The sequence below is a fragment of the Bradyrhizobium canariense genome (assembly GCF_019402665.1).
Lineage (GTDB): Bacteria > Pseudomonadota > Alphaproteobacteria > Rhizobiales > Xanthobacteraceae > Bradyrhizobium > Bradyrhizobium canariense.
In genome coordinates, this window is record NZ_VSST01000029.1 from 1 (window position 1) to 111,866 (window position 111,866).

Annotated in this window: 110 protein-coding genes, 2 tRNA genes and 1 pseudogene (1 of these 113 running past the window's edge); 34 read left to right on the forward strand and 79 right to left on the reverse strand. The window is 64.6% G+C overall.

The features are described 5' to 3' along the window. Positions 1-69: 69 nt before the first annotated feature. The 3 genes from rnhA to ispH are packed head-to-tail and all read right to left on the reverse strand — an operon-like array spanning position 70 to position 2,489. Complete coding sequence (gene rnhA / locus FXB41_RS16050) at positions 70-534, reverse strand: ribonuclease HI (RefSeq protein ID WP_007597503.1); 465 nt, start codon at positions 532-534, stop codon at positions 70-72. Continuing rightward, positions 531-1,514 (reverse strand): homoserine kinase, encoded by a 984-nt coding sequence (locus FXB41_RS16055; RefSeq protein WP_007597504.1) that lies wholly within the window; start codon positions 1,512-1,514, stop codon positions 531-533. Before FXB41_RS16055 ends, rnhA begins: the two co-directional genes overlap by 4 nt. A 6-nt stretch (positions 1,515-1,520) precedes the next feature. Further along, positions 1,521-2,489 carry a 4-hydroxy-3-methylbut-2-enyl diphosphate reductase gene (gene ispH / locus FXB41_RS16060; protein ID WP_007597506.1) on the reverse strand — a complete coding sequence of 323 codons (969 nt, stop codon included), beginning with the start codon at positions 2,487-2,489 and terminating at the stop codon, positions 1,521-1,523. Between the two features lie 253 nt (positions 2,490-2,742). On the opposite strand from ispH, the gene FXB41_RS16065 reads away from it, so the two are divergent. Beyond that, a complete protein-coding gene (locus tag FXB41_RS16065) occupies positions 2,743-3,438 on the forward strand; it encodes a DUF1013 domain-containing protein (protein ID WP_007597507.1) in 696 nt (231 codons plus the stop codon). Between the two features lie 268 nt (positions 3,439-3,706). Here the strand turns inward: FXB41_RS16065 and FXB41_RS16070 are convergent, their stop codons facing one another. The 5 genes from FXB41_RS16070 to FXB41_RS16090 form a co-directional block, all read right to left on the reverse strand. Further along, positions 3,707-4,453: an OmpW/AlkL family protein gene (locus FXB41_RS16070; protein ID WP_219682435.1), complete on the reverse strand. Its 747-nt coding sequence runs from the start codon at positions 4,451-4,453 to the stop codon at positions 3,707-3,709. Between the two features lie 163 nt (positions 4,454-4,616). Further along, a complete protein-coding gene (locus tag FXB41_RS16075) occupies positions 4,617-4,877 on the reverse strand; it encodes a hypothetical protein (RefSeq protein ID WP_007597509.1) in 261 nt (86 codons plus the stop codon). A 169-nt stretch (positions 4,878-5,046) separates the two neighbouring features. Next, positions 5,047-6,981 carry a propionyl-CoA synthetase gene (locus FXB41_RS16080; RefSeq protein ID WP_246648922.1) on the reverse strand — a complete coding sequence of 645 codons (1,935 nt, stop codon included), beginning with the start codon at positions 6,979-6,981 and terminating at the stop codon, positions 5,047-5,049. A gap of 145 nt (positions 6,982-7,126) precedes the next feature. Beyond that, the gene (locus FXB41_RS16085) at positions 7,127-8,512 is read right to left on the reverse strand and encodes a tetratricopeptide repeat protein (RefSeq protein ID WP_219682436.1); all 1,386 of its coding nucleotides are present in this window, start codon (positions 8,510-8,512) and stop codon (positions 7,127-7,129) included. Between the two features lie 131 nt (positions 8,513-8,643). After that, complete coding sequence (locus FXB41_RS16090; RefSeq protein WP_219682437.1) at positions 8,644-9,402, reverse strand: tetratricopeptide repeat protein; 759 nt, start codon at positions 9,400-9,402, stop codon at positions 8,644-8,646. Between the two features lie 95 nt (positions 9,403-9,497). On the opposite strand from FXB41_RS16090, the gene FXB41_RS16095 reads away from it, so the two are divergent. Then, positions 9,498-11,075 carry a cation:proton antiporter gene (locus FXB41_RS16095; RefSeq protein WP_088941041.1) on the forward strand — a complete coding sequence of 526 codons (1,578 nt, stop codon included), beginning with the start codon at positions 9,498-9,500 and terminating at the stop codon, positions 11,073-11,075. 214 nt (positions 11,076-11,289) lie between these two features. Next, complete coding sequence (locus FXB41_RS16100; protein WP_219682438.1) at positions 11,290-12,060, forward strand: hypothetical protein; 771 nt, start codon at positions 11,290-11,292, stop codon at positions 12,058-12,060. 130 nt (positions 12,061-12,190) lie between these two features. On the opposite strand, the gene FXB41_RS16105 is transcribed toward FXB41_RS16100, so the two are convergent. The 5 genes from FXB41_RS16105 to FXB41_RS16125 all read right to left on the reverse strand — a co-directional run bounded on the left by FXB41_RS16105 (position 12,191) and on the right by FXB41_RS16125 (position 17,505). Continuing rightward, positions 12,191-12,997 carry an SDR family NAD(P)-dependent oxidoreductase gene (locus tag FXB41_RS16105; protein ID WP_219682439.1) on the reverse strand — a complete coding sequence of 269 codons (807 nt, stop codon included), beginning with the start codon at positions 12,995-12,997 and terminating at the stop codon, positions 12,191-12,193. Between the two features lie 88 nt (positions 12,998-13,085). After that, positions 13,086-13,463: a DUF1850 domain-containing protein gene (locus FXB41_RS16110; RefSeq protein WP_311985854.1), complete on the reverse strand. Its 378-nt coding sequence runs from the start codon at positions 13,461-13,463 to the stop codon at positions 13,086-13,088. Then, on the reverse strand, positions 13,460-15,568 hold the full coding sequence (locus tag FXB41_RS16115) for a TRAP transporter permease (protein ID WP_219682441.1): 2,109 nt from the start codon (positions 15,566-15,568) through the stop codon (positions 13,460-13,462). Before FXB41_RS16115 ends, FXB41_RS16110 begins: the two co-directional genes overlap by 4 nt. Positions 15,569-15,728: 160 nt before the next feature. Beyond that, positions 15,729-16,676: a TAXI family TRAP transporter solute-binding subunit gene (locus FXB41_RS16120; RefSeq protein WP_007597521.1), complete on the reverse strand. Its 948-nt coding sequence runs from the start codon at positions 16,674-16,676 to the stop codon at positions 15,729-15,731. Between the two features lie 349 nt (positions 16,677-17,025). Next, positions 17,026-17,505: a hypothetical protein gene (locus FXB41_RS16125; protein ID WP_219682442.1), complete on the reverse strand. Its 480-nt coding sequence runs from the start codon at positions 17,503-17,505 to the stop codon at positions 17,026-17,028. Between the two features lie 195 nt (positions 17,506-17,700). Here FXB41_RS16125 and FXB41_RS16130 point away from each other — a divergent pair, with 195 nt between their 5' ends. Then, complete coding sequence (locus tag FXB41_RS16130; protein ID WP_219682443.1) at positions 17,701-18,003, forward strand: hypothetical protein; 303 nt, start codon at positions 17,701-17,703, stop codon at positions 18,001-18,003. 167 nt (positions 18,004-18,170) lie between these two features. On the opposite strand, the gene FXB41_RS16135 is transcribed toward FXB41_RS16130, so the two are convergent. Both FXB41_RS16135 and FXB41_RS16140 read right to left on the reverse strand, forming a co-directional pair. After that, complete coding sequence (locus FXB41_RS16135) at positions 18,171-19,385, reverse strand: hypothetical protein (RefSeq protein ID WP_219682444.1); 1,215 nt, start codon at positions 19,383-19,385, stop codon at positions 18,171-18,173. 70 nt (positions 19,386-19,455) lie between these two features. Beyond that, complete coding sequence (locus FXB41_RS16140; protein ID WP_376707503.1) at positions 19,456-20,085, reverse strand: NUDIX hydrolase; 630 nt, start codon at positions 20,083-20,085, stop codon at positions 19,456-19,458. Positions 20,086-20,152: 67 nt separating this feature from the next. On the opposite strand from FXB41_RS16140, the gene FXB41_RS16145 reads away from it, so the two are divergent. From FXB41_RS16145 to FXB41_RS16160, 4 genes are all read left to right on the forward strand, one after another. Next, positions 20,153-20,578: a PaaI family thioesterase gene (locus FXB41_RS16145; protein WP_219682446.1), complete on the forward strand. Its 426-nt coding sequence runs from the start codon at positions 20,153-20,155 to the stop codon at positions 20,576-20,578. A 279-nt stretch (positions 20,579-20,857) separates the two neighbouring features. Beyond that, complete coding sequence (locus FXB41_RS16150) at positions 20,858-21,868, forward strand: aldo/keto reductase (protein WP_007597527.1); 1,011 nt, start codon at positions 20,858-20,860, stop codon at positions 21,866-21,868. A 13-nt stretch (positions 21,869-21,881) separates the two neighbouring features. Further along, on the forward strand, positions 21,882-23,195 hold the full coding sequence (locus FXB41_RS16155; protein ID WP_219682447.1) for a tetratricopeptide repeat protein: 1,314 nt from the start codon (positions 21,882-21,884) through the stop codon (positions 23,193-23,195). Positions 23,196-23,391: 196 nt separating this feature from the next. Further along, the gene (locus FXB41_RS16160) at positions 23,392-23,967 is read left to right on the forward strand and encodes a hypothetical protein (protein ID WP_007597530.1); all 576 of its coding nucleotides are present in this window, start codon (positions 23,392-23,394) and stop codon (positions 23,965-23,967) included. Positions 23,968-23,976: 9 nt separating this feature from the next. Here the strand turns inward: FXB41_RS16160 and FXB41_RS16165 are convergent. Then, a pseudogene (locus tag FXB41_RS16165) lies at positions 23,977-25,534 on the reverse strand (oleate hydratase). Positions 25,535-25,892: 358 nt separating this feature from the next. Between FXB41_RS16165 and FXB41_RS16170 the strand changes: the two are divergent. After that, the gene (locus FXB41_RS16170; RefSeq protein ID WP_219682448.1) at positions 25,893-26,213 is read left to right on the forward strand and encodes a hypothetical protein; all 321 of its coding nucleotides are present in this window, start codon (positions 25,893-25,895) and stop codon (positions 26,211-26,213) included. A gap of 57 nt (positions 26,214-26,270) precedes the next feature. On the opposite strand, the gene FXB41_RS16175 is transcribed toward FXB41_RS16170, so the two are convergent. The 4 genes from FXB41_RS16175 to FXB41_RS16190 form a co-directional block, all read right to left on the reverse strand. Continuing rightward, entirely contained in the window at positions 26,271-27,542 is a 1,272-nt protein-coding gene (locus tag FXB41_RS16175) for a flavin monoamine oxidase family protein (protein ID WP_219682449.1), read from the reverse strand. Positions 27,543-27,550: 8 nt separating this feature from the next. Next, positions 27,551-28,261: a RibD family protein gene (locus FXB41_RS16180; protein ID WP_219682450.1), complete on the reverse strand. Its 711-nt coding sequence runs from the start codon at positions 28,259-28,261 to the stop codon at positions 27,551-27,553. A 19-nt stretch (positions 28,262-28,280) separates the two neighbouring features. Next, positions 28,281-28,952: an FABP family protein gene (locus FXB41_RS16185; RefSeq protein ID WP_007597539.1), complete on the reverse strand. Its 672-nt coding sequence runs from the start codon at positions 28,950-28,952 to the stop codon at positions 28,281-28,283. A 236-nt stretch (positions 28,953-29,188) separates the two neighbouring features. Continuing rightward, positions 29,189-29,689 carry a hypothetical protein gene (locus FXB41_RS16190; protein ID WP_007597540.1) on the reverse strand — a complete coding sequence of 167 codons (501 nt, stop codon included), beginning with the start codon at positions 29,687-29,689 and terminating at the stop codon, positions 29,189-29,191. A 378-nt stretch (positions 29,690-30,067) separates the two neighbouring features. Here FXB41_RS16190 and FXB41_RS16195 point away from each other — a divergent pair, with 378 nt between their 5' ends. After that, on the forward strand, positions 30,068-31,210 hold the full coding sequence (locus tag FXB41_RS16195) for a helix-turn-helix transcriptional regulator (RefSeq protein ID WP_219682451.1): 1,143 nt from the start codon (positions 30,068-30,070) through the stop codon (positions 31,208-31,210). Between the two features lie 13 nt (positions 31,211-31,223). On the opposite strand, the gene FXB41_RS16200 is transcribed toward FXB41_RS16195, so the two are convergent. From FXB41_RS16200 to FXB41_RS16245, 10 genes are all read right to left on the reverse strand, one after another. Then, positions 31,224-31,469: a hypothetical protein gene (locus FXB41_RS16200; protein WP_219682452.1), complete on the reverse strand. Its 246-nt coding sequence runs from the start codon at positions 31,467-31,469 to the stop codon at positions 31,224-31,226. A gap of 185 nt (positions 31,470-31,654) precedes the next feature. Next, positions 31,655-31,730, reverse strand: a tRNA-Phe gene (locus FXB41_RS16205). Positions 31,731-31,915: 185 nt separating this feature from the next. Then, the gene (yacG, locus tag FXB41_RS16210; RefSeq protein WP_007597555.1) at positions 31,916-32,098 is read right to left on the reverse strand and encodes a DNA gyrase inhibitor YacG; all 183 of its coding nucleotides are present in this window, start codon (positions 32,096-32,098) and stop codon (positions 31,916-31,918) included. Positions 32,099-32,253: 155 nt separating this feature from the next. Continuing rightward, positions 32,254-32,883 (reverse strand): Maf-like protein, encoded by a 630-nt coding sequence (locus FXB41_RS16215; protein WP_007597557.1) that lies wholly within the window; start codon positions 32,881-32,883, stop codon positions 32,254-32,256. Positions 32,884-33,038: 155 nt separating this feature from the next. Then, positions 33,039-33,506 carry an arsenate-mycothiol transferase ArsC gene (locus tag FXB41_RS16220; protein ID WP_219682453.1) on the reverse strand — a complete coding sequence of 156 codons (468 nt, stop codon included), beginning with the start codon at positions 33,504-33,506 and terminating at the stop codon, positions 33,039-33,041. 5 nt (positions 33,507-33,511) lie between these two features. Then, complete coding sequence (locus FXB41_RS16225; protein WP_018453111.1) at positions 33,512-34,009, reverse strand: UPF0262 family protein; 498 nt, start codon at positions 34,007-34,009, stop codon at positions 33,512-33,514. Beyond that, the gene (gene hisD, locus FXB41_RS16230; RefSeq protein ID WP_035993721.1) at positions 34,006-35,301 is read right to left on the reverse strand and encodes a histidinol dehydrogenase; all 1,296 of its coding nucleotides are present in this window, start codon (positions 35,299-35,301) and stop codon (positions 34,006-34,008) included. The genes FXB41_RS16225 and hisD overlap by 4 nt, the downstream gene beginning before the upstream one ends. Positions 35,302-35,453: 152 nt before the next feature. Further along, positions 35,454-35,891 (reverse strand): DUF2948 family protein, encoded by a 438-nt coding sequence (locus FXB41_RS16235; protein WP_007597561.1) that lies wholly within the window; start codon positions 35,889-35,891, stop codon positions 35,454-35,456. 88 nt (positions 35,892-35,979) lie between these two features. After that, positions 35,980-36,630, reverse strand: a complete 651-nt coding sequence (locus FXB41_RS16240; RefSeq protein WP_219682454.1) for an NAD(P)H-binding protein — start codon at positions 36,628-36,630, stop codon at positions 35,980-35,982. A gap of 26 nt (positions 36,631-36,656) precedes the next feature. Next, the gene (locus FXB41_RS16245) at positions 36,657-37,595 is read right to left on the reverse strand and encodes an SDR family oxidoreductase (protein WP_219682455.1); all 939 of its coding nucleotides are present in this window, start codon (positions 37,593-37,595) and stop codon (positions 36,657-36,659) included. Positions 37,596-37,678: 83 nt separating this feature from the next. Between FXB41_RS16245 and FXB41_RS16250 the strand changes: the two genes are divergently transcribed. Then, positions 37,679-38,332: a TetR/AcrR family transcriptional regulator gene (locus FXB41_RS16250; protein WP_219682456.1), complete on the forward strand. Its 654-nt coding sequence runs from the start codon at positions 37,679-37,681 to the stop codon at positions 38,330-38,332. A gap of 6 nt (positions 38,333-38,338) precedes the next feature. On the opposite strand, the gene FXB41_RS16255 is transcribed toward FXB41_RS16250, so the two are convergent. From FXB41_RS16255 to FXB41_RS16275, 5 genes are all read right to left on the reverse strand, one after another. Further along, positions 38,339-39,163: an alpha/beta fold hydrolase gene (locus tag FXB41_RS16255; protein WP_219682457.1), complete on the reverse strand. Its 825-nt coding sequence runs from the start codon at positions 39,161-39,163 to the stop codon at positions 38,339-38,341. A 19-nt stretch (positions 39,164-39,182) separates the two neighbouring features. Next, positions 39,183-39,692: a hypothetical protein gene (locus FXB41_RS16260; protein WP_219682458.1), complete on the reverse strand. Its 510-nt coding sequence runs from the start codon at positions 39,690-39,692 to the stop codon at positions 39,183-39,185. A gap of 277 nt (positions 39,693-39,969) precedes the next feature. After that, the gene (locus tag FXB41_RS16265; RefSeq protein ID WP_007597575.1) at positions 39,970-40,278 is read right to left on the reverse strand and encodes an EthD family reductase; all 309 of its coding nucleotides are present in this window, start codon (positions 40,276-40,278) and stop codon (positions 39,970-39,972) included. Positions 40,279-40,494: 216 nt separating this feature from the next. Then, on the reverse strand, positions 40,495-42,201 hold the full coding sequence (locus FXB41_RS16270; RefSeq protein ID WP_219682525.1) for an FAD-dependent oxidoreductase: 1,707 nt from the start codon (positions 42,199-42,201) through the stop codon (positions 40,495-40,497). Positions 42,202-42,228: 27 nt separating this feature from the next. Further along, entirely contained in the window at positions 42,229-42,441 is a 213-nt protein-coding gene (locus FXB41_RS16275) for a hypothetical protein (protein ID WP_219682459.1), read from the reverse strand. A 315-nt stretch (positions 42,442-42,756) separates the two neighbouring features. Here FXB41_RS16275 and FXB41_RS16280 point away from each other — a divergent pair. Further along, positions 42,757-42,831, forward strand: a tRNA-Thr gene (locus FXB41_RS16280). Between the two features lie 730 nt (positions 42,832-43,561). Here the strand turns inward: FXB41_RS16280 and FXB41_RS16285 are convergent. The 4 genes from FXB41_RS16285 to FXB41_RS16300 form a co-directional block, all read right to left on the reverse strand. Continuing rightward, complete coding sequence (locus FXB41_RS16285) at positions 43,562-43,852, reverse strand: hypothetical protein (protein ID WP_219682460.1); 291 nt, start codon at positions 43,850-43,852, stop codon at positions 43,562-43,564. A gap of 99 nt (positions 43,853-43,951) precedes the next feature. Then, complete coding sequence (locus FXB41_RS16290) at positions 43,952-44,416, reverse strand: Crp/Fnr family transcriptional regulator (RefSeq protein ID WP_219682461.1); 465 nt, start codon at positions 44,414-44,416, stop codon at positions 43,952-43,954. 172 nt (positions 44,417-44,588) lie between these two features. Next, complete coding sequence (locus FXB41_RS16295) at positions 44,589-45,221, reverse strand: ferric reductase-like transmembrane domain-containing protein (RefSeq protein ID WP_219682462.1); 633 nt, start codon at positions 45,219-45,221, stop codon at positions 44,589-44,591. A gap of 11 nt (positions 45,222-45,232) precedes the next feature. Next, positions 45,233-45,736 carry a peptidase associated/transthyretin-like domain-containing protein gene (locus tag FXB41_RS16300; protein ID WP_219682463.1) on the reverse strand — a complete coding sequence of 168 codons (504 nt, stop codon included), beginning with the start codon at positions 45,734-45,736 and terminating at the stop codon, positions 45,233-45,235. A gap of 283 nt (positions 45,737-46,019) precedes the next feature. On the opposite strand from FXB41_RS16300, the gene FXB41_RS16305 reads away from it, so the two are divergent. After that, positions 46,020-47,015 carry an LLM class flavin-dependent oxidoreductase gene (locus tag FXB41_RS16305; RefSeq protein WP_035995312.1) on the forward strand — a complete coding sequence of 332 codons (996 nt, stop codon included), beginning with the start codon at positions 46,020-46,022 and terminating at the stop codon, positions 47,013-47,015. Positions 47,016-47,249: 234 nt separating this feature from the next. On the opposite strand, the gene FXB41_RS16310 is transcribed toward FXB41_RS16305, so the two are convergent. Genes FXB41_RS16310 through FXB41_RS16335 form a run of 6 tightly spaced genes read right to left on the reverse strand, consistent with a single transcriptional unit; the run spans position 47,250 to position 51,853 of the window. Then, complete coding sequence (locus FXB41_RS16310; protein ID WP_219682464.1) at positions 47,250-48,125, reverse strand: amidohydrolase family protein; 876 nt, start codon at positions 48,123-48,125, stop codon at positions 47,250-47,252. 12 nt (positions 48,126-48,137) lie between these two features. After that, a complete protein-coding gene (locus tag FXB41_RS16315) occupies positions 48,138-48,530 on the reverse strand; it encodes a RidA family protein (protein WP_219682465.1) in 393 nt (130 codons plus the stop codon). Positions 48,531-48,555: 25 nt separating this feature from the next. Then, positions 48,556-49,359, reverse strand: coding sequence for a 2-oxo-hept-4-ene-1,7-dioate hydratase (hpaH, locus tag FXB41_RS16320; RefSeq protein ID WP_219682466.1), 804 nt, complete (start codon positions 49,357-49,359; stop codon positions 48,556-48,558). A gap of 3 nt (positions 49,360-49,362) precedes the next feature. Beyond that, positions 49,363-50,223: a fumarylacetoacetate hydrolase family protein gene (locus FXB41_RS16325; RefSeq protein WP_219682467.1), complete on the reverse strand. Its 861-nt coding sequence runs from the start codon at positions 50,221-50,223 to the stop codon at positions 49,363-49,365. Between the two features lie 43 nt (positions 50,224-50,266). Further along, entirely contained in the window at positions 50,267-50,884 is a 618-nt protein-coding gene (locus FXB41_RS16330) for a flavin reductase family protein (protein ID WP_219682468.1), read from the reverse strand. Positions 50,885-50,887: 3 nt separating this feature from the next. Then, complete coding sequence (locus FXB41_RS16335; RefSeq protein WP_219682469.1) at positions 50,888-51,853, reverse strand: Bug family tripartite tricarboxylate transporter substrate binding protein; 966 nt, start codon at positions 51,851-51,853, stop codon at positions 50,888-50,890. A 131-nt stretch (positions 51,854-51,984) separates the two neighbouring features. On the opposite strand from FXB41_RS16335, the gene FXB41_RS16340 reads away from it, so the two are divergent. From FXB41_RS16340 to FXB41_RS16355, 4 genes are all read left to right on the forward strand, one after another. Further along, the gene (locus FXB41_RS16340) at positions 51,985-52,785 is read left to right on the forward strand and encodes an IclR family transcriptional regulator (RefSeq protein WP_219682470.1); all 801 of its coding nucleotides are present in this window, start codon (positions 51,985-51,987) and stop codon (positions 52,783-52,785) included. Positions 52,786-52,866: 81 nt separating this feature from the next. Continuing rightward, a complete protein-coding gene (locus tag FXB41_RS16345) occupies positions 52,867-54,162 on the forward strand; it encodes an O-acetylhomoserine aminocarboxypropyltransferase (RefSeq protein WP_219682471.1) in 1,296 nt (431 codons plus the stop codon). Positions 54,163-54,166: 4 nt separating this feature from the next. After that, positions 54,167-54,949 (forward strand): alpha/beta fold hydrolase, encoded by a 783-nt coding sequence (locus tag FXB41_RS16350; protein ID WP_219682472.1) that lies wholly within the window; start codon positions 54,167-54,169, stop codon positions 54,947-54,949. Positions 54,950-55,017: 68 nt separating this feature from the next. Beyond that, positions 55,018-55,521, forward strand: coding sequence for a DUF6496 domain-containing protein (locus tag FXB41_RS16355; protein ID WP_007597601.1), 504 nt, complete (start codon positions 55,018-55,020; stop codon positions 55,519-55,521). A gap of 11 nt (positions 55,522-55,532) precedes the next feature. Here FXB41_RS16355 and FXB41_RS16360 read toward each other — a convergent pair whose 3' ends face one another. From FXB41_RS16360 to phnG, 11 genes are all read right to left on the reverse strand, one after another. Continuing rightward, positions 55,533-56,486: an aliphatic sulfonate ABC transporter substrate-binding protein gene (locus FXB41_RS16360; RefSeq protein ID WP_007597603.1), complete on the reverse strand. Its 954-nt coding sequence runs from the start codon at positions 56,484-56,486 to the stop codon at positions 55,533-55,535. Between the two features lie 21 nt (positions 56,487-56,507). Next, a complete protein-coding gene (locus FXB41_RS16365) occupies positions 56,508-56,729 on the reverse strand; it encodes a hypothetical protein (RefSeq protein ID WP_007597604.1) in 222 nt (73 codons plus the stop codon). A 480-nt stretch (positions 56,730-57,209) separates the two neighbouring features. Continuing rightward, on the reverse strand, positions 57,210-57,821 hold the full coding sequence (locus FXB41_RS16370; RefSeq protein WP_219682473.1) for a pyridoxamine 5'-phosphate oxidase family protein: 612 nt from the start codon (positions 57,819-57,821) through the stop codon (positions 57,210-57,212). A 22-nt stretch (positions 57,822-57,843) separates the two neighbouring features. Continuing rightward, positions 57,844-58,440 carry a phosphonate metabolism protein/1,5-bisphosphokinase (PRPP-forming) PhnN gene (gene phnN / locus FXB41_RS16375; RefSeq protein WP_219682474.1) on the reverse strand — a complete coding sequence of 199 codons (597 nt, stop codon included), beginning with the start codon at positions 58,438-58,440 and terminating at the stop codon, positions 57,844-57,846. After that, positions 58,437-59,591, reverse strand: a complete 1,155-nt coding sequence (locus tag FXB41_RS16380) for an alpha-D-ribose 1-methylphosphonate 5-triphosphate diphosphatase (protein WP_007597607.1) — start codon at positions 59,589-59,591, stop codon at positions 58,437-58,439. The genes phnN and FXB41_RS16380 overlap by 4 nt, the downstream gene beginning before the upstream one ends. An 11-nt stretch (positions 59,592-59,602) precedes the next feature. After that, complete coding sequence (phnL, locus tag FXB41_RS16385; protein ID WP_007597608.1) at positions 59,603-60,301, reverse strand: phosphonate C-P lyase system protein PhnL; 699 nt, start codon at positions 60,299-60,301, stop codon at positions 59,603-59,605. A gap of 22 nt (positions 60,302-60,323) precedes the next feature. Beyond that, complete coding sequence (phnK, locus tag FXB41_RS16390; protein ID WP_007615531.1) at positions 60,324-61,121, reverse strand: phosphonate C-P lyase system protein PhnK; 798 nt, start codon at positions 61,119-61,121, stop codon at positions 60,324-60,326. Next, positions 61,114-62,010, reverse strand: coding sequence for an alpha-D-ribose 1-methylphosphonate 5-phosphate C-P-lyase PhnJ (locus FXB41_RS16395; protein ID WP_219682475.1), 897 nt, complete (start codon positions 62,008-62,010; stop codon positions 61,114-61,116). Before FXB41_RS16395 ends, phnK begins: the two co-directional genes overlap by 8 nt. Then, positions 62,007-63,110, reverse strand: a complete 1,104-nt coding sequence (locus tag FXB41_RS16400) for a carbon-phosphorus lyase complex subunit (RefSeq protein WP_219682476.1) — start codon at positions 63,108-63,110, stop codon at positions 62,007-62,009. The genes FXB41_RS16395 and FXB41_RS16400 overlap by 4 nt, the downstream gene beginning before the upstream one ends. A gap of 2 nt (positions 63,111-63,112) precedes the next feature. Further along, the gene (phnH, locus tag FXB41_RS16405; protein WP_219682477.1) at positions 63,113-63,721 is read right to left on the reverse strand and encodes a phosphonate C-P lyase system protein PhnH; all 609 of its coding nucleotides are present in this window, start codon (positions 63,719-63,721) and stop codon (positions 63,113-63,115) included. 4 nt (positions 63,722-63,725) lie between these two features. Next, the gene (gene phnG / locus FXB41_RS16410) at positions 63,726-64,139 is read right to left on the reverse strand and encodes a phosphonate C-P lyase system protein PhnG (protein WP_219682478.1); all 414 of its coding nucleotides are present in this window, start codon (positions 64,137-64,139) and stop codon (positions 63,726-63,728) included. A 170-nt stretch (positions 64,140-64,309) separates the two neighbouring features. Between phnG and phnF the strand changes: the two genes are divergently transcribed. Next, positions 64,310-65,041 (forward strand): phosphonate metabolism transcriptional regulator PhnF, encoded by a 732-nt coding sequence (gene phnF / locus FXB41_RS16415; RefSeq protein WP_035993736.1) that lies wholly within the window; start codon positions 64,310-64,312, stop codon positions 65,039-65,041. A 109-nt stretch (positions 65,042-65,150) separates the two neighbouring features. Here the strand turns inward: phnF and phnE (FXB41_RS16420) are convergent, their stop codons facing one another. The 4 genes from phnE (FXB41_RS16420) to phnC all read right to left on the reverse strand — a co-directional run bounded on the left by phnE (FXB41_RS16420) (position 65,151) and on the right by phnC (position 68,765). Beyond that, the gene (phnE, locus tag FXB41_RS16420) at positions 65,151-65,999 is read right to left on the reverse strand and encodes a phosphonate ABC transporter, permease protein PhnE (protein ID WP_219682479.1); all 849 of its coding nucleotides are present in this window, start codon (positions 65,997-65,999) and stop codon (positions 65,151-65,153) included. Next, on the reverse strand, positions 65,996-66,880 hold the full coding sequence (phnE, locus tag FXB41_RS16425; RefSeq protein ID WP_219682480.1) for a phosphonate ABC transporter, permease protein PhnE: 885 nt from the start codon (positions 66,878-66,880) through the stop codon (positions 65,996-65,998). The genes phnE (FXB41_RS16420) and phnE (FXB41_RS16425) overlap by 4 nt, the downstream gene beginning before the upstream one ends. Before the next feature lie 76 nt (positions 66,881-66,956). Beyond that, positions 66,957-67,892, reverse strand: coding sequence for a phosphonate ABC transporter substrate-binding protein (phnD, locus tag FXB41_RS16430; RefSeq protein WP_219682481.1), 936 nt, complete (start codon positions 67,890-67,892; stop codon positions 66,957-66,959). A 63-nt stretch (positions 67,893-67,955) separates the two neighbouring features. Beyond that, a complete protein-coding gene (phnC, locus tag FXB41_RS16435; RefSeq protein WP_007597623.1) occupies positions 67,956-68,765 on the reverse strand; it encodes a phosphonate ABC transporter ATP-binding protein in 810 nt (269 codons plus the stop codon). Positions 68,766-68,948: 183 nt separating this feature from the next. On the opposite strand from phnC, the gene FXB41_RS16440 reads away from it, so the two are divergent. Genes FXB41_RS16440 through FXB41_RS16450 form a run of 3 tightly spaced genes read left to right on the forward strand, consistent with a single transcriptional unit; the run spans position 68,949 to position 71,515 of the window. Then, the gene (locus tag FXB41_RS16440; RefSeq protein WP_219682482.1) at positions 68,949-69,608 is read left to right on the forward strand and encodes an LbetaH domain-containing protein; all 660 of its coding nucleotides are present in this window, start codon (positions 68,949-68,951) and stop codon (positions 69,606-69,608) included. Next, positions 69,605-70,798, forward strand: coding sequence for an alpha-D-ribose 1-methylphosphonate 5-triphosphate diphosphatase (locus tag FXB41_RS16445; protein WP_219682483.1), 1,194 nt, complete (start codon positions 69,605-69,607; stop codon positions 70,796-70,798). Before FXB41_RS16440 ends, FXB41_RS16445 begins: the two co-directional genes overlap by 4 nt. An 18-nt stretch (positions 70,799-70,816) precedes the next feature. After that, a complete protein-coding gene (locus tag FXB41_RS16450) occupies positions 70,817-71,515 on the forward strand; it encodes a DUF1045 domain-containing protein (protein ID WP_219682484.1) in 699 nt (232 codons plus the stop codon). Positions 71,516-71,518: 3 nt separating this feature from the next. Here FXB41_RS16450 and FXB41_RS16455 read toward each other — a convergent pair whose 3' ends face one another. The 6 genes from FXB41_RS16455 to FXB41_RS16480 form a co-directional block, all read right to left on the reverse strand. Next, complete coding sequence (locus FXB41_RS16455) at positions 71,519-72,112, reverse strand: hypothetical protein (protein WP_246648932.1); 594 nt, start codon at positions 72,110-72,112, stop codon at positions 71,519-71,521. Positions 72,113-72,189: 77 nt separating this feature from the next. Then, a complete protein-coding gene (locus tag FXB41_RS16460; RefSeq protein WP_007597628.1) occupies positions 72,190-73,590 on the reverse strand; it encodes a selenium-binding protein SBP56-related protein in 1,401 nt (466 codons plus the stop codon). Positions 73,591-73,897: 307 nt separating this feature from the next. Further along, positions 73,898-74,839 (reverse strand): dihydrodipicolinate synthase family protein, encoded by a 942-nt coding sequence (locus tag FXB41_RS16465; protein WP_219682486.1) that lies wholly within the window; start codon positions 74,837-74,839, stop codon positions 73,898-73,900. Positions 74,840-74,963: 124 nt separating this feature from the next. Then, entirely contained in the window at positions 74,964-77,045 is a 2,082-nt protein-coding gene (locus FXB41_RS16470) for a methyl-accepting chemotaxis protein (RefSeq protein ID WP_219682487.1), read from the reverse strand. A 133-nt stretch (positions 77,046-77,178) separates the two neighbouring features. Next, the gene (locus tag FXB41_RS16475) at positions 77,179-77,949 is read right to left on the reverse strand and encodes an enoyl-CoA hydratase (RefSeq protein WP_219682488.1); all 771 of its coding nucleotides are present in this window, start codon (positions 77,947-77,949) and stop codon (positions 77,179-77,181) included. A gap of 11 nt (positions 77,950-77,960) precedes the next feature. After that, positions 77,961-78,434 carry a MarR family winged helix-turn-helix transcriptional regulator gene (locus FXB41_RS16480; protein ID WP_219682489.1) on the reverse strand — a complete coding sequence of 158 codons (474 nt, stop codon included), beginning with the start codon at positions 78,432-78,434 and terminating at the stop codon, positions 77,961-77,963. A 154-nt stretch (positions 78,435-78,588) separates the two neighbouring features. Between FXB41_RS16480 and FXB41_RS16485 the strand changes: the two genes are divergently transcribed. Then, positions 78,589-80,307 carry an ATP-dependent Clp protease adaptor ClpS gene (locus tag FXB41_RS16485; RefSeq protein ID WP_246648933.1) on the forward strand — a complete coding sequence of 573 codons (1,719 nt, stop codon included), beginning with the start codon at positions 78,589-78,591 and terminating at the stop codon, positions 80,305-80,307. A 25-nt stretch (positions 80,308-80,332) separates the two neighbouring features. On the opposite strand, the gene FXB41_RS16490 is transcribed toward FXB41_RS16485, so the two are convergent. The 3 genes from FXB41_RS16490 to FXB41_RS16500 all read right to left on the reverse strand — a co-directional run bounded on the left by FXB41_RS16490 (position 80,333) and on the right by FXB41_RS16500 (position 84,648). Next, on the reverse strand, positions 80,333-81,994 hold the full coding sequence (locus FXB41_RS16490; RefSeq protein ID WP_219682490.1) for a tannase/feruloyl esterase family alpha/beta hydrolase: 1,662 nt from the start codon (positions 81,992-81,994) through the stop codon (positions 80,333-80,335). A gap of 77 nt (positions 81,995-82,071) precedes the next feature. Then, positions 82,072-83,316, reverse strand: a complete 1,245-nt coding sequence (gene serA / locus FXB41_RS16495; protein WP_007597639.1) for a phosphoglycerate dehydrogenase — start codon at positions 83,314-83,316, stop codon at positions 82,072-82,074. A gap of 99 nt (positions 83,317-83,415) precedes the next feature. After that, a complete protein-coding gene (locus tag FXB41_RS16500; RefSeq protein ID WP_219682491.1) occupies positions 83,416-84,648 on the reverse strand; it encodes a rhodanese-like domain-containing protein in 1,233 nt (410 codons plus the stop codon). Between the two features lie 182 nt (positions 84,649-84,830). On the opposite strand from FXB41_RS16500, the gene FXB41_RS16505 reads away from it, so the two are divergent. Next, positions 84,831-85,499, forward strand: a complete 669-nt coding sequence (locus FXB41_RS16505; protein ID WP_219682492.1) for a hypothetical protein — start codon at positions 84,831-84,833, stop codon at positions 85,497-85,499. Positions 85,500-85,556: 57 nt separating this feature from the next. Here FXB41_RS16505 and FXB41_RS16510 read toward each other — a convergent pair whose 3' ends face one another. The 3 genes from FXB41_RS16510 to FXB41_RS16520 all read right to left on the reverse strand — a co-directional run bounded on the left by FXB41_RS16510 (position 85,557) and on the right by FXB41_RS16520 (position 90,229). Further along, the gene (locus FXB41_RS16510; RefSeq protein ID WP_219682493.1) at positions 85,557-86,750 is read right to left on the reverse strand and encodes a PepSY-associated TM helix domain-containing protein; all 1,194 of its coding nucleotides are present in this window, start codon (positions 86,748-86,750) and stop codon (positions 85,557-85,559) included. A 63-nt stretch (positions 86,751-86,813) separates the two neighbouring features. Beyond that, entirely contained in the window at positions 86,814-89,138 is a 2,325-nt protein-coding gene (locus FXB41_RS16515; RefSeq protein WP_219682494.1) for a TonB-dependent siderophore receptor, read from the reverse strand. A 206-nt stretch (positions 89,139-89,344) separates the two neighbouring features. Continuing rightward, on the reverse strand, positions 89,345-90,229 hold the full coding sequence (locus FXB41_RS16520) for a dihydrodipicolinate synthase family protein (RefSeq protein ID WP_219682495.1): 885 nt from the start codon (positions 90,227-90,229) through the stop codon (positions 89,345-89,347). Positions 90,230-90,409: 180 nt separating this feature from the next. Here FXB41_RS16520 and FXB41_RS16525 point away from each other — a divergent pair, with 180 nt between their 5' ends. Together FXB41_RS16525 and FXB41_RS16530 are read left to right on the forward strand one after the other, a co-directional pair. Then, the gene (locus FXB41_RS16525; protein WP_219682496.1) at positions 90,410-91,822 is read left to right on the forward strand and encodes an FAD-binding oxidoreductase; all 1,413 of its coding nucleotides are present in this window, start codon (positions 90,410-90,412) and stop codon (positions 91,820-91,822) included. Between the two features lie 8 nt (positions 91,823-91,830). Continuing rightward, positions 91,831-92,496: a GntR family transcriptional regulator gene (locus FXB41_RS16530; RefSeq protein ID WP_219682497.1), complete on the forward strand. Its 666-nt coding sequence runs from the start codon at positions 91,831-91,833 to the stop codon at positions 92,494-92,496. Positions 92,497-92,502: 6 nt separating this feature from the next. Here the strand turns inward: FXB41_RS16530 and FXB41_RS16535 are convergent, their stop codons facing one another. Beyond that, the gene (locus FXB41_RS16535; RefSeq protein ID WP_007597654.1) at positions 92,503-92,667 is read right to left on the reverse strand and encodes a hypothetical protein; all 165 of its coding nucleotides are present in this window, start codon (positions 92,665-92,667) and stop codon (positions 92,503-92,505) included. A gap of 266 nt (positions 92,668-92,933) precedes the next feature. On the opposite strand from FXB41_RS16535, the gene FXB41_RS16540 reads away from it, so the two are divergent. Further along, a complete protein-coding gene (locus FXB41_RS16540) occupies positions 92,934-94,955 on the forward strand; it encodes a YgiQ family radical SAM protein (protein WP_219682498.1) in 2,022 nt (673 codons plus the stop codon). Between the two features lie 218 nt (positions 94,956-95,173). Here FXB41_RS16540 and FXB41_RS16545 read toward each other — a convergent pair whose 3' ends face one another. Next, positions 95,174-96,424, reverse strand: a complete 1,251-nt coding sequence (locus tag FXB41_RS16545; RefSeq protein ID WP_219682499.1) for an MFS transporter — start codon at positions 96,422-96,424, stop codon at positions 95,174-95,176. Between the two features lie 141 nt (positions 96,425-96,565). On the opposite strand from FXB41_RS16545, the gene FXB41_RS16550 reads away from it, so the two are divergent. Together FXB41_RS16550 and FXB41_RS16555 are read left to right on the forward strand one after the other, a co-directional pair. Then, positions 96,566-97,024, forward strand: a complete 459-nt coding sequence (locus FXB41_RS16550) for an Rrf2 family transcriptional regulator (protein ID WP_007597663.1) — start codon at positions 96,566-96,568, stop codon at positions 97,022-97,024. A 27-nt stretch (positions 97,025-97,051) separates the two neighbouring features. Further along, on the forward strand, positions 97,052-97,735 hold the full coding sequence (locus FXB41_RS16555; protein WP_219682500.1) for a class I SAM-dependent methyltransferase: 684 nt from the start codon (positions 97,052-97,054) through the stop codon (positions 97,733-97,735). Positions 97,736-97,782: 47 nt separating this feature from the next. Here the strand turns inward: FXB41_RS16555 and FXB41_RS16560 are convergent, their stop codons facing one another. Both FXB41_RS16560 and FXB41_RS16565 read right to left on the reverse strand, forming a co-directional pair. Then, entirely contained in the window at positions 97,783-98,586 is an 804-nt protein-coding gene (locus FXB41_RS16560; RefSeq protein ID WP_246648924.1) for an outer membrane protein, read from the reverse strand. 66 nt (positions 98,587-98,652) lie between these two features. After that, on the reverse strand, positions 98,653-102,288 hold the full coding sequence (locus FXB41_RS16565; protein WP_219682502.1) for an autotransporter domain-containing protein: 3,636 nt from the start codon (positions 102,286-102,288) through the stop codon (positions 98,653-98,655). Between the two features lie 355 nt (positions 102,289-102,643). On the opposite strand from FXB41_RS16565, the gene FXB41_RS16570 reads away from it, so the two are divergent. The 3 genes from FXB41_RS16570 (at position 102,644) to FXB41_RS16580 (ending at position 105,808) form a co-directional block, all read left to right on the forward strand. Next, positions 102,644-103,612 carry an AraC family transcriptional regulator gene (locus FXB41_RS16570; RefSeq protein WP_246648925.1) on the forward strand — a complete coding sequence of 323 codons (969 nt, stop codon included), beginning with the start codon at positions 102,644-102,646 and terminating at the stop codon, positions 103,610-103,612. A gap of 135 nt (positions 103,613-103,747) precedes the next feature. Next, the gene (locus tag FXB41_RS16575) at positions 103,748-104,710 is read left to right on the forward strand and encodes an AraC family transcriptional regulator (protein WP_246648935.1); all 963 of its coding nucleotides are present in this window, start codon (positions 103,748-103,750) and stop codon (positions 104,708-104,710) included. 75 nt (positions 104,711-104,785) lie between these two features. Continuing rightward, positions 104,786-105,808: an LLM class flavin-dependent oxidoreductase gene (locus tag FXB41_RS16580; RefSeq protein ID WP_219682504.1), complete on the forward strand. Its 1,023-nt coding sequence runs from the start codon at positions 104,786-104,788 to the stop codon at positions 105,806-105,808. 30 nt (positions 105,809-105,838) lie between these two features. On the opposite strand, the gene FXB41_RS16585 is transcribed toward FXB41_RS16580, so the two are convergent. Further along, positions 105,839-105,997, reverse strand: coding sequence for a hypothetical protein (locus tag FXB41_RS16585; RefSeq protein ID WP_007597667.1), 159 nt, complete (start codon positions 105,995-105,997; stop codon positions 105,839-105,841). A 447-nt stretch (positions 105,998-106,444) separates the two neighbouring features. Between FXB41_RS16585 and FXB41_RS16590 the strand changes: the two genes are divergently transcribed. After that, entirely contained in the window at positions 106,445-108,739 is a 2,295-nt protein-coding gene (locus tag FXB41_RS16590; RefSeq protein ID WP_219682505.1) for an MHYT domain-containing protein, read from the forward strand. A 75-nt stretch (positions 108,740-108,814) separates the two neighbouring features. Here the strand turns inward: FXB41_RS16590 and FXB41_RS16595 are convergent, their stop codons facing one another. After that, the gene (locus FXB41_RS16595) at positions 108,815-109,300 is read right to left on the reverse strand and encodes a hypothetical protein (protein ID WP_219682506.1); all 486 of its coding nucleotides are present in this window, start codon (positions 109,298-109,300) and stop codon (positions 108,815-108,817) included. Between the two features lie 237 nt (positions 109,301-109,537). Here FXB41_RS16595 and FXB41_RS16600 point away from each other — a divergent pair, with 237 nt between their 5' ends. Continuing rightward, the gene (locus tag FXB41_RS16600) at positions 109,538-109,762 is read left to right on the forward strand and encodes a hypothetical protein (protein ID WP_245285951.1); all 225 of its coding nucleotides are present in this window, start codon (positions 109,538-109,540) and stop codon (positions 109,760-109,762) included. Between the two features lie 249 nt (positions 109,763-110,011). Then, on the forward strand, positions 110,012-111,433 hold the full coding sequence (locus FXB41_RS16605; RefSeq protein ID WP_219682507.1) for a DUF7986 domain-containing protein: 1,422 nt from the start codon (positions 110,012-110,014) through the stop codon (positions 111,431-111,433). Between the two features lie 200 nt (positions 111,434-111,633). On the opposite strand, the gene FXB41_RS16610 is transcribed toward FXB41_RS16605, so the two are convergent. Further along, positions 111,634-111,866, reverse strand: the 3' portion of a protein-coding gene (locus tag FXB41_RS16610) for a hypothetical protein (RefSeq protein ID WP_219682508.1). The gene runs 2,275 nt beyond the window's last position; the window shows 233 of its 2,508 coding nt (coding positions 2,276-2,508); its start codon lies off the right edge, out of view; it ends in the stop codon at positions 111,634-111,636.

The following is a 111,866-nucleotide window of genomic DNA, read 5'->3' on the forward strand; positions in this document are numbered from 1 at the left end:
CTATGTCTCCGGTCTAAACATCAAGCCGGGCGATGACGGCGGAACATGAGGAAGGAGCGCGGATCCGCGCTACTCCGCCACCCGCGCCTGCAACCGCGCCTTCACGATGCCGTCCCGCGCGAGCTGATCGGCGCGTTCGTTCTCGGGATGCCCTGCGTGGCCTTTGACCCAGTGCCAGCGCACGTCATGAGCCTTCAGCGCAGCATCGAGGCGCTGCCATAGCTCGACATTCTTCACCGGCTTCTTGTCGGCGGTGCGCCAGCCGTTGCGCTTCCAGCCGTGAATCCAGCCGGTGATGCCCTGACGGACATATTGGCTGTCGGTATAGAGATCGACCGTGCACGGCTTCTTCAGCGCTTCCAACGCGGAGATCGCCGCCATCAATTCCATCTGGTTGTTGGTGGTGTGGCGCTCACCACCGTTCAGTTCTTTTTCCTTGTCGCCGAACTTCAGGATCGCGCCCCAGCCGCCGGGCCCCGGATTTCCCGAGCAGGCGCCGTCGGTGTAGATAGTGACAATCGGAAGCTCGCTCACGCCACCAGCCCCGACGGCATCAGCCCGTAGTCGCGCACGCTGGAAACGCTCTGGTGGAAGCGCAGCTTGCGGACATATTCCAGCGGATCCTTCGGCCGAACCAGCGCGCCGGGCGGAACGTTGAGCCAGTCGACCAGCCGCGTCAGCAGGAACCGCATCGCGGCGCCGCGCGCGAGCAGCGGCAGCGCTGCCTCTTCCGCCTCGGACAGCTTTCGCACACGGCCATAGGCGTTGAGGAAGGCCCGCGCCTTGGTGACGTTGAAGGAATGATCCGGCTCGAAGCACCAGGCGTTGAGACAGATCGCGACGTCATAAGCCAGCATATCATTGCAGGCGAAAGTGAAGTCGATGATTCCGGAGAGCTTGTCGCCGAGGAAGAAGACGTTGTCGTTGAAGAGGTCGGCGTGGATCACGCCTTCAGGCAGCTGCGTCGGCCAGATCCCGCTCTCGAGGTAGTCGAGTTCGTGGCTCAGGAACGCGCGCAGGCCGGGCTGCACCTCGTCGGCCCGCTGTGACGCGGCATCGAACAGCGGCCGCCAGCCCGGGACCGACAGCGCGTTCGCACGCCTGATCGCGAAATTCGCGCTCGCCAGATGCATCCTGGCGAGCCCCTCGCCGACGCCGGCGCAATGGGCCGCGTTCGGCTTGCGCGGCCAGACGCCCTCGAGAAAGGTGATGATCGCGGCCGGCCGGCCCGACAGCTCGCGCAACGCCTCGCCGTCCGTTCCCTTCACCGGCAGCGGGCAGTTGACGCCGTGCTCGGCCAGATGCGTCATCAGTGCGAGGAAGAACGGCAGATCGTTCTTCGCCACGCGCTTCTCATAGAGCGTGAGGATGAACGATCCCTTGGTCGTATGCAGCAGGAAGTTGGAATTTTCGACGCCCTCGGCGATGCCCTTGTACGAGAGCAACTCGCCGAGATCGTATTGGTTGAGGAAGTCCGCAAGCTCGTCGGCGGCAACGTCGGTGTAGACCGCCATGAAGATCTACTCGGCGGCGGCTTCGGGGCGCACCTGACGCGGCAGCGGGAAGAACTCGTTCTCTTCCGCGGCCGAGACCGTCTCCACATGCAGCGTGAAGCGCTCGGCGAACGCGTCCATGATCTCCTCGACGATCACTTCCGGTGCCGAGGCGCCAGCGGTGATGCCGAGGCTGGTGATGTTCTCGAACCGCTTCCAGTCGATTTCGGTGGCGCGCTGCGCCAGCACGGCGATCGGGCAACCCTCGCGTTCGGCGACTTCGCGCAGGCGCTGCGAGTTCGACGAGTTCGGCGCACCGACCACGATCAGGGCGTCGACCACCGGCGCCACCTTCTTCACCGCGAGCTGGCGGTTGGTGGTGGCGTAGCAGATGTCTTCCTTGTGCGGCCCGTTGATGTTCGGGAAGCGCTCCTTCAGAAGCGCCACGATCTCCGCGGTGTCGTCGATCGACAGCGTGGTCTGGGTCACGAAGGCGAGGTTGTTCGGGTCCTTCGGGGCGATGGTCTTCGCGTCCTCGGCGGTCTCGATCAGGGTCACGGCGCCGGTCGGGAGCTGGCCGAGCGTGCCCACCACCTCGGGATGATGGGAATGGCCGATCAGGAAGATCTCGCGGCCGCGCTTGAAATGGATCGCGGCCTCGCGGTGGACCTTGGTGACCAGGGGGCAGGTCGCATCCAGCGAGAACAAATTGCGGGATGTGGCGTCGGCCGGAACCGATTTCGGCACGCCATGGGCCGAGAACACCACCGGCGCGGTGGTGTTTTCCGGGATCTCGGCGAGTTCCTCGACGAAGATCGCGCCCTTCTTCTTCAACCCATCGACGACGTATTTGTTATGCACAATCTCATGGCGAACATAGACGGGGGCGCCGTATTTATCGAGCGCCCGTTCCACGGTGTCGATCGCCCGGACCACCCCGGCGCAGAAGCCACGGGGAGAACAAAGCACGATCTTGAGGTCTGGTTTGGCTGACATTGAGCGATCTCGGGACCGAATCACCTCGCCAAATGGGCGGGAAGCGGTCGATGAATGAATAGGGCTTGGGTACGGTCTTACAGGGACTTCAGAGGGAATTGGGCCCCCTTTCGGGCGCTGTCAAGGCACTATCTATAGCAGAACCATTGCGTGGCTACCCCCTCCGGGCTTATATAGCGCGAATTCCCAGTCATCGCTGATGACCACCGGTTTCGCCTCCAAAGGGGTGGGCGAAGCACAAAGGAGATTTGCCATGAGCAACGCACCTCTGATGCCCAAGGCGACCGCCGTCTGGCTGCTCGACAACACCGCGCTGACCTTCGATCAGGTCGCCGATTTCACCAAAATGCACCCCCTCGAGGTGCGCGCGATCGCCGATGGCGACGCCGCCCAAGGCATCAAGGGCATGGATCCCCTCTCCAACGGCCAGCTGACCCGCGAGGAGATCGAGAAGGGCGAGAACAACCCGGACTACCGGCTCCGACTCCAGGAGAGTAAGGTGGTGCTGCCGCCGCAACCCAAGCGCAAGGGCCCGCGCTACACCCCGGTCTCGCGCCGCCACGAACGCCCGAGCGCCATCCTCTGGCTGCTGCGCAACCATCCCGAGCTCAAGGACGCCCAGATCATGCGCCTGGTCGGCACGACCAAGAGCACGATCGCCAGTGTCCGCGATCGCACCCACTGGAACACGTCCCAGCTGACGCCGATTGATCCCGTCACTCTCGGCCTCTGCTCGCAGATCGAGCTCGATTTCGAGGTCGCGCGCGCGGCCAAGGAAAAGCCGATCGACGCGGCCTATGGCGGCGCCACCCTGCTGCCGGCCTCCGAAACCACCAAGAAGGACGAGTACGAACCCGCCGAGAGGTCCAGCGACGATCTCAACGTCGATGCCGTGTTCGCCAAGCTGAAGACACTCGGCGGCAAGAAGCAGGACCAGGAGGAGGAGTAATCCTTCGCTGTTCATTCGTGAACGCAACAAAAACGCGGCAGGGAAACCTGCCGCGTTTTTGTTTTGCACCTGCAAAACGACTGACAACGCATACCCTCCGGCGTCGTCCTGGCGAAAGCCAGGACCCATTACCCCAAGGAGGAATTTGGCGACTACTCGTCGCTCGGTTCTCCTACCGCGCTCAGTCGATAGATTCCGCGGTATGGGTCCTGGCATTCGCCAGGACGACGTTAGGGCGACAGTGTGCCTCCCTAAGGCAACAACAACTTCAGAACTTATACGTCACACCACCGCCGACCAGCCACGGGTCGATATGCGCAGTGCCGGTAACCGGCAGACCACTGACCGTCGCCGAATAGTCCGGCCGCAACCAGAGCTTCTTGACGTCGACGTTGAGGCCCCAGTGCCGATCGAGCATGTAGTCGAAGCCGAACTGCACCGCGCCACCGAAGGCGTTGCTGACATGCAGGCCAGTGGTGGTGGCGACGATCGCGGGCGGACCGACGATCGCGGCCGGCGCGTTGGTGGCGGAATTGCTGAAGAACATTGTGTAGTTCACGCCGGCGCCGATATACGGCTTGAACGCGCCGAAATTGTCGAAGTGATATTGCAGGGTCAGCGTCGGCGGCAGCAGCGTAGTCTTGCCGATCGGCAGATTTGCGAGCGAGCCGGTGCCGCTGATCGAATGCCGGGTTACGCCCAGGATCAGCTCGGCCGCGATGTTCCTGGTGAAGAAATAGCTGATGTCGAGCTCAGGCACGACCTGGTCGCTGATCGAGAGGCCCGAATTCGGCGACGACAGTGACGGAACGCCGGCGACATTGACGGTCGAGCCGCCCGCATCCGGCAACACGCCTAGCACCCGCAAGCGTACCATCCAGGGATTGAAGGCTTCTACCGGCGGCGGCGCTTTTTTGTAGATCGGCAAATCGGCGGCCTGTGCCGAGGCAAAAGCCCCCGCCAGCGCCGCACCTAGCGCCGCGAGCCGCGCCACGTTTCTTATTATTCCGTCCATTGCATTCCCCTTCAGCCATTTGCGCGCTTCGTTGCGCGACATCAGCGTCAGAGCAGAAAGGCAGTGGTGAAGGATTTGATGCCGATCAAATCAGGACAAGTGCGATTGCGATTTGGCTGCGGCGTTGCAGATCTGTCGCGGCAGGATAATGCCACGGCTTACATCATGGCCGGTCTGGATGGTTCAGCATGTATTCGCCGAGGTCGCGCTGGCGGCGGTCGGCGCGGGTGGTCGCGGCGCTGCGCTGGACGTCGCGGTCCTTGCGGCAGGCCACGTATTCAGGCGAGCCGGCCGCATAGCCGCGGCTCTGGCAGACCGCGTCGTCATCATCGCCGCCCATCGCCACCGGCGTCTGGTAGCGCGCGGAGCAGGCGGAGAGAATGAGGCCCGCAAATGCAATCGCTAGGAACGGCTTCGAATTCATGGCAGGCCCTTCATCCTCATGGTGAGGAGCCCGCGCAGCGGGCGTCTCGAACCATGCAGGCCAAGCTGGAGCAGCGGGGCCTTTCATCCTTCGAGACGCGCGCCAGGCGCGCTCCTCAGGATGAGGATTGAGCGGAAAAATGCGGCCTATTCAAGCCCCATTGCAAACCTCACACCCGCCCCTTCAGCGCATCGCCGATCTCGTCGAGCACCTTGGGGTCCTCAATCGTCGCCGGCATGGTCCAGGCTTCACCATCTGCGATCTTCTTGATGGTGCCGCGCAAGATCTTTCCGGAGCGCGTCTTGGGCAGGCGCCCGACGGTGATGGCGAGCTTGAACGCGGCAACGGGACCGAGCTTGTCGCGCACCAGCGCGATGATCTCCTTCTCGATCTCGGCGGGGGCCCGCTTCACACCCGCCTTGAGCACCAGGAAGCCGCAGGGTACCTCACCTTTGATCGCGTCCTTGACGCCGAGCACGGCGCATTCGGCGACATCGGGATGCGAAGCCAGGATCTCCTCCATGCCGCCGGTGGAGAGCCGATGGCCGGCGACGTTGATGATGTCGTCGGTGCGGCCCATGACGAAGACATAGCCGTCCTCGTCCTTGTAGCCGGCATCCGATGTTTTGTAGTAGCCGGGGAATTCGGTGAGGTAGGCTTCCTTAAACCGTTCGTCCTGATTCCACAGTGTCGGCAGGCAGCCCGGCGGCATCGGAAGCTTGATGACGATCGAGCCCATGGTGTTCGGACCGACCGGCTTTGCCGCTTCGTCGACCACGTCGACCTGGTAGCCCGGCATCGGCACCGTCGGCGATCCGTGCTTCACCGGCAGCTGGCCTAAGCCAACCGGATTGCCGGCGATGCACCAGCCGGTCTCGGTCTGCCACCAATGGTCGATGACAGGCACTTTCAACTGCTGCTCCGCCCATTTCACCGTCGGCGGATCGGCGCGCTCGCCGGCCAGGAACAGCGTGCGGAACGTCGAGAGGTCGTACTGCCGGATGAATTTTCCTTCCGGATCTTCTTTCCGGAGCGCGCGGAACGCGGTCGGCGCAGTGAAGAAGGCGACAGCTTTGTGCTCGCTGATCACGCGCCAGAACGCGCCTGCATCGGGCGTGCCGACCGGCTTCCCCTCATACATAATCGAGGTCGCGCCGTGCAGCAGCGGGCCGTAGACGATGTAACTGTGGCCGACCACCCAGCCGATGTCGGAGCCGCACCACCAGACCTCGCCCGGCTTGACGCCATAGAGGTTGAACATGGACCATTTCACTGCGACGAGATGGCCGCCATTGTCCCGCACGACGCCCTTGGGAATGCCGGTCGTGCCTGACGTATAGAGGATGTAGAGCGGATCGGTGGCGGCGACGGGCACGCAAGGCGCCTGCTTGCCGTCGTTCATCGCCTTGCGGCGCAGGCCCGCCCAATCATAGTCACGGCCGGGCGTGAGGGCGCAGACGAGCTGCGGACGTTGCAGCACGATGCAGGCCTTCGGCTTTGCGCCCGCAAGCCTGATCGCCTCGTCGAGCAGCGGCTTGTACTGCACGATGCGGCCGGGCTCGATGCCGCAGCTCGCCGACAGGATCAACTTTGGCTGCGCATCGTCGATGCGGGTGGCGAGCTCTTTCGCGGCAAAGCCGCCGAACACCACGGAGTGCACCGCGCCAATGCGCGCGCAGGCGAGCATCGCAACGACGGCCTCCGGGACCATCGGCATATAGAGGATGACGCGATCGCCCTTGGCGACACCAAAGTCCTGCATGATGGCGGCGAGCGCCTGCACTTCGGCCAGCAGTTCGGCGTAGGTGAATTTGGTGACGCTATTTGCCAGCGGCGAATCATGGATTAGCGCGATCTGGTCGGCGCGGCCGCGTTCGACGTGGCGGTCGAGCGCGTTGTAGCAGGTGTTCACAATGCCACCGCTGAACCAGCGGCCGTAGACGCCCTGCGAGGGATCGAAGATCTTTTTTGGTGGCTCGATCCAGTCGATCTCCTTGGCCGCCTCGGCCCAAAAGCCCTCAGGGTCGGCCAGCGAGCGCGCATAAACCTCGTGATAGACGCTCTTTCCGTCGATGTTTCCTTGGACGTTTCCTCGGACGTTCATTCCCGCGCTCCCGTTCCCTTTTATTCGCCTAGCCTTGACCTTGTGGCAGGACAAACGTCCCGCCATGACAGGGATCAAGTACCGGCCATGTTTGAGGGCTATTTTCCCGGGAATGGGCCGCGGTTCAAGCTGAAAAGAACAGTGCTCAGCTATCCATCGCGTTCAGCCGCTGCAGGCGGTCCTGCATGACCTTCCTCAGATCATAGCCGGCGCGGCCGAAGCTCGTATTGCGGGTGGCGAGGAAGTCGCGCTGGGTGCGACGGAGGTCGCCGGCCGAGCGGGACCCGGCCGATTTCAGCACGCGCTCATAAGTCTCGGCGATCTGGCGATCGAGCACACCCAGCTGCGGATCGGCACAAATCACCTTCTCGACTTCGCGCTTCGCAGTGGCACAATCGAACGACGGGCCCTTGCCGGAATTCGCCGCGAGCGGCCGCAGCGGCTCGCCGCCGAATTTCACGATATCCGCGATCATGGCGCGGCGGCCGGCGGCAGCGTTGTCGTTGCCGGGATCGAGCCGCAGCGCGGTCTCGTAGTCGGCCAGCGCCTTCTTGCGCTCGCCCATCTTCTTGTAGAGCACGGCGCGGTTATTGTAGGTCTGCGCGAAATTCGGCTCGAGTTTCAGCGCGGCCTCGTAATCGCTCAGCGCCGCGCCAAGCTCGCCCTTGAGGTGGTAGGAGTCGCCGCGGTTAGCGAAGAAGTTCGGGCGCGGTGCCAGCCGCAGCGCCTGATCGTAATCGGCAATCGCCTTGTCGTACTCGCCCATCGCGGCCAGGGACAGCCCGCGATTGTCGTAATATTCGGGCACCTTCGGATCGAGCCTGATCGCCTCGCCATCGTCGGCAACCGACCTCTCGAGCTGGCCGAGCTTCTTGTAGGCGGCGCCACGATTGGTGTAGCTGCGCGGCCGATTCGGATCGAGCCGCAACGCCTCGCTGAGATCGCGGATCGCGTTCTCGTTGTCGCCGCCGAGATAATAGGTCACGCCGCGGTCTGACCAGGCCTGTGCATTGTCAGGCTTCAGCTTGATCGCCTGGTCGTAATCGGCAAGCGCGCGGTCGAGCCGGCGCTGGTTGGTGTAGACCACGCCGCGCAGCTCGTAAGATTCCGAATCCTGCGGATTGAGTTCGATGGCCTTGCTGAGGTCCGCCGCGGCGCGGTTGAGATCGCCGCCGGCCTCGCGGAGGAGATCGCCGCGCAGGCGCCAGGCTTTTGCGTTCTTGCCATCGAGCGCAATGGCGCGGTCGATGTCCCGCAGCGCCTGCGTGAGGCCGCCCGAGGTCCGCGCATTGGCGTCGGCCCGCACCAGCAACGCCGCGGCGCGATCGGAGGATGGAATTGAGGCCTGGTCAATGGTGGCGCTGCAGGCCGGGATCAGCTCAGCCGGAGCGGCTTTGCTCTCCATCACGCAATCGACGCCGGCCAAGGCAGGAGCGACGAGGACGACGCTCATTGCCGCGCTGAGCAGGAGCGAGCGAAACGAGATTTTTGCAAACGAGAGCATTTGCGCGGAAGGATGCGTGCCGCACATGGCATAGGGCTCCGGGACATCAGGCTTTCACCATTGTCGCGGCGGCCAAAGAATCGGTTCAAATCGAGGCGTGCCAGCGGCGCACCGATCCTTCCCTTCTTCGTCCCGCTCTTACGGGCGAGATGAGGAGCTCAATACCCGTCCACCCCGTTGAGCCGCTGCAGCCGCTCCTGCATCGCCTTCTTCAAATCGTACCCCGGCCGGCCGAACCCGGCGTTGCGGCGGGCGGTGAAATCGTCCTGCTCGCGTTGAAGCGCCTTCGCTTCGCCTGCATTGCGGGCTTCGCGCAAAACGCGCGCGTTGGCGGCAAAAATCTCGCGGTCGAGGTCGGCGAGCTCGCGGTTGGCGCAGATCGCCTTCTCGACGGGGCGGCGCGCACCCTTGCAAATGAAGCTGGGCTTGCCCGCGACCGCCATCTGCGCGCCGATCCGCTCGATCTCGCGCGCCATCGCCTTGTGATTGGCCTTGGCCTGCTCGTGGTTCGGATCGATCTTCAATGCCGCGCCGAAATCCTGCACCGCCTTGGGCTTGTCGCCCTTCCTCAGCCAGAGCTCGCCCCGCGCGTTGAAGATATCGGCGAGACCGGAATCGAGTTCCAGAGCGCGGCTGTCGTCGGCGATCGCGCGGTCGACTTGGTCGTGCCGCGCATAAAGCCCGCCGCGCGCGATCAGCGCCTTGATCAGATCGCCTTTCGCCGTCTTCTCGTTGTCGATCACGGCGGCGCAGGCCGTGGCGGCCTTGTCGATGTCGTCGGCCGCGGCAGCCGCGAGGCACGGCGCGATGTCGACCTGCGGGACCGCGGCCGGTTCGCCGCCGGTCGCGGCATGAGCCACGACGAACGAGAGCGCGAAGAGCACCCCGGCGCCGGACCATTGAATGAGAAAACGCATGCTCGTCACAGTCGGAAAATCTTGGGTTAAGGTCCGGGTTGAGGTCTTGCCTGGGGGCCGCACTATCCATCATACGGCCGGATTGGTGCTAGCTTGTGGCGCCGCTCAAATCGGTTTCGGGGATCAACGTGTCGACATTCGAATGGATCATCGTGCTTCTGCTCGGCGCCGTTGGATTATCGGCGCTGGCGCGGCGGATCAAGGTCCCCTATCCGACCTTTCTCGCGATCGGGGGCGCGCTGATCGCGTTTGTGCCGTCGAGCCCGTCCTGGACGCTGGAGCCCGACCTGGCGTTGGCTCTCTTTGTCGCACCGGTCCTGCTCGATGCCGCCTTCGACACCTCGCTGCGCGATCTCCGCAACAATTGGGTTCCGGTCTCCACTCTGGTCGTCGCCGCCGTCGGCCTGACCACGGCCGCTGTGGCCTACGTCGCCCACCGGCTGATGCCTGACATGCCCTGGGCCGCCGCGGTTGCGCTCGGCGCCATCGTGGCCCCGCCGGACGCGGCCGCTGCGGTCGCGATCCTGAGCCAGGTGAAGCTGCCTCACCGCATGGTGAAGGTCCTGGAGGGCGAGAGCCTGCTCAACGACGCGACCGCGCTCCTGATCTATCGCATCGCGGTCGGAGCGATCGCAACCGAGCATCTGGCATGGAGCCAGGTCGCGCCGACCATGGCGCTGGCCCTGGTCGGCAGCGTCGTCGCGGGCCTGGTCGCAGGCCGCATCATTCCGCTGTTCATGGAACGCGTGAAGGAGGCCCCCAGCTCGATCATCATCCAATTCGCCACGACCTTCATGGTCTGGATTGCCGCCGAGCATCTCGGTCTCTCTGGCATCCTCACCATAGTAGTCTACGGCATCACCATCGCCCGCACGGCTGGGACACGCATGCCGGCGCGGCTGCGAGTACCTTCCTATGCGGTGTGGGAAACCATGGTGTTCGTGCTCAACGTGCTCGCCTTCATGCTGATCGGCATGCAGATGCGGCCGATCTGGACGCGCCTCGATGCGGACGTGCGCTGGGAATATTGCGTGGCGGCCGCCTGGATCCTGCTCACCGTGGTCCTGGTGCGGCTGGCCTGGATTACGTTCTACCGCACGACGCTGCGCACGCTGGTGGCGCACGGCATCTATCACCCCAAGGATCCGAAGCAGGTCGCCTCGGCCAAGGGCGGCCTCATCATCTCCTGGTGCGGCATGCGCGGCTTGGTTACGCTCGCCACCGCCTTTGCCCTGCCGGAGAGCTTTCCGCATCGTGACTTCATCGTCTTCTCGGCGTTTGCCGTCGTGCTCGGCACGCTGGTCGTGCAGGGCCTGACGTTGCGGCCGCTGATCCTGGCGTTCGGCCTCAAGGACGACGATCCCGTCGGCATCGAGGTCGCGCGTGCCCGCGCCGTCGCCTATCGCGCGGCGCTCGACGCGATCGAGGACGATCCGTCGGAGGAAGCGGAAATCCTGCGGCTCGAATATCGCGCCATCCTGATGCAGGCCGACGACGATCCCCATGGCGGCATCACCAACGGCGAACTGCCGGCCGATCCCCTGCGCCGCCGCGGCATCGCGGCCGCGCGCAAGTCGATCTTCGAACTCCGCGCCACCGAGGTGATCGGCGACGACGCGTTTCACAGAATCGAGGAGGAGCTTGATCGCGCGGAATTGAGCGCGGGGGGTTAGATCCGCAAACACCGCTGTCGTCCCGGACAAGCGAAGCGCAGATCCGGGACCCATACGCCGCAGCAAGTGTTTTGCGAAGATTCGGAGTTACCAGCTTCGCGCCAAACCGCGCCCTTTGATTATGGGTCCCGGCCTCGCGCTGTGCGCGCCTCGGGACGACGGTGCAGGGACGGTTTGCTTTGAACCAAACGCCGCCTCTCCAGACTCATCCCTCATGACGACCCTGATCGACGACCGTCGTGTGCGCGCGCGAGATGCGTCGCCCGCACGATATTTCTATCTCCACATGGCGCTGGCCTGCGCGGCCACCGCCTTTCTCGGCTTCGCACCGACCTATTTTGTGCCGCTCGCGCAACGGACCTTGTCCGCAAGCCCCGTCATTCATTTCCATGGTCTCTTGTTCTTCACCTGGTCTCTCTATTTCGTGATCCAGACCTGGCTCGCCGCCTCAGGCCGCGTGGTCAATCACCGTGCGCTCGGCATCGCCGGCGTTTCGCTCGCGACCGCGATGACGATCTTCGGCTTCCTCGCCTCCGTCCATGTGATGCAGCATTCCGCGGCGCTCGGACAGAAAGAGGCCGGCATCGCCTTCTCGATCGTACCGATGAGCGGGATTGCGTTCTTTGCAATGGTGTTCGTGCTCGCGATCATGAACACGCGAAAGCCGGAGATTCACAAACGCCTGATGCTGCTCGCCGCGGTCTCCATCCTCGATGCCGCGATCGCGCGCTGGTTTCTCACTTTCCTCGCGCCTCCGGGACCGCCCGGGTCGCCGCCGGTGCCCGTCACCATCGCACCCGCGATGGTCGCTTCGCTGCTGCTCGTCGTCGCCATGGTACGCGACTGGCGCACCGAAGGCCGCGTGCACCCGGTCTACATCACCGGCACGCTCGCGATGCTGGCGGTGAAGGTACTGAACTGGCCGATCAGCGAAACGGCGGCATGGCATTCATTCGCCGGCGGGATTCTGGCGCTGGCGCAATAGTGTCGTCCTGGCGAAAGCCAGGACCCATTGCCCCGAATGCTGATTGTTGAAGAAGCTGGAGCCGGCAGTCTTCGCCAACCGAGCCTTGTGGTAATGGGCCCTGGCTTACGCCAGGGCGACGAGCAAGGAGCTACGCCCCCGCCTTGCACGTGATCCCGCCGTCCACCACGAGCTCGATCCCCGTCACATATTTCGCTTCGTCCGAGGCCAGGAACAGTGCGGCGTTAGCGACGTCGAAGGCGTCGCCCATGTGGCCCATCGGCACTTGCGCATCGCGCGCCCGCCACATCGCCTCGACATCGCCCTTGGCGTAACTGGCGGCGAGACCGGCGGAATGCTCCACCATCGGCGTTTTCATCAGGCCGGGCAGGATCGCGTTGACGCGGACATGGTGGCGCGCGAATTCGATCGCGGTGGTGCGCGTCATCTGGTTCATCGCCGCTTTCGAAGTGCCGTACGTGACGTAGGAGATACCCATGTGGCGGATCGAAGCGATCGAGGAGATGTTGATGATGGAGCCGCCGCCCTGTTTCACCATCACGGGGATGACGTGCTTCATGGCGAAATACGCGCTCTTGAGGTTGACGCTGAAGACGCGGTCCCAGCTCTCCTCGGTCACCTCGACCACGCTGCCCATCTCGGCGATGCCGACATTATTGTCGAGGACGTCGATGCGGCCGTAGGCCTGCAGGCACGCGGCGACCATCGCCTCGACCTCGTGCGCACGCGAGACCTCGGCCGTGAACGCGATCGCCTGGCCGCCTTCGTCCGTGATGATCTTCACGGTCTCCTCGGCGGCCGCGCCGTTGCGATCGACGCAAAACACCTGCGCGCCCTCGCGCGCAAAGGTGACCGCGGTGGCCTTGCCGTTGCCCCAACCGGGGCCGATCGAGCCCGCGCCCACCACCATCGCAACCTTGCCCTTGAGCCGACCCATCGCGTTTCTCCTTTATTTTTCTTGTAGCCCGGATGAGCGTAGCGATATCCGAGTCCGCCGCTCCCGGATGTCGCTTCGCTCATCCGGGCTACGGATGGTCGCAAATCTTCATCTTTGTGACGTTAGCACCAATGGGATGACCGACAATCTCGGACAACGTCCGGCACTTGCCGTCATGGCATAGCCGCCATTCGCCAGCCGCGCCCGAATTGCCGAGCACCACCTCCGGCATCGGCGCACGCGCAGGCCTCCACTGAAACCAGCCGTCGACGAGGCGCGCCTCGGGCGGCGGCTCCATGCCGGGGCCGGTGCCCTTCACGCGTGCCTGCGTCAGTTCGAGCCCGGCGGGGGTGACGCGCCAGTCTTCCTGCCAGTCGACCTTCGCGATGGAATGCGTCCACACCAGCGTGAACGCGGACAGCGCCAGCGCCTTCACGCCTGAGGTTGTGACGAAGCAGAGGCTCACACCGCCTCGACCGGCGACGGCGGACGCCGCCGCCACTGCCACAGCACGATTGCCGCGGCGAGCAGGAAGCCGGCGGTGTCGCTGAACGGGAAATCGCCGAGCAGGCAGATCGCGGCACCGAGCGCGACCAAACGTTCAAGGAACGTCAGGCGCGTGAACAGGAAGCCGATGGCGACCATGCCGAACAGGGCGATCGCCACCAGGGCCTTCAAGGTCGCCAACGCCACCGCGCCGTAGAAGCCGAGCTTGGCTGCCATGGGATCGCCGGCCTGCAGCATCAGCGCCGGCGAATAGACGAAGATGAAGGGGATGACGTAGCCGGCCAGCGCGATACGCATCGCCTCCCAGCCGATCTTGTCAGGATTCTCCTTCGCGATCGGTGCCGCGGCTAACGCAGCCAGCGCCACCGGCGGCGAGAGGTCGGCCATGATGCCGTAATAGAACGCGAACATGTGGCTCGCGATCAGCGGTACGCCGAGTTTCGCCAGCGCGGGCGCCGCGAGCGCCGCCGTGATGATGTAGGTCGGGATGGTCGGGATGCCGGTGCCGAGCAGGATCGACAGCAGCATGGTCATGATCAGCGCCAGGAACAGGCTCTTCTCGCCGAGGCCGATCACCCAACCGCCGAAGATGGTGCCGACGCCGGTCTGCGACATCATGCCGATGATGACGCCGACAATGGCGCAAGCCATGCCGACGGTGATGGCGGATTTCGCGCTTTCAGCCAGCGCATCGCGGCAGGCGCGCAGGGCGGAAAATCCGCCGCGCACGAACGCAGTGATCACGATCAACGCGACGACGACGCCTGCGACCGGCACGATCTGAAGGCCGTCGCGCGAGAGCGCCGCGACCACGAGCGCAAGCCCGATCCAGAAAATATAGCGGATAGCCATCGAAGGTGCGCCCGTCGTGATGGCGGTGCCGAGGATCAGCCCCACTGTGAGCGCGAGGCCCATGCTGCCGGCATAGAGTGGCGTAAAGCCTTCGAACAGCATGTAGACGAGCGCTGCGAGCGGCAGCACGAGGTACCAGCGCGTCACCAGCGCCTTCCAGGCGCTCGGGGTCTCCGACTTCTTCATCCCGGTGAGCCCGTGCTTGCCGGCCTCCAGATGCACCATCCAGAAGGCGGAGGCGAAATAGAGCATCGCGGGAATCGCCGCCGCTTTCACGATCTCCGAATATTGGACGCCGAGCGTCTCCGCCATGATGAAGGCAACCGCGCCCATCACCGGCGGCATGATCTGCCCGCCCATCGAGGCCGTCGCCTCGACGCCGGCCGCGAACGCGCGGCGATAGCCGAACCTGATCATCAGCGGAATCGTGAACTGGCCAACAGTGACGACGTTGGCGACGCCCGAGCCCGAGATCGTGCCCATCATGCCCGAGGCGAACACCGCGACCTTGGCCGGGCCGCCGCGGGTCCTGCCGAACAACCCAAGAGAAACGTCGGTGAAGAGCTGGATCATGCCGGCGCGCTCCAGGAACGAGCCGAACAGGATGAACAGGAAAATGTAGGTCGCCGAGACGTAGATCGGCACGCCGTAAAAGCCCTCGGTGCCGAAGGAGAGATGAGTGACGATCTGGTCGAAATCATAGCCGCGATGGTTCAGCGGTGACGGCAGATACTGGCCGAAGAACCAGTAGACGAGACAGGCGCCGCACATCAGCGGGAGCGCCGCGCCCATCAGCCGCCGCGTGCCCTCGAAGATCAGGACGGCGAGCAGCGTGCCGACCACAAGATCGAGGCGCGTCGGATCGCCGTCACGTGCGATCAGATCCGCATAGAAGATCCATTGATAGAGCCCGCACAGAAAGCCCGCGCTGCCGATCAGCCAGCCGATCGCGCGGCCGAAATCGCTTTTGGCGGTGAAATTGCCGATCAGACCGAAGGTGAGGAGGATGAGGAATCCGACATGGACGCCGCGCACCACCTGGCTCGGCAGATAGTTGAAGGCCGCGACATAAAGCTGGAAGGTCGCGAAGGCGATGCCGATCCAGTACGCGAGCGTGCCCCACCAGCCCGGGCCAAAGCCTTCCGGAAAACCGTGTTCGAAATTGTCGAACTCGACCTTGATGGGCGCTTCGCTGCCCTCTGCCTGCAACATCGATATGTCCCCAACCGTCCAGCGCTTATAGCATTGGCGCCGCGTATTCAGACCGTCATGCCCGGGCTTGTCCCGGGCATCCACGATCTTTCTCGCCTGGCCTTAGAACGTGGATGGCCGGGACAAGCCCGGCCATGACGTCCGATAGTGACGGCCGACCTTACTTGATCAGCCCCTTTTCCTTGTAATAGCGGATCGCGCCGGGGTGCAGCGGAACCGGGCTGCCGCTGGCGGCCGTCTCGAGCTTGATCTCCTTGCCGGCCGCATGCGCGTTGGCGAGCTCGGGCAGCGACTCGTAGACCAGTTTTGTCATCTGGTAGGCAAGATCGTCCGACACGGCCGAGCTGGTGACGAGATAGTTGACCACGGCCGCGGTCGGCACGTCCTTGTCCTGCCCGGTGTAGGTGTTGGCGGGAATGGTCGCCGCGATGAAGGGCAGGCCGATCTTGTCGACGGTCTCCTTCGGTACCGACACCACCGTGATCGGGCTCGAGGTCGACAGATCCTTCAACGAGGCCACGCCGAGCCCGGCCGATTGCAGGGTCGCGCCGAGCTGTCGGTTCTTCATGAGATCGACGGATTCGGCGAACGGCAGATACTCGACCTTGCCGAGATCCTTGTAGCTCATACCCGCCGCCGCCAGAATCGCGCGCGAATTCAGCTCCGTGCCCGATTTCGGCGCGCCGACCGACAGGCTCTTGCCCTTGAGGTCCGCCAGCGTCTTGATGCCGCTCTCGGCGGTCGCGACGATCTGGATGTAGTTCGGATAGATCGCGCCGATGGTCCTGAGCTTGTCGAGCTTGGACTTGAAGCCCGCCTCCTCCTCGCCGTCCCAGGCCGCTTTCAGCGAGTCGCCCAGCGTGAACGCCAGCTCGCCGCGGCCCTGCTGGAGCAGGATCAGATTCTCGACTGACGCCTTGGTGGCCTGCACCTGCGTCTTCACGTTCGGAATCTTGTCACCGTAGATCTTTCCGATCGCGACCCCGAGCGGATAGTAGACGCCGGAGGTGCCGCCGGTCAGCACGTTGATGAAGGATTGCGCCTGCGCGCAAGGCGCCGACGCCGCCAGAGCAACAGCCGCGGCCACGCCGAAAATCGTTCGTTTCATGATCTTTCTACTCCCCAAACCGGCCGGGAAGTTGGCCGGATGAGGGGGGCGGGTCAACCCATCCAAAAGTCAAAACAGGACTGCGGTAAATGGCTGTCCTGGCTCGATTTTTGGGGAACTCGGCGGGTGCGGCGAGGTGGCGCAGCCAGGCACGCTCGAGCGAGAATCAATCACTCACGCGGCAGGTTCGGTGCAACCTCTCCCGCGTGCGGGAGAGGTCGGCGCGAAGCGCCGGGTGAGGGCTTTCTCCTCTGGGGGATTGCCCCATTGCGGAAACACCCTCTCCCCAACCCTCCGCGCAAGCGAGCAGGGAGCGCACCGTCACTGGCGAACTCTCTCTGGCAAACGCTTACTGGAAAGTCATGTCCAGGCATTTGGAGATGTCGGAGCCGAGGCCGGAGGAGATGATGATGCAGCCGCGCACCTTCTGCGCGCCGACGTCGGCGGCCCAGACCGAGTAGCCGCCGGGGCCGAAGAACGAATTGGTGTTCGGCGGCTCGGTCTCGGTGGCGTCGAAATCGTAATGGCCGTCGGTCTCGAAGATGCGCGGCTTCTTGGTGCAGGCGCCGTCGGTCTGGACGTTGATGACTTCCTTGTTGTCGCGGGTCAGCGCCAGCGAGACCTGGCAACGGAAATATTCCGAGGTCTTGGTGTTGAAGAGATATGTGTAGGACTTGCAGGTCGCGGTGTTCAGCTTGCCTGGGGCCAGGCCGCGGCTGCACGAAATCCTCTGGTTGTGGCTGAGCTGGTAATCATCGGCCCGGGCGGCCGGCGCGAGCACCGTCAGCAACAGGCCGGCGGCCCAGCAAGCTTTAATGACGAAGTTCATTCGAATCATCCCCTACCCAATGTTTTTGTCGAATTGCGTTCTAGACGGAAAGCGGAACATAGTCGCGCGGGGACGAAGGGAAAATCACAAACTGCTCGGCAAGACGTGATGCGCTGCGGCGCTTTCGCAAATTGACCTGGAAGCGCCGTTCGTGATTTGTTCAAGCCGGGGCGCCTCGATGGGGAGGATAGGGTGATGGCATTTTCGACAAGGATTTTTCTGGTGACGGCCGTGCTCGGCGCGTTCGCTGCGCCCGCATTGGCGCAGACCGCTGCAACACCTTGGGAGCTCAAGCCTGACACCGGCTACGCCTATGACAAGGACGGCAAGACCTTCTCCTACAAGATGGGCACCAGCAATGCCGGCGAACTTCTGAAGGGCGCCAAGAAGGTGCCAAAGGGCACGCTGTTCTTCATCGGCCACAACGGCCAGCTCTACATGCGCAGCGGCCCGTATCTGGAAGGCGACGGCAAGTTCAAGTTCGGGTCGGATCAGTAGGGCGGGGATGGCGGGCGACGGCGCCACCACACACTCGGTGTCATCACCCGCGAAAGCGGGTGATCCAGTATTCCAGAGGCCGTCGTGATTGAATCGAGAGGCCGCGGCGTCCTGGATGCCCCGGTCAAGCCGGGGCATGACAGCGGAAGGTGTGGCAGGGCGAACGGCTAGAACGCCCCCGCCAGCTCGCGCGCGCCGGCGTTGTTGCTGTTGCTGTCCATCCTCGTATCCGTCACCGCCAGCAGCTTCGCCACCGTGTTGTGGCGGATCGCGACCGGGTTGCGCTCGTAGCCGCCGCGCTGGAAGAAGTTCGAGGTCGGCACCTGCTCGCGCATCGCCTGCGGCATCGTCACCATGTCGAGGCCGGTGCCGTCGCCGGTGAGGTTCATCATCTCGAGCTCGGCCGCGCTGAGCGGGCGGCTATAGCCCTTGGCGCGCGCAAACAGCACCGAGGTGAGCAGTTTGTGGGTCTGCAGCATCGGTCCGATGTCGATGTCGAGCACCATGGCATGCATGGCCCAGCCCTGCGCGGTGTTGCCGATCTTCTCGTGCTCCGACCAGGTGTCGGGCACCGATTTGGCATGTGCCACCATTTTCTTCAGAACGGCGAGCTTGTGCTCGAGCGACTGTCGCGCCGGGCCCGAGGTCCGCGCGACCCTGTCGGAGAGCGCACGGATGAATTCATGGCCTTGCTCGGCCAGCAGCTCGACGCTGTTGGTCGTCAGCAGCTGGTTGTAGCCCATCGCGGTCGAAATGGCGCGCTTGCCGCCATGCTCGATTCCCGCCTGCACGTCGTAACTGCCGGTGCCGCCGGTCTCGAACGCATAGACCCGCACCGCCTGCTCGCGCGTCAGCCCCGAGGCCACCGCGTAGCGCGCATAGACGCGCTTGAATTCGACTTCGCTGGAGGGTCGCTGCGGCGTGAACTGGTAGAGTTCCTGCGCCGCGCGCAGCAGATCGGCGGCCACGGGGATCGGCTTTCTCGTCGGCCGGTCCGGGGTTTCCTCTGGCTCCGGATTCACCGGCCGTTTCGGCCCGTTATAGAGCGGCGGATGCTCCAGCACGTAATCGTCGAGCGTGATCTGCTGCCCGCTGCGCCGCTTGGCGTTGCGACCTTTCCGCTTCTCGGAGATCTGACTCCAATATGCGCCGGCTTCCTCGTCGAACGCAGCACGCGCCGCCTGATATTCCTGCAGCTTGCGGCGATATTCGAGCACGGCCGGCGACGCGCCGCCTTGCGCGAAAAATTGCGACAACAGCTGGGCTTTGGCATTGCGGACGGCTGGCGGCAGCGCGTCGGATTCGCCCCCGCGCGCGGCAGGCGCGAGCAGGACGAGCGCGAGTGGAACCAGTCTCACGGCATTTCGAATCGATCGATGCATGCTGCCCTCTTAGCAGGCATCCGGTAACTGTCACGTTAACGCGCCGTTTACCTCGTTTTCGCCCCTCGCGTCATTTCCAGGCGAATACCGGCTGTTCCAGCTCGGTGACGCGGGTGTGCCGTCCTGCCAGCACTTCGCGGAACTGGTAGATCAACGCCGCCGTCGGTGCGTGGATCAAGCTCGACTGATGATGGAAGCGGATCACACGGCGCGTGCTCTCGGGGATCCCGACGAAATCAAACGCATCTTCGCGCTCGATCGTCGCAAGCGCGATGCGATGGACGGAGGCGACCTCGTCGGGGTTTGGTTTGATCGCGGCACTGTCGGCGGCCCAGACCACGACCGGCGTGATCAGATAGCCGGAGCGGGTCGGATAATCATCGAGCGTCCCGAGCACCTCCGCGCCGGTGAGCTGGAGGCCGAGCTCCTCGTCGAGCTCGCGTAGCGCCGCCTCGACCGGCGTCTCGCCGGCATCGCAGCGTCCACCGGGCAAGGCCCATTGACCGCGATGGGCGCGCAAATGAGATGCGCGCAGCGTGAGCAGCAACGCTGTGTCATCGCTCTCGCTGGCCGCAGTCAGCGCAACTGCCACCGCGGCGCGCTTCAACGCCGCCGGCGCCTCGTCCTCCGGCAGCCGCGTGAAGGCCGCGCAGGCGGCCGCGATATTCCGCCGTGTGGCATCGTCGAACGATCTCATGATGCTTGACTACACCACGTCCGGCCCCGATGAAATGAGATCGCACGACCCGCTCAGGAATGGACGAGACATGACCAACAGAGCCGCCGCACGGCTGAAATCAGACGGCTGGACCATCCTGGAGACCACGGGCTTCATGCATCTGATCGGCCCATTGTGGGAGCGCAAGGTCGACGGCCAACACGAATTCGCACTTGCGACCGAGGACAAGCACCACAACCGCCGCGGCATGGTCCAGGGCGGCGTGATGATGACGTTCGCGGACCGTACCTGCGGCATGACCGCCCGCTACGTCTCCGGCAAGGAGTTCATGGCGACGGTGCAGCTCGACACCCATTTCGTCGAAGCCGGCCAGATCGGCGACATCCTGATCTCCCGCCCGCGCGTGGTGCGCTCGACGCGCAGCCTGATCTTCATGAGCACCGAGGTCAGCGTGGACGGCCGCTGCGTGGTGATGGCCAATGGTGTGTTCAAGATTTTGAAGGGGCCGGGGTAACTCCACACCCAACGCTGTCATTCCCCGCGAAGGCGGGGAATCCAGTACGCCGAGGCTTCTCCGGTCATCACTGTCCTCTCGGCGTACTGGATCGCCCGGTCAAGCCGGGCGATGACAGCTGAGAGCGTAGCAAGCTGCTCCCCCAACCTCGTCATTGCGAGCGCAGCGAAGCAATCCAGAATCTTTCCGCAGACGCATCTCTGGATTGCCTAGCTGCGCTCGCAATGACGGAGTGAGACGGCTATGCTGGCGTGTCAACAAGCGTTGAGGAAACAGCCCATGCAATATCGCCAACTCGGCCGCAGCGGCATCAAAGTGTCGCCGATCTGCTTGGGCACGATGATGTTCGGCGGGCCGACCGATGAAGCCACCTCAAAGCGGATCATCGCGAAGGCGCACGAGGCCGGGATCAATTTCATCGACACCGCGGATGCCTATTCGAAGGGTGCATCCGAAGAGGTCGTGGGACGCGCGATCGGCAACAACCGTCACGCCTGGGTGCTCGCGACGAAACTCGCCAATCCCATGGGCGACGATCCCAACCGTGTCGGCCTGTCGCGACGCTGGGTATTGCAGGCGGCGGATGAGAGCCTCAAGCGGCTCGGCACCGATCACATCGACATCTATTATCTGCACAAGGAAGACCATGCGACGCCGCTCGAAGAGACGGTGCGCGCGATGGGCGATTTGATCCGCGCCGGCAAAGTGCGCTATTTCGGCGTCTCGAACTACCGCGCCTGGCGCGTCGCCGAAATCTGCAACATCTGCGACCGGCTCGGCATCGACCGGCCCGCGGTGAGCCAGCCCTATTACAACGCCATGAACCGCATGCCCGAAGTCGAGCACTTCCCGGCCTGCTCCTATTACGGCCTCGGCATCGTGCCCTACAGCCCGCTGGCGCGCGGCGTGCTGACCGGCAAATACAAGCCCGACGCGGCTCCCGACAAGGAGACGCGCGCAGGCCGCAACGACACGCGCATGATGCAGACCGAATGGCGGCCGGAATCGCTTCAGCTGGCGCAGGAGATCAAGGCCCACGCTGAGAAAAAGGGCATCACCGCAGGCCAGTTCGCGGTCGCCTGGGTGCTGAACTCCGCCTTTGTCTCCTCGATCGTTGCCGGGCCGCGCACCGAGGAGCAATGGGACGGCTACACCGGCGCGCTCGACTATCGCTTCACTGCGGAAGACGAGGCGCTGATCGACAGGCTCGTCGTGCCGGGGCATCCCTCGACGCCGGGCTACAACGACCCGGCCTATCCGATTGAAGGACGTCGCGCGCGGACGGCTTGAGCCGGAGACAGGAATGGCCCTCGAAGATCGCTACGGCCTGCCGCTCTCTACCTCTTCGCCCGAGGCGGCATCCGCTTATCGTGAGGGCGTCGACCTCATGCTCGCGGGCTGGACCGGTACGGCGGAAACGCTGGAGCGCGCGATTGCGGCCGATCCGGATTTTGCGATGGCCCATATCGCCCGCGGCCGCCTGCATGGCTTCTATCAGCAAGGCGATCTGGCACGGCAGAAGGCGGCACTCGCGCGTGAGCTCGTGGCGACACGCGGCACGGAACGCGAGCGTTCGCATGTCGAGACGCTGGCGCTCGCAATCGAGGGCCGGCTGCCCGAGGCGATCGCGGCGACGATGAAGCACGTCGAGGCGTGGCCGCGCGATGCATTGGTGCTGTCGCTGCCGCTCGGCGCCTTCGGCCTGTTCGCATTCTCCGGCATGGCCGATCACGACCGCGCGCGGCAGGAGCTGTGCGAGCGCGTGGCGCATCACTATGGCGAGGATTGGTGGTTCCTCACCATGTACGGCTGGGCGATGACCGAGAACGGCAATGTCGGTCGCGGTCGCGGTATCACCGAGCGCGGCTTCGACCTGCGCCGGCAGAATGCCCACGCCGCGCACGCCGTGCTGCATGCGATGTTCGAGGACGGTTCGATCGAGGCGGCCGACCGACTCGTCGACGACTGGATACCCTCTTACGACCGGGCTGGAATTTTGCACGGCCACATCCGTTGGCATCAGGCGCTCGGCGCGCTGGAGCATGGCGATGCCGCGCGGGCGCTCGCGATCTATGCCGACGTGCTGCAGCCGCAGGCGACGCAGGCGCCGCCGCTCAACGTCGTCACCGACGCCGCGTCCCTGCTCTGGCGCCTGTCGGCTTACGGCCACGCCGTGCCGAAAGCGCTCTGGGTCGAAGCCGATGCCACCGCGCAAAAGCTGTTTCCGAAATCGAGCCTGCCCTTCGCCGACATCCACATGGCGCTGTTCGCGGCTGCGACGCAAAATCGCGAGGCGCTCGCCATACGTCTTGCCGCGATCGAGCAGCGGCTCGCCGATGGCAAGCTTCCGGCCGGTCCCGTGGTGCCCGCGGTCTGCCGTGCGCTGGCAGCCTTTGCGGAAGAGGATTACGCGGCATGCGTGCAAATGCTCGCGCCGGTCCTCGGCGAGGTCGTGCGCGTCGGCGGCAGCCATGCCCAGCGCGAGTTGATCGAGGACACTTTTGTCGTTGCCCTCACGCGCAGCGGCGACCTGCCGCGCGCCCGCGCGCTGCTCGACGCGCGCCTGCACCGCCGTCCCTCCCTGCGCGATACGCGCTGGCAGGCGGCAATGGGGTAGCTCCGCCACGAAAAAAACACCGGCCGGGCGGCAAGTGCCGGCCGGGAATGGTTGGGCGATACGGGCGAATCGCCGTTGGGGTGGCGCGGTGGTATTTCAGACGAATCCGGTAGAACAAACGGGATCGCAACCAATTTGCGGTTCGCTGGTTATCGGACGGAACTTTTCCGTGGTTCCCTGGCATGTGAGCCTCCCGATGCGCCTCTGCCGACCAGTCCTCACCGCCGCCCTTATCAGCCTGGCAAGCCCTTGTTTTGCCGAGTCTTCCTTGTCGATTCCCGTCAACAACCCTCCGGCCGCAAACGCTTACGTCGACCTGCTGGCGCTGATGTCCGGCCACTGCAAGACGTTGAAGGTCGCCGGGCGCACCTTCGCCTGCAAGACGGTGGCCTACGCCCATGGTGACAAGGGCCGGGTCAATTTCGCGGTCGCGGTCGACGATCCCGCCGATCACAATCACGTCGTGTCGTTCTCCGGCGAGAACGGCAAGCGCGCCGACGACAATTCCTACGAGCTGCCGATCGATCGCATGCTGCTCAACTCCAAGGACCGCCCCAAGGTCGACGGGTTGCCAGTGCCGGCCGAGCAGACCTCCACCGGCCTCTGCCGCCAGACCGGCAATTTCGCCGCCAAGAAGGTGACTGATGTCACCTGCTCCGCCACCGACAGCGAGGGCCGCCGCTACGAACTGCTGTTCGTTTCCGACGGCACGCCCGTGAGCGTGCGTCGTATCAGGCAGTCGGCGCCATCGATCCAGGATCCGTTCAAATAACTCGACCCGTCACGTGAACGCCTTTTCCAGCGTTGCGAAGATCACTGCGAGCGATTTGTCGTGCCGCGTCACCGGCGGCACCGGGCGATCGATCTTCATCAGCTGATAGACCGCCGTCTGCGCCGCGCGCACCGAATATTCGACGGTGAACACGACGTCATCGGGGATTTCGACGAACTGGCTGACAGGCGAGATTGACGGAATTCCTGGGCACCGGCAGCGGCCGGTCGGTCGCGCTGCGCGGCATGAACATGCTGGTGATGTAGGGCATGCGGCAGGGAACGCAGATCGCATCCTCGAAGACGCCAAGGTCGAAATTCAGATGGCCGCAAAGCTCCTTCAGGATGTCAGCGCCGCTGCAATCGGACATCGGTTTGGCCACGAAATTGCCGACGCGGTCGGGATGCAGCGCATAGCCCCAGAACACCTGCACGTTCTTCGGCTGTCCGGCGAAATGCGGCTGGTGATACAGCACCACCGACATCAGCCAGTTGGAGTCCCTGAACGTGACGAGGCCGCCGGTGCCCGCCTTGTTGCCGGAGAACGCCTCCATCTTGTCGAAGAAGCGCGGATCGCGGCAGGTGACCGTGAATGACAGCCAATAGGATTCCGGGATCGACGCGTTGAACGCGGACGGCTTGCCAAATTCGGGACGTCCCTCCGCGATTCGTTCCCACAGCGCCCAACCCCGGCTGTCGGACTTGGTCAGGCACGGAGCCGGCTCGGTCATCGAACCCAGGCTCGAGGCGTCCGTCATCGAGCCGTTCTGAAAGAACACCAGGTCGCCGTCCTCGAGCTGGACATTGGCGATGCGGCCGTCGCGGTCGAGTACGAGCTGGCGCACCCGCAAGCGTCCGTCCTCGCTCTCGATCGCCATGTCGGTGACGGCGGTCCCGCGCACGAACTGCACGCCCTGGCCCTTGAGCCAAGCGGCAAGCGGCCGCACGATCGCGTCATACTGGTTGTAGACGGTGCGCTTGACGCCGGCGAGCGTCTCGATGCGCGGGAATTCGTTCATGAAGCGATGCAGATAGCGCTTCAGCTCGACCGCGCTGTGCCAGGGCTGAAAGGCGAAAGTGGTCTGCCACATGTACCAGAAATTGGATTCGAAGAATTTGGGCGACAGCCAGTCGGTGATGCGGCTGTTGCCGAGCGTCTCCTCCGACGCCTCCGTGAGCCGCAGCAGCTCGAGCCGGTCGCGCGCGGAAAATCCCATATGCGAGACGTCGAGCTTGAAGCGGTTGCGATCGACCAACCTCGCCTGCGAATGCGCCGGGTTCTCGGTGTTGAACGCGACGGTTTCCTCGCGCACGCTGAGGCCGGGATGTTCGAGCGAGGGAATGCTCGACAGCAGGTCCCAGGTGCATTCGTAGTGATCGGTCGTGAGCATGCGTCCGCCGCGCAGCGAATAAGCGCCGTTCGCGAGCAGCGCGCCGTCGAGGCTGCCGCCGACCAGCGGCTGCGCCTCGTAGATCACGATGTCCCGCCCCGGCAGCTGCGCGTCACGAACCAGGAACGCCGCGCCCGCGAGCGATCCAATGCCGCCACCGATGAAATACGCCTTCATGTCTTGCCTCGATCTGCAATTCGAATTGTCGCGGCGACATTGCATGGGGAGACACTGGCCGGAGTTGCGCTGGATCAAGCGCAACGCGCATGAGGATCACGTTGAGTTGAGCGATTGACTGATCAGCGCCCGGCATGGCGGCCTTTCGCGACTCTCCACCGATGACGTGATTGCGTCATTCGCGGCAGAGTGATGGCAGAGTTGCGATCGACGCCCGCGATGCGACAATAAATCTCACGAGACGCACGCAGCCGCGCAAATCGAACGCCAATGAAACTGCGTCGTTTCGACGCCCGCACTGACCGGAACGCGCCGGATGACCACGTGTTGTCACACGACATTCAACTGGAGTAATGACATGAAGTATCTCATTGTCGCGATAGCCGTCGGTGCTGCGGCGCTTGCAGGCGGATCCGCGGCGAACGCGGCCAACAATTCAAGCGCGAAACACAACGCGCCAGCCGGCCAGTCGACCGATATCAGCGCGCAGCACAGGCACCACCATCACGGCTATCGCCATCACTGGCGTCCTCACCACCATCACGGATTTCATCGTCCGCACTACCGGAGCTACGGCTATTACCCGCGGCACCACGGCTATTACGGCGGCGGACCGTACGGATATTACGGCGGCGGCGGTCCCAGCGTGACGTTCGGCTTCGGCGGCAGCCGCTGGTAAGACGGTCGCTGGTAAGACGAAGGCCCGCGGGATGCGGGCCTTTTTCTTGACTGTCAGCTATCCCCGCAAGATCAGCCCCGCCGTTTGCTGGCCGCTCGCCAGCGCCGCTTCGACCGTGCCCATGTCGGCTCCGCGATAGAGCGCCTCGCCGGAGAACAGCACTGGACCGTCGGCCAGCGCGAGGATCGTTTGCGCCTCGCGCGTTCGCGGCGTCGCCCAGGAATAGGCGCCGCGGGCATAGGGATCGTGCGCCCAGTTGGTCGCAGCGGCCGCGATGAGCTCGCGCGCGAGATCTTCGCGCGACAGGCCGAAGACGGTCGCAAGCGAATCGAGCCCGGCATCGATCAGCGCTTGCGGGCCGAGGTGCGACAGCGCTGCCGTGCGCGGGCCGCCGAACCATCCGGTCAGCACGGGATGCCGGTTCGGATATTGCGTCCACCACACCGGGATGACCTGGTCGGACAAAATGAAGCTCATGTCCGCGAGCTCTTCCTTGCGCTCGCGCCACCATGGCCGCCTGAAGCGCAGCAGGATTTTTATCACGTTACCGAAGCCGATGTCGTCGGCCGCCGCCGCCTTCGCGCGCGCGCGGCTCGGCAGCCCGATCTCGCGCAATAGCGGCAACGGAACAGTGAGGATCACGCGACCGCAGCCATGCACGTCGCCGCCGATACAGCGAACGGCGATCGCGCCGCCCTCCTCCTCGATCGCCGACACCACGCAGCCGAAGCGAAACATCACGCCAAGGTTGCGGCACTCGGCTGCCAGGAAGTTGATCATCCCACCATAGCCGCCCTTGATGCGCGCCTGCGGAGAGTGCCCGCCAGCCATCCATTCCTCGCGCAGCGCCAGCGTGGAGGCGCGCTCGGGATCGGCCGCATCGTAGCCCTCGACCATTCGCTCGATCGAATGGCGCAGCCCCGCATGCTCATCGCCGGCAAAATGCCGGCGCAGGAAATCGGCGATGGTGAGATCGTCATTCAATTCCCGAACCACGGCGTGCAGCTTGGCCTCAAGCGGATCGTGGCGATCCTCGCGCACGATGTCTGCGCCGTCAAAGCCCCATCGCTCGCCTTCGATTTCCTGAAGGGACAGCCCGGCCTCATGCAGCAGCGCGCGCGTGACCGGCGCCTCGCCGTGGACGAATTCGGCGCCGCCATCGGCGGGGTAGCCGAACTCCGAAACAGACAGCGGATGGATGCGGCCGCCGCAGCGCTCGCGCGCCTCCAGGATCGTCACCGTCCTGCCCGCGCACGCCAGCTCGCGCGCCGCCATCAGGCCGGCCGCGCCGGCACCGACGATGACGATATGCTCTGATGTTGCCGACATGTCGGTGCTTACTTGCCCACGGCCTGCGGATCGTTCTGGATCAGATAGCGCAGCAGCAGGACGCCGCCGCCGAGATCCCGCGTGCTCTCCAGCGTCATCGCGCTCAGCGGTGCACGCCGGTCGCCATCGGCATCCGTGGAATCGAACACGAAGGGCGCGCCCTTGGCGCCGTCGATCGCGGGGCTAAGGATCAGATCGAACTCGTCGATCAGGCCGGCACGAAGGAACGCGCCGTTGGCGACGCCCCCGCCCTCCACCAGAAGGCGCTTCACGCCGAGCTCGCGGTTGAGAATGTCCACCGCCCGCGCGAGGTCGATCTCGGACTTTCCGGCAAAGATATAGGACACGCCCTCGCGGCGGAGCCCCGCGAGATGCGAATCGGAGACGCTCTCGGTCAGCACGACGACGATCGGATCGCCGCCGATATCGGAGCGGCCCCAGCCGATCTTGCCCTTCGCATCGAGCACGACGCCATAGGTTATCGCGTCACGTCGTGCCAACCAATTTTCGCGCGGAAATTTCGCGGCCGCCGTCGCGGGATAGGGCTTGCCCTTGGCGAACTCCGAGCCGGTGACGCGGCCGATTACCCAGGCATCGCCGCCGAGCTCGTCGTGGATCTTCTCGAACCAGTCCGTCCCTGCCCCCTTCGGGCGCCAGCGGCTCGGATGGGTGCGGCCGTCCAGACTCGAATGCATCAGACAGATGACGTAAGGCTTCATGCGTATCTCCGGGCCGCGCTCAGGCTGCCGGCTCATTGCCCTTATTCCCCGTGGCGCGATCGTTCAAGATCACCGCGAGGGGATTGAGCTTTGGCGGCGCGACGAGTTTCAGCGTGTTGGTGTCGCGATGGTTGAACGGCGCGCCGCGCACGAACAACTCGGTCTGGATCAGATAGGTCCAACTGCCGTCGTCGTTGAAGGTGATGTCGCAGCGGTAAGCATCGGTGCGGAACGCTTGTTCCAGAAAATCAGTCGAGCAGATCCCGTATGCGGTGTCGCCGCGCTTGGCGGTCACGGAGATCTCCTTGTCGTCCGCCCCGGCCTTGCCCGACGCCAGCAGCACCTGCCCGCGCGGGATCGCCAGCGTCTGCATGATCAGCCCGGTCGCGGGCTCCCACAACCAGTAGCCGACCTGGTCGTGGAAGGTGATGTCTTCCTCGGGCGTGTTGATGTGGATGTGATAGCGCAGCCCATAGAGCAGCTGCGGCCCGTTGGCCTGCGGATCGATCGGGTCCATCCGGATGCGCTCAATGAAGGTCCGCCGCTCCGGCCCCTCCGCCTTCGGATTGATATCGATACCTTTGTCGGCCTGCCAGCTGCCTGCGAGACGGCGGAGCGGGCCGAGATTGGCAAGCCCGTCGGGCGAGACGTCCTCGGGCTCGGTGAAGATATCGGCGGGAAGGGGGAGCATGGGTGTCCTCGCGTCATTGCGGAGGCAGCAATAGCATGAGAGCGCGGGCGTGGCTCGTTCGCAAGCCTCACAATCGCGAATGGACATAGGGGCCACGCGCAGACGATCCATGACGCGAGCCACCTGACAACAGGCTGGACTGACCGGCTGGAATGATATGTGTCGTCAATCACGCGCTGATCGTCGACCCGCTTGCGACTTGCCTCGTGCAATCGGAGGAGAGGCCATCCGCACTGCTACTTCAACGCAAGGCTGCTGCAATATGCCGAGGTCTCGCCGGAGCGCCAGCCGGTGATCCGTCCTGCTTCCTTGCACTCGTCATAGGTCTTGTAGTTAGCGACGTTACGGCACGTGAACGAATAGACGCCACCCGAAACGTTGCAACCAACCCAGGGCTTGTCGCCCGTCTTGAAGCTCGATTGACAACCGCCGACGCAGCTGCCCGTGGCAGCGGCGAGCTTGGCAAGCTTCGCGGCGTCCGAGTTCGGCGCCAGTGACGCCGTCGAAGCGGCTGACGTGCGCGATGCGGTCCCGCGAGCTGTCGCGTGATGCGCTGGCCGGTGTGGCCGCGCCATATGCTTCGGCGCATCGACCGTGACGCCGGGAAGCTGGGTGTCGGCGGCGGTCGTGGTGGGCGTCGGTTGCGACATCGCGGTGCCGCCGAGGGCGCACAGGAGCAGTGCGATCGATGAGATGGCGACAGCGGGACGCGTACCGAAGCGTGATGACAACGTCATGGCCATGTCCTTCCAGATGCGGGGAGGGTCAATTCCGTCCCGAGGGCCAGGATATCACGCCCTGATCCAGGTTGCATGGAGAGGAACCATGCAACTTGACACGGCCTGCCGACGCGCTCCGCATCGCATCTGCCGCAGTTTTGAGCAGGCATCGAGCAGAACAGACACTCGACTTAGCGGCAGCAAAGCACGAGCGCGAAATGCGTCGCGGCCGCCAACAAGCCACTCCAAGCATTTGGGTTCGGTGTTCCCGTTTGCGCCCCCGAATCGCGGTGATAGGATCGCTGCCTCGGGATTGTGAAATACGTCATAGGCGATGAAGCCACTCCTAAACTAGCTTTCAAGTGACGTCCGCTATTTTCAAGTGAGTGGTTTGGAATGCACCAGGCTTCGGTCGAGAAGTTCTCGGACCTCATCGGCAGTATCTATGATTGTGTGATCGCGCCGGAACGCTGGACCGAAGTTCTGGATGAGATCTGCGCCGAGTTCGGCTTTGCCACCGGCGCGCTCTCGGTCGCCAGCCTCACCAATATGAAGGCCGTCGTCAATGCGGTCTCCGGGTCCGACCTGGCCCAGATGGCCCAGAACGGGGTCGGCTACGGCGCCGACATCATCGAGCTCTGGGGCGGCGCCGAGCGCATTCAGCAGTATCCGCTCGGCGAGCCGATCGTTCAATCCGAAGCCGTCCGGTCGGAGATCATTTCCAGCAACCGCTATTATCGCGAATGGGCCCTGCCCAAGGGCTTGTTCGACGCCGTTGCCGTCGGCCTCGTACGCGACAGGACGATGGTTGGAAATGCGATATTCAGCCAGCATGAGTCGGCAGGCCGCATTGACGATGTGCAGGTCGACGGATTGCGCCTTCTGGCGCCTCACATCCGCCGCGCCGTGACGATCAGCAATCTGTTCGACATGAAGGCGGTGGAGGCCAACACATTCGCGGCGACGGTGGAGGCCCTGACGGTGGGCGTCGTCCTGGCCGACGAGGATTCGAAGATCGTTCACGCCAACGCCGCAGCCGCGGCGATGCTCGCGGCCGGCGATCCGATCATGGCAAGGCATGGCAGGATCGCGGTTCAATCCGCGGCGACCACGGCCACATTGCAATCGGCCGTCGCGCAGGCGGCAAAGGACGAGACGAAGCTCGGGCAAAAAGGCATCGGCATCCCGATCCCTCGCCAAGGCGGTGACGCTCTCGTCATTCACGTTCTGCCGTTGCGACGCAGCCACACGCGATCCGGCCTGATCCAAAGCGCCGCTGCCGCCGTGTTCGTGACGTCAGCCTCCGGGCCGCCGCGATTGCCTCACGATGCGCTCAACCAGCTCTATGACCTGACGCCGGCCGAAATTCGCATCTTCGAGCTCATCTGCGAGGGACACACACGAGACGCGATCTCGGCCTTGCTCGGCGTTTCCGTCAGCACCGTGAAGAGCCACCTCATTCACGTCTTCGAAAAGACGGGCTGCCGGCGCCAGGTCGATCTGGTCAGGCTCGCGAAATCGCTGACGTTCCCGGTGTAACAGAAGACCGCGCTCAAGCCGCTTCCGACGTTGATCGCGCACGCTGCTCGAGCACGCCGATCGTCGAGACCAAATTGTCGCGTCGCGCGCGAAGATTAAGCGCAAGAAGCGGGTATGTCGGCTGCAGCACGTCAAACACCCCTGCTCTCGCCTCTTCCTCGAGAATGTCTGTGTTCATGAGCCGAACGCGCCACCACAAATCGGCGACCAACGCATCGAGCCGGAGTTCGCCAGCATCAGAACGGGACACTTCCTGCATCACTTGCCTCAACCTGAAACGGCCTCTCTTCCAAGGCCAGACTTTGGTCCTGGCTGAGCAAGCAGAGTGCCAGCAATGGGCGGGCGCGATCTGGTTCCGGAACGGATTGCTGCGCGAGCGGGCTGGTCAAGACCTGGCGCTCAAGGCTTGGCGCTGGGGAAGATGTTGCCCGTGGCGAGCGAAAATGGTGCCCAGGGGCGGAATCGAACCACCGACACTGCGATTTTCAGTCGCATGCTCTACCAACTGAGCTACCTGGGCGTGCTCCAAAGAGGGGCCAAAGCCCATCGAGCGGGCGGTTTATAGTGGGCTGAAGGCTGCCTGTCCACCCGGCTTCACCAAGAGGCTTCGCCGGGCGCGGCCCGGCTGTGCACAAGGTCGGGCGGGCTTGCTGGAGCTGGCGTGCTGCGCGGGCATCATTCACTTAGAATGTTGATATTACTTGTTTATTCTTCTCCATCCGCCTCGTCATCCCGGCCGGGGATGACGTAGGAGCCTTTCAGCCAGCGGTTCAGATCGACGTCGCGGCAGCGCGAGGAGCAGAACGGGCGGGTGGCCTCGGACTGCGGCTTGCCGCAGATCGGGCAGGTTTTGAGGGGGCTTGCGGGCTTTTTCACCTGGTCGTCCATAGGGTGCTCAGCTTGCACGAGGTGAGAGAGTTCAAGAGCCTGTCGCCAAAGGGGTTCCTCCGGCGGAAGTGCAGGCGTTCCGGCCAGATTCCCGCGGGGCAATTCTACTGTGCATGGGGTTGTTTTCGCGATTTTTACAGGAGCGGCTTGTCGGCTCAGACGGCGGTGGCATTGAGCCAGCCGAAGCGGATCGGGAAACCTTCGCCGCCGAGCAGCGTGGTGGTCTCGTAGAGCGGCAGGCCGACCACGTTGGTGTAGGACCCCACCATCTTGACCACGAACGACCCCGCGATGCCCTGCACGGCGTAGCCGCCGGCTTTGCCGCGCCATTCGCCGGAGCCGATATAGGCCTGGATGTCGTCCTCCGAGAGGCGCTTGAAGCGGACGCGGGTCTCGACCAGGCGCTGGCGGAAGGCCTCGCGCGGCGTCACCAGGGTGATTGCGGTGTAGACGCGGTGGTTGCGGCCCGACAGCAGCCGCAGGCACTGCGCGGCCTCGTCGACGAGATTGGCCTTGGGCAGGATGCGGCGGCCGACCGCCACCACCGTGTCGGCGGAGAGGATGAAGGCGCCGCGCAGCTCGTCGTCGAGCTGCACCGATTTGAGCGCCGCATCCGCCTTGGCCCGCGCGAGCCGGTTGGCGCAGGCGCGCGGCAGCTCGCCCCGCTTCGGCGTCTCGTCGACGTCGGCGGGCCGGAGCGCGTCCGGCTCGATGCCGGCCTGGTTGAGCAGCGACAGGCGCCGCGGCGAACCGGAGGCGAGAACGAATTTGGGGCGGCCGAGCATCAGGTGATTTGGGGAATGAAGCAGGGGTGAATTGCGCGCGGAACCTATCGGACGGGGGCTGATTTCACAACCCGGGAACCCGGACTTTACTGATTCGACGGGTACAGGATGCGTGTGCCCGCAGTCTGTGACGCGGGTGTTACGGGCGCCGAATGCTACCCGTTCGCCGCGCCCACCTTCGAAAACCGCCGGCGGATGCGCAGCAGGAGCTGGTCGCAGACGTCACGGTAAGCCGCCAACTTCTGGTCGCGGCTGCCTTCCATGGTGGTGGGATCAAGCGTCGGCCAATACTCGACGTCGGCGGCAAGCGTGCGGGTCAGCTCCAGCGCCTTGTGATGCGCCTCCGGCGACAGCGTGATGATCAGGTCGAAATTCAGCCCCTCCCAATCCTCCAGCTCCTCGAAGGTCTGCGGCTTGTGGGTGGAGATGTCCTGGCCGAGCTCGGCCATCACGGACACCGCGAACGGATCGAGCTCGCCGCGCCTGGCGCCGGCCGACTTCACGTAGAGGCCTTGCGGAAACATGTGCCGCAGCAGGCTCTCCGCCATCGGCGAGCGCACGCTGTTCATGGCGCATGCGAACAGCACCGATTGCGGATCGCGTGCGCGTGGCGGACCCGCCATCGCGCTTAACCCTTCCAGTGCAGGACAGTAATGAGCGTGAACAGCCGGCGCGAGGTCTCGAAATCGACCCGCACCTTGCCCTTCAGCCGCTCCTGCAGCGTGCGCGAGCCCTCGTCATGGATGCCGCGGCGGCCCATATCGATGGCCTCGATCTTGTCCGGCGTCGCGGTGCGGATCGCCTGGTAGTAGCTGTCGCAGATCATGAAATAGTCCTTCACGATCCGCCGGAACGGCGTCAGCGACAACAGATGTGCGACCACGGGCGTGCCGTCCTCACGGCGGATGTCGAACATCAGGCGGCTGCCGGTGATGCCGATATGCAGCGTGAACGGCCCCTTCCCGTCGGCGCCCTCCGGCGCGAACAGGTTCTGTTCAATCAAATCGTAGATCGCGATCGCGCGCTCATGCTCGATGTCGGGGCCGGAACGGCCGATCGAGTCCTCGTCGAGCGTGACGCCGACGATGCGATTGGTCGAGTCGTCCTGTTCGGGCGGCTGGGTCATGACAGGTTGAGGCGCAATCCAATCGAGCGCGAATGGGCATCTAGCCCCTCCGCCTTGCCGAGAATCATCGCGGCCGGACCGAGCGCACGCAGCTGATCCGGGCCGCATTTCAGGATCGAGGTGCGCTTGAGGAAATCGTGCACCGAGAGCCCCGACGAGAATCGTGCCGAGCGCGCCGTCGGCAGCACGTGGTTGGAGCCGCCGACGTAATCGCCAATCGCCTCCGGCGTGTGCGGCCCGAGGAACACGGCGCCTGCGTTGCGGATCCTTGCGGCGAGCGCGTCGGGATCATGCGTCATGATCTCGAGATGCTCGGCGGCAATCGCATCCGCGAGCGGAATGGCGTCATTGAGGCTCTGCACCATGATGATGGCGCCGAAATCGGCCCACGAGGCGCTGGCGATCGCAGCGCGCGGCAGCGTCTTCAACTGCGCCTCGACGGCCTTTTCGACGTCGGCGGCAAGGCGCGCGGAATCGGTAATCAGGATCGACTGCGCGCTGGAATCGTGCTCGGCCTGTGCCAGCAGGTCGGCGGCAATCCAGTCGGCATTGCCGGTGTCATCGGCGATGACAAGCACCTCCGAGGGACCGGCGATCATGTCGATCCCGACCTTGCCGAACACCAGCCGCTTTGCCGCGGCGACATACGCGTTGCCGGGTCCGACGATCTTGGCGACGGGCGCGATCGTCGCGGTGCCATGCGCGAGCGCGGCAACCGCCTGCGCACCGCCGACGCGATAGATCTCGGTGACGCCGCCAAGCTTTGCTGCCGCCAGGACCAGCGGGTTGAGCTTGCCGTCGGGCGAGGGCACCACCATGACGAGGCGCGCTACGCCCGCGACCTTTGCCGGCACCGCATTCATCAGCACCGAAGACGGATAGGCTGCAGTGCCGCCGGGCACGTAGAGGCCGGCGGATTCGATCGCGGTGTAGCGCCAGCCGAGCTCGACGCCGAGCGAATCGGTGAAACGCTCGTCCTTCGGCAGTTGCCGGCTGTGATAGGTCTCGATGCGATCGCGCGCGAGCTTGAGCGCATCCAGGGTCGCTGCGTCGCAGGCTTTCACCGCGGCCTCGATCTCGGCGGCGGTGACGCGCAGGCCGGATGCATTGAGCGTCAACCGGTCGAACTTTGCCGTGGCCTCGAGCAGGGCGGCATCGCCCCGCTTCGCCACGTCGTCGACGATCGCTCGCGCGGCCGCCTCGACGTCGGCCGAGGCCTCGCGCTTGGCGGCGAGGAAGGCCCCGAATCGCTGGTCAAAATCGGCGCTGCTGCGGTCGAGACGAACGGGCATCTTGGCTTCTAACTGGTTTTTGGGGGCGCGGTTTGGCTCACCAGGCCCCTGCTCAATGGCGCGGCGGGGAAGCTGCGTCAACCCTTGGGCCGGGCCGTTCCCCTCCGGCGTCGTCCTGGCGAAAGCGGAATGCGTGGCCTTGGCATGCCACTTCACCCCTCCCCTTCAGCCTCCAACCCCGCTCCCAGCTGATCCGCCCCCAGATCAGTCAGTTCGCATTCCAGGCATTCGACGTCGAGGCGGATGGCGCCGCCTTGGGCAAACAGGAGCAGCGCGCTCCCGCCGGGGGCGTCCTGGCCGTGGAATTCGATGCCGACGAGGTCCAGGACAGTGTCCGGCGCGTCGAGGTCGATGTTGCGCGACTTGCAGGCGAGCACGCGGTCGAAACGGAGGGCCGCCACCAGCCTGCGCGGCTCGGCCTCGCCGTCCAGTGTCTGCTCCCAGTCCAACCGGCTCATGCCGACGACCAGCCGCTTTTCGCTTTGCCGCCAGATGATGTCCGAGGGCTGCACGCGGGCGTCCTGGACGTGGGCCGAGATCACGGAGAGGTCGTCGGCGTCGAGTGCGATCAGTTTGAGCTGGGGAGACATCGACGGCGCTTTCTGCTTCGGGCGGACAGGGCTCAACGCGCGCGGGCGGCGAAATTTCCCTAGAACTAACGCCCCACTGGACTAGAGGCTATTGATCCTCCATCTCCAGCACCTTTCGCGGATACCCCTCCCGCGCGACCCGGATCATCGCGCGGCCGATCTGCTCCGTCGAGGTGACGAGCCGCGGCGAGACCCGGCGCAGTACCGACCACAGTGGCCAACTTGCTGCATACACGGCCTGCACCCACGCGGTCTTGGAGCGGGCACCGTGGAGCGGTTGGATTGCACCGGGGCGGAACATGTAGGCCGCCTTGAACGGCAGCTTGAGCAGATCGTTCTCGGTCTTGCCCTTGATCCGCGCCCACATCCGCGAACCCTGCTCGGTGGAATCGGTGCCGGCGCCCGTGACATAGACGAATGTCATCTGCGGATTGAGCCGTGCCAGCGCGGTCGCCGCTGCGAGCGTGAGGTCATAGGTGAGATGGCGGTAGCGCTCCTCGCTCATGCCGATCGAGGAGACGCCGAGGCAGAAGAAGCAGGCATCGAAGCCGGTGAGCTGCGCTTCGATCGCCGAGTAGTCCGTGAAATCGCCGTGCGTGATCTCCGTGAGCTTGGCGTGGCGGACGCCGGTCGGGCTGCGGCCGACCACGAGCACGCGATCGATGCCGGCATCGATCAGGCATTCGCGCAAGACGCCCTGCCCGACCATGCCGGTCGCGCCGAAGATGATGATCTGCATCGGGACCTCCCCGACAGGCTCGCGGCTCATGCGGCGGCCGCGATCTCGTCGAAGGATATACCGGTCAACGTCGCCGAAACATCCCACAGCATGGCTGACGAGGCGAAATCCTTTGCATGCGGCATGACCTTCGCCGGCCGCGGCGGCCCTTTCAATTCGAAGAACCAGTTGGGACCATAGTAGCCGCCCGGCTCTGCTGCCGGCGAGGTCGCCGCCAACAAAGTCGGCAGCGCGCCTTCCGCGGCAGACTGGCTGATGAAGGGCTGCAGCCACCGGCTCACACGCCACTGGAACGTGTTCGCACCCGGACCGTTCGAAATCAGATCGGTCCGCGCGTAGCCGGGATGTGCGGCAAGGCTCGTCAGACCCCAGCCTGCGGCGAGGCTGCGGCGCTGCAATTCCAGCGAAAACATCAGCATCGCCAGCTTGGACTGGCAATAAGCCCGCCACGGACGATAGGAATGCTTAGCCTGCAGATCGTCGAAATTGATCGCCCCGGAGCGGTGCGCAAGGCTCGAGAGGTTGACGACCCGAGCCGCCTTCGCCCGGCGAAGCTGCGGCAACAGCCGCGCCGTCAGCGCGTAATGACCGAGATAGTTGGTGCCGAGCTGCATCTCGAAACGATCCGCCGTCTGCTGCCGCTTTGGCAGCGCCATCACGCCGGCATTGTTGACGAGCAGGTCGATCTGCTCGTTGCTGGCGGCGAAGCGCCTGGTAAAATCGGCGACGGAAGCGAGGCTGGCGAGGTCGAGATGCTCGTAGGCGATCAGCGCATTGGGAAAGCGCTCGCAAATGCCCTCGATCGCGCGCAGGCCCTTTGCCTCGTTGCGTCCGGTGAGTATGACAATGGCACCGGCGCCCGCCAGCGCCATCGCCGTCTCGTAGCCGAGGCCGCCCGTCGCTCCGGTCACGACGGCAGTCTTGCCGCTGAGGGAGGGGATGTCTGCCGTGGTCCAGTCGGTCATGCCATAGCTCCGTCGGGGCTGGGAAAGGCCCCGCGACGGGTCTAAATGTGCACTGGGTGCAACTTTGCAAGTGGTGAAGTGATTTGAAGCTTTCGAAAGTCGCCGGGAAATCAGTCAACAGGCGCACCAAGCCATTGCCGGCAGGAGCAAAATCCGCCGATGGCACCGGCCTGCGGCAGCGCAAATTGCAAGCGACCCGCGAGCGGTTGACCCGCGCCGCGATGGCGCTATTCCTGGAGCGCGGTTTCGAGGCCACGACCATCGACGATATTGCGGCCGCGGCGGACGTGTCGCGACGCAGCTTCTTCCATTATTTCGCCTCGAAAGAGGACGTGGTCGCGGCTTGGCAGGAAGGCGCCGCCGCCGCGCTGGTCGCGGAGGTCGTGGCGCGGCCGGCGGGCGAAACCATGCTGACGGCGGCGGAGAACGCGATCGCGGCGGCGCTCAAGCGGATCGATCCGGCGGAGGCTGCGGCCATGTCGCGGCTCAAGCGCGATAATCCCGCGCTTCGGGCGCGCGACCAACTCAAATACGAGAAGCTCGAGCGGGCGCTGGCCGAAGGGCTCGCCCAGCGCGCCAGAACCAAATCGGACCAGCTGAAGGCGCGGCTCGTCGCCATGATCGCCACCGGCGCGATGCGCGTCGGCGGCGAGAGCTGGATCGCCGGAGGAGCGCGGGAGAAGCCGGAAGCTTTCGTCAAGCGCACCTTCGACGCGATCAGGGCAATCTTGGCGTGAGGCCGCTCACTCCTTGAAGAACGCCAGCAGGTCGGCGTTGATGGTCTCGGCGTGCGTCGTCGGCATGCCGTGCGGGAAACCCTTGTAGGTCTTCAGCATGCCGTTCTTGAGCAGCTTGGCCGACAGCGGCGCGGAATCGGCGTAGGGCACGATCTGGTCATCGTCGCCGTGCATCACCAGCACCGGCACGGTGATCTTCTTCAAATCCTCGGTGAAGTCGGTCTGCGAGAACGCGACGATGCCGTCGTAATGGGCCTTCGCGCCGCCCATCATGCCCTGGCGCCACCAGTTCTGGATCACCGCTTCCGACGGCTTTGCGCCGGGACGGTTGTAGCCATAGAAGGGACCGGCCGCGATGTCGCGGTAGAAGCTGGAACGGCCGGCAGCGAGTTGCACCTGGAAATCGTCGAACACGCTCTTCGGCAGGCCGCCGGGATTGGCCTCCGTCTTCACCATCAGCGGCGGCACCGCGGAGAGGATCGCGGCCTTCGCCACCCGGCTCTCGCCGTGGCGCGCGATGTAATGCACTACTTCGCCGCCACCGGTGGAGTGGCCGACATGGATTGCGTTCTTGAGATCGAGATGCGCCGTTACGGCCGCGAGATCATCGGCATAATGATCCATGTCGTGGCCGTCGGCGACCTGCGACGAACGGCCATGGCCGCGACGGTCATGCGCGATGACGCGATAGCCGTGCGTCACGAAGAACATCATCTGCGCGTCCCAGTCGTCGGCCGACAGCGGCCAGCCGTGGCTGAACACGATCGGCTGGCCCGAGCCCCAGTCCTTGTAGAATATCTCGACGCCGTCCTCGGTGGTGATGGTGGGCATTACTAGGCTCCTTGAATGATCAGGCGAACGCCATCGGCTTGAAGCGGCGCCAGGCGCCGATGGTGAGCACCACGAAGAAAACCAGCACGAGGCCCTGCACCACGGCGAACACGGGACCTCCCGGTGGATTTGGTGCCACGGCAGGTGCGAGCGCGGCGAGCGCCGGCACCTTCAGGAACGACTGGATTACCAGCACGAAGACGTTGAAATACAGCGAGATCATCGCGGTCACGATGTAAACCGGACGCCAGATGCCAGAGAGCTTCATGCCGTAGATCGCGAGACAGGCGATCGCGAGCAGGACCAGCGAGATGATGCCGATGATATGCGACGGCAGCAGCTCCTTCAACGGAAACAGGAAGCCGGTGGCGCTGGTGAGGATCGTGAACAGCAGGAAGATCGCGGTGAGGCCCGGCATCGGCTTCGAGCCGAGCAGGCCGAACATCACGACGAGGCCGGCGACGATGCCGATCAGGCTGATGATGACATGAACCAGCGTGAAGGCGGGCAAGCTCAACCCAAGAACCATGACATCTCTCCTACTCTCTGCATCGAGTTCGGGATTGATATTACGGTCCTCATCGGATTGCCACACGCGCTGGTGTCACACATGCGTGCGCAGCCATGCGTCATCGTGCGAATCGAAAAACGCATGGCTGAATTTTTTGCAACGCTGTCACGAACGACGACAGTTTGTAGTGCGTAGCCCGGATGGAGCGATAGCGTAATCCGGGATTTTCGCATGCAAATGCAGTGGCCCCGGATTACGCTGCGCTCCATCCGGGCTACACGACGAAAGTCGCGGCTCATACTTCCTTGGTATCGAAGATCAACAGGTCGGCGCCGCCAGTGGCGAATTTCGGCACGTCGCCGGCGGCCGCCTTGCCTGCTTCGCTGCCGAAAGCCGACTGGATGGCGGCGACGTTGTCGAAGGTGAGAATGGCGACGAGGTGAATTCCGGAAGGTCCGGCGGGGGAGCCGACCGTGCCCGTGCTCACGGCGTACTTCTTCAAGCCGGGAAGTTTCTTGGCGAGCGGAATGTGGGTCTCGGCATAATGCTTGTCGAAAGCGGCAGCATCCTTGGGCGTCTTGTAGAGCACGACGAGTTCGGCCATTTAGTCCTCCCATATAAATTTGTTCTGTTAGATCCTCATGGTGAGGAGCGTGCGAAGCACGCGTCTCGAACCATGAAGGCCCGGCTTTGGCAGCTGGGCCTTCATCCTTCGAGACGCGGCCTGCGGCCGCTCCTCAGGATGAGGGGAGATAGTCACGCATCAGCCGGCGAGATGGCAAGTCACATTCGCCTTGCCATCTGCTTGTGGTCTACTTGACTAAAGCGCCGGTTTTGCGGCGTCGCCGAGGAAGCCGTGCAGGGAGGCAACGACCTGCGCGCCTTCGCCGATGGCGCCGCCGACGCGCTTGACCGACCCGGAGCGGACATCGCCGACGGCGTAGACGCCGGGCACCGAGGTCTCCAGCGGCGCCACCAGCCGGCCCTGGTTCTGCTCGGACTGCGCGCCTGTGACGACGAAGCCGCCGCGATCGAGCGTCACGCCGCAGCCGTCGAGCCAGCTGGTGGCGGGATCGGCGCCGACAAACAGGAAGAGATTGCGGATGTCGGCAAAATCCTCGTCGCTCGAGAGCCGGCTCTTCCAGCGGATGCGCCGCAGCAGCGAGGCCTCGTCGCCTTCGAGCGCCGTGATCTCGGTGTTGAACATCAGTTCGATGTTCGGCGTGGCTTCGATGCGCTCGATGAGATAACGCGACATGCTGGCGCCAAGACCGCCGCCGCGGATGATCATCAGCACTTTTTTGGCGTGCCCCGAGAGGAACACGGCGGCCTGTCCCGCGGAGTTGCCGGCACCGACCAGCGCGACCTCCTCGCCGGCGCACAGCTTCGCCTCGACCGGCGAGGCCCAATACCAGACGCCGCGGCCTTCGAATTTATCGAGGTTCTCGATGTCGGGCCGGCGATAGCGCGCGCCGCTGGCGACCACCACCGCGCGCGAATGCAGCGGGTCGCAGCCGTCAAGCGCCACCGAAAACGCGCCGTCCTTGCGCGTGCAGTCGAGCGACTTCACCGTGACCGGGATCATGATCTCCGCGCCGAACTTTTGCGCCTGGTTGAAGGCGCGCGCGGTCAGGGCCTGGCCGGAAATGCCGGTCGGAAAGCCCAGATAGTTTTCGATCCGCGCGCTGGCGCCGGCCTGGCCGCCGAAGGCGCGGGTGTCGAGCACGGCGACCGAGAGGCCTTCTGACGCGGCATACACGGCGGTAGCGAGCCCGGCCGGCCCGGAGCCGACGATCGCGACGTCGTAGATGCGGTCGTTGCGCGGGCCGCCGATCATGCCGATCGCGCGCGCAAGCTCGGTTTCGCCGGGATTGCGCAGCACCGCACCATCGGGGGTGACGACCAGCGGCCAGTCGTCCGGCTTGGGCGAATAACGCGCGATGACATCGGCGGCGTCGCGATCGCGCGCGGGATCGAGCAGATGATGCGGCTGACCGTTGCGGGTGAGGAAGCCCTGCAACCGCACCACGCCTGCCGAATGCGACGGACCGATCAGCACCACGCCGCCAACGCCGCCCTGGAGCAGATTGACCCGGCGCAGAATCAGCGCGCGCATGATGCGCTCGCCGAGTTCAGCCTCGGCGACCAGCAGCGCGCGCAGCCGCTCCGGCGGCAACAGCAACGTCTCGACATCGCCTTCGGCGCGGCCGTCGACCAGCGCCGGCCGTCCCGAGAGCTGGCTCAACTCGGCCAAAAATTGCCCCGGCCCCTGGTCGATCAACGGGGTGACATGGCCAAGGCCGTCGCGCTGGGTGATGGCGACGTGGCCCTTCAGCACGACGAACATGCCCGGCCCGGGCTTGCCGGTCTCGAACAGGAATTCCCCATCGGCGTAGTTGCGGACCTCACCGAAATGCCTCATCCGCTCGATCTCGGCTGATGTCAGCGCCGGAAAGGTCTGCTCAGGGCGGGTGAACCGCGACATCTGCGCGTCACCGTCGGGTCGTTGCTGCTCGTCCTGCCCCATTGCCACGGCCATGCACTCCAAAAAATTCTAGTCGCCGGTCTTGTCGGCTATCTTGCCGGCGGTCCCCTCATTTAGGGAATCATCTTCGTTCTGCGAGGGGCCGCCACTTGCGGCCCGTTCGCGCGCCTGCATCCTTCGCCGCTTCAGGTTTTCGCGCAGCGCCGATTTGAGCCGGTCGTCGCGGGACGCCCTCGCCTGTCTGGAGTCCTGCTTCGTGCTCTTGTCGTTCTGGTCTGCCATCGAGGTCCATTACAGCGATCGGCGATAACATGCCCGAGGAATAAGGCAGCTCAAGAGGGCCGCGCGATCCGATCGTGCGAAAATCGAAATGGATCGAATCCGGCGCATCGGGCAACTGGCCAGTTGGGTGGGGATATCGGAACCGAATCCGCGGAAAGTCGGCCGTTTCGAGCCAAAACAGGCATTTTGGCCCCGATATCGACCCGATTTTATCGCTTTGGCGGAGCTAGCAAGCTTGCACAGGAGGGGGGCTTGTGGCAGATATCGGCCCGCTTGGTAGGCCCCTCGTGGCGGCCGATTCTTACCCCAGCACATGCTGCCGTAGCTCAGTGGTAGAGCACTCCATTGGTAATGGAGAGGTCGACAGTTCAATCCTGTCTGGCAGCACCATTCCCTCGCTCAAATCGCACATGAAGCAGCCTTCTCGCGGCACCAAATGCCCGAGTTTTGCTTTTTTCGTAGCCCTCCTCTGTGAAGAGGGCGCAGGGAAGACCGGGTGCCGGCTGGCACCCGCGGTCCGCTGCGCAAAGATGTAGCGCAAAGAGACCGCACAGCAGCATACAGGTGACGCCGAACACTCGGCCTTCCCTGCGCAGTGGGTTGACGGCTTATGCCGCGCTCTCCCCGGCGACGAGTTCCTTTTTGTCACCGTCGCCTTGCGAATTGACGATGGACAAAGACCCGGTAGAGCCCCGATCCATCTCCGCAAGGCTTGACCGTAGCAACGACGGCCAGGACCACACGATTTTGCCGTACGCAGCGATCCGGCTTCGCCAAGAGGCTTCGCCGGACACGTCCTGCTTCGCCCAAAAGGACTTCGCAGGGCGTTGGCGCCGTTCGTCCGCACGCTAGACAAGACCTCACGAGGTTCATCTCGCCCTGGTCCCCGCCTTCGTGCCCGACGCTGCCGCGTCCACCACCCCCCGATCCACGTTCGTTACGACGGACGATCGCCCCTCTCCCTGGACCGGGATGGCGGATTGATACTGCGATTCCGAATTTCGGTAAAGTGGAATATTTTTGTGAGAGGGGATTGACGGGATTTTGCGGAAGGTGGGTGTTTTGTCCGACGGGTCAGATTGGCATGACCGACGCTAGCCTTAGGCGGCCATGGCGGGCGTTATTGGGAATCGTCTTCATCTGATGCGAGTACAGCGCGAACAACGTCGCCCAGGTTTATGCTGAGGCGCGCTCTCGCTTCATTTTCGTCTTCAGCATGCACCACGTATGACGCTTTCGGCAGAACGATGGTGAGAACTCTTACGACGGCTCCTAGTTCTGCTTCTTGTTCATCGCTAAACGGATCGTTGACTGAAGCCAATTTCTTCATTCTCTCGAAGATACCGGGAGTGTGGTCCTCTAAGGCAGCAACGGCTTCCTGTATCTGCTCGTCGGTATAGAACGTGCCCATGAAAACATCTCAGCTCGTAGGATGGGTAGAGCGCAGCAAAACCCATCGAGGCCTCGTTCGGTGACGAAATATGATGGGTTTCGCAGTGCTCTACCCATCCTACGCACTGTGCCCGGTAAACCGATCATCAGACCGGCGAAGCCGTCGGCATAGCTCGCGATTAATGTTTTGCAGGACGATCACATAGGCATGGATATCGGCCTTGTAGCAGGCGTAGAGCTTTTGGGCCGTCAGCTCGTACAGCACCGTCGGACTCTCCGCGATCACCGTGGCGGAACGATTCTGCATTTCGATCAGCGTCATCTCGCCGAAGAAATCGCCGGGCTCCAGAACGGAGATCGGGATCACGCGCCCCGCATTCGCCCGTTTGCTCACCGCCAGCCGGCCGGATTTGACGATGAACAGCGAGCGTCCGGGCTCGCCCTCCGTCACGACGGTTGCTCCGGTATCAAATCGGCACTCGACCAGCATCGACATCAGGAGGTCGAGACTTTGATCCGGGATACCGCCGAAGAACGGTGTGGCGAGCAGGAATGCTTTCAGGTCGGGGACACTGACGGCCATTGCGGAAGGTTACGCCCGGTCGCTGACTGCGGCAAGCGGGCTAGCCTGCTCCGTCATTGCGAGCGTAGCGAAGCAATCCAGAATCTTTCCGCGGAGGGACTCTGGATTGCTTCGTCGCAAGTGCTCCTCGCAATGACGAGTTGAGAGAGCTTCGCCTCTTGAGCCCAGTGAGCTACTGCCGCGCGACACTTTCCCCCCGCAGCGTCCTTCGCTTTCGCCACACTTGCAGGTCAATCATGACCTTCACGGTTGCCACGAGGATCAACACGCACAGCACCGCCTTCGAGATCGTCTCCATCGTCCCCTCGATCAGCAGGCAATGCGCCACACTGCCTGCGACGATGACGATCGCGAGGGGAATGTGGACGATGCGCCAGGTGCGCAGCCGCAGTCCCAGGCGGCGGCGCAACGCGGCCAGGACCGCAACGATGAAGATGGCCCACATCGCGGTCACGCCGAAGGGGGAGAACGGCGTCGGTGAGGTATAGGTCAGGGCGTCGATCATATCGGGCGGACTGGTGATCCAGAGGCCGGCGACGTGGATCACCACCGCCAGAGCGAGCGCGCCGCCGATCCAGCGATGGGCGCGCCGGCCGCGATAGGCCGACAGGCCCGGCAAATATCCGCCGATTAGCAGGGGCTGAGCGAGCACGAGACCGAGCGCGACGATGCCCGCGAAGCCGGCGAGGATGTAGAGCGGGCCGCGCCATGCGAGTTGCTCGCTTGTTGCGGCGGCGGCGATCGGCACGCCGATGGCCAAGGCAAGGGCGACCCAGATCAGGGGCGCCGATCGCCACCCTTTCATTCGCAATGCGGTCAGGCCGGCTGCAGCACGAAATGCGCTTCCAGGCTGGTTTCCTTTGGGCTCCGCATCACCGGCCGCAGGAAGACGGTTTTGAACTCGCCGCTGTCATAGGCGAGATGGCCATGCGGCTGGCCGAAGATGGGAATGATCTGCGGCATCTCGAGCCGGAACTTGCCGTCCTTGTCGGTGAGCGTGGCGCCATGACTCTGCGGCTCGTGCTCTTGTCCCTCGGTGGTGTGCGCCCAGATCTGGATGCGCTGGCTTGCGAGCGGCGCGCCGTCGCCGGCGCGGCGCACGGTGCCGCTCATCCAGAAGCCGCCCTTGCCGATCCGCTCCACGATCGCTGCGCCCTTGCGGTAATTGTTCGCGCCGCCCGACATCGTCTCGGTCGGCGCGAGCCCGTCCGCGCGGGCGGCCGGCAGCAGGCCGGAAACGCCGGTTGCCAAAATCCCGGTGGCGAGGGCCGAGCCGCCAGCGGCGAGGAGGTTGCGGCGATTGAGTAGGACCGTGGTCATGTCGGTTCCTCCTGCAACGGAGCAGTAGCTCCCGCCATGGTACAACAACAGACGCGAGACGCCCAGTTGAGAGGAGGGGTGGAACGGGGCGCGATGACGGTGTTGTGAATGGGGTTTAGGCCGCTCGAACAGCTTCGTAGGATGGGTAGAGCGAAGCGAAACCCATCGAGCCTTGTTCGATGAAGACGCATGATGGGTTTCGCTGCGCTCTACCCATCCTACGCGCCGACACTACATGTATTCTCAGCCGCCGCGCGTCATCCTCCTCCACTTCGGTACCGAAATGATCCCCTTCTCCGTGCTCGACCTCGCGCCCATCCGCCAGGGTGGCGACGCGTCACAAGCGTTCCGCAATTCGCTCGATCTCGCCCGGCACGCCGAAGGTTGGGGCTACAAACGGTTCTGGCTGGCCGAGCATCATAACATGACGGGCATCGCGAGCGCGGCGACGTCGGTGGTGATCGGGCATGTCGCGGGCGGCACCAAAACCATCCGCGTTGGCTCCGGCGGGATCATGCTGCCGAACCATTCACCGCTGGTCATCGCCGAGCAGTTCGGCACGCTGGCCTCGCTCTTTCCCGGGCGGATCGATCTTGGGCTCGGCAGGGCGCCGGGCACCGACCAGTTCACCGCACGCGCGCTGCGCCGCGATCTCGCCACCAGCTCCGAGAATTTTCCGCAGGACGTGCTGGAGTTGCAGGCGCTGCTCGGCGACGTCAAGCCGAACCAGACCATCCGCGCCGTGCCGGGCATGGGGACGAAGGTGCCGCTGTGGATCCTGGGATCCAGCACCTTTGGCGCGCAGCTCGCAGGCATGCTCGGTCTGCCGTTCGCGTTCGCCTCGCATTTCGCGCCGCAGATGATGATGCCGGCGCTGCGCGAGTATCGCGCGCGGTTCGAGCCGTCGGCGCAGCTGGACAAGCCCTATGCAATGGTCGGCGTCAACGTGTTCGCCGCCGATAGCGAGGCGGACGCGCAACGCATGTTCTCCTCGCTGCAGCAGCAGTTCATCAATCTTCGCCGCGGCACGCCCGGCCCGCTGCCGCCACCGGTCGACGACATGGACGCGCTGTGGTCGCCGGCGGAAAAGGCCATGGTCGGGCAGTCGCTGTCCTGCTCGGCGGTCGGCTCGCCTGACATGGTCGAAGCGAAGCTGAAGGCGCTGATCGCCGATACCGGCGCGGACGAACTGATGACCACGGGCCAGATCTACGATCACGCTGCGCGACTGCACTCGTTCGAGATCGCGGCTGGGGTAAGGGATCGGCTGGCGGGGTGAGCGCAGAGTTTGTCGCCCGACAAAGGTGCGTTCCCTCCCCCCTTGTGGGGGAGGGCTAGGGAGGGGGGTAGCCCAGGAAAAGGTGCTGGTTGTAGATGATGCGCTCAGGGCCGGTGCGCGAAGGAAAGAATCCCCGCGTGGCACCCCCCTCCCTGCCCCTCCCCCACAAGGGGGGAGGGAACGGAGAGAGCGGTATTCGCGGTTAAACTCGACTCGGCTTCAGCTCATCTCGCCCTAATCCGGAAAGCCGAACAGCTTGGCCGGATTGTGCACCAAAATCTTCTCCAGCTCCGCCTGGTCGGGCGCGTAGCGGTACATCAGCTCGAGCAGATCGGCGTCGTTGGGCGGCTGCTTGACCGAGACCGGATGCGGCCAGTCGCTGGCCCAGACGCAGCGGTCGACTGCGGCCTCGATATAGGCGCGCGCGATCGGGATGACGTCGTCGTAAGGCGCACCGCGCTTCGAGGTCTTCTCGCCGAGCGACAGCATCACCCAGAAATTGCCCTTGGCGAGCAGTTCGAGCATCTTGCGCAAATTCGGATCGTTCCTGCCGGCTTCCGGATCGGGACGCGCCATGTGGTCGATCAGCACGGGCACGTCGAGATTCTCGTATTTGGCGACGCTGGAAACGATGCCGTCCTTCTCGGGCTGGATCTTGACGTACCAGCCGAGCTCGCGGATGCGCGCAATCGCGCGGGCGAAATCGGCATCCGACAGCACGGCGCCGAGCTCCTGGCGGAAGCTGAAGCGCGCGCCGCGGACACCTGCATCATGCAGCTTGGCGAGATAAGCGTCGTTCGCCTCCGCGAACACCAGCGCGTTGGCGCAGCCGCGATAGTTCGGGCCCATCGCGGCGAGACCATCAAGCACGACGGCATGATCGGCGCCGTAGGTCGTGGTCTGCACGATGATGCCGCGCTCGATGCCGAGCGTCTTGTGCACGCGCAGCGCCGCTTCCCAGGTCGCGGTCGGCATCCGATAGGCCGCGCCGGGACGTTCCGGATATTTGTCGATGGGGCCGAGCACGTGAAACTGGCTGTCGACGGTTTTGGGCGGCGGCGCCTTGACCGGGCGGCGCGGGTTCGGGTCGAACGGCAGATAGGTCGGCATACGCAAACTCCTTTAGTCGATCATTGCGGTGAAGTCGCACTGCACCAGTGCGCCGCCGTCCATGTTGTCCATCGGCAGCGCGTGGCGCGCCGGACGCGAATGCTCGTCCGGAAACATCTTCAGCCACTCGACGTTGACGGGCCCGCGCTGCGTACGGTCCTTCAACCACACGGTCATCTTGATGATGTCGTCGGTGGTGCCGCCGGCGGCCTCGACCGTGGCCTTCATATGCGCGAACATGTTGGCACATTGCGCGTCGAGACTCTCAGGCATCGCGCCGGCCGCATCGCGGCCGAGGATGACGCCCGACATCACGAGATTGCCGATGCGGCAAGCGTTCGGAATCGGATTGGCGTGCTTGAAGCCGCCGATATGGATGCTCTTGCGCCGCGTGTGACCGGTCATGATGCGCTCCCTCTTTGGTGTGGGTTCAGACGAACTGGCACGACACCGAGCCGAACGCGCCGTAGTCGGCATGAAACGTGTCGCCGCGGCGGATATCGACCGGACGCGTGAACGACCCCGCCAGCACCACCTCGCCGGCGGCGAGATGCTCGTCATGCGGCGCGAGGCGGTTGGCGAGCCAGGCGATGCCGTTGGCGGGATGATTGAGCACGCCGGCCGCAAGCCCGGTCTCCTCGACCTCGCCGTTGCGGAACAACAGCGCGCCGATCCAGCGCATGTCCGCGTCCATCGGGCGGAACGGCCGGCCGCCGAGCACCAGCGCGGCATTCGCCGCGTTGTCCGAGATCGTGTCCATCACCTTTCGCGCCTTGCCGGTGTCGGTATCGACGCGGTGCATGCGCGTCTCCAGGATCTCCAGCGCCGGGGTGACGTAGTCGGTGGCGTTGAGCACGTCGAAGATGGTGCAATCCGGCCCGCGCAGCGGCGCCTTCAGCACGAAGGCGAGCTCGACCTCGATGCGCGGCGCGTGAAAACGGTCGAACGGAATCGGCGTGGCATCGGCATAGAACATGTCGGCGAACAGCACGCCGTAATCCGGCTCGGAAATGCCGACCGCGTTCTGCATCGCCTTCGAGGTCAGGCCGATCTTGTGGCCCTTGATAACCCGGCCGCGTCCGAGCTGGAGTTTTGTCCAGGCGCGCTGAACGGCATAGGCATCCTCGATGCTGAAATCGGGATAGTCTTTGGTGAACATCGTGATCAGCGTCTTGGTGCGCTCGGCCTCGTCAAGGCGCGCGGCAAGGCGTTCGATCGTGGCGGTATCCAGCATGGTTTAACTCTCCGCCGCGACGGTGTTGCGCAGCACGCCAATGCGGCTGGATTCGACCTCGACGACATCGCCGACTTTCAGCCAGCGCGGCGGGTCGAAGCGGGCGCCGGCGCCGGTCGGCGTGCCTGTCACGATCACGTCGCCGGGCTTCAGGGTGGCGAAGGTGGAGAGATAGGAGATCAGAAAATCGAACGGAAACATCAGCCGCTCGGTGGTGTCCTGCTGCCGCACCTCGCCGTTGACGCGCGTGACGATATCGTGCGGCCCGCGCGGGTCGAGCTCGTCCGACGTGACGATCCACGGACCGATGCTGCCGGAGCGATCGAAATTCTTGCCCTGCGTGACGTTGAACTTGCCGTGGCGCAGCCAGTCGCGGATCGTGCCCTCGTTGCACAGCGTCATGCCGAAGATGTGCGACCAGGCCTTCTCGCGCGGAATGTGACGGCCGCCCTGCCCGATCACGATGACGAGCTCGCCTTCGTAGTCGAGCTGGTCCGAGACTTTGGGCTTCTCCAGCGGCTGACCGGAGCCCGTCATCGAGGACATGCTGCGCACGAACAGGCTGGGATATTTGGGCAGGTCGGAGCTGTCTTTATACTCGGCATTGCGCTCGGCATAATTGACGCCGATGCACCAGAGCTTTTCCGGCGCCAGCACCGGCGGAAGCAGCACGAGCTCGTCGAGCGCATAATCCGGCTTTTGTCCGGCGACGGCTTCCTGCGCGTCGGCCAGCGCATTGGCTGCGATCAGCGCCCTCAAATCGGAGAAGTCGCGGCCGACCCGCCGGGTCAGGTCGACGACACCGCCTTCGATGGCGGCACCGTAGCGCGGCTCTCCGTCCAGGAGATAGCTTAGGAGTCGCATGGTCGTTCTCCAATGGTCTTGAGGTGCTGCCGGGGCAGCGCGCTCAGTCTTTCGATTTGGGAGTCTGGAACACGCCGCGCAGCGTCACGATCTCGCCGAGACGGGCGTAGCGCGGCCCGCCGATGCGCGCGATCGGGTCGAGCGCGGCAGTCTCGACCTTGCCGTCGTTCACCAGGCCGTCGCGGATGTGGAACATCACGACCTCGCCGACGATGAGGCGGCTGCGGGCGTCGCCGAATTCGAGGCACTGCCGGAAGCGGCATTCCATCGCAACGGGTGCAATGCTGAGCCGCGGCACCTTGATGCGCTCGCTCGCGATCGTCTCGAGTCCGAGCTCCGCGACCTCGCTGATCTCAGGCGGATGCTCGACCGACGAGTCGTGCACGGCCTGCATCAGCGGAGTATCGGCGATGTGGATGACGTATTCCTCGGTGTCGAGGATGTTGTGCGCGGTGTCCTTGTAGTCGGCGCCCTTGCGGCCGACGCTGATGGCCAGCATCGGGGGCTTCTGCGAGACGAAGGTGAAGGCGCTGAACGGCGCGAGGTTGAGCACGCCTGCGCGGGACAGGCTCGTCACCCATGCGATCGGACGCGGCACCACGATGCCGGTCATCAGCCGGTAGATCCGCTCGGCGCCGAACTCGGCGGGGTCGATCCGCATCGATCAATCCGCCTTGATGTTGGCCTTGCGCACGATCGGAATCCATTTGGCGTCCTCGCGCTCGAGATAGGCCCTGAATTCATCGGGCGTCATCGCGACGGCTTCTCCGCCGAGCTTCTCGAACTTGTCGACCACGGCGGGGTCCTTCAGGATCGCGGTCAACGCGTCGTGCAGCTTGTCGATCACGGGCGCCGGCGTGCCTGCCGGTGCGAACAGGCCGGTGAAGGTCTGGCCGTCAAAATCCTTGTAGCCGAGCTCGGCAAACGTCGGGACATCGGGCAGCGACTTCAGGCGGTGCGGGCTGGTGACGGCCAGCGCCCGGAACAGGCCGGCCTTGATGTGCTGCAGGCTGACCGTGAGCTGGTCGAACGCGAACTGTACCTGGCCGCCCAAGAGATCGTTGACCGCAGGCGCATTGCCGCGATAGTGCGCGGTGACCCATTGCAGGTCGAGGCTGGACTGCATCAGCTCACTGAGCAGATGGTTGGTGGTGCCGGGACCGGGCGAGGCCATCGTCAACTTGCCCGGCTCGCGCTTGGCAAGGTCGATGAATTCCTTGAAATTCGTCGCCTGCACCGACGGATGCACCTCGAGCACCAGCGGCGTCATCGAGATCGTCGTAATCGGCAGGAAGTCCTTCTTCCAGCTGTAGACGTCGCGCTTGTTGATTTCGGTCGCGAACAGCACCGGGCCGTTGGCGCCGACGAACAGCGTGTAGCCGTCGGGCGCGGATTTCGCGAAAGCCTCGCCCGCGATCATGCCGCCGGCGCCCGCCTTGTTCTCGATGATGAAGGGCTGGCCAAGCTTTTCCTGGAGCTTGTCGGCGATGATGCGCGCGGCGCTGTCGACATTGCCGCCGGCCGGATAGGGCACGATCAGCTTGACGTTGCGCGACGGCCATTGCTGGCCGGACGCCGGTCCCGCCAGCATCGCCGCTGCGGCAGCTATGGCAATCCAGATTAATCTCATGTTAACCTCCCGGCGGCGCTTCCAATTTTACGTCGATTTGCCTGACGTCGTACACGGCATCTCGATTCGGAGCGCAATCTCCAGATGCGCGCTTTACCTGTCGAGTGAATTGTGGCGTTCTTGTCCATATTATGGACAAGACCGCTTCCGCGAAATCCACCCGCCGCATCACCGAACCGCGACAGGGTGCGCAGGCGATCCGCCGCGCGCTCGCGGTGCTGCGCATTCTTGCCGCCGGCCGCGAGGACGGCGTGCCGCTGGCAGAGGTGGTGCGGGCGACCGGCCTCACCCGCCCGACCGTGCACCGCATCGTCCACGTGCTGATCGAGGAAGGTATCGTCGAACGGCATGACAAAACCGGCCGCTACGCGATCGGCAACCAGGTGCCGGAGCTTGCGCTCGCACGGGCTCGGCCGTCGCGGCTGCTGATCGCCGCCAATCCGTCGCTGCAACGTGCGTCGACCGAGATCGGCGACACGCTGTTCCTGACGGTGCGGACCGGCAACGACACGCTGTGCGTCGACCGCAGGATCGGTGTCTATCCGATCCAGGTGCTGTCGATCGAGGTCGGCGCGCGCCGACCGCTCGGCGTCTCCAGCGCGGGCGTTGCCATCCTCGCCGCGATGCCGGCCCAGGACGCGCGGAAAATCGTCGCTGCCAATGAGAAGAGACTGGAGGCCTACCGGACCGATGTTGCGACGGTGCTGGGCCAGGTCACCGCCGCAAGACGGCTGGGATATGGCATGAGAGAGATTGGTCTCGTGCAGGGCACGAAATCGATCTCCACCTGGATCAAGACCCCGGACGGCCGCCCCGCCGCCGCGATGACCGTCTCCGCCGTTCGGACGAGGCTCGGCCCGCGCCGCGAGCAGGAGGTCGCAGAGATCCTGCTGCGGGAGGCGCGGATCATCGAGCAGGCGATCCGGGGTTAGGCAACCCTGTCAATGGGCTGACGTAGCGCGCATTTTTGTGGCACAAGGGCCGCCTCCGCCGACCGAGCAACGAGGCCACGCATGCCCGCGCCAAAACCGCCCGCCTTCGAGACCCTGAGCCTGCATGCGGGACAGCATCCGGATCCCGCGACCGGCGCCCGCGCGGTGCCGATCTACCAGACCACGTCCTACGTGTTCCAGGACTCCGATCACGCCGCCGCGCTGTTCAACCTCGAGCGCGCCGGCCACATCTATACGCGCATCTCCAATCCGACCACCGGCGTGCTCGAGGAACGGCTTGCGGCGCTGGAGGGCGGCGTCGGCGCGATCTGCACAGCGAGCGGCATGGCGGCGCTGCATCTGGCGATCGCGACGCTTCTGAACGCCGGCGACCATATCGTCGCATCGAGCTCGCTCTATGGCGGCACCATCAACCTGCTCGCGCACACGCTGCCGCGCTTCGGCATCACCACAACGTTCGTGAAACCGCGCGATCTCGATGCGTTCCGCGCGGCGATCAAGCCGAACACGAAGCTGGTGATCGGTGAGACCATCGGCAATCCCGGGCTCGAGGTGCTGGACATTCCGAAGGTCGCGCAGATCGCGCATGACGCGAAGATTCCGCTGCTGATCGACAACACCTTTGCCACGCCCTATCTCAGCCGTCCGATCGAACTCGGGGCCGACATCGTCATGCATTCGGCGACCAAATGGATCGGCGGCCACGGCATCGCGATCGGCGGCGCCATCGTCGACGGCGGCCGGTTTGATTGGCGCTCATCCGGAAGATTCGGCGTGCTGACTGAACCCTATGGCGGTTATCACGGCATCGTCTTCGACGAGCAGTTCGGCACCGCGGCCTTCATCATGCGTGCGCGCACCGAAGGCCTGCGCGATTTCGGCGCTTGTCTATCCCCGACCAACGCGTTCCAGCTGTTGCAGGGCGTGGAGACACTCGGGGTGCGCATGGACCGCCATATGCAAAACACGCACCTCGTGCTGGAAGCACTGAAGTCCAACAAGGCCGTGGATTGGGTGCTGCATCCCTCGCTGGAAGATCACGCGGACTACCAGCTGGCAAAACAGTTGCTGCCGCGCGGCGCCGGCTCGATTGTCTCCTTCGGCATCAAGGGCGGGCGGCCCGCGGGCCGCAAGTTCATCGAGCAGCTGCGCATGATCAGCCATCTCGCCAATGTCGGCGATGCCAAGACGCTGGTGATCCACCCTGCCTCGACCACGCATCAGCAGATGGACGCCGAACAACTTAAGTCCTCCGGCATCGGCGAGGAGCTGGTGCGGCTCTCGGTCGGCATCGAGACCGCAAGCGATATCATCGACGATCTCGCGCAGGCGCTGCGCATCTCGCAAAAGGTCTGACACCATGAAGCTCTCCGTCAACGGCGCCGAGGTGCTGGTCGCAACCGGCGGCCGCGACTTCGACAAGGCCCTGCCCGCGGTCGTCTTCCTCCACGGCGCCGGCTTCGACCATTCGACCTGGGCGCTGCACACGCGCTGGTTCGCCCATCACGGCTTTGGCGTGCTGGCGCCTGATCTGCCCGGCCACGGCCGTTCTCCCGGACCGTCGCTCGCAAGCATCGCCGAAATGGCCGACTGGACGGCGGCGCTGCTCGATGCGGCCGGAGTGACGAAAGCGCATCTGATCGGCCATTCCATGGGCTCGCTGATCTCGCTGGAGACGGCCGCACGTCACCCCGACAAGGTGTCCGCGCTCAGCCTGATCGGCACGGCCGCGACCATGACGGTCGGCCCGGATCTGCTGATGGCGGCCGAAGCCAATTCGCAGGATGCGAACGACATGGTCTCGATCTGGGGGCTCGGCTTCAACGCCGAGCTCGGCGGCAGCCTCGCACCGGGCCTGTGGATGCATGGCGGCGCGCAGGCCGTGTTGAAACACTGCGAGCCGGGCGTGCTGTTCCGGGATTTGTCGGCCTGCAATGCTTACGCGAATGCGCTTCAGGCAGCCGCGAGCGTGAAGGTGCCCACGACGCTCATCCTTGGCGAACGGGACATGATGACGCCGGTGAAGGCCGGCAGGGCGCTCGCCGCGGCGATCCCGCATGCGAAGACCGTCATCGTGCCCGGCGCCGGCCACATGATCATGGCCGAACGCCCGGATGAATTGCTGGCGGCGCTACGGAACTGACAGGATCAATCGTCCATCTTGCGCGTTGCGGTCAGACATCCCTGTGAATTCCAGAGGGAACCGGACCCATGCCAAGACAGCAAGTCGTTCGCAAAGCCAGGCAAGACAAGCGTGCCGGTAAATCGGCAAGCACGCAGGCCGGCGAATTCGTCAAGGACCAGATCGACAAGATCCGCAAGGGCAAGCATGGTGCGCGCTCGACGAAACAGGCCATCGCCATCGGTCTGTCCGAGGCGCGCCGCGCCGGCGTCGATCTTCCGCCGCCGCGCAAGGGACGCGTCAAGAAGGCGACGCGACGCAGCGCCAAATATGCCTATGAGGTCGGTCAGGGCAAGCGCACCGCGAAGCGCCGGCCGCGCGTGTCGCGGGCCGTCGAAAAGGTTTTGAAGAAGGAGCCGCGCTCGACCGCATCGCGCAGCGCACTGTCGAAACAGGGCAAGCGCGCCGCGAGCCAGCGATCCGCCGCGTCGCGTTCAGCCACCGCGCGCAAGGCGAGCCGCACCAAGGGCGCCAAGGCCCGCTCCGCCGCCGCAAAGAAGGCGGCACGCACCAGGGCGCGCCGCCGGAGTTAAGTCTGGTCCCCTCAGGAGCCCGGCGTCCACTTCCAGACGATGTCGGACACGTTGACTGGCTTCGGGATCAGGCCCAGTTTTGCAAAACGGTCGGCGACGGCCTGCTGGCTCTTGGTCACCTCTGCATCCAGCGGCACCACGCGATAGGTGGAGCGGTTGACGAAGCGGCTGACAGCTTCGATGTCGACGCCGGTCGCCTCGGACTGAGCCTTTGCTACCTCCTCATGGTGAGATTCCGCCCATACGCCTTCGGAGGCGAAGCTCGCGTTGAGCTTTGCCACCAGCGAAGGATACTTCTCTACGAAGTCCGTCCCGGCGATGTAGAAAGCGTTCGGCTTGTGGACATCCCTGTCGAAGGCGATGACTCGGGCGCTTTCCTTCAATTCAGCAAGCGCCAGATATGGATCCCAGATCGACCAGGCATCGACCGAGCCCTTCATGAAGGCGGCTGTCGCATCAGCCGGGGCGAGCGGTGCCGGCGTGATGTCGGACCAGGCGAGACCGGCCTTCTCGAGCGACGCGACCAGGAGGTTGTGCGCACTCGATCCCTTGGCGAAGGCAACGCGCTTGCCCTTGAGGTCTGCGAGCGATTTGATCGGTGAATTCTTCGGCACGATGATCGCCTGAGTGTCGCCGTCCGACTTCACCGCCGCAACATAGCGGATCCTGGCGCCGCCGGCTTGCGCGAAGATCGGTGGGGTATCGCCGACGAACCCGAAATCGACGCTGCCGACATTGATGGCCTCCAGCAGCGGCGGACCAAACTGGAAGTCGATCCATTTGACCTCGATGCCGAGCGGCTTGAAGGCGCTTTCGAGCGTCTGGCGCTGGCGAACCGCGGGGAAGAAGCCGCCCTTCTGCGTACCGATGCGGATTTCCGCCGGCTTGTCCTCCGCGCGCGCAGGTGGGGCCAAGGCCGTCGCGAGCAGCAGGCTGGTTGCGAGGATGTATCGTCGGGTCATCATCATGTGGTCCTTTCGGTGGTTTCAGCTGGCAAAGAAGCGAGAATTCGCGCGCCGGCTCCGTTCGGAGAACACGGCACGGGCGGCACGCTCGGCCTCGCGCGCCGAGCGGAACTGCCTGCCTTCGAGGCTGTCGAACAGACGCTCGGAGGAGAAGAAGCGGAAGCCGCGCGTATCCTTCGTGACGATGCCGGCGGCGCGGTCGTGGATCTCGATGATGTAAGCGTTCGATTGAGTTCGGGACATGACTGCTCGTTCGCCGGGATCTCGGCGTTCCTGTCTCGGGATTTGCTGGGTGAGGTGCTGCTAGAAGACGGCGGTCAGCAACAACAGGCGCCGGTGGCCGCCGAGAAACAGCGCCGCGTCATGCACACATGCATGTCGTCCCTATTGCGCTGCTGATCGGTTCTCATATCGCGGCTTCGGCTCGAGGAGCAGTTTCGATGCCTCGACTATCGAGTGTTTGGCGCGATCGGTCAATGAAACGGCTATCCATAATTACCACCGGCGCGCATCGGCACTTCTCCGGGCGCGAGCGCAGGCAATCGAATTTATCTCGCGATGAGTTCTTTCCTTCTCCCCTTGCGGCAGAAGGTGGCGCGAAGCGCCGGATGAGGGGTTGCCTCAGCGAATCCTGAAGAGAGTCGCGCGCGGAGAGAACCCCTCACCCGTCTCGCCGCTGTCGCGGCGAGCCACCCTCTCCCGCAGGGGGAGAGGGAAGAGAGCTCACCACATCGTCGCCGCGGCCCGCTCGGGCCAGGCGCGATCATATTCCGCGCCGCCGACCTTGTTCTCACTCATCTCGGCGAGGATCTGGCCGGGTGTCGGCAGCGTCTTGGGGTCGATGCGCTTGTCGGGATTCCAGAGATCGGAGCGGACGATGGCGCGGGCGCACTGGAAGTAGATTTCGTCGACATTCATCACCATCACACTGCGCGGCGCCTTGCCTTCGACCTTGAATGAGGCGAGCAGTTCGGGATCGATGGAGAGATACGCCCGGCCATTGGCGCGAACCGCATTGCCGGAGCCGGGGATCAGGAACATCAGGGACACCCTGGGATCGCGCACGATGTTGCGCAGGGAATCGACCCGGTTGTTGCCGCGTCGATCCGGCAGCATCAGCGTCTTCGGGTCATGAATGCGGACGAAGCCGGAGAGATCGCCGCGCGGCGAGCAGTCGATCCCCTCGGGTCCGATGGTGGCGAGCGCGGCGAAGGGGGCCTTTTCGATGAAGACGCGATAGAGCGGGGTGACGTGGTCGGCGACTTTCACGGTCGAGGCGTCGTTGGTGACGCCGTAGATGGCCTCCAGCTGCTCGACCGTTTCGATCACCGACATTCCAGTCTCCTTGTTGTGCCGGCTATTCGTGCCAGCCTTGATTCCTGATCACGCGCAGAAGCTGGCGGCCATGATACTCCGCGCTGCCCGCGTTGAGAATGGTGACGTCGGCCTGCGCCGATGCGTCGCCGACGCTGCGCGTCAGCCGGTCCGCGATATTGCCGTCGCTGTCCCGGGCGCGGGCGGCAAGCCGCTGCGCCAGCACACCCGGTGGCGCCGTGATCGCGACCACCACGACGTTTGCATAGGTCTGGCGTAGCGCGCCGATCACCGTGCGCGAAACATTGGCCACGACGGCGCGTCCGGCACGAATATCATCGTTGAGGTCGAGCGGCAGCGCGTAGCAATGCCCATGCGCTTCCCAATGCACGGCGAAATCCCCACGCTCGAGCGCGCGCCGGAATTCGTCAGGGCTCACCGCGACATTGTCTTCGTCGGCTGAGGATTCGCGCGTCACGACACGGCGCGGAAAGACGATGTCGTGATCCTCGATGCATGCTGCCCGCGCCAGCCGCAGCAGCGTGTCCTTGCCGGCACCGCTGGGGCCGACCACGAGCACGAGCCGGCCAGGGCCGATCGCATCCGTCTCGTCCTCCGCCACGGTCGCGGCCTCGCTCATGCGACGCGGCTCCCCTCGCGCCAGACGCTGCGGACCGCGGGGACGCTGCCCGCAACATGCACGCGGATCAAATCGGCACGCTTGCCGACCGCGATCTCGCCGCGGTCGGACAGGCCGACTGCCTCGGCGGGCGCCTTCGTCACCGTGCGGATCGCCGCCGCAAGACTGATGGCAGGCACATGCTCCGGCAAATGTAGCGCGGCCATCAGAAGGCTCGAGGGAATGTAGTCCGACGACAGGATGTCGAGCAGGCCTTCGCGAGCGAGATCGACCGCGGCGATGTTGCCGGAATGCGAGCCGCCGCGCACGACGTTCGGCGCGCCCATCAGGATGTCGATGCCGGCCTCGTGCAGGCCGCGCGCGGCCTCCAGCGTGGTCGGAAATTCTGCGACCGAAACGCCATCGCGCACGGCGTCCACGACGTTCTCCTCGGTGGTATCGTCATGGCTCGCCAGCGGGATCTTGTACTTGTGTGCCAGCGCCACGATCTCGCGCATGTTGGTCGCCGCATAGGCCTTCTGATATTCGAAGCGCTTCGCGAACAGCTGGTCGAGCTCGGCATCGGTCTTGCCGCCGCCCTTGCCGCGATAATAGTCGCGCAGCTTGCCTTCGTCGCGGAACTGGCGCTGGCCGGGGGTGTGGTCCATCAGCGACATCAGCCGCACGTCGGGACGGTCGATCAGCTCCATGGCCTCCTCGACCACGCTCGGCATCGGGATTTCGCAGCGCAGATGCAGGAAGTGATCGGCACGCAGCAAATTGGCATCGCGTGCGGTGGTGATCGCGGCGGCGAGCGTGCCGGCGCGTCCGTCGACTTCCTCGGCGCCATCCTCGCGCCAGACCCGGAGCGAGTCGAACACCGTGGTGATGCCCGATGTCGCGAGCTGGCCGTCATAGGAGACGACGGCGGCGACCGGATTCCAGAACACTTTTGGCCGCGGCACGTAATGCGCCTCGAGGTGATCGGTGTGGAGCTCGATCAGGCCGGGCATGATCAGATCGCCGGCGGCATCCTCGGCCCCGGCGGGCGCCCTGCCCTCACCGATTTCGGCAATGCGTCCATCGGCGAGAGCAAGCCAGCCCTGCTCGATCACCCGCTCCGCCAGCACGATCCTGGCGTTGGCGATCACGATGTCCTTCTTGGCGTTCATATCCATTTCCTTCAGGCCGCGGCGGCGAAGCTGGTGACGTCGACGATGCGGTCGGCAATCTGATGACGGATTTCGTCGTCATGGACAATGGCGACCATGGCGACGCCCTGGCGTTTCTTTTCGGCGACCAGCTCGACCACGACGGCGCGGTTGGCGGCATCCAGCGAGGCGGTAGGCTCGTCCAGCAGCAGGATCGGCAGATCCGAGATGAAGCCGCGCGCGATGTTGACGCGCTGCTGCTCGCCGCCGGAGAAGGTCGCGGGCGGAAGCTGCCAGAGCCGCTCGGGGATATTGAGCCGATGCAACAACTCGCCCGCGCGCGTCTGTGCGTCGACACGAGCCAGGCCGTTGACGATCAGCGGCTCGGCGACCACGTCGACAGTGGCGACGCGTGGCACCGCGCGCAGGAACTGGCTGACATAGCCGATGGTCGCGCGGCGAATGTTGAGGACCTGTCGCGGCTCGGCAGTGGCAAGATCGACCAGCGCGCCGCGATGGCGGATGCCGATGCGGCCGGAGTCGCAGCGGTAGTTACCGAAGATCATCTTCAGGATCGACGATTTTCCGGCGCCTGATGGCCCCGACAGCACGACGCATTCGCCAGGATTGACGTGGAAGGTCACGCCGCTGACGACTGGCAATTCGATGCCGCCCTGCAGGTGCATCGTAAAGGTCTTGTTGGTGTTGGCGACGTCAATCATGGCGATCATTGAAAAACTCTTCCGGGAAGGCTCATGGCGGCAGAATCGAGGAGACGAGGAGCTGGGTGTAGGGCTCGCGGGGATCGTCGAGCACCTGGTCGGTGAGGCCGGTCTCGATGACGCGGCCGCCCTTCATCACCATCACGCGATGCGACAGCAGGCGCGCGACCGCGAGATCATGGGTGACGATGATGACCGCGAGGTGCAGCTCGGCGACGAGACTGCGCACGAGGTCGAGCAGGCGGGCCTGGACGGAAACGTCGAGGCCGCCAGTCGGCTCGTCCATGAACACCAGCCGCGGCTCGGTGACGAGGTTGCGGGCAATCTGGAGGCGCTGGCGCATGCCGCCGGAATAGGTGCGCGGCGCATCGTCGATGCGTGCGATGTCGATCTCGACGCGGGTCAGCCAGTCCGACGCGGTATCACGGATGCGGCCGTAATGATTCCAGCCCACTGCCATCAGCCGCTCGCCGACATTGGCGCCGGCCGAGACCGCCATGCGCAGACCCTGCGCGGGATCCTGGTGGACGAAACCCCAATCGGTGCGAAACAGAAACCGCCGCTCGGCTTCGCCCAGCGTGGCAAGATCGCGGGCGACGCCGTCGCGCATCCGGTAGGACACCTGGCCGCCGCTGGCCGCGAGCTGACCTGACAGGAGCTGAAGCAGCGTCGATTTGCCCGAGCCGGATTCGCCGACGATCGCCAGCACCTCGCCGGGATAGAGCGCAAAGGACACGTCGCGGCATGCGGCGATCCGGCCGTAGGACTTGCTGAGGGATTTTGCGACCAGCAGCGGCTCGTCGTTTTCGAGCATGTCTTGATCAGCCATTCGGTGCCTCCTGCGCCTTCTCCTTGTACGGCGCGGCGCTGAGGCTGCCGTGGTGGCCGGCGGCCTGGCGGCCCTCGCAATAATCGGTGTCGGAGCAGACGAACATGCGGCCGCCCTTGTCGTCGGTGACGATCTCGTCGAGATAGGAATTTTCCGCGGCGCATAGCGCGCAAGGCGCATTAAAGCGATACGGCTCGAAGGGATGGTCTTCGAAGTCGAGCGACACGACTTGCGTATAGGGCGGGATCGCGTAGATGCGCTTTTCGCGGCCGGCGCCGAACAATTGCAGCGCCGGGCAATTGTCCATCTTGGGATTATCGAATTTCGGCGTCGGCGAGGGGTCCATCACGTAGCGCGCATTGACCTTCACCGGATAGGCGTAAGCCGTCGCGATGTGGCCGAAGCGGGCGATGTCCTCGTAGAGCTTGACATGCATCAGGCCGTATTCGGCGAGCGCATGCATGCGCCGCGTCTCCGTCTCGCGCGGCTCGAGGAAACGTAAAGGCTCGGGGATCGGCACCTGATAGACCAGCACCTGATTTGCGTGCAGCGACGTCTCCGGGATGCGGTGACGGGTCTGGATCACGGTCGCATCTTCAGTCGCCGTCGTCGTGGCGACGCCGGCGGTCTTGGCGAAGAATTTGCGGATCGAGATCGCGTTGGTGGTGTCGTCAGACCCCTGGTCGATCACCTTCAGCACGTCCTGTGGCCCGAGGATCGCAGCGGTGACCTGGACGCCGCCGGTGCCCCAGCCATAGGGCATCGGCATTTCACGGCTGGCGAACGGCACCTGATAGCCGGGGATCGCGATCGCCTTGAGGATCGCCCGGCGGATCATCCGCTTGGTCTGTTCGTCGAGATAGGCGAAATTGTAGGCCGGCGCGTTCATTCCGCGGCCTCCTTCATTGCGTCGGGCGCATTGGCATCAGCGAATTCCTTGCGCAGCTTGCGCAACAGGCCGAGCTCGGACTGGAAGTCGACGTAATGCGGCAGCTTCAGGTGCTCGACGAAGCCGGTCGCCTGGACGTTGTCCGAATGCGACATCACGAATTCTTCGTCTTGCGCGGGTGCGAGTGCCTCTTCGCCGAGTTCGCGCGCGCGCAACGCGCGGTCGACCAGCGCCATCGACATGGTCTTGCGCTCGCTCTGGCCAAAGGCGAGGCCATAGCCGCGGGTGAAGCACGGCGCTTCGGTCGCGGAGCCCTTGAATTGATTGACCATCTGGCACTCGGTGAGTTCGATCGAACCGAGCGGCACGGCGAAGCCGACGTCTTCCGCCGAAAATTCGACTTCGACCTCGCCGAAGCGGATCTCGCCGGCGAAGGGGTGGTTGCGGCCGTAGCCGCGCTGGGTGGAATAGCCCATCGCGAGCAAGAAGCCTTCGTCGCCACGCGCGAGGTTTTGCAGGCGCAGGTCACGATCGGCAGGAAAATTCAGCGGCTCGCGGGTGAGATCGCCGACGCTGGCGCCCTCTTCGGCCTGCGGGGAGGGCTCGATCAGGCCGTCGCGGCCGAGAATATCCGTCACCCGCGGCGTGGGCACTGTCGATGCTTCGGCCGTCGCCGGCGCTTCCGGTACGAAGCCTTCGGCGAGCGAGGGATCGAGCAGGCGGTGGGTATAATCGAAGGTGGGGCCAAGGATCTGGCCGCCGGGAATGTCCTTGAAGGTCGAGGACACCCGCCGCTGCACCCGCATCGCGCCCGTCTCGACCGGCTCGCTGGCGCCAAAGCGCGGCAGCGTGGCGCGGAAGGCGCGGATCAGGAAGATCGCCTCGATCAAATCGCCGCGCGCCTGCTTGATCGCGAGCGCCGCGAGCTCGCGGTCATAGAGCGAGCCTTCGCTCATGACGCGGTCCACGGCGAGGCCAAGCTGCTCCGAAATCTGGTCGAGGGAAATTTCCGGCACGCTTTGATCGCCGCGCCGCGCACTGGCGAGCAGGCGATGGGCGTTCTCGATGGCGCGTTCGCCGCCTTTGACTGCGACATACATGCTTAGCTTCCCTTGCTCACGACGCGCGTGGTGCGCGGGACCGCAACCACGGCATCATCCGCGACCAGGACCACATCGATGCCGCGCGGAAACAGCGCTTCGTTAATACGAAGTCGCTCGAACAGGTCGAACGGCTTGATCGAGGCCTTGAGCGTCGCGACGCCGTCGATGCCGGGACCGCGCAGCTCGAAGCTGCGCCCCGAATGCAGGCTCTCGACCTGAAGGATCAGCGTGGTCGACCGGTCCGGATATTCGCTGGTGCCGAGCGCGAAGCGCTCGAGCGAAGGCAGCGCCCCGCCTTCGCTGATCAGCGCGAAGCTGACGATCGAGGAATCCTGCACCACCGGCGCGCCCGTGTGGAACTTCAGCCATTTTGTCACGTCGGTGCTTTCCGACATGCGCGCATCGAGCCAGAGCGGCGTGTCGTGATCGAACAGCGTCAGCGCGATCGCGGCCGTGCCGCGCATCATCACATGAGGCGCGCCTGATGTCGGCACGATGCGCTGGACCGACCCCGGCCGCGCCATCGCGTCCATGACCGAGCGAAAGGTCGATTGCGCCGACAACACCTTGTCGACGAACCCCGGCGGCAGTTCCGCAATCGTGGTCATGATCTCACCCCTCACCGCGCACCATGGTGTAGAAATCAACTTTCGTCGCGGCGGTCTCGGCCGCAGCCTGTTTACGCCTGACCATCAGCTGCACGCGCAACGGCGCGATGATGTCCCGCTCCACCGCGCCACTGAAATCGCTGGACTGCACCAGCGCATCGCACAGCGCAATCAGCCGCGCCTTCTCACCGTCGCGACCGAGCGTGTAACCGAAACCGACCTCGCCGCTCGCAAGCCGCACCGCAGCCCGCGACACCGTCGCTTCGCCGAGATTGAATGGCGCACCGTCGCCGCCGACCCGGCCGCGCAGCATGACGAGGCCGTTTTCCGGCGCGCGCAGATCCTGATGCGCCGGCAAAGCGAGAGCGCGGAGGCGAGCGGCGATCTCGCCCGCCTCCGCGTGCGCCAGCACGGCCATTGCGGCCTTGCGCTGGGCTTGCTGATTGTTGTGTTGGGTCACCAGATCTACCGAAACTTTCTGCAGAACTTGCCGAATCCAAGTTGTCTATGATACTAGACAACTTCATACGGGAGCGCCATGACTGTTTCGTGACAAAGGCGTGATTTCTGGAGTAGCTTCCGAGCCACATGAGCATGCAGGACACAGCCTCCTCCGGCGTGGCGTTGTGGCGCCTCGTTGCCGACGGCATCGAGCGCGGCATCGCCGACGGCCGCTTTGCGGCCGGCGACAAGCTGCCGGGCGAGGTGGAGATCGCCGAAACCTATCGCGTGAACCGCCACACCGTGCGACGCGCGCTGGCCGCGCTTGCCGAGCGCGGCATCGTGCGGGCCGAACGCGGCAGCGGAACCTATGTCGAGGCGCAGAAGCTCGCTTATCCACTGCGCTCGCGGACCCGCTTCTCCGAGATCGTCGGCGCCGACGGCCGCGAACCGCATGGCCGGCTGATCGAGGCGTCCGATGATGTCGCGACCCGCGAACTCGCGCGGGAACTTGGATTGAAGGCCGGCGCACCGTTGGTGCGGATCGAGGCGATGCGCCTCGCCGACCGCACGCCGATCTGCGTCTCCACGACGTGGCTGTCGGCGCAGCTGTTCCCGGGTGCGGGCGACGTCTTTGCTGCCACCCGCTCGATGACGAAACTGCTCGAGCATTACGGCGTCCGCGACTATCGCCGGGGCGCGACCCGGATCACCGCCGGCATCGTCGACGCAACCGACGCCGCCCGGCTCGATCTGGCGCTGGGACGACCGATCCTGGTGGTCGATGCCACCGACCACGATCTCGACGGCAAGCCGCTGGTGACCAAGCATTCGCGCTTTGCCGCGGAGCGGGTGGAATTTCTGGTGGAGAACGGGTGAAGAATCGTAGGGTGGGCAAAGGCGCGCTTGCGCCGTGCCCACCATCTATCCAACGTCGCGATTGAAGTGGTGGGCACGCTTCGCTTTGCCCACCCTACGAAATCGGTGATCAGGCCACCGCCCTTCGCCCAATAATCGCAAACCGCAATTTGCCCGAAACGAAATCGATCGCGGCGACCGCGACCAGGATCATCAGGATCAGGAACGACACTTTCTGCCATTCCAGCACGCGGATCTGCTCGGCGAGCTGGAGGCCGATGCCGCCGGCACCGACGATGCCGATGATGGTAGCCGAACGCGTGTTCGACTCGATGAAATAGAGCACTTGGCCGGCGATCACGGGCAAAACCTGCGGCAGCAGACCGAAGCGGATCTCGTGCAGCGCACTGCCGCCGGAGGCGCGGATGCCCTCGACCTGCTTCTGGTCGGCGCCCTCGATCGCCTCCGAGAACAGTTTTCCAAACGCGCCGAAATCCGACACGGCAATGGCGAGCACGCCGGCAAACGGGCCGAGCCCGACTACGTTGATCCATACCAGCGCCCAGATCAGCGTGTCGACGCCGCGGATCGAATCCAGGAAACGTCGAATCGGGAAGCGCAAAATGCTCGACGGCACGACATTACGGGCGGCAAGAAGACTGACCGGCAGTGCGAACAGCGCGGCGAGCGTCGTGCCGAGCAGCGCGATCGACAGCGTCTCGCCCAGCGCCTTCAGATAGACCGGCAGCGACGAGCCGGGATCCGGCGGGATCATCATCAGGCTGATCCAGCCGAGCTGGTTGAGGCCCGCGACGAACCGCGACGGCGAGAAGTCGAGATCGACGAGGCCGTAAATCAGGATCGCGAGCGCCGCGACGATCATCGCCGGCATGGCGAGCCGCGCCGAGGCCGGCCGGTCGAACACGTCAGGATAGCGCGCGCGAAGCGCCGCGGTATCGATCTCCTGCGGTCCCGTCACGTCCGCGCCTCCTTGCCGAACAGGCGGCCGCGCAGCCAGCCGGTGCTGATGTCGATGATGAAGACCGTGACGATGATGGTGAGCAGGATCGCGCTGACGTCGGAGTAGTAGAACTTGCGGATGGCGACGACGAGCTCCTGGCCGATGCCACCGGCACCGACAAAGCCCATCACGGAGGCCTCGCGGACGTTGATCTCGAAACGCAGCAGCGCGTAGCTGGCATAGCCTGCCGTGACCTGCGGCAGGATGGCGAAGCGCATACAGGAGAGCCAGCTTGCGCCGGTCGAGCGAACGCCTTCGACCGGCTTCATGTCGGCGTTCTCGACGATCTCCGAGAACAGCTTGCCGAGCGCGCCGGTGGAGTGAATCGCAATTGCGAGCACACCCGCCATCGGACCGAGACCGAAGGCGATCACGAAGATCTGCGCAAACACGATGCCGGGCACCGTGCGGGCGAATTCGAGCAGGCGCCGCACCGTGAAACGCAGCCAGGGCGCGGGCGAGGTGTTTTCAGCAGCGAAGAAGTTGAGGCAAAATGCAAAAACCGCGCCGATCAACGTGCCGACATAGGAGATCAGCACGGTCTCGCCCAGCATCTTCAGCCATTTGCGCCAGCCCCACAGCCACTCGCCGACATCGGTCCAGACCCGCTGTCCGTTGTCGAGTGTAAGGATGCGGTCGAAATAGCTGATGAAGTTGCCGTAATGGGTGAACAGCGTGCGCAGATTCACTTCGGCGCCGAACGCGGCCAGACACAGTGCAGCGGCGAAGATCACGGCTCCAAACAGGAGTCGGAGCCGCCTGCGCGCGACCGCCTGGCGATAGGCGGCGTTGAGCACGGCGAGCTGCTGCTCGGGAAGGATCGAAACCGCGACGGTCATCTGATCAGGAAAGGTGGTCGATCAAAGAGAAAGAGCCGGGTCCATCGACCCGGCTCCAGTGGCATCGTCCCGAAACTCAGGACGCCTTCTTCTTACGCAGCGCATCGACGAACTTGATCAGCTCGATCGTGCCATCCCAATCCTTGGTGGTCGCGGGATGGAAACCCTTCTTCTGGCCGTCCTGGAGGCGATCGAAAGCCGCCTTGTCCTTGACCGGCGCGTCGAAGAACGCCTTGGCGATGGCGGCCTTGGCCTCTTCCGGCAGGTCGGAATTGTAGGCATAGGGGCCGTTGATGATGGGCGCCGATTTGTGGATGATGCGGAAATCGTCCTTCTTCATCGCCGAGCCGTCGGCATTCTTCAGCATGCCCTTGGTCAGCATCTGCGCCAGCGTCGAATCGTCATCGCTGGTCCACTGGTTGGCGGCAACGTCGACAGTGCCCTGCGCCAGCGCCAGGATCGCGTTCTCATGGCTGCCGGTGAAGACGACCTTGCTGAAATAGGTGTCGGCATCCGCGATGCCCATCTTGTCGAGCTCGAAGCGCGGCACGTTGTTGCCGGAGGTCGAGTTCGGGTCGACCAGGCCGAGGTTCTTGCCTTTGAGCTGGTCGATGCTCTTGTAGGGGCTGCTCGTCTTGACGAAGAACACCGAGTAGTAGCCGGTCGAGCCGTCGGAATTGATGTCGTTGGCGAAGGCGTCGGTCTTGACGCCGGTCAGGCGGGCGCGGGCGAACGAGGCAGAGCCGTAGCTCGCGATGTGGATGTTGCCGGCGCGCTGGCCTTCGATCACGGCAGCGTAGTCGTTGGCGATGCGCAGCGTGACTTTCACGCCCAGTTCCTTGGAGAGATAGCTCATGAACGGCGCCCAGCGCTCGGTGACGCCCGAGGCGTTTTCCGCCGGAATGACCGCGAAGGTCAGCTCGGGATATTTGGCCTTCCAGTCTTCGGCGGACGCGGAAGCCGTGAACGCGAGCGCGGCGGCGCCGGCAAGAATCAATCTGCGAGTAATCATGATAGCCTCTTCATTGGTTGAGGTCGGTTGACGCAAAACTGGTGAGTCCTGAAGCGGCGCAGCTCAGGCGGCGGCCGCCGTTCCAAGCGCCGGAATGCCCTGTCGCACCGGTGCAGGCGTGCCGCCCATGACATCGGCGGCTTCGAGATCGTAGAGCTCGCGCGCAACGTGCTCGGTCAACTCGGCCGGCGCGCCGTCGAACACCACGCGACCCTGCGCCATGCCGATCAGCCGGTCGCAATAGCTGCGCGCCAGATCGAGCGAATGCAGGTTGCAGAGCACGGTGATGCCGAAATGCTTGTTGATGCGCAGCAGCGCATCCATCACGATCTTGGTGTTGCGCGGGTCGAGCGAGGCGATAGGCTCGTCGGCGAGAATGATGTCGGGCTGCTGCACCAGCGCGCGGGCGATCGCCACGCGCTGCTGCTGGCCGCCGGAGAGCTGATCGGCGCGCTGGGCTGCGAGCGGGGCGATATCGAACTGTTCGAGCGCGGACATCGCCAGCGCCTTGTCCTGCTCGGGCCAGGTCTGCGACAGCGAGCGCCAGGCTGGCATCGTCGCGAGCCGTCCCATCAGGACGTTGGTGAGAACATCGAGCCGGCCGACCAGGTTGAACTGCTGAAAGATCATCGCCGAGCGCGCTCGCCACTGCCGCAGCTCCTTGCCGCGCAACGCGGTGACGTCGAGGCCGTCGAACAGGATGCGACCCTGCGAAGGCGTCGCGAGACGGTTGATGGTCCGCAGCAGGGTCGACTTGCCGGCGCCGGACCGTCCGATCACGCCGACGAAACCGCCGGGAGAGACTTGAAACGAAGCGTCGTCCACCGCGGCTTTCACGCCGAAGCGACACGTCAGACCTTCAACCACCAGCATGCAGGGCTCCAGAGTAGCTGGGACCCACCGCTAACGCCGGCGCTTGACACTTGTGTGACACGGACGTTGCGGTGCGGCGATCCTACACACCTCATCCCCTGTTCATCCCCTGTCACCGCGCCGTCATGACATTGTCATCAAGCCGCTCGAAGAGAAACGCCCGCCCTCTCGTTCGGATGCAACATGGCCGCCAAAGCTCTTTCGGTCCAGCCGACCATCGATCCCTCGGCGAAGCTGCACGACACCAGGCTTGGGGCCTACACCGAGGTCGGCGCGCGCACGATGCTGCACGAAGTGACGATGGGCGAGTACTCCTATGTCGTGAACGACGCCCAGATCACCTACACCACCATCGGAAAATTCTGCTCGATCGCGGCGATGACACGGATCAATCCGGGCAATCACCCGATGAACCGCGCCACGCAGGCGCACTTCACCTATCGGTCGAGCGCCTATTTCGAAGGCGAGAGCGACGACACGGAATTCTTCGACTGGCGGCGCCGGCATCACGTCCATATCGGTCACGACGTCTGGATCGGTCACGGCGCGATCGTGCTGCCGGGTCGCAACATCGGCACCGGCGCGGTGATCGCGGCCGGCGCCATCGTCACCAAGGACGTGCCGGCCTACACCATCGTCGCCGGCAATCCGGCGCGCATCGTGCGCCGGCGGTTCTCGGAAGAGGTTGCGGGGCGGCTTGCGAGGCTCGCCTGGTGGGACTGGGATCACGACAAGTTGCGTGAAGCCCTGCCCGATTTCCGCAAGCTCGGGATTGAGGATTTCCTCTCGACATACGAAGCACGGGCACATTCATCTGCCAGCAAACGAAGCGCGGTCGCGTGACAGACATATTCCTCGAGGGCGGCCGGGCCCTGATCGGCTCCGAGTTCGTCGAAACGTCGCTTCTCGTATCCGGAACGGACATCGCGCAGGTCGATGGCTCTCGCAGCCGAGCACGGCTGGCGATCAACGCGCGCGACCTGCTGGTGCTGCCTGGCATCATCGATCTGCACGGCGATGCCTTCGAGCGACAGATGATGCCGCGTGCCGGAGTCGACTTCCCGATCGATGTGGCGCTCGCCGACAGCGATCGCCAGGCGATCAGCAACGGCATCACCACGGTGTTTCACGCCACGACCTGTTCGTGGGAGCCGGGCCTGCGCAGCGCCGACAATGCGCGCGGCCTGATGGAGGCGATCGAACGGCAGCGCCCGCAGTTTGCCGCCGACACCCGCTTTCACCTGCGCCACGAGACCTACAATCTCGACGCCGAAACCGAGATCAGTCAGTGGCTCAGTGAGGGCCGCGTCGACCTGTTCGCCTTCAACGACCACATGGACGGCACGGTGGGGGACTTGGCCAAGCCCCGCAAACGCAACCGCATGGTGGAGCGCACCGGCCTCTCGGGCGAAGATTTCGACCGGCTGGTCGGACACATAATGTCCCGCGCCGCGGATGTGCCGGCTTCCGTGTCGCGACTCGCCGCGGCGGCGCGCGCCGCCGACGTGCGGATGCTCTCGCATGACGATGCGACGCCGGCGATGCGCCAGAGCTTTCGCGCGATGGGCGTGGCGATCGCGGAGTTTCCGATCAACGAGGAGACGGCGCGGGCGGCAGCAAGCCACGGTGATGCCATCGTCTACGGCGCGCCAAACGTCGTGCGCGGCGGTAGCCACACCGGCTGGACCAAGGCATCCGACATGATCGCCAAAGGGCTCTGCTCGGTGCTGGCCTCGGACTACTACTATCCCGCGCAGCTGCTCGCAGCGTTCCGGCTCGCCGCCGATGGCGTGCTGCCGTTGACCGAGGCCTGGAATCTGGTCTCCGCCGCGCCTGCGCGCGCGACCGGCCTTGCCGATCGCGGCGTACTCGCTGAAGGACGGCGCGCGGACATTCTGCTGGTCGACGACCGCGTGCCGCTGCGGCCGCGGCTGATCGCCGTGATATCAGGCGGCAAGCTCGTACATCTCACCGACGCGACGCGGTTGCTTGGCATGGCAGCTGCCCCGCGCGAAGCTGTCGCCGCGGCATAAACCGGTTATGTTCGGTCCATGACAGATTTTCCCCGCTACGCGATCTACCATGCCGCCAGTGCCGACAGCGCCGTCTCGCGCTTCGGCGCCGAACTGCTCGGCTATGATGCGCATACCGGCCGAGAGCTGCCGTTCCCGAACGAGGCGCTGCGCACGGCTCCGGACTGGCGTGATGTCACCGCCGATCCCCGCAAATACGGCTTTCACGCCACGCTGAAGGCGCCGATGGCGCTGGCGTCCGACAGGCGCGAGGTCGAGCTTGTTGCGGCCTGCGCGACATTCGCCGGCAGGGCACGCGCAATTCCGGTGATCCGCCCGGTCGTCGATTCCATCAGCGGCTTCATCGCCGTCATTCCGGCGGAGCCGGTCGGCGAACTCCAGCAGCTCGCCGCCGATTGCGCGCGCGACTTCGATTCCTTCCGCGCGCCGCTGAGCGCGGAAGACCGCGCGCGGCGCAAGCCGGAGAAGCTGAGCGAACGGCAACGCGACTATCTCGACCGCTGGGGCTATCCTTACGTGATGGAGGAATTCCGCTTTCACATGACGCTGACGGGCCGGCTCGACGCGGAGCGGCGCGGGCCGATTCTGGACATGCTGCGGGGAAGGTTTGCTGCGCTCGGTCTCAAGACGCTTGCGATCGATCGCGTCGCGCTGTTCAAGCAGGATGACGCCAAAGCTCGCTTCCGCATCATCGGCGAGTGGGCCTTGACGCAGTAAGCGTCAGTGCCAGCTCGCGAGATTGGAGCCGAGCGCCACAACGCCAACCAGAATGAGGCTGGTCGCCCAGATTACATCCAGATTGAACCAGCTTCGCGAGACGAATCTCAATCCCAGATGGCGGTAGACCAGCCATGCCAGGCATCCGCCGGCGCTGACCATGGCGGCAACGTGCACCAAAGACACCAGCACCGCCATCCCGAGACTCGCCTTCATCAGCGCGCCGGCGGCCTCATGGCCGGCATCGAGTTCGAAGGCCTGGCAGAGCCCGAGATAGATCGGCACGAGCATCAAGGCGGCGCCATGAGCAATGGCAACGGCAAATGACCAGAGCGCCAATTGCGTCGGCGGAATTCGTGCCAGCGCGCGCGGATGGCGCCGCTCGACCAGCCGATAGACGCCGAAGCCGATGACGAGAAGGCTCGCGCCGAGCTGGATCGAACGCTGCCACTCGGCCAGCACGAGAAGGAACGCGAATGGCAGCAGCACGAGAAGCGTTGCCAGGAGATGCCCGGCCGCCAGAGCCCACAAAGCACGAAAGAGCGCGCGCGGGCTCTTGTCCATGAGCCCGGCCGAAACGGCGAGCGGCCAGCCCATTCCCGGATTGACCCCGTGATAGAGACCGCTCGCAACAAGAGCGAGCCACAGCCAGCCAAGGCTCGCGTGTGCCCAATCTAGGCCGACGGGTAGCAAAAGGAGTCCGTCGAACAATCACCGCCCTCCAGCCTGATCTGGTGCGCACGATATCCGTCGGGGAAGCTCACGAAGTAGTTCTTGTCGAGCTCAAGGCCGCCATTGCGACCGACATTGGCCATGACTTCCACACCCGGAACGCCATCGGGATAGAACTGGTCATCCCAGGTGGAATAGAGCGAATTGGTCCAGTACACCCGCCTGCCGTCGCGGCTGATCTCGACCATCTGCGGGCCGGCCGCAAATGCCTTGCCGTTCGGATGACGGGTGCGGCGCGCGATGCCGCCGATGTGAACCGAGCCCGCAAGCTTCGGCTTTCGCGGATTACTCACGTCGTACTGGCGCATCTCACCCGTGCCCCAGCACGAGACGTAGAGAAAACGATCATCCATCGACAGGTCGATGTCGGTCACCAGCGGCGGCACGGCGCCAAAGCCCTGAAGCAGCGGCGGGAGCTTCTCCTTTGGCGCAGGCTCGGACGGGATCGTCGCCGTCTTCTCCGCATGGAATTTTCCGCCTTCGCGCCACCAAGTCCAGATCGAGGCTTCGAGATTCGTGGTGTCGACCACAACGCCTACGAAGCCGTATTCGCGAACCGGATCGTGCGCCGGCCGTACCTCCAGCGCCATCTGATGATTGGCGCCGAGGTCGATGGTCTGCACGTTGCGACGGGCGCGAAGGTCCCAAAAGTGGAGACGATGGCCATATTTGTTCGCCAGCAGATCTTCCGCGACGATTCCGTTCTCGAACTGCGGCGGCAACGCCCATTCACTCGTCACCATGTAGTCGCGCGGCAGGTTCCACCAGAAATCATAGTGCAACGTCTGCGGACCGCGGTCGATCTCCCATCGTCCAAGGACCTCGAACGTCTCGCAATCCATGATGAAGACGCCTGGAGGCCCGTTGGTGCCGTCCTTGCCGCCGCCGCCGAGCGTGCTCACATAGACGCCGTCCGGCCCGCAATGGATGGTATGCGGCCGCGAATAGCCGGTCTTTTTGAAAACTTCCTCAGGCTCGATGATTTTGTGGATTTTGGCTTTGGTCGGATCGGGCTTGGTATCGATGATGTAGATCCGCGACGAGCGCAGCCCGGGGATGATGAGATAGCGCCGCTCGATGAAGGCATGCCCAGTGAGCGGCGACAAGGCGGAGGAGCAGGCATTCCAGCCGAAGTGATGAAACTCATCGCCCTTGTTGGGCATCGTCACGGTGTGGACGATCTGGCTGTAGGTCGGCGATCCCGGCTTGACGTCGATGACCGCGAGAGCATCCGGTTTTGAGAAATCCGGACTGAGCAGCAACGTGTAGGCAAAGTTCTCCGCAGGAGCTTCCATCGCAAGCTTGGGCGATGCGTGAAAGGTGGGATCCGGCCTCATCGTCATGGCACTGCCTCCCTGTCTCGTTGGTTCGCACCAACCTGGTTCGGAATAGCGGCATAATGAAGAGTTGTTGCGCGATGTCTTGATATGCTCCGCGGGCCTGGTTGGCGAGCGAACAATATGTCATCGCCGGGCTGCGCGAAACCGCCCGAACCGCGTTAATTCGACGCTTTCAGCCGGCGGGATCAGGCCAGGGCGCGCACCTCACAGCGCGCCTCACACTCAGTGTCGTCCCGGCCTAGTGCGCAATCGCGCACGGGAGGCGGAACACATAACCTTCGGGCGCGCTTGTCCAGGACGCCGGCAGAGGCTACTTCCCCCACCGCAGCGCCAGCGCATCCCGTTCTTTCGCGAGCTCCAGCAGCCCGGCCCGCGTCGCCGGGTGCAGCGGCTGGAGCGGATGCCGCACCGTGTCCGACTTGATCACGCCGCCGGCCTGCATCATCGCCTTGCAGGCGATCAGGCCGCATTGGCGGTTTTCGTAGTTGATCAGCGGCAGCCAGCGTTCGTAGGAGGCCTTCGCCTCTTCACGCTTGCCGGCGAAGTAGGGATCGACAATCTGGCGGATGCCGTCGGGATAGCCGCCGCCGGTCATCGCGCCGGTGGCGCCTGCATCGAGATCGGCGAGCAGCGTGATCGCTTCCTCGCCGTCCCAGGGACCTTCGATATCGCTGCCGCCCGCCTCGATCAGGCTACGCAGCTTTGCAGCCGCGCCCGGCACCTCGATCTTGAAATAGCGGATGTTGGAGAAGTCGCGCGCCAGCCGCGCGAGCAGCTCGACCGACAGCGGGGTGCCGGCGACAGGCGCATCCTGGATCATGATCGGAATCTTGATCGCGCCCGACAGCACCTTGAAGAACTCGACGACGCCTTTCTCGGGCACGCGGAAGGTTGCGCCGTGATAGGGCGGCATGACCATGACCATGGCGGCACCGGCCGCCTCGGCCTGCTGGCTCCGCGCGGCGCAGACGGCCGAGCTGAAATGCGTGGTCGTGACGATCACGGGAACCCGGCCCGCGACATGCTCCAGCACTGCATGCATCACGGTCTCGCGCTCGGCGTCCGTGAGCACGAACTGTTCGGAAAAATTCGCGAGAATGCACAGACCGTTCGAGCCTGCGTCGATCATGAAATCGATGCAGCGGCGCTGTCCCTCGAGGTCGAGCTCGCCGCGCTCGTCGAAGATGGTGGGCGCGACCGGGAACACGCCGCGATAGGGGCGCTGGGCCTTGTTTTGAGGCGTGACCGGCATCGAACTCTCCATCCCTGATATCTCTTACATCTGCCGCGACGCTCGCGCCGCGTCACAGATGTACCCGCCGCGCGCATCGGCGGCAATGCCGATCGCGCGACGTAGGGACGGAAGATTGTCGAAGCTATGCGGTCCTCACCGCGCCCAAAAAGCCCTCGACCGCGACGCGGAGACGATCGGCATCGGCGGACATTTTCGTCACGGACACCGACAGGACCGAACCGGCATTGCCTGTCTCCTGGTTGAGCCTGGCGACGCTGCCGATGGTGTCGGTGACCTCGCGGGTTCCCTGCGCGGCCTGCTGGAAGTTGCGGGAGATCTCGGTGGTGGCCGCGCGCTGCTGTTCGACGGCGGCGGCGATCGCCGTCATCTTCTCGTCGATGCCGCTGATCGCGCCGCCGATCGCGCGGATGGCAGTGACCGCCAGGCCCGTCGCGCCCTGGATCTCCGCGACCTGGCGGGAGATCTCTTCCGTCGCCGTCGCCGTCTGCGAGGCGAGGCTCTTGACCTCGCCGGCAACCACGGCGAAGCCGCGGCCGGCCTCGCCCGCGCGCGCGGCTTCGATGGTGGCGTTCAACGCCAGGAGATTGGTCTGCCCTGCGATGGCGTTGATCATCTTCACGACCTCGCCGATGCGGCCAGCGGTCTGATCGAGGATCTCGACCGTCGCATTGGTCTGCGCTGCCTGCGACACGGCCTCGCGGGCCTCGCGGGCGCTGGCCTGCACCTGCGCGGAGATCTCGCCGACGGACGCCGAGAGTTCTTCGGTCGCGGCCGCGATGGTCTCGAGATTGTTGGTGGCCTGTTCGGCGGAGGACGAGACCGCCGCGGTCTGGCTGCTCGATTCCGTAACCAGCGAGCGCACGTCGGTCGCGGTGGCATCGAGTTCCTTCGTCGAGGCCGCAACGCTGTGAATGACGGCTTGCACGGTGTCGTCGAAACTGCGGCAAGCCGCATCGACGGTGCCGGAGCGGGCGAGCTGGAGCGCCTGCTGCGCTTCGCGCTCCCGGCCCAGGCGTTCCGCGGTCGCCGCGCTCTCGCGCAGGCTTTCGAGTGCGGCCGCCATGGTGCCGAACTCGTCGGGATACCTGGATTGCGGGACGGGCGTTGCGTAGTCGCGGGCGCTGATCTTGGCGATGGCGTCCACAATGGCGCGCACCGGGCGCATGAGGCGGTTGCGGACCACGTACACGCCGGCCAGGGTCACGGCCAGCGCGAGCAGGAACGCGAGCGACTGTACGACGAGATTGGTGAGCGCCTTGGCCTGCACCGTTTCCGCCCGGACGATCGACTGGTCGAGCGCCTTGTTCGCCACCGCGACGATGGACGCGAAGGGTGACTGACACAGCGTATTCCATTCCGCGGCGGGCATCGCGGGCTTGCCGCTGCCGTCAAAATTTTTCGTGAGATCGCCGATCTGCTTGAGGGCACCGTCGGTCGTGGCCTTTGCGTCCGTCGCTGCCGTCACCAGCTCTGCCGCCACGTCCGGCGCAGCCAGCAACTCGGCCATGCCCGCCCAGCCGGAGGCGATCGTGCCATCCCATTGCGCCACTGACCGCTTCTGAGCGTCATCGAGCGGCTTGCTGGCGTTGACGTTGGAGCGAAGGGACGAACAATGGATTCCATAACGATCGCGCACCTGCCAGGCGAAGCGCCGAACCTGGATCATGCGGGCGATGAAGGGGTCGTTCATCCAGGCACGGTTCGAGACCGCGGTGGAGGCGAGATTGGCCGTGTCGATCACCTTGGTGACGGCATCATACCAGGAGTTGGTGCGCTCGATCTTGCGCTCCGCGCGCGGGCGCTTGGCTTCATCGTAGAACAGCTGGAATTGCGGCGAGGCGGCGCTCCAGCCCTGCTTCAATGTGCCAGCGAGTTCGTCGCGGCGGGCGAAATCGACGGTGGCGAGCGCAGCGCCAATCGCGTCGTAACCTCCCTGCTCAGCCTTTTCCACCTCGCCAAGTTTTGCCCGCGGGTCGTCCTCGCCGAGGATTGCGCTCTGCGCATCGCCGCGATTGTGGCGCAGCGCCAGCACGCCCTGGAAGATCGCCTTGTCGGCGGCGGCGAGCCGCGCGGTCTCCAGGCTGTCGCTATAGCGGCCGAACGCCCCAACCATCTGGATCGCCGTAGAGGCCAGCGCACCCGCGGCCAGCAGGGCCATCAAGGTCAGGAGAAGCGAACTTACCGATTTCTTAAACATTGCCATGGTGTCGGGGGCCTGGTGTCGGGGGCCTATTCTTCGGGCGCCACCTTGCCCCGCGACATGCCAATGTTCCGTTAAGCTTTTAATCGAATTGGCGTGAGTTTCCGGCCCGACGAGCCTCACTGAGCCCCGGATATCACGCAACCTTGGTGAAATCCGGCGGGCGGCGTTCCGCGAACGCCGTAAAGGCCTCGCGCGCCTCGGCGGTGCGCAGGCGCAGTCCGAACTGCTCGCCTTCGGCGTTCATCTGCGCGACCAGCGCCTCGCCATTGCGCATCAGCTTCTTGGTGGCGGTGAGCGCGCCGGCCGGCTGACGGGCAAGACGCTGCGCCAGCGCGAGCGCCTCGGCATCGAGCTTGTCGAGCGGCACCACGCGGTTGGCGAGCCCCCATTTCAGCGCGGATTTGGCCGGCACCGTCTCGCCCAGCGCGAACATCTCGTAGGCCCGCGCGTAGCCGATGCGCGCCGGCATCAGCAGGCTGGAGGCGGCTTCCGGCACCAGCGCAAGGCTGACGAAGGGAGTCGACAATTGCGCGTTGTCGGCGAGTACGACGAGGTCGCAATGCAGCAGCATCGTGGTGCCGACGCCGACGGCGCGGCCCTGCGCCGCGGCAACCAAGGGCCGGGTGCAGCGCGCCAGCGACTGGATGAAGCGCACCACGTTGCGGGTTCCTTCCGACTTGCCCGCTGCGACTGCGGCGAATTCGCCGACGTCGTTGCCGGCAGTGAACATGTCGCCTTCGCCGCGGATCAGGATCACGCGGGCCAACGCATCGGACTCGGCGGATTCGATGGCATCGGCAAGCTTGCCGTACATCGCATCCGTCAGTGCGTTCTTCTTGTCGGGGCGCGCCAGCGTGAGCGTAAGAATTCCGCCGTCGTTCTCGATCCGGACGTGCTCGGTCATGGGTCTCTCCTCTATTCCTCTGGATCTCTCAAAGGCTCTGTTGGAAGTTCTCTTGGAAACTTGTCCTGAATGCTGGTCAGCCAGCGCGCGATGGTATCGATCTCCGCACTAGTGAATCCGTCCGTCAAGGCAGCGTTGACCTGTGCCGCGTTGGCCTTTGCCTGTGCGAGCGCTGCACGGCCCTTCGGCGTCAGCCAGATACGCCAGGCGCGCCCGTCCTCGCGATCGGCCCGCCGCTCGATCAATCTTGCAGCCGCCGTGCGATCGACGAGGCCGGAGATGCCGGCCGGCCCCAGATCGAGCGCCGTGCCCGCCTCGCCCATGAGCACGCCGTCCCGCTTGCCGAGGATGAACAGGAGTCCTGCCTGCGCCGGCGTGACCTCGCTCGAAGGCTGCGCGGCCATCCAGCGCTGCAAGCGCCGCTGCGCAACGCTCAACAGGTAGATCAGCCGATGATGCCCCGCGCCGGCTTCTTTATTTCGCATGCGAAATAGATAGTCGAAGGGGCTGGGAAAGTCAAAGGACAGCGATGAGGTCGATGTGCCGCGGCAGGCGTCGAGGAATACGCTTGACGGCCACTTCCATTTATGTTCCCTATTCGTTCTATTCAATCATAGATTGTCCCGGAGACCTTTCGTGATGAACAGTATGCGTGGCGAGAGCCAGCCGACCCAGCTCGTAATTCATAATGACGATGATACGCCGGACCAATTCGTGATGGATCTGCTTCGGCAGGTCTTCGGCAAATCAGACCGTGAAGCGACCGCGCTGATCACCCAGATCGAGCAGAAGGAAAAGGCGGTTTGCGGACCTTACCCTCAATCGGTTGCCGAAGCCCTTTTCAAATCTGCGCAACAATCCATCGGCTTGGCCGGCCATCGACTGCAGGTCACGCTTGAGGCGGTCAAGACTCCTTGCGAACTCTGCGGGAAGCCTGAGGGACAGATGGACGTGCGTATCGGCGACCGCACGGTCTGGCTGTGCAGCGACTGCATGCGTGCGGCGGATGAGCCCTCGAACGAACAAGAGGAAGATTTCGACTTTGCTTGCGACGTTCTCGATTGGCACCTTGCCAGCACCGCGCGCAGCAAACTCGTGACCACGATCCGCCAATTTCCCGGCCATATGCGGGTCGATCTTCAAGCCGCGGTCGACCGGCTCTTCGGCAAGGCCATCCGGCTGGTGGGATTGAACGAGGAGCAGCGCTACGAAACGCTGTCGATTCCACGGCTGCTCAAGGAGGGCCGCTATGCGATCGCGATCGCCCCGCTGCAATATTCCGACGTCGACGTAGGCGAGAAGACCCCGGTCAAGTGTCTGGATAACGGACTATGGCTGTGTGAGCAGGATCATCTCCGCTATGCGGTTCTGCTCTGCGCACACCGCGAATACAGTCGCGAGCCCGGAATTCGAATCGAGATCCTGGTGCCTTCAGGCTCCGCAGGCGCGGCTCTGGTCCAGCAATGCTTCAGTGAATTGGAAGAAGCCGTACAGGCTGCGCGGACCTATCGCGGCAAGATCCTGTCGCTCGATGCGGACTCCGACTATCGCGGTCGCTCGCGCGGCATCACGGTGCATCGCTTGCCGCAGGTGTCGCGCGACGAGGTGATCCTGCCGGAGCAGACCCTGCGGCTGCTCGATCGCAACGTTCTGACCTTCGTCAACACCCGAGACCAATTGCGCCGGTTGGGCCAATCGACCCGCAAAGGCATCTTGCTGTACGGCCCGCCGGGCACCGGCAAGACCCACACGATCCGCTATCTCGCAACGCATTTGCCCGGGCATACGACGCTGATCATCACGGCCGAACAGATCGGTCTGCTCGGCGCCTATATGAGCCTGGCACGGCTGCTCCAGCCGTCGATGGTGGTGATCGAGGATGTCGATCTCATCGCCCGTGACCGCGATGACATGGGGCCGTGTGAGGAATCCATGCTGAACAAGCTGCTCAACGAGATGGACGGGCTGAAGGAAGATGCCGACATCCTGTTCGTCCTGACCACCAACCGGCCGGAGGACCTCGAAGGTGCTCTCGCGGGTCGCCCCGGCCGCATCGACCAAGCCATCGAAGTGCCGCTACCCAACGAGACCGGCCGCGGCAAGCTGGTCCGGCTCTACGGCAAGGGACTGCCGCTCGACGAGGCGGTCATCGCAGAGGCTGCCCGGCGTAGCGACGGCACGAGTTGCGCCTTCATCAAGGAGCTGATGCGGCGGCTGGCGCAAGGAAGCATTGCGCGGGACGGCGGCAACACCGTGGTCTCCGCCGATATCGACGAAGCCCTCGACGACATGCTGTTCTCCGGCGGCCGGCTTAACGCGCAGCTGCTCGGCGGCGCGCAGGCAATGGCCACCGGGTGACGCTTCCTCCGACGTGGTGCGCCTGCTACGGAGCGCACATGAAGCTCGACGCCTCCGTCAGCGGGCCGCTCTTGTAGTGCGGCCAGGCCGGCCAGCGGCACAGCGGCAGCGCGCGAAGCGTCGCAAACGACGGCGCCTCGACCTTCTGCTCGGCGACTTCCAAATCGCCGGGCGCCTTGCCCTTTTCGACCCAGTCGACCAGCGCGCTCAGCATGTCGACATTGGCCGGCGCGCCGGAGCCGACATGGTCGACGCCGGGCGCGGTGTAGAGCCGCGCGAATTCAGCCGTCTCGGCCTTGCCGAGCTTGCGTTCGACGTTCTCGAAATAGCGGATGCCGGCATAAGGGCTCTGCGCATAGTCCGCCATATGTTCGAGCATGATCAGCCGGCCACCGCGAGCGCGGAAGCGGCTGAGATCGGGGTCGGTGGAATCCATCAGACTGGAGACCTCGAGCAGCCGCGCCTTGTGCTCTTCCGGCTTATACGTCGTCACGTCGAGCTTGGGATCGCGCGCGAACACATATTGGATGCCGCCGGCTCCGTAGATCCAGGCGATGCCGTTATTGGGCGCGGGTGGCTGCGCCGGGGGCGCCGTGCCGAGCCACCACGCGACCCAGCCGCCGGTCGGGCCAACCGCCGGCGTGTCCTCGCCCGACACGCCCCAGCCCGGATAGTCGTCGAGGCCATTGGCAAGCGCGAACGGGAATTTGTAGGTCGCATGCAGGGTCTCGATTGCCTTGATCTGTGCGTCGGTGAGGCACTGATCGCCGGTCTTGCCGCTCGCGCAACGCAGCGTCTCCGCCTTGAATGCCGCCTTGCATGAAACGGGATCCTGCACCAGCGCGTCATCGGAGCCATCGGCCTTGTCGCAAGCCGCGCGCACGGCATCGCCCACAAGCTTCACCTGCGCCGGGTTGATCCAGCCGTCACCCATGGTCACGAGCCCGGAACGCGTGCCGGCATGCTGAAGGCCGACCCAGTTGATGACAGGCACGCGAGCAAAGATGCCGTCGAAATCGTCAGGATAGCGCTGTGCCATGGTGAGGCCTTCGCGGCCGCCTTCGGACGAACCCATGAAGTACATCTTCTCAGGTCTCTTGCCGTAGGCGCGCTGCATCAGCGTGACGGCGGCATCGCGCACCTTCTTGTAGGCGCGATGGGCGAAATTCTCGAAGGCTTCGTCGTTGAGCGCGAACAGCTGCGGCGGTTCGCCCGGCTTGGACTCATGACCGGAATCGGTGCCGTAGGTGACGAAGCCGCGCGCGAGCGGCGACGGCTTGTCGAAGGGATAGGCCGGCGGCAGCGTCAGGCCCGTGATCAGCACGCCGTTGAATCCGCCGCCGCCATATTGCAGCGAGCGGCCGTTCCATTCGACGGGCAGATTGACCTGAAATTTGATCGGCGGCGCCTTGGGATCGCTGGGATCGATATGGCCGAGCAGCTTGCAGAAGCCGGGATTGGCGGGCGTGACGCGCTGCGACGGCGTCGGGCCGCGTTCGGCGACGGCAAGCTGCGACGGCGCCAGCAACGTCGCCGAATCGATCTTCACGGCGTCGATGCCGCCGACGAGGCCCTTGCAGACGGTGTCCGCATCCTCGGCCAGCGTCGCCGCTGAAGCCGAATTCGCGCCGAGCACGCCCGCTGCGCCCACCAGCAATGCGCACAGTGTCACATGGATTTGCGCCATCGTTTCCCCCTGAGTTTCTGTTCGTTCTGCCGGCAGGCCGCATTCAAGGCGCCCTGCGGCCGGTCGTCAATGCAGTGCTAGTGCTCAAACACCAGCCGCGCGCCGACGGTGCCCTCGAGGCTGCGGATCTGCTGCAGCAGCGCGCCTGAATCCTGGCCGCCGAGGTCGGCATCGAGCACGACGTAACCGAGGTCGCCCGAGGTCTCCAGATACTGCGCGGCGATGTTGATGTCGCGCTGGAGGAAGACCTCGTTGAGCCGGCGCAGCATGCCGGGCACGTTGCGATGGACGTGGCTGAAGCGCGCGCCGGAGGGACGCAGATGCAACTGCACCTCCGGAAAATTCACCGCCCCCGTGGTCGAGCCGGTGATGAAAAAGTCAACCAGCTTGCGCGCCACCTCGCCGCCGATGCGCTCCTGCGCCTCCTCGGTCGAGCCGCCGATATGCGGCGTGAGGATGACATTGCCGAGGCCCTGCACCGGGCTCTTGAAGCGGTCCGAATTCGAGGACGGCTCGACCGGAAACACGTCGATGGCGGCACCCGCGAGATGACCGTCGCGCAGAGCCCCCGCCAGCGCATCGAGATCGACGACGGTGCCGCGGCTGTTGTTGATCAGGAGGGAGCCGGGCTTCATCGCCCGCAGCTCCTTCTCACCGATCATCCCGGCGGTCTCCGGCGTCTCCGGCACGTGAAGGCTGACGACGTCGCTCTGCGCCAGCAGCTCTTCCAGCTTTTCGACCGGCTCAGTGTTGCCGTGGCGGAGCTTGTCGGTACGGTCGAAATAGATCACGCGCATGCCGATCGCTTCGGCCAGCGTCGAGAGCTGCGAGCCGATGTTGCCGTAGCCGATGATGCCAAGGGTGCGGCCGCGCACTTCGCGGCTGCCGGTCGCCGACTTGTCCCAGCCGCCCTCATGGGCCGACACCGAGCGCGGGAAGATGCGCCGCAGCAGCATCACGATCTCGCCGATCACGAGCTCGGCGACGCTCCGCGTGTTCGAGAACGGCGCGTTGAACACCGGAATGCCGCGCTTGCGCGCCGCCAGCAGATCGACCTGGTTGGTACCGACGCTGAAGCAGCCGACGGCGAGAAGCTGGTCGGCTGCTTCCAGCACCTCATCGGTGATCTGGGTGCGCGAGCGAATGCCGAGCAGCGACACGCCCTTGAGCGCCCGCCGCAAATCCTCGCCGTCCAGCGCCTTGGTCAGGCGCTCGACATTGGTGAAACCCGCCGTTCTGAACAGGTCCACGGCGCTGTCGTTGACGCCTTCGAGCAGCAGCGCCTTCGCGCTCCGCTCAGGGCTTTGGCCTGGGACTGGCATGAAATCTCCGTGGGTCACAGCTTCGCCGCAGCTCATAGACCGCGGGGGATGCGCAGCACAATAGGGTTCGGATACGGGGAGAAGATGGCGGAGCGGTCGTCAGATCACATAAAACCCGTGCGTTCCGTCAAGCCGCAACTGATCGACCAGACCATACTCCCAGTCGAGATAGGCCTGCATCGCGCGCTCGTCGACGCCGGTGCCTTCATAGGGGCGGCGGTAACGGTGGGCGGGGTCGGGCTTGGGCAGGACGTGCGGCGGACCGATTTCGAGGGCGCCGTCATAGCCACCTTCCTGTACATAGACCTCCCAACCCATCTGCGCGAGCCAGGACGCCGCCATGTCGGCGCGGACGCCCCTGTCGTCGGTCAGCACGATGCGCGCGCCGCGCACTGGTGCTGCCATATCGGTCTCCTGGACGAGCTGGCCGCCAGGATAGTGGCGAAACCCCGGGAGATGACCTGCGGCATATTCCTCGGCGTCACGCACGTCGAAGCGATGGAGCGTGCGATCGGTCTGCGCGACAAGCGCAGCCATCTCGCTCGCGCCGATATGCCGGACACCGGCGCGATAGGCGACGTCGCGCGCATTGGCCCGGCCGCCCGCGAACGATCCGATCGCGCCACGCCGGTCGGCACCATGATCAAGCGTATGCCGCGCCAGCGTCCAACCGATGGTGCCGTTGCGCAGCGCCCGAACCTTGTTCGGCACGCCAGCATTGATCAGCGATTGGGTGCCGATGATCGAGCGGGTGCGGCCGGCGCAATTGACGATGATGGTGGTGTCGGCATCGGGTGCCGCCTGCCCTGCCCGCAGCACCAGCTCCGCGCCGGGCACGCTGACCGAGCCCGGAATGTTCATGGTGGCATATTCGTCGAAGCGGCGAACGTCGAGGATGGCGATGTTGGCCTTGTCCGCGATGAGTTTTGCCACCTCGTCGGCACTGAACGACGGCGTATGCCTGCGCGATTCGACCAGCTCGCCAAAGGCTTTTGAGTAGGAGTTGACGTCCTCGAACACCTGATAGCCCGCGTCGCGCCAGGCCTTCAGCCCGCCATCGAGCGCGCGGACGTTGGTATAGCCGAGCGCGGCCAGCCGCTCGGTGCCGGCAGTGACCAATCCCTCGCCGTCGTCATAGAGCACGATCGGCACATTTTTGCGCGGCAGCCTGACCTCGGCTTCGATCTCGATCCGATCGGCGGCCAAATTGGCGGCGAACAATGGATGTCCCGTCGCGAAACCAGCCTCGTGCCTGAGATCGAGCAGCGCGATCTCCTCGCGAAGCAGCAGCGCGCGGCGAATGTCGGCGGGGGTGACGGTGGTGAGCTTCATGGGGTAGGCAACCTTAGGAGACTTGAACGGGACTGGTTCTTGAATGATTGCCGGCCGGTTGGCCAGCCCGATCCGGGGCATGGCCCCGCCCGGCGGCGCGCCCGCCCTGGCCCCTCGCTGAAAAATCGTTTCGTATGCCGCGCTTGGGGGCTAGAGTTTCCAAATCGTCTGGGGGGCGCAATATGAAAATGTTGAAATTCCTGGTGATATTTCTGGCGCTTCCGGGCGTCGCCATGGCCGCGCTCACCAATGCCGAACGCAAATCGCAATTCGAGCGGGCAATGGCCTCGATCATGGCCGCAGCGACGCCGGCCGTACACCCAACGCTTCGCGACACGCTGATCAAGGACTATCTCGCCTGCAAACCCAACAAGGGACAGGCCGTGGAGCTCATCCGCGCAAGCTATTTTCGCTCCTGCGAGCATGAAGACCCGTCTGTCACCGGCGACCGCTCGCTCGAAGCGTGTCAGCTCCGCTACGGCAAGCCATGCGCCCTGCTGGCCGTCAACGAGGAAATCGTCGCCGAAGGCGAGCTCGCGTCGAGAGACATGCCGCGGCTGCACTATGCAGGCAAGTACGACTTGTCGCAGATTCCGATCATCCGGCGGATCACGCGACAGCGCCCTGACGTGCAGAACTACGACAAGGCCATGGAGCCCAAGGCGATCGCGATCCATCCCTGGGGCAAACTATTCATCTCGGCAGGGGATCCCAGCCTGAAAGACGCCCAGACCTCCGCGTTGGCGAAATGCAACAGCGATCCCGCGCGGAACGGCCGAGATGGCGGCTGCTTCGTCTACGCCATCAACAACGACATCGTCATTGACGAACGGCGCATGCAGGCGAAGTGACATGAGGGCGGCAGGTCAGCCGGGCGACCCCAAGCCGTGTCGAAGCAGTTCGTCCGTTCACTCGCCCGGCACGAGCCGGCCGAGCCGCGGCTGCACAGGGCGCCGCATCCTGCGGCGCGACAGATAGAGCAGGACGCCGGTGACCGCGAACAGCGGCATCAGCGCAGCCGCGACCATGAACGCGAGCTTGCCGGGCCAACCCAGAATCGCACCGCGGTGGATGTCGAGCACATTCGCGATGATCTTCTCGCCGAACGTCTTGTCGGCGTAGCGTTCCGCAGAGACCAACTGACCGGTCACGGCGTCGATGCGGAGTTCGTCGCGGGTAGTATCGAGGGTGGAGTCTTTCCCCCAGGACCGGATCCGTATCACCGTGCCCGGACCGGCGGGCAGCGTCAGTAACGCCTTGGAGAAGCGGCTGCCCTCTTCGTGCAGGAAGGCGGCCCACGCGCGATCAAAGCCGATCGGCTGCGCCGTCTCGCCGGCGCCGGTGGCACGCGACGCCTTTGTGGGCATCTTGGGCTGCATCTTAGCGGCGGCGACTTGCGGCCGCGACAGCAACCAGACGACGCCATCCTTGTACCAGTCGAACGAGTACCAGAGCCCGGTGAGCGTCATCACCAGATAGACCGGCAGGACCCAGGTGCCGATCACCGCATGCAGCGACCGATGCAGCCCGCGCCCGCTGAGCCGGACATTGGGCTTCAGCCACATCTTCACGCTGCCTGCACGCCGCGGCCAGCGCAGCACCAGTCCCGAGATGAGCATCACGATCAAGCCGAGCGCGGCCACGCCCGTGATCTGACGCCCCCAGCCCTTGGCGTCGCCGGGAATCAACAGCCAGCGATGCAGCTTGCGCACGGTCGCGAAAAACTCTTCGCCGCGCGGTGCGCCCAACACGCGCGCGTCATAGGGATCGACATAGAGCGAGGACGGCCGCGCGCCTCGTTCGTCGCGGGCGAAGCGTACATGCGCCGCGGCGGACGGGTCGCTCGCCAGTGTTACGGCGGAGACTTTGCCGACGTCCCGCGCCGCGGTCAGGCGCGCAACCAGCTCGTCCGGCATCAGCGCCGGTGCCTGGCGCGGCGCCACCTGCATGATGCCGCGGTTCAGATAGTCGCCGATCTCGTCCTCGAAACTCATGATCGCACCGGTCAGCGCGATCACAGCGAGTAGCAGCGCGAGCGCGAGGCCCGCGATGGAATGGACCTGAAGCAGAACGGCCTTGATCGCGCGCCAGCACTCATGCATCGGCGCCGGCCCTTCTGGTCTGCACGACCGGGAAATCGGCTTCCTCGCGCCACACCGTCATCGCTAGAACTTCACCGTCGCCGACAGGGATATCCTGCGCGCGTCGCCGATCGCGACGTTCAGAGCGTTTCCGGTGGTGGACGTATAGTAGACCTTGTCGAACAGGTTCTTGACGTTGAATTGATAGGTCACCGGCAGATTGTCGATCTTGGTGTCGTAAGTCGCAAAGATGTCCGCGACGGTATAGGCCGGCAGGAAGAACGTGTTGAGGGAGTCGCCCGGTCGGTCACCGACATAGTGCGCGCCGCCGCCGAGCCGCAGACGTCCGGGCAGCGCATCGCCGAAATCATAGACGAGATAGAGCGAAGCCGTGTTCATGGCGGCGTTCAGGAGCTTGGCGTTACCGACAGCGGGATCATTGATCAGCCGGGCATCGGTATACCCATAACTTCCGATCAGGCTCCATTGATCAGTCAGTTTGCCGGTCACGTCCAATTCGACGCCGCGCGACTTGGCCGCGCCAGAGGCGCGCGCCGCCGACTTGCTTCCGCCGATGTCATCCAGCACCAGGACATTCTTCTTCTGGATGTCGTAGACGGCCAGGGTGCCCGACAGCCGCTTGTTGACATCGAACTTCAGACCGGTTTCCCATTGCGTTCCTTCTTCGGGCGCGATGGTGGAGTCGACGACAAAGCCGGAGGTGAACGCTGCGATGACCGATGTCGGCTTCAACGACTGCGTATAGCTCACGTAGTAGGAGAGCTGATCGTTCAGCTTGAAGATGACGCCGCCGAGCGGCAGCACCTTGTCACCCGCCAAATTAGTGTTTGTGATGAAGTTCGGCCGGCCTTTTCCGGCGAGCTGCTCGTATTCCATCCAGCGCACGCCTCCGACCACGGACAGCCAGTTGGTCAGATGGAAGGTGTCCTGAGCGAAGAAGCCGCGGGTGCCGAGCTTGTCAGTCTGTTCGCTGTCCGTTGGCGAAACAGCCGTGCCCGGCGAGATCAGTCCGTAGACCGGGTTGTAGAAATTGAAGCTCGGGGTCGCCTGACGGATCAAGTCGTGGCGATCGATCGTGCGATACAGCGCCTCGCCACCGAACAGGATCTCGTTGCGGAAGCCGCCCACCCAGACGTCACCCTGTAAATAGGAGGTGCCGTAACTGGCGTTGCTCAGCGAGTTCTGGGTGCCGTCATTGCTGCGGGTCTCCACACCGCTCTTGGCGTTGACGCCGGTGATGCGAAGCTGATTGGCGCTATATGTTTCGGTGTTGTAGCTATAGGCCGCCGTGACCTTCCAATTGTCGTCGAGCTTCTGCTCGACCGAGGCCTGCACCAGGTCGGAGGTGCCCCACATGTTGTTGAAGGGCTCGTCGAGCCGGCGCGTCTTCGGGATCGCCAGCGGAGCGCCGTTGACGAACGCGGTGCCGCGGTCGAACGGAGTGATGAATTCGCGGTGCTCATAGGTGAGCTGGACCGTCGTGGTGTCGCCGTACCAGGCGAGCGACGGGTTGACCAGCATTTCCCTGTGGCGGCCGAAATTGCGCCAATAGTCCTCGCTGACGCCGTAGCCGATGAAACGATAGGCGAGACCGCCGTCGCCGATCGGACCGGTGATGTCGAGCGTGCCGTCAGCGCCGCTGCGGTTGTTCGCGAAGGTCGAGCCGAGCAGCGTGACCGAGCCGTGCTGATAGAGCTCCGGACGCTTGCTGATGGTGTTGACGATGCCGCCGGGATCCATGATGCCGTAAAGCAGCGAGGCCGGCCCCTTCAGCACCTCGACGCTGTCGACGGCTGCATTCAGGCTGCGCCCCTGCACCAGGGGCATGCCGTTGCGCATGATCGAGCCGTCGCGGTTGTCGCCGAATCCGCGACGGATCACGGCGTCCTGGGTGCCGGCGAGTGTGTTGGTCTGGGTGATGCCGGAGATATTGACGAGCGCATCGTCGATGTTGCGCGGAAGCTGGTCCTTCAACACTTGCGCAGGGACGACGTTGACGGCCTGCGAGGTGTCGAGCGGCGAGGCGCCGCTGCGCAACGTGGTTGCGCTCGGCATCGCGCGGTAGCCGAGCTTGGCGGCCTGTTGCGCGGCGGCTTCCGCGGCGGCGCGCTCCGAGAGCGTCGGCGCTGCGGGTGCTGGATTGTGATTGCGCTGGCGCGCGGCGGTTTGCGTGCGGCGCGGAGACTGGTCCGATGCACGCGCCGCTTTCGGCCGCGGAGCCGGCGCTTCCACCGTCACCGGCGGAAGTGCGGATTGGGCCTGCGCGGTCGCCGAGCTGGAGAGAAATTCGGCGAGCAGCACGGCCGCTCCAATGAGAAGACCCGCGCGGCTCTCGCCGGCAAGCGTTCGACGGCCGCTGACGCGCTGGCCGTCCAGATAGACACGCACTTTCGATTCACTTCCAAGTCAGACGCAGAAGCTGGCGCGTCTAACAGCCGCTGTTCGTGAAGAGAACCGCAAGCGAACTTGAATCGCTCTAGTGTTGAAGGGTTCTAGATTCCGATCCCGCTGTTCGGCAATCTTCGATTGATTGCGCAGCGAGCGCGACACGCAGCGCGCGAATTTGCGGCAACGTGTCGCGGTTTTGCGCGATCTCACGCGATGGCGGGAGCCGTCAGCTCGTCGAGCTTCCGCTTGAGCACGGTGCCGACGGATAAGGCCCGGAGCGGCGGCCGCACACGCAGCCAGCTCGCATCGCCCGTCTGTGCCGCGAGGATGGCTTTCAGCGTCGTGAGGAAGGATGGCGATTTCACCACGATGTCCACGGCAGCCTGCATGCGTGCTTCGACATCCTTGCCGTCGATCATGGCCTTGACCAGCTCCGGCGCGATGTTGGCCATGCCGCAGATGGTGCCGGCGCCGCCGGCGGCGATCGCGCGGGTGATGTCAACCTCGTTGCCGACGGTGATGGCGAGCTCAGGAGCGGCGGCGCGGAACGCCTGGAACTGCTTGAAGTCGCCGCTGGAGTCTTTCAGGCCTGCAACGACCTTGCCGTGGCGCTTGCGCAGATTCGCGGCGACGCTCGTCGGGATCGCGACACCCGAGATCTGCGGGATATGATAGAGGTAGGCGCGCAGGCGATCGTCGGCGACGCCGTCGAGGATCGCCGCAAAGGCATCCTCGATGCCTTCAGGGGTGACGCTGCGGTCGAAGTAAGGCGGCAGATACAGCGCGTGACGCAGACCGAGGCCGAGCACGGCGCGCGTCAGTGCGATGCTGTCGCTGATCGCGGGGAAGCCGCCGCCGATTCCAATTCGGTCCGGCGCGACGCCGGCCTTGAGCACGGCCTCGATGGTCGCGACCCGCTCGGCGACATTGAACGAGGTACCCTCGCCGGTGGTGCCGAACAGCACGACACCGTCGACGCCCTTGCCGAAGAGTTGCTTGGCGTGGGCCGCGAGCTTGGCGGAGTCCACGCTGCCGTCGGCGGCAAGCGGCGTCGCCGACGCCACCCAGAACCCGCGAATTGCCTCCGTCATCACACCATCCGTTGCTGTGGCTTCGGACCACGCCTCTGATCTCGGACGATCGAACCAGGGGCTTGGCAAGCCTTGTTTTTGCTTTACTTTCCGCCTTGTACCTTACATACAACAAAGGCGCAAATCCTTTCCATCGTCATGGCGCGCATGACACGCAGCCAGATTCCGAGGAGGTCTCGCATGGACATGGTGACCCCCGTCGAGCGGCCCGCCCAGTTGCTTAGCGCCTTGCGCGGCAGGCTCGGCGCCGCAGCCGTGCTTGTTGGCACCGACGTGCCCGCGCGCAATTGCAACGACTGGAGCGCGAGCCTGCCGCAAACGCCGCTGGCGGTGATCCGCCCGGTCGACGCGCAAGGCGTGGCCGACGCGATTCTGACCTGCCGGCAGGCGCATCTGCCGTTCGTGCCGCAGGGCGGATTGACCGGGCTGTGCCGCGGCGCATCGCCTGAAGCAGGCTGGGTCGCGATCTCGCTGGAGCGCATGAGCGGCATCGAGGAGATCGATCATGCCTCGATGACGATGACGGTGAAAGCAGGCACGCCGCTTCAGACGATCCAGAAGGCCGCCGACGAGGCCGGGTTCTTCTTTCCGCTCGACCTCGGCTCGCGCGGCTCCTGCGCGATAGGCGGCAACCTCTCGACCAATGCCGGCGGCAACCGCGTGATCCGCTATGGCATGACGCGCGAGCTGGTGCTCGGGCTCGAAGTGGTGCTGCCCGACGGCACCATCATCACCAGCCTCAACAAGCTGATGAAGAACAATGCCGGCTACGACCTGAAGCATCTGTTCATCGGCTCGGAAGGCACGCTCGGCATCATCACCCGGGTGGTGCTGCGGCTGTTTCCGAAACCGCGCTCGACCATGGCCGCACTCTGCGCGCTCGAGGACTATGCCGCGGTGATCGCGCTGCTCGGCGCCGCGCGAAGCGGGCTCGGCCCGCTGCTGTCGGCGTTCGAGGTGATGTGGCCGGATTACTGGGACGTCATCACGACTCGCGCCGGCGTCAAGCCGCCGGTCGCCGCAGGCCACGGCCTCTACGTGCTGGTCGAAGCGCAGGGCACCGACGAGAGCCTCGACGCGCCGCGCTTCCAAAGCTGGCTCGAAGAGCTGATGGAGCGTGGGCTGCTCGCCGACGCCGCCGTGGCGCAATCGCTGGCGCAGACGCAAAGCTTCTGGCGCGTGCGCGACATCTGCGCCGAGTTCGGCCAGGTGCTGGGGCCGCACATCTCCTACGACATCGGGCTTGCGGTGGCGCGGATGGACGAGTTCGTCACGCGCTGCAAGGCGGCGCTCGCTGATGGCATCGACGGATGCGAGAGCGTCTATTACGGCCATATCGGCGACGGCAATCTGCATCTCGTCTCCTGGGTGACCGGCCTTGCCGTCGAGCAGCAGCCGAAGGAAGAGATGGACGCGATCATCTACGGTCTCGTGCGCGAAATGGGCGGCAGCGTCTCCGCCGAGCACGGCATCGGCACGCTGAAGAAGAAATGGCTGGGCCATGCCCGCAGCGAGGCCGAGATCGCGCTGATGCGGACACTGAAGGCCGCGCTCGATCCCGATCATCTGCTCAACCCCGGCAAGGTGATCTGAGAGAGCCGATGCGAACGCTGAAGCTCGATGCACCGAAATCACTCTCGCAGCGGGTGATGCAGCGGCTGCGCCAAGCCATCATCGACGGCGAGTTCGCGCTCGGCGCCGCCATCTCCGAGGAGATGGTGGCAAACTCCTTCGGCGTCAGCCGCACGCCGGTGCGCGAGGCGATGGGCCAGCTGCAGGCGCAGGGCCTCGTGGTGATCCGGCCGCAGGTCGGCAGTTTTGTGTTTACGCCGAGCGCCGAAGACATCACCGCGCTCTGCACGTTCAGGATCGCGCTGGAGCCCAGGGCCGCCGAACTCGCCTTCCACCATGATCGCGCCGGCGCGACCGCGACGATGAGCGAGGCGATCGCGGCGATGGAGCCGGCAATTGCGGCGAGGGACAATGTCGCCTACGGCCGCGCCGATGCCGCTTTCCACGAGGCGCTGTTCGCCCATTGCGGCAACCGCTATCTCGCCGAATCCTATCAGCTCGCATCAAGCCGCGTCGCAGCACTGCGCACCAATTTGACTTCGCCGATCGACGTGCGCACGCGCACGTCCTTCGACGAGCATCGCAAGCTGCTCGATCTGTTCGCCCGCGGCGAGTTCGCCGCCTTCGCGACGCTGATGACCACGCACGTCACCAATTCGGGCGTGGTCTACGCCAAAGCGCTGCAGGTGGATTGAGCGCTGCTACCGCGCGCCTTTCGTGCCGGGCCTATCCAGAAAATCCAGCGCGGTGTTGATCTGTTCGAGCTGGTGTTCGATTTTGTCGCGGTCCTCGACCGTGGGCGCCTTCTCGAGCTGCTCAACCAGCTTCTGCTTTCGAAGCAGCAAGTTCTCTATGACTGTACTCACGGCTCCCCCATTCGCCAGAGGCGAACATCGAGGCGATACTAAACCCCTGGCGCGAGCGCGCGCCAGCCGGGCCGGCGCAAACCCTGCATCAGAATGTTCGCGAGGGCAGTTGGTTCCTGCGTGCGGCCCGAGAAGGTGCACACAGCTGATGGCGGCGCTCGCGAACGGTTAACGCGGTCGCACGCCCGGGCTGCCGGCCACGGAACCGGATCTTTCACCTGCCCGTCGGTTGTATTCGCCGTCCCGGAGTCCTATGCGTATGCGCCATGGACATCCAGATCATCGCCGCCGAAAAGCCCCTGATGGCGCAGGCACGCCCGCACAAGCCGGCGCCGTTCCTCCCGATGAGCCGCGCCGAGATGGATGCGCTCGGCTGGGACGCCTGCGACATCGTGCTGGTGACGGGCGATGCCTATGTCGACCATCCCAGCTTCGGCATGGCCATCATCGGCCGCCTGCTCGAGGCGCAGGGCTTTCGGGTCGGCATCATCTCGCAGCCAGACTGGCATTCGGCCGAGCCGTTCAAGGCACTGGGCAAGCCAAAGGTCTTCTTCGGCGTCACCGGCGGCAACATGGATTCTATGGTGAACCGCTACACTGCGGACCGCCGCATACGCAGCGACGATGCCTATACCGCGGGCGGCGAAGGCGGCAAGCGGCCGGACCGCTGCACCGTCGTCTACGCGCAGCGTTGCCGCGAGGCGTTCAAGGGCGTCCCAATCGTGCTCGGCGGCATCGAGGCGTCGCTGCGCCGGATCGCGCATTACGATTATTGGTCCGACAAGGTGCGCCGCTCGGTGCTGGCCGACGCCAAGGCGGACCTGCTGCTCTACGGCAATGCCGAGCGCGCCGTCGTCGAAGTGGCGAACCGTCTGGCCGCCGGCGAGGCGCCGCGCGAGCTCGACGACATCAGGGGCGTCGCGCTGTTCCGCCGCGTGCCTGAGGACTACGTCGAGCTGCACGCCGACGATCTCGACTCCGCCGACGAAGGCGCTTCGCGGACGAAAGGCTTGACGGTGATCCGGCTGCCGGCTTTGGAGCAGGTCGAGCAGGACAAGGAAGCCTATGCGCGTGCGTCACGCGTGCTGCATCGTGAGAGCAATCCCGGCAATGCGCGGCCGCTGGTGCAGCGTCACGGCGACCGCGATCTCTGGCTCAACCCGCCGCCGATCCCGCTGACCAGCGACGAGATGGACGCGGTCTACGATCTGCCCTACGCGCGCGCCCCGCATCCGTCCTACGGCGACGCGAAGATCCCCGCGTGGGACATGATCAAATTCTCGGTGACGATCATGCGCGGCTGTTTCGGCGGCTGCACCTTCTGCTCGATCACCGAGCACGAGGGCCGCATCATCCAGAACCGTTCGGAAGGTTCGATCCTGCGCGAGATCGAGAAGATCCGCGACAAGACGCCCGGCTTCACCGGCGTGATCTCGGACATCGGCGGCCCCACCGCCAACATGTACCGGATGGCGTGCAAGGACCCGAAGGTCGAGGCGGCGTGCCGACGGCCGTCCTGCGTCTTCCCGGAGATCTGCCCGAACCTCAACACCTCGCATGACGATCTGATCCGGCTCTATCGCAAGGTCCGCGAGACCAAGGGCATCAAGAAGGTGATGGTCGCCTCCGGCGTGCGCTACGACCTCGCGGTCGAGAGCCCCGAATACATCAAGGAGCTCGTCACCCATCACGTCGGCGGTTATCTCAAGATCGCGCCCGAACATACCGAGCGCGGGCCACTCGACAAGATGATGAAGCCCGGCATCGGCGCCTACAACCAGTTCAAGCGGATGTTCGATGCCGCGGCCGAACAGGCCGGCAAGAAATACTATCTGATCCCGTATTTCATCGCGGCACATCCGGGCACGACCGACGAGGACATGATGAACCTTGCGCTGTGGCTCAAGAAGAACCGCTACCGCGCGGATCAAGTGCAGACCTTCCTGCCCTCGCCGATGGCGACCGCAACTGCGATGTACCACACCGGCGTCAACCCGCTGCGCGGCGTGCGGCGCGGCGGCAGCGACAAGGTCGAGGCGATCAAGGGCCTGCGCCAGCGCCGCCTGCACAAGGCGTTCCTGCGCTACCACGACCCCGACAATTGGCCGGTGCTGCGCGAGGCCCTGAAAGAAATGGGCCGCGCCGATCTGATCGGCTCCCGCCCCGACCAGCTGGTCCCCGCGCACCAGCCACCCGGCACCGGCAAGGCCGCCGGCACACGGCGGCCGGTTCGTCCGGACGGCAAGACGCAGCGGTTCACGACCAAGGGCCTGCGGGTGATGAAGTAGCGGACGAGCCGGATCAGGTCCGGTTCAGCCTGCCGCTTTCGTGCCCTCAAAAACAAAAATCTCGAAAACAACCCCATGCACAGTAGCCGGCATGAGCGGGATCAATGGCTTAGGCGCCTTGCTGAGACGTTGATCCGTCCGGACAAAAAGTCGTTGCTCCGTCGGGCAAAACAGGAGCAGGATGCCATCATCGGACGCATTGGCCCGCATCCGGCGTTTCAAGCCGCATCGGCTCGGAGGCGCGACTGGCGCCCCGCCCAAAATGCGCAGATCGCCAATCCCTGCACCAGCGCCGCGGCAACATAAAAGCCGGGCGTGGCGCCCGTACCGGCCGAAAGCCATTCCCGGATCAAACCAAAGACCGCCGGCGCAAATGAATAGGCGCCTTGCGACATCGCAACGATCAGCGCGACCACACGCGGCACGTCGTCCGGAGCGAATTCGAGCTGCGCAATCAGCGGCGGAAGGAACGTCCCGTTGCCGAACCCGAGGCCGAACAAGACAACACCGAGGATCAACAGCGGAATGTTCGTTCCGGCCGCGGCAATGAATGTGATCGTGCCGGCGATTTGAACGGCGTAGCTGGCGCAGGCAACCAGCCGCCGGTCGATGCTTTCAGGCATGAGCCAGCCCAGCAGCGTCCGGCCGGCGATCGCCATGACGCCGATCAGTCCCACCACCGGCCCAGTCCATTGCGCACCGAGCGCAGGCAGCAGCAGCGAGAAGAGATGTGCGGTCAGGCCGATCTGTGCGAACAGCCCCAGGCTCATGCCAGCCGCGAGCGTCAGGAATTTGCGGTCCCGCCAGAGCGGCGATCCCGGCAGCGGCCGTGCGCACTTCGCCGAGACAGTCTCTTCGGCCGGGGCCGCGCCGTCCGGCATCGATCCGGTCTGCTCCGGCGCGCGCGACAGCACAGTGCTCGCAAGCAGCCACACTACCACGACCAAGATCAGGCCGATGGCTGCTGCTGCAACGGCAAACCCAAGCATGGCAATGGCCGCAGCCCAGAGCGGCGAAAAGATGATCCCGCCGACATTTGCGCCGTTATAGGCGACCGCGAGTGCCGCGGGACGACGACGGACGAACCAGGGCGACACGATGGCGTTGACCGCGGCCACGCCCATCGTCACCCACCCTGCACCACTCAACACCGTCGCGCCGAACAATTGCCACGGCGTCGCTGCTATCGCCCATCCAAAGACGCCGACGGCCAGCGACAGCGCCCCGGCCTTTGTGACAGCCGGAATGCCGAAGCGCCGATAGAGCGTCGGCAGATTGGCCGTCACGATCGATCCCGCCAGGAAGTGCACGGTGACGGCCGTCGAGACCAGGGCCAGCGGCCATCCGTGGGCTTCGCGAATGGCACTCAGGAAGATCGGCGGCCCATAGAAGCCGAACCCCAGGCCGAGAACGGCGAGACCGAACGCCGCGGCGACAACGCGCCATCCATAGAACGTTCCGCTTCGCATCGTCGTCAGCCGCCTGAGCTTTGCGACGAGATTCTGCACAGACCTGGCGGCGCGCAGTTCGCTTCCGGTCGAAGCGTGAGATCGGAAGGCTCGCGCCGAAATCGCTTGACCTGAATGAAATCATGTAACATATAAAGTTACATGAAACGAGACAGTCGATTATCGGGCGTGCTGCACGTCCTGCTGCACATGGCACAGCAGCCTGGTCCCTTCACGTCCGAGACCCTGGCAAAAGCAATGGATACCAACCCGGTGGTGATCCGGCGGATCATGGCCGGGCTTCGGGACCTTGGTTACGTCCGCTCCGAAAAAGGCCACGGCGGCGGCTGGACGTTGGCTTGCGACCTCGCGAAGGTGACGCTGCGCGACGTCTACATCGCGCTCGGCAGTCCCTCGCTTCTGGCGATTGGTAACCGGACGGAGGCGCCGGGCTGCCTCGTCGAACAGTCCGTCAATGCCGCCCTCGATCAGGCGTTTGGCGATGCGCAGGCGCTGCTGCTGTCGCGCTTTGGCGAGGTAACGCTGGCGATGCTGGGCGACGATCTGCGCAAGCGCCTCGGCTCGCGAAAGCTTCAGGGCATGAGCGCACATGGCGCGTGATTGGCCCATTTCAGCAAGGACGACATCATGACCGACGTTCAGAACGTGTTTTCCGATCCGCAAGCGGTGGCGAGATACACCGAAGGACCGCCACGGTTCGTCCCCGGCTACAATGCCATGCTGTCCATGGCTGCGATCCTACTGGCCGAGCGCGCGCGTGACGATGCACGGATTCTCGTTCTCGGAGCCGGCGGCGGCCTGGAGCTGAAGGCTTTTGCGCAAGCGCATCGAGCCTGGAGCTTCGATGGCGTCGATCCGTCCGCGGCCATGCTGGGGCTAGCGAGGCAAACCCTCGGATCGTTCGCGCCACGTGCGCGTCTTCATCAGGGCTACATCGACGACGCTCCGGAAGGCCCGTTCGACGGCGCCACCTGCCTGTTGACCCTGCACTTCGTCGATGTCGAGGAGCGACGCCGTATCGCCTCGGAGATCCGCCGCCGGCTCAAGCCGCGCGCGCCTTTCGTGGTCGCGCATTTGAGCGCGCCCAATGGCGAAGAGGAACGCCCGCTGTGGCTCTCGCGATACTCCGCGTACCTCGCCGCGTCCGGCGTCGAGCCGGATCAGGCGGCGGCCGCGCGGAACGCCGTCACCAACCATCTGGAAATCCTCGCGCCCGCGCAGGATGAAGCGATTTTGCGGCAGGCCGGATTCTCGGACCCGACGCTGTTCTATACCGGCTTCACTTTCCGCGGCTGGGTCGCCTACGCCTGAGGCGTCACGGCAACGTTGATGTAGGTATCTGGAAGAAATACTCGGAATCAGTACCACGCGACCACCGGTCCAGGCGCGAACTGGTAGTTGAAGCCGGCCCGCAGGATATGATCGTGGAAGCCGACTGTCGTTTCGTTGGCAGTGCCACTGAAGTAAGTGGCAGAGCCCAGATCGAGATAGAGGTATTCGAGTTTGGCTGACCAGTTGCGGTTGAATTTCTTTTCGATGCCGGCGCCGGCGGTCCAGCCCAGGCGGGTCCGGCTCTCCGAGACTATCGCACCGGCAATCGTCACCGGCGCTCCGACGGGCGCATTGGCACCATCGAACAATTGCGCGGTCAGCGTTGCCTGTGTTCCGAATTTAACCTCTCCGACTGCCAGGCCGCCGGTTGCATAGAGCAGCAGGCTGGGATCGGCCAAAACTCCGGCGCGACCGCGGAAGGTTGCAAACCACGGGAAATCAGTGCTGCTGGTAGTCGTGCCGGTAACCCCAACCAAACCGATCCTGACCGCCGTCAGCGCGTCAGTCGAACGGCCGCTCTCGCCGGTTGCTTGAAGATCGGCCTCGACACCCAGAACCCATCTCGGATCGATCTGCCAGCTGTAGCCGGCCTGGCCACCGCCAAGCCCGCCGTCAGCGTTCTGTCCGATGCTCACGGCCAGCGGTGTGATCGGCAGGACCGTTGCGTTGGAGCGGCCCCAGCTATAGCCGCCGTTCAACCCCGCATAAAATCCCGTCCAGTTGTAGCCGGGATCGACCATCGGCGGCGCCTTGACGTGCGGGCTTGGTACGTTGCTTCCTGGCGCCAGATCGGCAGCCGTCGCGCCCGTTGCAAGCAGCGACACCGCCATTCCAATCACGATCCGATTCATCAAAAACTCCTCAGCACGAATTCCCTGAAAGGCGCTTGGTGCACTTCACCACTGATATCTGGCGATGCCCTTGCCGGCGTAGCTACGGGTGACGCTCGAGAACTCACTCTCGAAGGTGCCGGACAGCGAGAAGCCGTTCAGCCATCTCAGCTCGGCCGCGCCCGTGAGGAGCGCGGCATCGGGCGCCTGCGCGGCGCCATTCACCACGAAACTCGCGCCTGGCAGGGTCTGGAAGGTGGCCGCGACCGCACGATCCGGATTGACATCATGCGCCCACGCCGCACGGCCGCGCAGCGTGAGAACCGCCGTCTCCAGTGCATAGGAGCGATCGGTGCGCAGACCGAGTTCGCCGCGCGCGGCGGTGACATCCCTGCCGGCATAATTCAGCGCAAAGGTGTTGGCGCCGGAGATCGCCTGCTCGCCATAGCCCGACAGGAACTGCGTCGTGAACTGCGCCGCCGCATAAGGCGTGATGCCCATCCAGGGCGTGGCATAGCGATAACCGCCTTCGAGGCGTCCCGACAGCGCGTTGGCGTCGAAGCGGGCCCGCAGATGGTCGGCGCCCGCGATCGTCACCGTGCGATCCGTCGTCACGTCCTGCCAGCCATAGGCGAGTGCGCCGGCAACGTAGGCGTTGCCCATGGTGTGGCGTGCGTAGACGCCGGCCTGGAACAGGTCGGAGCTGCCTCCGCCGAGCCCATTGGCGACGCCAAAGCTGGTGCCGCCGCCGCCGAGCGCGAAGCCGACCAGCGTGTTCGGCGATATCTGATAGTCGGCGCCCGCGGCCACGCCGGCGATGCGGCTGGTCGCGGTGTTCGAACCGATCACCGCATTGCCGTCGGTGGTCTGCGCGCCGCCATAGCCGGCCGCCCACACGCTCCAGCGCCGTGCGAACGAATCCCCGGCACCCCGCGCCTTATCGATTGCCGCGTAGGCGTCCCGACTCGGGTTCGTGCGCGTGGCGGCGCCACCCTCGGCATATCGGGAGGCCCCGTTCACCGGCGCGCCGGCATCGTTGCGGCCGCCGAAGAACGGGTCGAGCATCGCGTTGAGGAACTGGCCCATGGCATTGAAGGTGCCTTGCTGCGCACCGGTGGCGGCTTCGCCGGAGGCCTGCGTCAGCCGGTTGAGGAGATTCTGGCCGGTCGCGTTGAACAGCGTGTTGAAGCCGGTCGAAAGCGAAGCGCCCGAGAGCAGGGCATTGTCGATCCCGGCGGCGACATTCCTCTGGTTGATGTTGGCGAAGCCGGGCAGCGACGGCGACAGCAATCCGGCATCGAGCGTCAGCAGCACGTTATTGCCGGAGTAGGTGACCCGCGCGTTGCGTGCGTAGGCCAAGTTGCTTACCGCGACCGATCCGAACGTCCCGGTCGTGTTCGCCGAACTGAGGATGGTATAGGTCGTGGTCGCCGCGATCCGGCCGGTCAGGTTCACCGCGACGGTGCCGGCGAGCTGCGCGGCGCCTGCGACCACCGTGTTGCTGGCCGATATGCCAGAGACCTGGACCATGTAGGTCGCCGCCGTGGACAGCACCAGATTGCCCGCAATGGTGAGCGTGCCGATCGCGTTGGTGCCCGGCGCCAGCGTGCCGCCGCTGATGGTGGTGTCGCCGACGATGCCAATGCCGCCCAGTGTGCCGCCGGCGTTCACGGTGGTGGTGGAGCTTGCAATCGTGCCGTTCACCAACAGCGTACCGCCATCAACGGTGGTCGGCCCGGTATAGGTGTTGTTGCCGGTGAGGATGGTGGTGCCCGACAATAGGTTGACGGCGCCGTTGCCGACGATGTCAGGCGAGAACAGATAATTCGACGAGGAGTGATTGAAATTGATGGCGCCGATGCCGGCGCCGAACTGGACCGTGGCCGTCGCCAAGGTGCCGGGCGCCGCCGCAGCCGAGCCCGGCGCCGCCCCGATGTTGAGCGCGCCGGTCGAGCCCGCCTGATTGGCGATCACGAACTGGCCAGCGGCGGAAACCGCGCCACCATTCGAGATCGTCAGTGAGCCTGTTCCGGCGTTTCCGATCGTGATGTTCACAAAATTTGTCCAGGACGAACCCGCACCGTCCACGGTGACGCTGCCGTTCGAGCCGCTGCTCTGTCCGATCCCCGTGTTGAGATTGCTCAAGCTGCCGCCATGCATAACCGCAAGTGAGCCGAGCGTGTTCATGCCGACATAGAGGCTATTGACGGTCCATGACGAGCCCGTGCCGTCGATCACGGCCGATCCGCCGCTCCCGCCGGCAGTCAGGCCAAGCACAGCAGTGGCGCCCAGAGCTATGCCGCCATTGGAGAGCATCAGCGTTCCCCGGCCGGCGCCCCCGAGCACGAGCAAATTGGCGGCGAACCATTCCGATCCTGCGCCGTCGACGAGAACAGAACCGCTCGCGCCGGTCGCCGCGCCGACAATGCTGTTGCTGCTGGCGACTTGGCCGGCATTGGTGATCGCGAGTGTACCGATTCCGGCCACGCCGACAGACAAGTTGGCATTTGAGGTCAGGCCGAGGCCCGACCCTGCTCCATCGACCCGAACATTGCCGGTTGAGCCGACGCCGTTGCCGATACTGATAGCGCCTGAGCTCTGCACGAAGGCACCATTTGTGATCGTCAGCGTGCCGGTGCCGGCGTTACCCACGGTCAGCGTGCCGGTGTTGGTCCAGATCGATCCCGCGCCATCCACCGAGGCCGTGCCCGAACCGCCATAGTATCCGAGGAAAACGCCGGTGCTGTTGACATGACCCCCGCCGGAAACGGTCAGCTGGCCAATACCGTCGAGCCCGGCGGTTAGCGTTCCCGTACTCAGGGTTGAGCCGACACCGTCCACCGTGACGTCGCCGTGGACGCCCGCCGCGGAGCCGATCTCGGTGATCGTCGCACTCACCGAGCCGCCCTGCAACACCTGCAATGTGCCGCTGGCGCCCGCACCGACGAGAAGGTTCGCGCCGGCAGCCCAGGTCGAGCCGGCCCCCGTGACCGTCGCCGTACCGGCGCCGAGATTGCCGATGAAGCTGTTTCCGACCGTGATGACGCTGGCGCCGTTGATAACCGTCAGGCTGCCAGTGCCGATGTCGCCGACATTGACGTCGCCAGCATTGATCCAGGTCGACCCCGCACCGGCCACCGTGACACTGCCAGAGCCGCCGACGCCTCCGCCGATCGACGCGTTGACGTCGGCCACGGTACTGCCGCCGGATATCCCGAGGTTGCCGGCGCCAAGACGGCCGATGCTGAGATCGGCCGTATTGTTCCAGGCCGAGCCCCCGGACACGTTGACGCTGCCGATGCTGTTCTGGAGATAGCCGAGGTAGCCGAAGGCGTCGTTCAGGATGCCGCCACCGCCGATGGACAGGTTGCCCGTGCTCACGCCACCCACGAAGGTCTGCTGCGCCGCTGCCGTTCCGCCGTTGATGAATGTGAGATGCGTTGTCGTATCGATTGTGACCGTATCGGTCGCGTTCGGCACCGCCGAGGTATTCCAGTTTCCGGCGGTGAACCAGTCGGTCGAGATGGTGCCGACCCAGACCGGATTGCCGGCGCTTGCGGGGCTGATCAGCGCCAGCGACACCACCGTCAGCGCGGTCGAGCCGATCATCAATGCCATCAACGACGCCGCGCGTGAGGCAAAGCGGCTCCGCGCGGGAGCCAGTTGCGCAGCCGCGTCGCGGTTGAATGAAAGATGCGGCATGCATGACCTCGCACAAATCGAACATCGATCTCGCGCGAACCGGCCCGGCCGTTTGGCGAGACTGAATCGCACTGAAACTTCGCGTGGCATCAATGAGGTATGCGGGGTTTTCTGTCTTGGAACGCAACGCCATTCGCTTCACTCCCAGCGCCCCGCGAGCGCAACAGCGGCGCTCTGATGCAGAACGGCCACGGACGAAAGCCCCTAAAAGCGGCGGCTTCCTGCGCACTCTCGAATGGCACCGGTACAATTGGACTCCAGCGCCAATCGTCGAGATTGAGGCGCTATCCTCCGGCGCCGGCCTTTCGGTTCGGCAATCTCCCGGTATGGTGTGCGATCGCAATTGAAGGGACCCATGATGGATCGTGCGGGCGCGCCGAACGTCTTCGTCAACCGTTACACGGGTCCGCCAAGCGGACGCGAATACGAACGGTGGCGCGAGGAAATGTACCGGTGCACGCTGCGGGTCGACGTCCAGCCCGGCGCCGGCGACAGCATCGATTGCAAAATGCAGATCAGCCTGTTGGGCGGCATCCTGTTGGGCACCACTGTCGGAACGTCGGCTGAATTCTCGCGCACCCCCGAAATTCTCAGGGATGGTTACGACGGCATGTGCCTCGTCATCGCCACATCCGGCCCCGTGCTCATATCGCACGAGCAGCATTCGATCGAACTGTCGGAATCGCAAATGTGTCTCGGCGACATGAGCGTGCTCTGCGGCACGCGCATGAGCAGCGATTGCGAGGTCAAGACCATACGCATCCCGCGGTCGCTGCTCCTGACGATCTGCCCCAGAGCCGAGGACCGGCTCGCGCTGGCTCTCGTCGACCAGGCTCCGATACGAGAAGCGATCGCACGCTACCATACGCTGGCCGCCAGCATTGGTCCGCACGCGGATGTGGTCGGGCAGCACCTGATGGCGCGGCACATGGTCGATCTGATCGGGCTGTTGCTGGGGACGGACGGCGATCGCACCGAACTGGCGAACAGCCGGGGACATGCCGCCGCACGGCTTGACCTCATGCGTGCCGACATCATCGCCAATCTGAGCACGGACAAGCTCACGATCTATTCGGTGGCACAGAAGGCGGGGCTCAGCCCGCGCCAGGCGCAACGGATGTTCGAACAGACCGGAACCACGTTCACCGAATTCCTGCTCGAACAGCGCCTGCTGCTGGTGCGCAGGCTGTTGCTCGATCCGCTCAACCGCTGGCGCAAGGTCAGCGATCTCGCCCACTCGTCCGGCTTCCCCGACGTGTCCTATTTCAACCGCATGTTTCGACGGCGTTTCGGCGTCACACCGTCCGACCTGCGCGGCGCCTGAGGCGCGGGCGATACCGGCGCGGTGCGATTGGACTCCAGCGCCAATCATGTAGAATGAGGCGCCAACCACGTCTCCCGGCCTTTCGCTCGGGGAATCTCCGGATATTGTGGGCAGCCGGAATCGACGGGAAGCATGATGCAAACAAGCGCGCCGAATTTTTTTGTCGACCGTTACACGGGTCCGCCCAGCGGGCGCGATTACGAGCGATGGCGCGAGGAAATGTATCGATGGACGTTCCGGATCGACGTCCAGCCCGGCGCCGGCGACAGCATCGACTGCAAATTGCAGGTCAGCCTGCTGGGCGACATCATGATGGCCGTCGCCAGCGGATCGTCTGTTGAATTCTCGCGCACGCGCGAAACCTTGAAGGACGGCTACGACGGGCTATGCCTGGTCATCGCCACGTCCGGACGCGTGCTTGTATCGCAGGAGAAGTGTTCGATCGAATTGTCGGAATCGCAAATGGGTCTGGGGGACATGGGCGTGCTCTGTGGCACGCGCATGAGCGACGATTGCGAGGCCAAGGCCATACGCATCCCGCGATCCCTGCTCCTGGCGATCTGCCCGAAGGCCGAGGATCGGCTGGGGACAGTTGTTGGCGGTCAAGGTCCCATCAGTGAAGCAATCGTTCGCTACCACGCCCTGGCCGCCAGTGTTGGCCCGCATACGGACATGGTCAGTCGGCACCTGATGTCGCAGCACATGGTCGACCTGATTGCGTTGTTGCTGGGAACCGACGCCGATCGCGCCGAACTGGCGAACGGCCGAGGACATGCCGCCGCGCGGCTCGACCTCATGCGCGCCGACGTGATCGCCAATCTCGGCCGAGCTGACCTGACGATCTATTCGGTCGCACGGAAGGCCGGTCTCAGTCCGCGTCATGCCCAGCGGACGTTCGAACAGACCGGAACAACGTTCACCGAGTTTCTGCTTGAACAGCGCCTGCTGCTGGCACGCAGGCTGCTGCTCGACCCGCTCAACCGCTGGCGCAAGATCAGCGACCTCGCCCATTCGGCCGGATTCGCCGACGTCTCCTATTTCAACCGCGTGTTTCGACGGCGCTTCAGCGTCACACCGTCCGACATGCGCGGCGCGTGAGGCGAGGCGCGAGTCTTAGGCGATTGGGCCGACGATGGTCTCGCAAACCGTCCTGATCGTCATTAGATTGCGCCCATGAAAAAGATCGGATTCCTCTCCTTCGGGCACTGGACGCCCTCGCCGCAGTCGCAGACCCGCTCGGCCGCGGACACGCTGCTGCAATCGATCGAGCTTGCCGTTGCGGCGGAAGAGCTCGGCGCCGACGGTGCCTATTTCCGGGTGCATCATTTCGCGCGGCAGCTCGCCTCGCCCTTTCCGCTGCTCGCCGCGGTCGGCGCCAGGACCAGCAAGATCGAGATCGGCACGGCCGTGATCGACATGCGCTACGAGAATCCGCTCTACATGGCGGAGGACGCCGGCTCTGCCGATCTCATCGCCGGCGGGCGCCTCCAGCTCGGCATCAGCCGCGGCTCGCCCGAGCAGGTGATCGATGGCTGGCGCTATTTCGGCTACCAGCCGGCCGACGGCGAGAGCGACGCCGACATGGGCCGGCGTCATGCCGAGGTCTTTCTCGACATCTTGCGCGGCGAAGGTTTTGCAAAGCCCAACCCGCAGCCGATGTTCCCAAATCCGCCGGGCCTGTTGCGGCTCGAGCCGCATGCGGAAGGCCTGCGCGAACGGATCTGGTGGGGTGCCGGCTCGAACGCGACCGCGGTGTGGGCCGCCAAGCACGGCATGAATCTGCAGAGCTCGACCCTGAAGAACGACGAGACCGGCGAAGCCTTCCATGTGCAGCAGGCCGCGCAGATCCGCACCTATCGCGCAGCCTGGAAAGAGGCCGGCCACGCCCGCGAGCCCCGCGTCTCCGTCAGCCGCAGCATCTTCGCGCTGATCGACGATCGCGACCGCGCCTATTTCGGCGGCGAGCGCGGCAGCGAGGACCAGGTCGGCTTCATCGACCCGCGCACCCGCGCGATCTTCGGCCGCTCCTATGCGGCCGAGCCCGACGCGCTGATCGAGCAGCTCAAGCAGGACGAGGCGATCGCCGAGGCCGACACGTTGCTGCTGACCATCCCGAACCAACTCGGCGTCGACTATTGCGCGCACGCCATCGAGGCGATCCTCACGCACGTGGCGCCGGCGCTTGGGTGGCGCTGAGGCGAACGGTCGATTTGGCGAAGCGCGCTCTCAAAGCAAGGCGGCGCTGACAGCCTGTCCGTAGATCATTGCCGCCACGAGAGAGAGCAGCAAGCCCGCGCCCGAAAAGATCACGAGGACTTTCAGAGTTTCGACGTCGACGTCGGTTCTCGTCGCGCGAGATATTGCCTTTGCCAGTGCAGCCATCATCGCCAGCTCCGAACAGGCCGCGCGGAGGCGCGCCTGGTTCCATCTAGCGTCATTGGGCGCGTTTGCGTGTGAAGCAGATTACAGGTGATCTCGCGTGCTGCACCTCACACCGCCGGCCGAGCCTGCCTGGATCTTACCATCGGTAGCGCACCACGCCCTTGCCGGCGTAGCAGCGCGTGACACCGCCCTCGCGTATGACGGGCGGCCGCTCGTCATGCACCTTTTGCGGGAACCGGCCGACTTGCTGCCACCTTTACGGTGCAGGCTCGTCGTCGGTACTATTCTCAACTGATTCTCGTCTGGCGAAGTACGGATGCCGCGGCCGGTCATCGGCGCCGTCCTGTCAGGCGGAAACGATCTTGGTGCCGAGGATGACTCGGCGTCGTCGGGGGAGGACAATTTGCGGGAACGCGAACGCGAACGTAAGTTCGGCTAGCGTCGGCCGAAATGCATCATCATGCGGCTTTTCACGATCCCGTTCTGGTCGCGTTATCGATTCTGATCGCGGCACTCGCCTCCTATACGGCGTTGGACCTGGCGACCCGAATGCGAGCTGCTTCGGGAAGGGCCCGCCGATCCTGGCTGGTAGCCGCCGCGATCGCCATGGGCGGCGGCATCTGGTCCATGCATTTCGTCGGTATGCTGGCCTTCAGCCTGCCTGGAATCGAGATCTCGTACGATCCATTCCTGACTCTCCTCTCGCTTGTCATTCCGATCGTCGTCGCCGCTGCGGCCTTTGCCGTCGTCGGACGACGGCCACGGGCGCTCCTCGCATCCGGCTTCGCGATGGGACTTGGTATCTCCGGCATGCACTATACCGGCATGGCCGCGATGCGCATGGCGGCGCTCATGGAGTACGATCCCCGATGGGTTGTGCTCTCGATCCTGATCGCGATCAGCGCCTCCGTCGTGGCGCTCTGGCTCGCCTTTCGCAACACCAACGCGGTCCAGCGGCTGTTCGCGGGACTGGTGATGGGCCTTGCGGTCTCCGGCATGCACTACGCCGCGATGGAAGGCGCCATGTTCCTGCCGACGAACACCATGGCCCGGCAGGCAGGACATCTCGGCGTCGGTCAGGCGCCGCTCGCGTTCCTGCTCGCCGGCATCACCATTGTGATCCTGAGCATCGGAATCGCGGCTGCCGTCTATGACAGGGCTTCCGCGGAGCGCGCTCAACGCGAGGCCGACGCACTGAGGCGCAGCGAAGAACGCTTTCGGCTCCTTGTCGAAGGTATCGTCGACCACGCGATCTTCATGCTCGATCCGGACGGGCGCGTGGGCAACTGGAATCTCGGCGCGCACCGGCTGATGGGCTATGGCGATGACATCGTAGGGACGAGCTACACGATCTTTCACACCGAGGAAGATTGCGCGGCCGGGGCCCCGGCGCGCGCCCTTGTTGAAGCCGAGCGCGAGGGGAAGTCGGCAATCGAAGGCTGGCGTATCCGCAAGGACGGCAGCCGCTTCTGGGCGGAAGCAACGATCGTTGCGGTACGGAACGAGAGCGGCGCAATCGCCGGCTTTGCGAAGATCGTGCGCGACGTCAGCGAAAGGCGACGGGCACAGGATGCGCTGGATCGGGCGCGCGAAGCACTGATGATGTCGCAGAAGATGGAAACCATCGGCCAGCTTACCGGCGGTGTGGCCCACGACTTCAACAACCTGCTCGCAGCCGTTCTCGGCAGCCTCGAACTTCTGAAGAGGCGCCTGCCGCCGGGCGATGCGAAGGTGCAGCGCCTGGTGGACAACGCGACGCTAGGCGCGCAGCGGGGCGCGTCCCTGACCCAGCGTATGCTCGCTTTTGCGCGTAAACAGGATCTCAGGCCGGCGGTCGTCGATATCCACGAATTGGTGCACGGCATGGCCTCATTGCTGAAATTCGAGGCCGGAATTCGTGTCGAGACGCTGTTTCCGATGGACCTGCCGAAGGTGAGGGTCGACGCGAACCAGCTCGAACTGGCTGTCCTCAACCTGGCGGTCAACGCACGTGATGCGATGCCGGGCGGTGGCCTGATTACCATTGCCGCTCGCGAAGAGCGGGGCGATGGCGGCCTTCGGACGAGCGACTATGTTGCGCTCTCGGTGAGCGACACCGGCTGCGGCATGGATGACGAGACCCTCAGGCACGCCCAGGAGCCGTTCTTTACGACCAAAGGCGTCGGCAAAGGCACCGGGCTCGGCCTGTCAATGGTCCACGGACTTGCCGAGCAGTCCGGCGGCAAGCTCGCTTTGAGGAGCCTTCCCGGGGAGGGCACGACAGCCGAAGTTTGGCTGCCGATGGCCGGGGAGACCGCGGTGCCTGACCCGCGCGCGGAAGCTCCGGCGCCCGTACCGCGGGCCAGCCGACAGCTTTCCGTACTTGTCGTCGACGACGATCTCCTGGTGCTCGAGAACACGGCAGCGATGTTGGACGATCTTGGGCACATCGTGGTCGAGGCGCGCTCGGGCGACGAGGCACTGGCTTTGCTCCGCCGCACCCGTACCGTCGACCTGGTCGTGACCGACTATGCCATGCCTGGGATGACTGGACTGCAGCTGGCCAGCGCTGTCGCCGCGGAGCGCCCCGGGACGGTCATCCTCCTGAGCACGGGATACGCAGAGATTCCCAGCGACGAACGATCCAGCCTGCCGCGATTGTCAAAACCATTCGACCAGGCTGCGTTGGCGAAGGCCATCGAGGCGGCAATGCGCGAAGACGAGCCAACCGGATCCATCGTCGCCTTTCGGCCGAAGAGCGCGTGAAAGCCGGATGATGAATGGCGCACGCCGCCTGCGCGCGGTGCGGTCCCGGTTCGGAGACTCCAAGGCAATGGTCCGTCAAATCCCGCCGGGAAGCTCGACGCCCGCTTCCGTCAGGTCACGGAGGAATTTCCGCACCAGGAGCATGTTGGTTCTCTGCAGCTCGTGATTATTGCCGAACTTGAACTGATTGGCTTCGGTCACGATCAGTCCATGGTCGGTCTCGCGGAAAATGCCTTGCTTCTTCAAGCGATCGGCGCGCCGCCGGACGGTTTCGATCGGCAGACCGAAAAAGCGGGACAGGGCGGCACGGGAAACGCCCTGCTTGATCTTGTCCGGCTCAACCGCCTGGATGCTGCCAAATTGCCGGTCCAGTTCGGGGTTCTTCATGATCTTGAGAACGTTCGCGTTCAAGACCGCATGAATGATCATCAAGTCCAGCGGATCGAAATCGTAGTGGCGGAACATTTCGCTGGCTGCCCACAGCATGTAGGCCAACGAGTGGCGGGAGACGGTTCGGATCAAATCCGCCGCGATGTCCTCGTCTTTCGCCGTACCAACCATGGCCAGTGCCCGCTTCTACGGATGTCCGGTCCGACGCCCACAAGTCGGTTGCAAGCCAGTTATATGTCTCCCTGGCGCACCGCGTGAGCCAGGACCGGTCTGCTGTTTCCCCCAATATGGGTATGGTCGCGGTTCCATCGGGTCAATAGCTGGCTTGTCGGCAACATCATTTTCACCGATACGAGGTTGAGTTGCCGGGCGCGCAATTGGCGCGTGCCAATTGTGGTCGTGGGCCAAATGACATTTATCATCGAAGCTATTAAAGACGACTGCCGCACCGTGGATTTCCGTGACAGCGCGATCGTTGCGGTGATCCTGGCCCGCAAGCACGCGGTGAATGGTTTTGTGGTTTCGATCACGGCTCCGAACGGGCAGCTTTTTTTCGCCGATCAGTTCAACCTTTTGCTGACGAGCAAGGGGCTCGGTTCGGATCCGACGGCGCAGGAAGTTGGGCGGCGCTAAAGCGGGCCTTGTTCGCGTAGGCTTGGAACCGGTGCAATCAATTGCAGCGGCTTCGGTGAGCGGTGCGAGCAGGCATCGTCGGCGCGCACGCGGCCCTTGCGTCGCAGGGCCAGTTCGGGTGCCAAAGAAATTCGTTGATCGTCGTTTCGAAAAATCCAGTTCCGGATCGAACAGGTCGCGCGGGCCTGCTAAACTCCGGCATGGCCGCGCTTACGCGGCGACCGGGAATTCCGGGATGCGAGCAGGGATATGGCCAGCAAGCACGTGCTCGAAGGGTTGATAAGGTGGTCTACGCGCGATCGATGGGCCGATCGGTTCGACTGGGTCCTTGAAGGTCACCTTGTCCCCACCTGCGAGGAAACCGGCATCGAGATCGAGCAGATCGCTTCGACCATCGGCGAAGACCTGTTCATGAGCACCGTGTGGGCCTGCGCTTTCGAGGACTTCCTGACCCGTGAATTCGACGGCGAGAACGCGACGGATGACTATCTCAAGCGCCGCGGCTGGAAAGAATCCGCATCGATTCGCAATTACATGGCCGCGCTGCGGAAATCGACGATGAGCCTCTATGAGGTCAGCGACATCGTCCCCGACACTTCGTTCCTGGCGCGCGACCTGCTTCGCGACACCGAACCGGTCCTGGTCAGCGAGCGGAGCGCGACCCGAAGCCTCAAGCCATGGGACCGCATTGCCGCGCGCGTGGTTCATGTCGGTTCGCGGTCGCAGATCGGTGGCGGCTTGCTGGTATTCGACCACGAGACATCGGAACTCTTGGTCGCGGCCGTTCGGAAGCTGGAGTCGCTGAGCAGCGAGGAAGAGCGAGAATTGGCGGAAGCGAACGGATACGAGTTCGACGAGGACCGATTCTCGGATCTTTCTCCCACCGACAGGCTCCGCGCAATCACGCCCATGTTCACCACGTTCTGGCTTGTCGACGCCATCGACCGAATTCAGTCACCGAGAATTCCCGATTTGCGGAACGCGGAAGGGGACGAGGTGATGCTGTGCGAGGCGCGCTTCCCGCTCGCCGCCCGCACCACGGGGCGTGACATCCGAGCGGCGTTGGAAGCACGTCCGGAGTTTCGCGCCACGAGCTCGAAGTCATGGAGCTGGGTTGGCGAAAACAGAAGCGCAGCCAAGCCCGCCGCCGCACCAGGGCACGACGGATCATCGCGGAAACAGCTGACCTTCGAAACATGGTCCGACGAGGACAGGCTCGTGCTGGGCGATATACGGCTGGAGAGCAAGACGTTGGTGCTCAATACCAACTCCGAACAGCGCTGCAGCCGCGGATGCGCACTGCTGTCCGACGCGCTCGGCGGACGCCTGCGCCAGCCCTCGGTCAAGACGGAATCGATCGAGCAGGTCATGGTGTCGCGAGAGTCTGCCATGCCAAATCAGCTCGATATCCCTGAGGAGCAGCAGCGCGCCATTGTCCATGATTACATGGACCGGCATTACCGTGACGTGCTCGATCAACCGGTTCCCGCGCTCGACGGGCAAACGCCGCGGACCGCGGTGAAGACGGAGGGCGGACGGATGAAGGTCGTCGAGTGGCTCAAGCTCATGGAGAACCGGACGGCGAAGCACGCCGATCCAGATAATCCGATGGCCAGCTACAATTTCGCGTGGCTATGGACAGAGTTGGGTCTCAGTGAGCGGAGGGAGTGAACGAACCGGGCAATGACCGCTGTGCTGGGCCGCTGAAGGGGGCTTCGATCCGCGTGACCAGGCGACAGTCGGTACCGAAATGGCGCGCCCGGAACGAGGGACCCCGCAGCCGCGAAAGCTCTTGAATTTACTCGGGTTTTGACCATCCCGCCGGGGGGCATGATACCACCAGCGTGTACCACCGCACAAGGCCGGGACGGTCAGTACTTGTTCCTGCCTCTGGTGTTCCAGTTTTGCCCTTTGTTTTGCGTTGCATGTTTCTTTTGGATGCCTTCGACTGCCCGCCTTACCGCGTCGAATTGATCCTGACCTTCTCGAACCACCTCGTGCCAATCGAAGTATGGAACGCGCAGACCCGACGCATCCCAAGCCGCGTTAAGATAGTTGCGAAAAGCGGTGGTGCGCTCCAGTCGGAGCTGAATTTCAAAGGTCT

Coding starts and splice junctions, on each gene's coding strand:
- FXB41_RS16055 (WP_007597504.1), bottom strand. CDS start 1,514: ATGGCGGTCTACACCGACGTTGCCGCCGACGAGCTTGCGGACTTCCTC.
- ispH (WP_007597506.1), bottom strand. CDS start 2,489: ATGTCAGCCAAACCAGACCTCAAGATCGTGCTTTGTTCTCCCCGTGGC.
- FXB41_RS16065 (WP_007597507.1), top strand. CDS start 2,743: ATGAGCAACGCACCTCTGATGCCCAAGGCGACCGCCGTCTGGCTGCTC.
- FXB41_RS16070 (WP_219682435.1), bottom strand. CDS start 4,453: ATGGACGGAATAATAAGAAACGTGGCGCGGCTCGCGGCGCTAGGTGCG.
- FXB41_RS16075 (WP_007597509.1), bottom strand. CDS start 4,877: ATGAATTCGAAGCCGTTCCTAGCGATTGCATTTGCGGGCCTCATTCTC.
- FXB41_RS16080 (WP_246648922.1), bottom strand. CDS start 6,981: ATGAACGTCCGAGGAAACGTCCAAGGAAACATCGACGGAAAGAGCGTC.
- FXB41_RS16085 (WP_219682436.1), bottom strand. CDS start 8,512: ATGTGCGGCACGCATCCTTCCGCGCAAATGCTCTCGTTTGCAAAAATC.
- FXB41_RS16090 (WP_219682437.1), bottom strand. CDS start 9,402: ATGCGTTTTCTCATTCAATGGTCCGGCGCCGGGGTGCTCTTCGCGCTC.
- FXB41_RS16100 (WP_219682438.1), top strand. CDS start 11,290: ATGACGACCCTGATCGACGACCGTCGTGTGCGCGCGCGAGATGCGTCG.
- FXB41_RS16105 (WP_219682439.1), bottom strand. CDS start 12,997: ATGGGTCGGCTCAAGGGCAAGGTTGCGATGGTGGTGGGCGCGGGCTCG.
- FXB41_RS16115 (WP_219682441.1), bottom strand. CDS start 15,568: ATGTTGCAGGCAGAGGGCAGCGAAGCGCCCATCAAGGTCGAGTTCGAC.
- FXB41_RS16120 (WP_007597521.1), bottom strand. CDS start 16,676: ATGAAACGAACGATTTTCGGCGTGGCCGCGGCTGTTGCTCTGGCGGCG.
- FXB41_RS16125 (WP_219682442.1), bottom strand. CDS start 17,505: ATGAACTTCGTCATTAAAGCTTGCTGGGCCGCCGGCCTGTTGCTGACG.
- FXB41_RS16130 (WP_219682443.1), top strand. CDS start 17,701: ATGGCATTTTCGACAAGGATTTTTCTGGTGACGGCCGTGCTCGGCGCG.
- FXB41_RS16135 (WP_219682444.1), bottom strand. CDS start 19,385: ATGCATCGATCGATTCGAAATGCCGTGAGACTGGTTCCACTCGCGCTC.
- FXB41_RS16145 (WP_219682446.1), top strand. CDS start 20,153: ATGACCAACAGAGCCGCCGCACGGCTGAAATCAGACGGCTGGACCATC.
- FXB41_RS16150 (WP_007597527.1), top strand. CDS start 20,858: ATGCAATATCGCCAACTCGGCCGCAGCGGCATCAAAGTGTCGCCGATC.
- FXB41_RS16155 (WP_219682447.1), top strand. CDS start 21,882: ATGGCCCTCGAAGATCGCTACGGCCTGCCGCTCTCTACCTCTTCGCCC.
- FXB41_RS16160 (WP_007597530.1), top strand. CDS start 23,392: ATGCGCCTCTGCCGACCAGTCCTCACCGCCGCCCTTATCAGCCTGGCA.
- FXB41_RS16170 (WP_219682448.1), top strand. CDS start 25,893: ATGAAGTATCTCATTGTCGCGATAGCCGTCGGTGCTGCGGCGCTTGCA.
- FXB41_RS16175 (WP_219682449.1), bottom strand. CDS start 27,542: ATGTCGGCAACATCAGAGCATATCGTCATCGTCGGTGCCGGCGCGGCC.
- FXB41_RS16180 (WP_219682450.1), bottom strand. CDS start 28,261: ATGAAGCCTTACGTCATCTGTCTGATGCATTCGAGTCTGGACGGCCGC.
- FXB41_RS16185 (WP_007597539.1), bottom strand. CDS start 28,952: ATGCTCCCCCTTCCCGCCGATATCTTCACCGAGCCCGAGGACGTCTCG.
- FXB41_RS16190 (WP_007597540.1), bottom strand. CDS start 29,689: ATGACGTTGTCATCACGCTTCGGTACGCGTCCCGCTGTCGCCATCTCA.
- FXB41_RS16195 (WP_219682451.1), top strand. CDS start 30,068: ATGCACCAGGCTTCGGTCGAGAAGTTCTCGGACCTCATCGGCAGTATC.
- FXB41_RS16200 (WP_219682452.1), bottom strand. CDS start 31,469: ATGCAGGAAGTGTCCCGTTCTGATGCTGGCGAACTCCGGCTCGATGCG.
- yacG (WP_007597555.1), bottom strand. CDS start 32,098: ATGGACGACCAGGTGAAAAAGCCCGCAAGCCCCCTCAAAACCTGCCCG.
- FXB41_RS16215 (WP_007597557.1), bottom strand. CDS start 32,883: ATGCTCGGCCGCCCCAAATTCGTTCTCGCCTCCGGTTCGCCGCGGCGC.
- FXB41_RS16220 (WP_219682453.1), bottom strand. CDS start 33,506: ATGGCGGGTCCGCCACGCGCACGCGATCCGCAATCGGTGCTGTTCGCA.
- FXB41_RS16225 (WP_018453111.1), bottom strand. CDS start 34,009: ATGACCCAGCCGCCCGAACAGGACGACTCGACCAATCGCATCGTCGGC.
- hisD (WP_035993721.1), bottom strand. CDS start 35,301: ATGCCCGTTCGTCTCGACCGCAGCAGCGCCGATTTTGACCAGCGATTC.
- FXB41_RS16235 (WP_007597561.1), bottom strand. CDS start 35,891: ATGTCTCCCCAGCTCAAACTGATCGCACTCGACGCCGACGACCTCTCC.
- FXB41_RS16240 (WP_219682454.1), bottom strand. CDS start 36,630: ATGCAGATCATCATCTTCGGCGCGACCGGCATGGTCGGGCAGGGCGTC.
- FXB41_RS16245 (WP_219682455.1), bottom strand. CDS start 37,595: ATGACCGACTGGACCACGGCAGACATCCCCTCCCTCAGCGGCAAGACT.
- FXB41_RS16255 (WP_219682457.1), bottom strand. CDS start 39,163: ATGCCCACCATCACCACCGAGGACGGCGTCGAGATATTCTACAAGGAC.
- FXB41_RS16260 (WP_219682458.1), bottom strand. CDS start 39,692: ATGGTTCTTGGGTTGAGCTTGCCCGCCTTCACGCTGGTTCATGTCATC.
- FXB41_RS16265 (WP_007597575.1), bottom strand. CDS start 40,278: ATGGCCGAACTCGTCGTGCTCTACAAGACGCCCAAGGATGCTGCCGCT.
- FXB41_RS16270 (WP_219682525.1), bottom strand. CDS start 42,201: ATGGGGCAGGACGAGCAGCAACGACCCGACGGTGACGCGCAGATGTCG.
- FXB41_RS16275 (WP_219682459.1), bottom strand. CDS start 42,441: ATGGCAGACCAGAACGACAAGAGCACGAAGCAGGACTCCAGACAGGCG.
- FXB41_RS16285 (WP_219682460.1), bottom strand. CDS start 43,852: ATGGGCACGTTCTATACCGACGAGCAGATACAGGAAGCCGTTGCTGCC.
- FXB41_RS16290 (WP_219682461.1), bottom strand. CDS start 44,416: ATGGCCGTCAGTGTCCCCGACCTGAAAGCATTCCTGCTCGCCACACCG.
- FXB41_RS16295 (WP_219682462.1), bottom strand. CDS start 45,221: ATGAAAGGGTGGCGATCGGCGCCCCTGATCTGGGTCGCCCTTGCCTTG.
- FXB41_RS16300 (WP_219682463.1), bottom strand. CDS start 45,736: ATGACCACGGTCCTACTCAATCGCCGCAACCTCCTCGCCGCTGGCGGC.
- FXB41_RS16305 (WP_035995312.1), top strand. CDS start 46,020: ATGATCCCCTTCTCCGTGCTCGACCTCGCGCCCATCCGCCAGGGTGGC.
- FXB41_RS16310 (WP_219682464.1), bottom strand. CDS start 48,125: ATGCCGACCTATCTGCCGTTCGACCCGAACCCGCGCCGCCCGGTCAAG.
- FXB41_RS16315 (WP_219682465.1), bottom strand. CDS start 48,530: ATGACCGGTCACACGCGGCGCAAGAGCATCCATATCGGCGGCTTCAAG.
- hpaH (WP_219682466.1), bottom strand. CDS start 49,359: ATGCTGGATACCGCCACGATCGAACGCCTTGCCGCGCGCCTTGACGAG.
- FXB41_RS16325 (WP_219682467.1), bottom strand. CDS start 50,223: ATGCGACTCCTAAGCTATCTCCTGGACGGAGAGCCGCGCTACGGTGCC.
- FXB41_RS16330 (WP_219682468.1), bottom strand. CDS start 50,884: ATGCGGATCGACCCCGCCGAGTTCGGCGCCGAGCGGATCTACCGGCTG.
- FXB41_RS16335 (WP_219682469.1), bottom strand. CDS start 51,853: ATGAGATTAATCTGGATTGCCATAGCTGCCGCAGCGGCGATGCTGGCG.
- FXB41_RS16340 (WP_219682470.1), top strand. CDS start 51,985: ATGGACAAGACCGCTTCCGCGAAATCCACCCGCCGCATCACCGAACCG.
- FXB41_RS16345 (WP_219682471.1), top strand. CDS start 52,867: ATGCCCGCGCCAAAACCGCCCGCCTTCGAGACCCTGAGCCTGCATGCG.
- FXB41_RS16350 (WP_219682472.1), top strand. CDS start 54,167: ATGAAGCTCTCCGTCAACGGCGCCGAGGTGCTGGTCGCAACCGGCGGC.
- FXB41_RS16355 (WP_007597601.1), top strand. CDS start 55,018: ATGCCAAGACAGCAAGTCGTTCGCAAAGCCAGGCAAGACAAGCGTGCC.
- FXB41_RS16360 (WP_007597603.1), bottom strand. CDS start 56,486: ATGATGACCCGACGATACATCCTCGCAACCAGCCTGCTGCTCGCGACG.
- FXB41_RS16365 (WP_007597604.1), bottom strand. CDS start 56,729: ATGTCCCGAACTCAATCGAACGCTTACATCATCGAGATCCACGACCGC.
- FXB41_RS16370 (WP_219682473.1), bottom strand. CDS start 57,821: ATGTCGGTGATCGAAACGGTCGAGCAGCTGGAGGCCATCTACGGCGTC.
- phnN (WP_219682474.1), bottom strand. CDS start 58,440: ATGAGCGAGGCCGCGACCGTGGCGGAGGACGAGACGGATGCGATCGGC.
- FXB41_RS16380 (WP_007597607.1), bottom strand. CDS start 59,591: ATGAACGCCAAGAAGGACATCGTGATCGCCAACGCCAGGATCGTGCTG.
- phnL (WP_007597608.1), bottom strand. CDS start 60,301: ATGATCGCCATGATTGACGTCGCCAACACCAACAAGACCTTTACGATG.
- phnK (WP_007615531.1), bottom strand. CDS start 61,121: ATGGCTGATCAAGACATGCTCGAAAACGACGAGCCGCTGCTGGTCGCA.
- FXB41_RS16395 (WP_219682475.1), bottom strand. CDS start 62,010: ATGAACGCGCCGGCCTACAATTTCGCCTATCTCGACGAACAGACCAAG.
- FXB41_RS16400 (WP_219682476.1), bottom strand. CDS start 63,110: ATGTATGTCGCAGTCAAAGGCGGCGAACGCGCCATCGAGAACGCCCAT.
- phnH (WP_219682477.1), bottom strand. CDS start 63,721: ATGACCACGATTGCGGAACTGCCGCCGGGGTTCGTCGACAAGGTGTTG.
- phnG (WP_219682478.1), bottom strand. CDS start 64,139: ATGGCCGTGCTGGCGCACGCGGAGGCGGGCGAGATCGCCGCTCGCCTC.
- phnF (WP_035993736.1), top strand. CDS start 64,310: ATGAGCATGCAGGACACAGCCTCCTCCGGCGTGGCGTTGTGGCGCCTC.
- phnE (WP_219682480.1), bottom strand. CDS start 66,880: ATGACCGTCGCGGTTTCGATCCTTCCCGAGCAGCAGCTCGCCGTGCTC.
- phnD (WP_219682481.1), bottom strand. CDS start 67,892: ATGATTACTCGCAGATTGATTCTTGCCGGCGCCGCCGCGCTCGCGTTC.
- phnC (WP_007597623.1), bottom strand. CDS start 68,765: ATGCTGGTGGTTGAAGGTCTGACGTGTCGCTTCGGCGTGAAAGCCGCG.
- FXB41_RS16440 (WP_219682482.1), top strand. CDS start 68,949: ATGGCCGCCAAAGCTCTTTCGGTCCAGCCGACCATCGATCCCTCGGCG.
- FXB41_RS16450 (WP_219682484.1), top strand. CDS start 70,817: ATGACAGATTTTCCCCGCTACGCGATCTACCATGCCGCCAGTGCCGAC.
- FXB41_RS16455 (WP_246648932.1), bottom strand. CDS start 72,112: ATGGGCTGGCCGCTCGCCGTTTCGGCCGGGCTCATGGACAAGAGCCCG.
- FXB41_RS16460 (WP_007597628.1), bottom strand. CDS start 73,590: ATGACGATGAGGCCGGATCCCACCTTTCACGCATCGCCCAAGCTTGCG.
- FXB41_RS16465 (WP_219682486.1), bottom strand. CDS start 74,839: ATGCCGGTCACGCCTCAAAACAAGGCCCAGCGCCCCTATCGCGGCGTG.
- FXB41_RS16470 (WP_219682487.1), bottom strand. CDS start 77,045: ATGGCAATGTTTAAGAAATCGGTAAGTTCGCTTCTCCTGACCTTGATG.
- FXB41_RS16475 (WP_219682488.1), bottom strand. CDS start 77,949: ATGACCGAGCACGTCCGGATCGAGAACGACGGCGGAATTCTTACGCTC.
- FXB41_RS16480 (WP_219682489.1), bottom strand. CDS start 78,434: ATGCGAAATAAAGAAGCCGGCGCGGGGCATCATCGGCTGATCTACCTG.
- FXB41_RS16485 (WP_246648933.1), top strand. CDS start 78,589: ATGAACAGTATGCGTGGCGAGAGCCAGCCGACCCAGCTCGTAATTCAT.
- FXB41_RS16490 (WP_219682490.1), bottom strand. CDS start 81,994: ATGGCGCAAATCCATGTGACACTGTGCGCATTGCTGGTGGGCGCAGCG.
- serA (WP_007597639.1), bottom strand. CDS start 83,316: ATGCCAGTCCCAGGCCAAAGCCCTGAGCGGAGCGCGAAGGCGCTGCTG.
- FXB41_RS16500 (WP_219682491.1), bottom strand. CDS start 84,648: ATGAAGCTCACCACCGTCACCCCCGCCGACATTCGCCGCGCGCTGCTG.
- FXB41_RS16505 (WP_219682492.1), top strand. CDS start 84,831: ATGAAAATGTTGAAATTCCTGGTGATATTTCTGGCGCTTCCGGGCGTC.
- FXB41_RS16510 (WP_219682493.1), bottom strand. CDS start 86,750: ATGCATGAGTGCTGGCGCGCGATCAAGGCCGTTCTGCTTCAGGTCCAT.
- FXB41_RS16520 (WP_219682495.1), bottom strand. CDS start 90,229: ATGACGGAGGCAATTCGCGGGTTCTGGGTGGCGTCGGCGACGCCGCTT.
- FXB41_RS16525 (WP_219682496.1), top strand. CDS start 90,410: ATGGACATGGTGACCCCCGTCGAGCGGCCCGCCCAGTTGCTTAGCGCC.
- FXB41_RS16530 (WP_219682497.1), top strand. CDS start 91,831: ATGCGAACGCTGAAGCTCGATGCACCGAAATCACTCTCGCAGCGGGTG.
- FXB41_RS16540 (WP_219682498.1), top strand. CDS start 92,934: ATGGACATCCAGATCATCGCCGCCGAAAAGCCCCTGATGGCGCAGGCA.
- FXB41_RS16545 (WP_219682499.1), bottom strand. CDS start 96,424: ATGCGAAGCGGAACGTTCTATGGATGGCGCGTTGTCGCCGCGGCGTTC.
- FXB41_RS16550 (WP_007597663.1), top strand. CDS start 96,566: ATGAAACGAGACAGTCGATTATCGGGCGTGCTGCACGTCCTGCTGCAC.
- FXB41_RS16555 (WP_219682500.1), top strand. CDS start 97,052: ATGACCGACGTTCAGAACGTGTTTTCCGATCCGCAAGCGGTGGCGAGA.
- FXB41_RS16560 (WP_246648924.1), bottom strand. CDS start 98,586: ATGGCGGTGTCGCTGCTTGCAACGGGCGCGACGGCTGCCGATCTGGCG.
- FXB41_RS16565 (WP_219682502.1), bottom strand. CDS start 102,288: ATGCCGCATCTTTCATTCAACCGCGACGCGGCTGCGCAACTGGCTCCC.
- FXB41_RS16570 (WP_246648925.1), top strand. CDS start 102,644: ATGATGGATCGTGCGGGCGCGCCGAACGTCTTCGTCAACCGTTACACG.
- FXB41_RS16575 (WP_246648935.1), top strand. CDS start 103,748: ATGCAAACAAGCGCGCCGAATTTTTTTGTCGACCGTTACACGGGTCCG.
- FXB41_RS16580 (WP_219682504.1), top strand. CDS start 104,786: ATGAAAAAGATCGGATTCCTCTCCTTCGGGCACTGGACGCCCTCGCCG.
- FXB41_RS16585 (WP_007597667.1), bottom strand. CDS start 105,997: ATGATGGCTGCACTGGCAAAGGCAATATCTCGCGCGACGAGAACCGAC.
- FXB41_RS16590 (WP_219682505.1), top strand. CDS start 106,445: ATGCATCATCATGCGGCTTTTCACGATCCCGTTCTGGTCGCGTTATCG.
- FXB41_RS16595 (WP_219682506.1), bottom strand. CDS start 109,300: ATGGTTGGTACGGCGAAAGACGAGGACATCGCGGCGGATTTGATCCGA.
- FXB41_RS16600 (WP_245285951.1), top strand. CDS start 109,538: ATGACATTTATCATCGAAGCTATTAAAGACGACTGCCGCACCGTGGAT.
- FXB41_RS16605 (WP_219682507.1), top strand. CDS start 110,012: ATGGCCAGCAAGCACGTGCTCGAAGGGTTGATAAGGTGGTCTACGCGC.